The sequence below is a fragment of the Chryseobacterium sp. Leaf180 genome (assembly GCF_001424585.1).
In the GTDB taxonomy this organism is placed as follows: domain Bacteria; phylum Bacteroidota; class Bacteroidia; order Flavobacteriales; family Weeksellaceae; genus Chryseobacterium.
Window position 1 is genome coordinate 1 of the sequence record NZ_LMPJ01000008.1, and the last position, 115,343, is coordinate 115,343.

113 protein-coding genes, 8 tRNA genes, 1 other RNA gene and 1 pseudogene (1 of these 123 running past the window's edge) are annotated in these 115,343 nt (G+C 38.5%); 35 read left to right on the plus strand and 88 right to left on the minus strand.

Translation table 11 applies throughout. The features are described from left to right. Positions 1-574 precede the first annotated feature (574 nt). Both upp and der read right to left on the minus strand, forming a co-directional pair. The gene (upp, locus tag ASG01_RS07650; RefSeq protein WP_055862387.1) at positions 575-1,225 is read right to left on the minus strand and encodes a uracil phosphoribosyltransferase; all 651 of its coding nucleotides are present in this window, start codon (positions 1,223-1,225) and stop codon (positions 575-577) included. 76 nt (positions 1,226-1,301) lie between these two features. Further along, positions 1,302-2,612, minus strand: coding sequence for a ribosome biogenesis GTPase Der (der, locus tag ASG01_RS07655; RefSeq protein ID WP_055862389.1), 1,311 nt, complete (start codon positions 2,610-2,612; stop codon positions 1,302-1,304). Positions 2,613-2,825: 213 nt separating this feature from the next. Here der and ASG01_RS07660 point away from each other — a divergent pair, with 213 nt between their 5' ends. From ASG01_RS07660 to murA, 3 genes are read left to right on the plus strand one after another with little or no spacing between them, the layout of a single operon-like run. Beyond that, complete coding sequence (locus ASG01_RS07660; protein WP_055862391.1) at positions 2,826-3,296, plus strand: heme-binding domain-containing protein; 471 nt, start codon at positions 2,826-2,828, stop codon at positions 3,294-3,296. A 43-nt stretch (positions 3,297-3,339) separates the two neighbouring features. Next, complete coding sequence (locus ASG01_RS07665) at positions 3,340-4,005, plus strand: DUF4290 domain-containing protein (protein ID WP_055862393.1); 666 nt, start codon at positions 3,340-3,342, stop codon at positions 4,003-4,005. Continuing rightward, the gene (gene murA, locus ASG01_RS07670) at positions 4,002-5,309 is read left to right on the plus strand and encodes a UDP-N-acetylglucosamine 1-carboxyvinyltransferase (RefSeq protein WP_055862395.1); all 1,308 of its coding nucleotides are present in this window, start codon (positions 4,002-4,004) and stop codon (positions 5,307-5,309) included. Before ASG01_RS07665 ends, murA begins: the two co-directional genes overlap by 4 nt. A gap of 49 nt (positions 5,310-5,358) precedes the next feature. Here murA and ASG01_RS07675 read toward each other — a convergent pair whose 3' ends face one another. Both ASG01_RS07675 and ASG01_RS07680 read right to left on the minus strand, forming a co-directional pair. Then, positions 5,359-6,012, minus strand: coding sequence for a YiiX/YebB-like N1pC/P60 family cysteine hydrolase (locus tag ASG01_RS07675; protein ID WP_082498324.1), 654 nt, complete (start codon positions 6,010-6,012; stop codon positions 5,359-5,361). Next, complete coding sequence (locus tag ASG01_RS07680) at positions 5,990-6,445, minus strand: DUF1801 domain-containing protein (RefSeq protein WP_055862397.1); 456 nt, start codon at positions 6,443-6,445, stop codon at positions 5,990-5,992. Before ASG01_RS07680 ends, ASG01_RS07675 begins: the two co-directional genes overlap by 23 nt. A gap of 118 nt (positions 6,446-6,563) precedes the next feature. Between ASG01_RS07680 and ASG01_RS07685 the strand changes: the two genes are divergently transcribed. The 3 genes from ASG01_RS07685 to murB are packed head-to-tail and all read left to right on the plus strand — an operon-like array spanning position 6,564 to position 9,293. Next, a complete protein-coding gene (locus ASG01_RS07685) occupies positions 6,564-7,769 on the plus strand; it encodes a pyridoxal phosphate-dependent aminotransferase (RefSeq protein ID WP_055862399.1) in 1,206 nt (401 codons plus the stop codon). A gap of 11 nt (positions 7,770-7,780) precedes the next feature. Then, positions 7,781-8,266 carry a hypothetical protein gene (locus tag ASG01_RS07690; RefSeq protein WP_055862401.1) on the plus strand — a complete coding sequence of 162 codons (486 nt, stop codon included), beginning with the start codon at positions 7,781-7,783 and terminating at the stop codon, positions 8,264-8,266. A 13-nt stretch (positions 8,267-8,279) separates the two neighbouring features. After that, entirely contained in the window at positions 8,280-9,293 is a 1,014-nt protein-coding gene (gene murB / locus ASG01_RS07695; RefSeq protein WP_055862403.1) for a UDP-N-acetylmuramate dehydrogenase, read from the plus strand. Here the strand turns inward: murB and ASG01_RS07700 are convergent. Continuing rightward, the gene (locus tag ASG01_RS07700; protein ID WP_317038769.1) at positions 9,290-9,715 is read right to left on the minus strand and encodes a VanZ family protein; all 426 of its coding nucleotides are present in this window, start codon (positions 9,713-9,715) and stop codon (positions 9,290-9,292) included. The two genes, murB and ASG01_RS07700, sit on opposite strands and share 4 nt — an antisense overlap. A 52-nt stretch (positions 9,716-9,767) precedes the next feature. Between ASG01_RS07700 and lnt the strand changes: the two genes are divergently transcribed. Together lnt and ASG01_RS07710 are read left to right on the plus strand one after the other, a co-directional pair. Continuing rightward, the gene (lnt, locus tag ASG01_RS07705) at positions 9,768-11,408 is read left to right on the plus strand and encodes an apolipoprotein N-acyltransferase (protein ID WP_055862405.1); all 1,641 of its coding nucleotides are present in this window, start codon (positions 9,768-9,770) and stop codon (positions 11,406-11,408) included. Between the two features lie 189 nt (positions 11,409-11,597). Then, positions 11,598-11,810: a hypothetical protein gene (locus tag ASG01_RS07710; RefSeq protein ID WP_055862407.1), complete on the plus strand. Its 213-nt coding sequence runs from the start codon at positions 11,598-11,600 to the stop codon at positions 11,808-11,810. Positions 11,811-11,957: 147 nt separating this feature from the next. Here ASG01_RS07710 and ASG01_RS07715 read toward each other — a convergent pair whose 3' ends face one another. From ASG01_RS07715 to truA, 5 genes are all read right to left on the minus strand, one after another. Next, the gene (locus tag ASG01_RS07715) at positions 11,958-12,716 is read right to left on the minus strand and encodes a hypothetical protein (RefSeq protein WP_055862408.1); all 759 of its coding nucleotides are present in this window, start codon (positions 12,714-12,716) and stop codon (positions 11,958-11,960) included. 100 nt (positions 12,717-12,816) lie between these two features. After that, the gene (locus ASG01_RS07720; protein ID WP_055862410.1) at positions 12,817-13,800 is read right to left on the minus strand and encodes a T9SS type A sorting domain-containing protein; all 984 of its coding nucleotides are present in this window, start codon (positions 13,798-13,800) and stop codon (positions 12,817-12,819) included. Between the two features lie 107 nt (positions 13,801-13,907). Then, complete coding sequence (locus tag ASG01_RS07725) at positions 13,908-15,659, minus strand: ABC transporter ATP-binding protein (RefSeq protein ID WP_055862411.1); 1,752 nt, start codon at positions 15,657-15,659, stop codon at positions 13,908-13,910. An 82-nt stretch (positions 15,660-15,741) separates the two neighbouring features. Next, positions 15,742-16,086: a hypothetical protein gene (locus ASG01_RS07730; protein ID WP_055862413.1), complete on the minus strand. Its 345-nt coding sequence runs from the start codon at positions 16,084-16,086 to the stop codon at positions 15,742-15,744. A 15-nt stretch (positions 16,087-16,101) separates the two neighbouring features. After that, on the minus strand, positions 16,102-16,833 hold the full coding sequence (gene truA / locus ASG01_RS07735) for a tRNA pseudouridine(38-40) synthase TruA (protein ID WP_055862885.1): 732 nt from the start codon (positions 16,831-16,833) through the stop codon (positions 16,102-16,104). Positions 16,834-17,013: 180 nt separating this feature from the next. Here truA and lpxK point away from each other — a divergent pair, with 180 nt between their 5' ends. Continuing rightward, the gene (lpxK, locus tag ASG01_RS07740; protein ID WP_055862415.1) at positions 17,014-18,042 is read left to right on the plus strand and encodes a tetraacyldisaccharide 4'-kinase; all 1,029 of its coding nucleotides are present in this window, start codon (positions 17,014-17,016) and stop codon (positions 18,040-18,042) included. A 204-nt stretch (positions 18,043-18,246) separates the two neighbouring features. Then, positions 18,247-18,759, plus strand: coding sequence for a TlpA family protein disulfide reductase (locus tag ASG01_RS07745; RefSeq protein ID WP_055862418.1), 513 nt, complete (start codon positions 18,247-18,249; stop codon positions 18,757-18,759). Between the two features lie 94 nt (positions 18,760-18,853). Here the strand turns inward: ASG01_RS07745 and ASG01_RS15895 are convergent, their stop codons facing one another. After that, positions 18,854-19,354: a hypothetical protein gene (locus ASG01_RS15895; RefSeq protein ID WP_131725339.1), complete on the minus strand. Its 501-nt coding sequence runs from the start codon at positions 19,352-19,354 to the stop codon at positions 18,854-18,856. A 43-nt stretch (positions 19,355-19,397) separates the two neighbouring features. On the opposite strand from ASG01_RS15895, the gene dinB reads away from it, so the two are divergent. Both dinB and ASG01_RS07760 read left to right on the plus strand, forming a co-directional pair. After that, on the plus strand, positions 19,398-20,489 hold the full coding sequence (dinB, locus tag ASG01_RS07755; RefSeq protein ID WP_055862422.1) for a DNA polymerase IV: 1,092 nt from the start codon (positions 19,398-19,400) through the stop codon (positions 20,487-20,489). Positions 20,490-20,521: 32 nt separating this feature from the next. Further along, positions 20,522-21,994, plus strand: a complete 1,473-nt coding sequence (locus ASG01_RS07760) for an alpha-amylase (protein WP_055862423.1) — start codon at positions 20,522-20,524, stop codon at positions 21,992-21,994. A 2-nt stretch (positions 21,995-21,996) separates the two neighbouring features. Here the strand turns inward: ASG01_RS07760 and ASG01_RS07765 are convergent, their stop codons facing one another. Next, the gene (locus ASG01_RS07765; protein WP_055862425.1) at positions 21,997-23,304 is read right to left on the minus strand and encodes a carboxylesterase family protein; all 1,308 of its coding nucleotides are present in this window, start codon (positions 23,302-23,304) and stop codon (positions 21,997-21,999) included. 149 nt (positions 23,305-23,453) lie between these two features. Between ASG01_RS07765 and ASG01_RS07770 the strand changes: the two genes are divergently transcribed. Both ASG01_RS07770 and ASG01_RS07780 read left to right on the plus strand, forming a co-directional pair. After that, positions 23,454-24,509, plus strand: a complete 1,056-nt coding sequence (locus ASG01_RS07770; RefSeq protein WP_082498331.1) for an NAD(P)-dependent alcohol dehydrogenase — start codon at positions 23,454-23,456, stop codon at positions 24,507-24,509. Positions 24,510-25,400: 891 nt separating this feature from the next. After that, a complete protein-coding gene (locus ASG01_RS07780; protein ID WP_055862429.1) occupies positions 25,401-26,147 on the plus strand; it encodes a DUF6261 family protein in 747 nt (248 codons plus the stop codon). A 93-nt stretch (positions 26,148-26,240) separates the two neighbouring features. Here the strand turns inward: ASG01_RS07780 and ASG01_RS07785 are convergent, their stop codons facing one another. The 6 genes from ASG01_RS07785 to ASG01_RS07810 all read right to left on the minus strand — a co-directional run bounded on the left by ASG01_RS07785 (position 26,241) and on the right by ASG01_RS07810 (position 29,989). Next, complete coding sequence (locus ASG01_RS07785) at positions 26,241-26,984, minus strand: T9SS type A sorting domain-containing protein (protein ID WP_055862432.1); 744 nt, start codon at positions 26,982-26,984, stop codon at positions 26,241-26,243. Positions 26,985-26,986: 2 nt separating this feature from the next. After that, positions 26,987-27,511 (minus strand): ankyrin repeat domain-containing protein, encoded by a 525-nt coding sequence (locus ASG01_RS07790; protein WP_055862433.1) that lies wholly within the window; start codon positions 27,509-27,511, stop codon positions 26,987-26,989. Further along, positions 27,508-28,053, minus strand: a complete 546-nt coding sequence (locus ASG01_RS07795) for a YceI family protein (protein WP_055862436.1) — start codon at positions 28,051-28,053, stop codon at positions 27,508-27,510. The genes ASG01_RS07790 and ASG01_RS07795 overlap by 4 nt, the downstream gene beginning before the upstream one ends. A gap of 9 nt (positions 28,054-28,062) precedes the next feature. Further along, entirely contained in the window at positions 28,063-28,404 is a 342-nt protein-coding gene (locus ASG01_RS07800; RefSeq protein ID WP_238584526.1) for a hypothetical protein, read from the minus strand. After that, positions 28,405-29,247: a DUF5777 family beta-barrel protein gene (locus ASG01_RS07805; RefSeq protein WP_055862438.1), complete on the minus strand. Its 843-nt coding sequence runs from the start codon at positions 29,245-29,247 to the stop codon at positions 28,405-28,407. A gap of 76 nt (positions 29,248-29,323) precedes the next feature. Next, the gene (locus ASG01_RS07810; protein ID WP_055862440.1) at positions 29,324-29,989 is read right to left on the minus strand and encodes a Crp/Fnr family transcriptional regulator; all 666 of its coding nucleotides are present in this window, start codon (positions 29,987-29,989) and stop codon (positions 29,324-29,326) included. Between the two features lie 424 nt (positions 29,990-30,413). Here ASG01_RS07810 and ASG01_RS07815 point away from each other — a divergent pair, with 424 nt between their 5' ends. Next, positions 30,414-30,953 (plus strand): hypothetical protein, encoded by a 540-nt coding sequence (locus tag ASG01_RS07815; protein ID WP_131725340.1) that lies wholly within the window; start codon positions 30,414-30,416, stop codon positions 30,951-30,953. Between the two features lie 55 nt (positions 30,954-31,008). On the opposite strand, the gene ASG01_RS07820 is transcribed toward ASG01_RS07815, so the two are convergent. From ASG01_RS07820 to tuf, 15 genes are all read right to left on the minus strand, one after another. After that, positions 31,009-31,317: a DUF3467 domain-containing protein gene (locus ASG01_RS07820; protein WP_055862444.1), complete on the minus strand. Its 309-nt coding sequence runs from the start codon at positions 31,315-31,317 to the stop codon at positions 31,009-31,011. 78 nt (positions 31,318-31,395) lie between these two features. Beyond that, positions 31,396-35,661, minus strand: a complete 4,266-nt coding sequence (rpoC, locus tag ASG01_RS07825) for a DNA-directed RNA polymerase subunit beta' (RefSeq protein WP_055862446.1) — start codon at positions 35,659-35,661, stop codon at positions 31,396-31,398. A gap of 84 nt (positions 35,662-35,745) precedes the next feature. After that, the gene (gene rpoB, locus ASG01_RS07830; RefSeq protein WP_055862891.1) at positions 35,746-39,567 is read right to left on the minus strand and encodes a DNA-directed RNA polymerase subunit beta; all 3,822 of its coding nucleotides are present in this window, start codon (positions 39,565-39,567) and stop codon (positions 35,746-35,748) included. A 386-nt stretch (positions 39,568-39,953) separates the two neighbouring features. Then, on the minus strand, positions 39,954-40,484 hold the full coding sequence (locus ASG01_RS07835) for a hypothetical protein (protein ID WP_055862448.1): 531 nt from the start codon (positions 40,482-40,484) through the stop codon (positions 39,954-39,956). 23 nt (positions 40,485-40,507) lie between these two features. After that, entirely contained in the window at positions 40,508-42,796 is a 2,289-nt protein-coding gene (locus ASG01_RS07840; protein WP_131725341.1) for a beta strand repeat-containing protein, read from the minus strand. 68 nt (positions 42,797-42,864) lie between these two features. Then, positions 42,865-43,524, minus strand: a complete 660-nt coding sequence (locus tag ASG01_RS07845; RefSeq protein WP_055862452.1) for a hypothetical protein — start codon at positions 43,522-43,524, stop codon at positions 42,865-42,867. 251 nt (positions 43,525-43,775) lie between these two features. After that, positions 43,776-44,144: a 50S ribosomal protein L7/L12 gene (gene rplL, locus ASG01_RS07850; RefSeq protein ID WP_055862454.1), complete on the minus strand. Its 369-nt coding sequence runs from the start codon at positions 44,142-44,144 to the stop codon at positions 43,776-43,778. A gap of 48 nt (positions 44,145-44,192) precedes the next feature. Continuing rightward, positions 44,193-44,777, minus strand: coding sequence for a 50S ribosomal protein L10 (rplJ, locus tag ASG01_RS07855; RefSeq protein ID WP_055862455.1), 585 nt, complete (start codon positions 44,775-44,777; stop codon positions 44,193-44,195). Positions 44,778-44,794: 17 nt separating this feature from the next. Next, on the minus strand, positions 44,795-45,487 hold the full coding sequence (rplA, locus tag ASG01_RS07860; protein ID WP_055862457.1) for a 50S ribosomal protein L1: 693 nt from the start codon (positions 45,485-45,487) through the stop codon (positions 44,795-44,797). Between the two features lie 11 nt (positions 45,488-45,498). Continuing rightward, complete coding sequence (rplK, locus tag ASG01_RS07865) at positions 45,499-45,942, minus strand: 50S ribosomal protein L11 (RefSeq protein ID WP_055862460.1); 444 nt, start codon at positions 45,940-45,942, stop codon at positions 45,499-45,501. Between the two features lie 167 nt (positions 45,943-46,109). Further along, positions 46,110-46,982 (minus strand): hypothetical protein, encoded by an 873-nt coding sequence (locus ASG01_RS07870; RefSeq protein WP_131725342.1) that lies wholly within the window; start codon positions 46,980-46,982, stop codon positions 46,110-46,112. Positions 46,983-47,086: 104 nt separating this feature from the next. Beyond that, positions 47,087-47,629 (minus strand): transcription termination/antitermination protein NusG, encoded by a 543-nt coding sequence (nusG, locus tag ASG01_RS07875; protein ID WP_055862465.1) that lies wholly within the window; start codon positions 47,627-47,629, stop codon positions 47,087-47,089. Positions 47,630-47,647: 18 nt separating this feature from the next. After that, the gene (gene secE / locus ASG01_RS15710) at positions 47,648-47,851 is read right to left on the minus strand and encodes a preprotein translocase subunit SecE (RefSeq protein ID WP_082498325.1); all 204 of its coding nucleotides are present in this window, start codon (positions 47,849-47,851) and stop codon (positions 47,648-47,650) included. Positions 47,852-47,864: 13 nt separating this feature from the next. After that, a tRNA-Trp gene (locus ASG01_RS07880) sits at positions 47,865-47,935 on the minus strand. Between the two features lie 54 nt (positions 47,936-47,989). Then, positions 47,990-49,204 (minus strand): elongation factor Tu, encoded by a 1,215-nt coding sequence (gene tuf, locus ASG01_RS07885; protein WP_055862467.1) that lies wholly within the window; start codon positions 49,202-49,204, stop codon positions 47,990-47,992. Positions 49,205-49,448: 244 nt separating this feature from the next. On the opposite strand from tuf, the gene ASG01_RS07890 reads away from it, so the two are divergent. Then, positions 49,449-50,978 carry a DUF4394 domain-containing protein gene (locus tag ASG01_RS07890; RefSeq protein WP_055862469.1) on the plus strand — a complete coding sequence of 510 codons (1,530 nt, stop codon included), beginning with the start codon at positions 49,449-49,451 and terminating at the stop codon, positions 50,976-50,978. A gap of 67 nt (positions 50,979-51,045) precedes the next feature. Here ASG01_RS07890 and ASG01_RS07895 read toward each other — a convergent pair whose 3' ends face one another. The 14 genes from ASG01_RS07895 to rpsU form a co-directional block, all read right to left on the minus strand. Continuing rightward, entirely contained in the window at positions 51,046-54,147 is a 3,102-nt protein-coding gene (locus ASG01_RS07895; RefSeq protein ID WP_055862471.1) for an efflux RND transporter permease subunit, read from the minus strand. A gap of 97 nt (positions 54,148-54,244) precedes the next feature. After that, entirely contained in the window at positions 54,245-55,327 is a 1,083-nt protein-coding gene (locus tag ASG01_RS07900; RefSeq protein ID WP_055862474.1) for an efflux RND transporter periplasmic adaptor subunit, read from the minus strand. A 6-nt stretch (positions 55,328-55,333) separates the two neighbouring features. Continuing rightward, positions 55,334-56,575 carry a TolC family protein gene (locus tag ASG01_RS07905; protein ID WP_185097232.1) on the minus strand — a complete coding sequence of 414 codons (1,242 nt, stop codon included), beginning with the start codon at positions 56,573-56,575 and terminating at the stop codon, positions 55,334-55,336. Between the two features lie 90 nt (positions 56,576-56,665). After that, the gene (locus ASG01_RS07910) at positions 56,666-58,030 is read right to left on the minus strand and encodes an ATP-binding protein (RefSeq protein ID WP_055862475.1); all 1,365 of its coding nucleotides are present in this window, start codon (positions 58,028-58,030) and stop codon (positions 56,666-56,668) included. A 1-nt stretch (position 58,031) separates the two neighbouring features. After that, positions 58,032-58,712 carry a response regulator transcription factor gene (locus ASG01_RS07915; protein ID WP_055862477.1) on the minus strand — a complete coding sequence of 227 codons (681 nt, stop codon included), beginning with the start codon at positions 58,710-58,712 and terminating at the stop codon, positions 58,032-58,034. Between the two features lie 209 nt (positions 58,713-58,921). Further along, positions 58,922-58,993 (minus strand) — tRNA-Thr (locus ASG01_RS07920). A gap of 43 nt (positions 58,994-59,036) precedes the next feature. Then, positions 59,037-59,109, minus strand: a tRNA-Gly gene (locus ASG01_RS07925). Between the two features lie 80 nt (positions 59,110-59,189). Then, a tRNA-Tyr gene (locus tag ASG01_RS07930) sits at positions 59,190-59,269 on the minus strand. Continuing rightward, positions 59,263-59,336, minus strand: a tRNA-Thr gene (locus ASG01_RS07935). The genes ASG01_RS07930 and ASG01_RS07935 overlap by 7 nt, the downstream gene beginning before the upstream one ends. Positions 59,337-59,429: 93 nt before the next feature. Further along, positions 59,430-59,502: transfer RNA gene (locus ASG01_RS07940), tRNA-Gly, on the minus strand. An 82-nt stretch (positions 59,503-59,584) separates the two neighbouring features. Next, positions 59,585-59,711 (minus strand) — tRNA-Thr (locus tag ASG01_RS15980). Positions 59,712-59,823: 112 nt separating this feature from the next. Then, the gene (locus ASG01_RS07950; RefSeq protein ID WP_055862479.1) at positions 59,824-60,114 is read right to left on the minus strand and encodes an HPF/RaiA family ribosome-associated protein; all 291 of its coding nucleotides are present in this window, start codon (positions 60,112-60,114) and stop codon (positions 59,824-59,826) included. Next, complete coding sequence (locus ASG01_RS07955; RefSeq protein WP_055862481.1) at positions 60,111-60,998, minus strand: tyrosine-type recombinase/integrase; 888 nt, start codon at positions 60,996-60,998, stop codon at positions 60,111-60,113. Before ASG01_RS07955 ends, ASG01_RS07950 begins: the two co-directional genes overlap by 4 nt. Positions 60,999-61,080: 82 nt before the next feature. Next, positions 61,081-61,278 (minus strand): 30S ribosomal protein S21, encoded by a 198-nt coding sequence (rpsU, locus tag ASG01_RS07960; protein WP_055862483.1) that lies wholly within the window; start codon positions 61,276-61,278, stop codon positions 61,081-61,083. A gap of 351 nt (positions 61,279-61,629) precedes the next feature. On the opposite strand from rpsU, the gene ASG01_RS07965 reads away from it, so the two are divergent. Together ASG01_RS07965 and ssrA are read left to right on the plus strand one after the other, a co-directional pair. Continuing rightward, positions 61,630-64,770, plus strand: a complete 3,141-nt coding sequence (locus tag ASG01_RS07965; RefSeq protein ID WP_055862486.1) for a T9SS type B sorting domain-containing protein — start codon at positions 61,630-61,632, stop codon at positions 64,768-64,770. 86 nt (positions 64,771-64,856) lie between these two features. Then, positions 64,857-65,255, plus strand: a transfer-messenger RNA (tmRNA) gene (gene ssrA / locus ASG01_RS15715). A gap of 41 nt (positions 65,256-65,296) precedes the next feature. Here the strand turns inward: ssrA and ASG01_RS07970 are convergent. After that, the gene (locus ASG01_RS07970; RefSeq protein ID WP_055862488.1) at positions 65,297-66,178 is read right to left on the minus strand and encodes an SDR family oxidoreductase; all 882 of its coding nucleotides are present in this window, start codon (positions 66,176-66,178) and stop codon (positions 65,297-65,299) included. A gap of 149 nt (positions 66,179-66,327) precedes the next feature. On the opposite strand from ASG01_RS07970, the gene ASG01_RS07975 reads away from it, so the two are divergent. From ASG01_RS07975 to ASG01_RS07990, 4 genes are all read left to right on the plus strand, one after another. After that, positions 66,328-68,625 (plus strand): GH92 family glycosyl hydrolase, encoded by a 2,298-nt coding sequence (locus ASG01_RS07975; protein WP_082498326.1) that lies wholly within the window; start codon positions 66,328-66,330, stop codon positions 68,623-68,625. Between the two features lie 13 nt (positions 68,626-68,638). Further along, on the plus strand, positions 68,639-68,932 hold the full coding sequence (locus ASG01_RS07980) for a hypothetical protein (protein WP_131725343.1): 294 nt from the start codon (positions 68,639-68,641) through the stop codon (positions 68,930-68,932). A 92-nt stretch (positions 68,933-69,024) separates the two neighbouring features. Continuing rightward, complete coding sequence (locus ASG01_RS07985) at positions 69,025-70,026, plus strand: aldo/keto reductase (protein WP_055862493.1); 1,002 nt, start codon at positions 69,025-69,027, stop codon at positions 70,024-70,026. A 200-nt stretch (positions 70,027-70,226) separates the two neighbouring features. After that, positions 70,227-71,123, plus strand: a complete 897-nt coding sequence (locus ASG01_RS07990) for a helix-turn-helix domain-containing protein (RefSeq protein ID WP_055862495.1) — start codon at positions 70,227-70,229, stop codon at positions 71,121-71,123. A gap of 90 nt (positions 71,124-71,213) precedes the next feature. Here ASG01_RS07990 and ASG01_RS07995 read toward each other — a convergent pair whose 3' ends face one another. Continuing rightward, on the minus strand, positions 71,214-71,951 hold the full coding sequence (locus ASG01_RS07995) for a DUF6261 family protein (protein WP_055862497.1): 738 nt from the start codon (positions 71,949-71,951) through the stop codon (positions 71,214-71,216). Between the two features lie 507 nt (positions 71,952-72,458). Between ASG01_RS07995 and ASG01_RS08000 the strand changes: the two genes are divergently transcribed. Further along, entirely contained in the window at positions 72,459-73,073 is a 615-nt protein-coding gene (locus tag ASG01_RS08000; RefSeq protein WP_055862499.1) for a hypothetical protein, read from the plus strand. 179 nt (positions 73,074-73,252) lie between these two features. Here the strand turns inward: ASG01_RS08000 and ASG01_RS08005 are convergent, their stop codons facing one another. From ASG01_RS08005 to ASG01_RS08015, 3 genes are read right to left on the minus strand one after another with little or no spacing between them, the layout of a single operon-like run. Beyond that, positions 73,253-74,590, minus strand: a complete 1,338-nt coding sequence (locus tag ASG01_RS08005; protein ID WP_055862501.1) for a dihydroorotase — start codon at positions 74,588-74,590, stop codon at positions 73,253-73,255. A gap of 55 nt (positions 74,591-74,645) precedes the next feature. Further along, entirely contained in the window at positions 74,646-74,927 is a 282-nt protein-coding gene (locus tag ASG01_RS08010; RefSeq protein WP_055862503.1) for a Txe/YoeB family addiction module toxin, read from the minus strand. Next, positions 74,909-75,124: a hypothetical protein gene (locus ASG01_RS08015; RefSeq protein WP_055862505.1), complete on the minus strand. Its 216-nt coding sequence runs from the start codon at positions 75,122-75,124 to the stop codon at positions 74,909-74,911. Before ASG01_RS08015 ends, ASG01_RS08010 begins: the two co-directional genes overlap by 19 nt. 150 nt (positions 75,125-75,274) lie before the next feature. On the opposite strand from ASG01_RS08015, the gene ASG01_RS08020 reads away from it, so the two are divergent. From ASG01_RS08020 to ribA, 8 genes are all read left to right on the plus strand, one after another. Beyond that, positions 75,275-76,729 (plus strand): lipopolysaccharide biosynthesis protein, encoded by a 1,455-nt coding sequence (locus ASG01_RS08020; RefSeq protein ID WP_055862507.1) that lies wholly within the window; start codon positions 75,275-75,277, stop codon positions 76,727-76,729. A 28-nt stretch (positions 76,730-76,757) separates the two neighbouring features. Beyond that, the gene (locus ASG01_RS08025; RefSeq protein ID WP_055862509.1) at positions 76,758-77,777 is read left to right on the plus strand and encodes a sugar phosphate nucleotidyltransferase; all 1,020 of its coding nucleotides are present in this window, start codon (positions 76,758-76,760) and stop codon (positions 77,775-77,777) included. 89 nt (positions 77,778-77,866) lie between these two features. Then, positions 77,867-78,706, plus strand: a complete 840-nt coding sequence (locus tag ASG01_RS08030; RefSeq protein WP_055862511.1) for a DUF4292 domain-containing protein — start codon at positions 77,867-77,869, stop codon at positions 78,704-78,706. Next, a complete protein-coding gene (locus tag ASG01_RS08035; RefSeq protein WP_055862512.1) occupies positions 78,703-80,268 on the plus strand; it encodes a murein hydrolase activator EnvC family protein in 1,566 nt (521 codons plus the stop codon). Before ASG01_RS08030 ends, ASG01_RS08035 begins: the two co-directional genes overlap by 4 nt. Before the next feature lie 30 nt (positions 80,269-80,298). Then, entirely contained in the window at positions 80,299-80,520 is a 222-nt protein-coding gene (locus ASG01_RS08040) for a twin-arginine translocase TatA/TatE family subunit (RefSeq protein ID WP_055862514.1), read from the plus strand. A gap of 14 nt (positions 80,521-80,534) precedes the next feature. Beyond that, a complete protein-coding gene (locus ASG01_RS08045; RefSeq protein ID WP_055862516.1) occupies positions 80,535-81,146 on the plus strand; it encodes a DUF4254 domain-containing protein in 612 nt (203 codons plus the stop codon). Between the two features lie 62 nt (positions 81,147-81,208). Further along, the gene (locus ASG01_RS08050; protein WP_238584527.1) at positions 81,209-81,607 is read left to right on the plus strand and encodes a hypothetical protein; all 399 of its coding nucleotides are present in this window, start codon (positions 81,209-81,211) and stop codon (positions 81,605-81,607) included. Continuing rightward, positions 81,608-82,201: a GTP cyclohydrolase II gene (gene ribA / locus ASG01_RS08055; protein WP_055862522.1), complete on the plus strand. Its 594-nt coding sequence runs from the start codon at positions 81,608-81,610 to the stop codon at positions 82,199-82,201. Positions 82,202-82,259: 58 nt separating this feature from the next. On the opposite strand, the gene ASG01_RS08060 is transcribed toward ribA, so the two are convergent. Beyond that, positions 82,260-82,784: a hypothetical protein gene (locus tag ASG01_RS08060; RefSeq protein WP_055862524.1), complete on the minus strand. Its 525-nt coding sequence runs from the start codon at positions 82,782-82,784 to the stop codon at positions 82,260-82,262. Between the two features lie 113 nt (positions 82,785-82,897). On the opposite strand from ASG01_RS08060, the gene ASG01_RS08065 reads away from it, so the two are divergent. Together ASG01_RS08065 and bshA are read left to right on the plus strand one after the other, a co-directional pair. Beyond that, positions 82,898-84,604 (plus strand): glycoside hydrolase family 3 protein, encoded by a 1,707-nt coding sequence (locus ASG01_RS08065; RefSeq protein WP_055862526.1) that lies wholly within the window; start codon positions 82,898-82,900, stop codon positions 84,602-84,604. A 9-nt stretch (positions 84,605-84,613) separates the two neighbouring features. Beyond that, positions 84,614-85,765: an N-acetyl-alpha-D-glucosaminyl L-malate synthase BshA gene (bshA, locus tag ASG01_RS08070; protein WP_055862528.1), complete on the plus strand. Its 1,152-nt coding sequence runs from the start codon at positions 84,614-84,616 to the stop codon at positions 85,763-85,765. Positions 85,766-85,860: 95 nt separating this feature from the next. Here the strand turns inward: bshA and ASG01_RS08075 are convergent. The 7 genes from ASG01_RS08075 to greA all read right to left on the minus strand — a co-directional run bounded on the left by ASG01_RS08075 (position 85,861) and on the right by greA (position 91,735). Next, positions 85,861-85,934 (minus strand) — tRNA-Met (locus ASG01_RS08075). A gap of 44 nt (positions 85,935-85,978) precedes the next feature. Beyond that, complete coding sequence (locus ASG01_RS08080; RefSeq protein WP_055862531.1) at positions 85,979-87,262, minus strand: TlpA family protein disulfide reductase; 1,284 nt, start codon at positions 87,260-87,262, stop codon at positions 85,979-85,981. Between the two features lie 61 nt (positions 87,263-87,323). Next, positions 87,324-87,554 (minus strand): hypothetical protein, encoded by a 231-nt coding sequence (locus tag ASG01_RS08085; RefSeq protein WP_055862532.1) that lies wholly within the window; start codon positions 87,552-87,554, stop codon positions 87,324-87,326. A 7-nt stretch (positions 87,555-87,561) separates the two neighbouring features. Further along, on the minus strand, positions 87,562-89,544 hold the full coding sequence (locus tag ASG01_RS08090) for a T9SS type A sorting domain-containing protein (RefSeq protein WP_131725344.1): 1,983 nt from the start codon (positions 89,542-89,544) through the stop codon (positions 87,562-87,564). Positions 89,545-89,626: 82 nt separating this feature from the next. Next, a complete protein-coding gene (gene clpX / locus ASG01_RS08095; RefSeq protein ID WP_055862897.1) occupies positions 89,627-90,808 on the minus strand; it encodes an ATP-dependent Clp protease ATP-binding subunit ClpX in 1,182 nt (393 codons plus the stop codon). A 63-nt stretch (positions 90,809-90,871) separates the two neighbouring features. Further along, positions 90,872-91,261, minus strand: coding sequence for an HIT family protein (locus ASG01_RS08100; RefSeq protein ID WP_055862536.1), 390 nt, complete (start codon positions 91,259-91,261; stop codon positions 90,872-90,874). A 3-nt stretch (positions 91,262-91,264) separates the two neighbouring features. Continuing rightward, entirely contained in the window at positions 91,265-91,735 is a 471-nt protein-coding gene (greA, locus tag ASG01_RS08105; RefSeq protein ID WP_055862538.1) for a transcription elongation factor GreA, read from the minus strand. Positions 91,736-91,843: 108 nt separating this feature from the next. Between greA and ASG01_RS08110 the strand changes: the two genes are divergently transcribed. Both ASG01_RS08110 and dtd read left to right on the plus strand, forming a co-directional pair. After that, positions 91,844-92,302: a hypothetical protein gene (locus tag ASG01_RS08110; protein WP_055862899.1), complete on the plus strand. Its 459-nt coding sequence runs from the start codon at positions 91,844-91,846 to the stop codon at positions 92,300-92,302. A 4-nt stretch (positions 92,303-92,306) separates the two neighbouring features. Beyond that, positions 92,307-92,756, plus strand: a pseudogene (gene dtd, locus ASG01_RS08115) (D-aminoacyl-tRNA deacylase). Positions 92,757-92,801: 45 nt separating this feature from the next. On the opposite strand, the gene ASG01_RS08120 reads toward dtd, so the two are convergent. The 28 genes from ASG01_RS08120 to ASG01_RS08260 form a co-directional block, all read right to left on the minus strand. Beyond that, positions 92,802-93,317: a hypothetical protein gene (locus ASG01_RS08120; RefSeq protein WP_055862901.1), complete on the minus strand. Its 516-nt coding sequence runs from the start codon at positions 93,315-93,317 to the stop codon at positions 92,802-92,804. 43 nt (positions 93,318-93,360) lie between these two features. Further along, positions 93,361-93,888 (minus strand): hypothetical protein, encoded by a 528-nt coding sequence (locus ASG01_RS08125; RefSeq protein ID WP_055862540.1) that lies wholly within the window; start codon positions 93,886-93,888, stop codon positions 93,361-93,363. A 15-nt stretch (positions 93,889-93,903) separates the two neighbouring features. Next, positions 93,904-95,277 (minus strand): DUF4153 domain-containing protein, encoded by a 1,374-nt coding sequence (locus ASG01_RS08130; RefSeq protein WP_055862542.1) that lies wholly within the window; start codon positions 95,275-95,277, stop codon positions 93,904-93,906. A gap of 12 nt (positions 95,278-95,289) precedes the next feature. Further along, on the minus strand, positions 95,290-95,775 hold the full coding sequence (locus ASG01_RS08135) for a Coq4 family protein (RefSeq protein WP_055862544.1): 486 nt from the start codon (positions 95,773-95,775) through the stop codon (positions 95,290-95,292). Between the two features lie 135 nt (positions 95,776-95,910). Beyond that, positions 95,911-96,210, minus strand: coding sequence for a hypothetical protein (locus ASG01_RS08140; RefSeq protein WP_055862546.1), 300 nt, complete (start codon positions 96,208-96,210; stop codon positions 95,911-95,913). Next, complete coding sequence (locus tag ASG01_RS08145; protein ID WP_055862548.1) at positions 96,207-96,506, minus strand: hypothetical protein; 300 nt, start codon at positions 96,504-96,506, stop codon at positions 96,207-96,209. Before ASG01_RS08145 ends, ASG01_RS08140 begins: the two co-directional genes overlap by 4 nt. Further along, on the minus strand, positions 96,493-97,341 hold the full coding sequence (locus tag ASG01_RS08150) for a metallophosphoesterase (protein ID WP_055862550.1): 849 nt from the start codon (positions 97,339-97,341) through the stop codon (positions 96,493-96,495). Before ASG01_RS08150 ends, ASG01_RS08145 begins: the two co-directional genes overlap by 14 nt. 12 nt (positions 97,342-97,353) lie before the next feature. Beyond that, on the minus strand, positions 97,354-97,641 hold the full coding sequence (locus ASG01_RS08155) for a hypothetical protein (protein ID WP_055862552.1): 288 nt from the start codon (positions 97,639-97,641) through the stop codon (positions 97,354-97,356). A gap of 64 nt (positions 97,642-97,705) precedes the next feature. Next, on the minus strand, positions 97,706-97,996 hold the full coding sequence (locus ASG01_RS08160; protein ID WP_055862555.1) for a winged helix-turn-helix domain-containing protein: 291 nt from the start codon (positions 97,994-97,996) through the stop codon (positions 97,706-97,708). A gap of 1 nt (position 97,997) precedes the next feature. After that, the gene (locus ASG01_RS08165; protein WP_055862557.1) at positions 97,998-98,624 is read right to left on the minus strand and encodes a hypothetical protein; all 627 of its coding nucleotides are present in this window, start codon (positions 98,622-98,624) and stop codon (positions 97,998-98,000) included. Then, positions 98,624-99,241, minus strand: coding sequence for a hypothetical protein (locus ASG01_RS08170; protein WP_055862559.1), 618 nt, complete (start codon positions 99,239-99,241; stop codon positions 98,624-98,626). Before ASG01_RS08170 ends, ASG01_RS08165 begins: the two co-directional genes overlap by 1 nt. A gap of 77 nt (positions 99,242-99,318) precedes the next feature. After that, entirely contained in the window at positions 99,319-100,083 is a 765-nt protein-coding gene (locus tag ASG01_RS08175; RefSeq protein WP_055862562.1) for an enoyl-CoA hydratase/isomerase family protein, read from the minus strand. Positions 100,084-100,354: 271 nt separating this feature from the next. Further along, positions 100,355-101,134, minus strand: a complete 780-nt coding sequence (locus ASG01_RS08180; protein ID WP_055862565.1) for a methyltransferase domain-containing protein — start codon at positions 101,132-101,134, stop codon at positions 100,355-100,357. 144 nt (positions 101,135-101,278) lie between these two features. After that, positions 101,279-101,743, minus strand: coding sequence for an IS200/IS605 family transposase (gene tnpA, locus ASG01_RS08185; protein WP_055862567.1), 465 nt, complete (start codon positions 101,741-101,743; stop codon positions 101,279-101,281). A 175-nt stretch (positions 101,744-101,918) separates the two neighbouring features. After that, positions 101,919-102,605: an SMUG2 DNA glycosylase family protein gene (locus tag ASG01_RS08190; protein WP_055862569.1), complete on the minus strand. Its 687-nt coding sequence runs from the start codon at positions 102,603-102,605 to the stop codon at positions 101,919-101,921. A 66-nt stretch (positions 102,606-102,671) separates the two neighbouring features. Beyond that, positions 102,672-105,167 carry a phenylacetic acid degradation bifunctional protein PaaZ gene (paaZ, locus tag ASG01_RS08195; RefSeq protein ID WP_055862572.1) on the minus strand — a complete coding sequence of 832 codons (2,496 nt, stop codon included), beginning with the start codon at positions 105,165-105,167 and terminating at the stop codon, positions 102,672-102,674. A 76-nt stretch (positions 105,168-105,243) separates the two neighbouring features. Continuing rightward, entirely contained in the window at positions 105,244-106,071 is an 828-nt protein-coding gene (locus ASG01_RS08200; RefSeq protein WP_055862574.1) for an alpha/beta hydrolase, read from the minus strand. A 28-nt stretch (positions 106,072-106,099) separates the two neighbouring features. After that, positions 106,100-106,927 (minus strand): alpha/beta hydrolase, encoded by an 828-nt coding sequence (locus tag ASG01_RS08205; protein WP_055862576.1) that lies wholly within the window; start codon positions 106,925-106,927, stop codon positions 106,100-106,102. Positions 106,928-106,946: 19 nt separating this feature from the next. Continuing rightward, a complete protein-coding gene (locus ASG01_RS08210) occupies positions 106,947-107,540 on the minus strand; it encodes a transferase hexapeptide repeat family protein (RefSeq protein WP_055862578.1) in 594 nt (197 codons plus the stop codon). A 96-nt stretch (positions 107,541-107,636) separates the two neighbouring features. Beyond that, on the minus strand, positions 107,637-108,845 hold the full coding sequence (gene pcaF, locus ASG01_RS08215; RefSeq protein WP_055862580.1) for a 3-oxoadipyl-CoA thiolase: 1,209 nt from the start codon (positions 108,843-108,845) through the stop codon (positions 107,637-107,639). 92 nt (positions 108,846-108,937) lie between these two features. Further along, the gene (locus ASG01_RS08220; RefSeq protein WP_055862582.1) at positions 108,938-109,351 is read right to left on the minus strand and encodes a PaaI family thioesterase; all 414 of its coding nucleotides are present in this window, start codon (positions 109,349-109,351) and stop codon (positions 108,938-108,940) included. 314 nt (positions 109,352-109,665) lie between these two features. Beyond that, positions 109,666-110,799: a 3-hydroxyacyl-CoA dehydrogenase NAD-binding domain-containing protein gene (locus tag ASG01_RS08230; protein WP_055862586.1), complete on the minus strand. Its 1,134-nt coding sequence runs from the start codon at positions 110,797-110,799 to the stop codon at positions 109,666-109,668. 85 nt (positions 110,800-110,884) lie between these two features. Beyond that, positions 110,885-111,685 carry an enoyl-CoA hydratase-related protein gene (locus ASG01_RS08235; RefSeq protein ID WP_055862588.1) on the minus strand — a complete coding sequence of 267 codons (801 nt, stop codon included), beginning with the start codon at positions 111,683-111,685 and terminating at the stop codon, positions 110,885-110,887. Positions 111,686-111,764: 79 nt separating this feature from the next. Then, positions 111,765-112,229, minus strand: coding sequence for a 1,2-phenylacetyl-CoA epoxidase subunit PaaD (paaD, locus tag ASG01_RS08240; protein ID WP_055862590.1), 465 nt, complete (start codon positions 112,227-112,229; stop codon positions 111,765-111,767). Positions 112,230-112,323: 94 nt separating this feature from the next. Continuing rightward, the gene (gene paaC / locus ASG01_RS08245) at positions 112,324-113,073 is read right to left on the minus strand and encodes a 1,2-phenylacetyl-CoA epoxidase subunit PaaC (RefSeq protein WP_055862592.1); all 750 of its coding nucleotides are present in this window, start codon (positions 113,071-113,073) and stop codon (positions 112,324-112,326) included. Positions 113,074-113,207: 134 nt separating this feature from the next. Then, a complete protein-coding gene (gene paaB / locus ASG01_RS08250) occupies positions 113,208-113,489 on the minus strand; it encodes a 1,2-phenylacetyl-CoA epoxidase subunit PaaB (protein WP_034695796.1) in 282 nt (93 codons plus the stop codon). A gap of 123 nt (positions 113,490-113,612) precedes the next feature. Further along, positions 113,613-114,551 (minus strand): 1,2-phenylacetyl-CoA epoxidase subunit PaaA, encoded by a 939-nt coding sequence (paaA, locus tag ASG01_RS08255; protein WP_055862594.1) that lies wholly within the window; start codon positions 114,549-114,551, stop codon positions 113,613-113,615. A gap of 125 nt (positions 114,552-114,676) precedes the next feature. Further along, positions 114,677-115,343 carry the 3' portion of a 2Fe-2S iron-sulfur cluster-binding protein gene (locus ASG01_RS08260; RefSeq protein ID WP_055862596.1) on the minus strand. 419 nt of this gene lie beyond the right edge of the window, so only the last 667 of its 1,086 coding nucleotides appear in the window; its start codon lies beyond the right edge, outside the window; the stop codon is at positions 114,677-114,679.

Genomic DNA, 115,343 nt, shown 5'->3' on the forward strand with positions numbered 1-115,343 from the left:
CCTAAACTACCAAATGTTTTTCTGAAAAAATTTCCCTTCATCAATGAAAGCAAATCCATACCCAAAACATCCAATCCCTAAATAAATCCCTCCTGCGCTTCCCGGTTTTGCCGGACTGCAAAGATAACAACTTTAACCAACATAATCCAAGAAAAAATATATTTATTTTTTCTAAAACCACATCCCTAAAATCTCCACCTCAAAAGTGCTTAATTAAGTGCTTTTCCTAAAATCTAATCAGCTCCCACTATCGGAAACCGCTCCTGCGCTTTTACCTAATCAACAAACTCTCATCCGTTTTTCAGTGCGGCAAAAGTAAGAATCTTTAAGCTGCAATTCCAACTTATCTACAATGTTTTTTTAATCCCAGACCTAAACACCTGACTTCCCGAAACAAAAATTTATATTTCTAAACAAAATCTCTTCTCAACGCAGATTGCCCGATTTACGAAGAGCCCCGCAGCCCCGATTGAAGCGACATCCTTTTGGCGAGGCGGCGAAGCGAAGCGAAGCCGACAAAGCCAAAAGATACAGCGCAAAGCGGGAAGTGTCTGCCCGAAAGAAAAAATAATTTTTAACGCTGAAGTTTCTGCCCGAAACTGAGATCGCCGGCATCACCCAAACCGGGCGTGATATAACCTTTATCTGTGAGATTTTTATCGATGACACCAGCCCAGATCTTTGCCTGCGGAAATTCTGATTTGATTGTATTTATACCTTCTTCTGATGCGACAGCAACAACGATATGAAGCTGAGATGGCGTACCGTTGGTAAGCAGATCTTTTATTGCCTCGATAAGTGAAGCGCCGGTCGCGAGCATAGGATCTGCTACGATGAGCGGACGGTTTTCGATATCCGGGCATGTAAGATAATCCTGTTTTATAGAAAAATAATCGTTGGCATCGTGCTTCCGGTAAGCCGCAACAAAACCTGCATCTGCTTTATCAAAATAATTAAGCAATCCCTGAAAAAGCGGAACTCCTGCACGTAGAATCGTTGTGATAACCGGCTGTACAGCAATTTCTACAGATGTAATTTTATCTAAAGGCGTCTGAATGTTTATTTCCCGCGTTTCCAATTCTTTGCTGATTTCATATGCTGCAATCTCTCCTATCCGCTCCATATTCCGGCGAAACCTCATTCTGTCTTTCTGAACTTCGACATCGCGAAGCTCGTTTATCCATGCATTAACCAATGAAAAATGTTTTGAAAACTCGATTACCATAATTTCAGTTTAAGTATCAAATTTAAAAATTCTAAAGCAAAAAAAATCCCCACAGATTAATCTGCGGGGAAATATTTTATTTCTGTCTGAAATAGACTTCAATAGGAACGCCCGTAAAGCCAAACTGCTTTCTGAGCTGATTTTCTGTAAACCTTTTGTACGGCTCTTTCACATACTGCGGCAGGTTGCAGAAAAATACAAACTGCGGTGACGGCGTAGGAAGCTGTACACAATATTTAATTTTAATATACTTCCCTTTATTTGCCGGCGGTGGCGTTGACTCAAAAATCGGAAGCATAATTTCGTTCAGTTTTGAAGTTTTGATCTTCATCTTGCGGGCTTCATAAACTTCCATCGCCACTTCTACAGTTCTTAGAATTCTCTGCTTTGTTAATGCGGAAACGAAAAGAATAGGAATATCGCTGAACTGTCCGATACGGTCTTTGATCGACTGTTCAAAATCGCGAACGGTATTGGTCTGTTTATTCTCCACCAAATCCCATTTGTTGACTACGATTACGATTCCTTTTCGGTTTTTCTGTGCTAGACCAAAAATATTCATATCCTGAGATTCCCAGCCGAGTGTCGCATCAACCATAATAATTACGACGTCAGAATATTCTATCGAACGGATGGAACGCATTACCGAATAAAACTCAAGATCTTCATTCACTTTAGCTTTCCTGCGCATTCCTGCGGTATCGACAAGAACAAATTCGTGTCCGAATTTATTATAAAGTGTTTGAATACTGTCCCGCGTAGTTCCTGCAACATCGGTTACAATATTTCTCTCACTGTCCAGCAACGCATTGGTCATTGTAGATTTACCTACATTCGGACGGCCGGCGATGGTGATTTTTGGTAAACCTTCAAACGGATCCTGATAATCCTTTGTCGGAAAATCTTTTACAACATCATCCAGAATTTCTCCTGTACCCGAACCCGTTGCCGAAGAAATGGTGTAATATTTATCAATTCCGAGCTGATAAAACTCAGTGGCATCAATTTCTTCTTTCGAAGAATCTACTTTATTTATAACATAATATACTTTTTTGTTTGAGCGACGCAGCAATTCGTTGATCTCATAATCAGTATCTGTAAGGCCTTCTTCCACGTTCAGCATGAAGATAATCGAAGTAGCTTCGTCTACTGCCAGCTGTACCTGTTTCGAAATTTCTTCCTGAAAAACATCTTCACTGTTTACTTCATAACCTCCAGTGTCGATTACGGTAAACTCTACTCCATTCCAGTCAGATTTTCCGTAATGACGGTCTCTGGTAACACCTGCCGTAGAATCTACGATGGCTTCTCTACGCTCTAAAAGTCGGTTAAAAAGTGTGGATTTTCCTACGTTGGGACGCCCAACGATGGCAACAATATTTGACATTAAAAAAATGTTTAATAACCCTAAAGCTTATACTCAGGATCAGATTATCAATGGGTTACTCGATCGATTCAAGCCCAATTTTTTTGCAAAGATAGACTTTTATTTCAAAAATCAATTTTAAGCAAAATATAGCACATGCGAGCAGCTGGCTTTTAAGCTAATGTAAATATCAGGCATTTATTTTGATTCAGATAAAATCTTAAAAAACATGCTATGAAAAAACTTTTGATTGTCGTACTGGTTGCATTTGTAATCATCCAGTTTTTCCCGATCGATAAAACCAATCCGCCAGTGAACGCGGGAATGGATTTTTTAAAAATTAAAACGATCGAACCTTCCACTGCAAAACTTATCCGAAATTCCTGCTACGACTGCCACAGCAACGAAACGCGGTATCCGTGGTACGCAAGTCTGGCTCCAAGCTCGTGGATTATCAAAAATCATATTGAAGAAGCCCGAAAAGAATTAAATTTCTCGACATTCGCAACGTACGAGCCTTCCAGACAAATCAAAAAAATGGAAGAGGCATCAGAAATGATAGAAAAGAAAGAAATGCCATTAGAATCGTATTTTATTGGTCATCAGGATGCAAAACTTACCGATGCGCAACGTAAAGAACTGGTTGATTTTTTCAGGAAAGAAATTCAGGACACAAAGATTAAAAATTGGCAAAGCGCGCGCTGAGAGATATAAAAAAGTAGTCGATTAATCATTATATTTGCAGTCTATGGAATACAATACCCAAAAAAACCAGCTGAATATGCCTGAATACGGCAGAATAATACAGATGCTGGTAGAGCGATGCAAAGAACTGCCGACTAAAGAAGAACGCAATGAAATGGCCGCTGCAATCATTGATTTTATGGGTCAGAGAAACCCATCGCTGAGAGACGAAGAAAATTACAAGCATAAACTTTGGGATCATTTATATATACTGTCCGGTTACGATCTGGATGTAGATTCCGCCTATCCATTCCCAACTGAGGAGGAATTGAGCGAGAAGCCAAACCGTATGGAATACCCGAAACTTCAGGGCGATTTTAAATTTTACGGAAAAAGTATTCTTCAGTTAATAGAAAAAGCAATAGAACTCGAGCCAGGCGACGAAAAAGAAGCACTGATCGAGGTAATTGCCAATAATATGAAGAAATCTTATAATGTATATAATAAGGAACATGTAAGCGATGATGTGATTTTCAGACATCTTAAAGAACTTTCAGAAAACCGTCTTGATCTGACCGGTATTGAGTCTTTGGATAAAAGTAAGATCTACTACGCAAGTACCAACCGCAACAATACACACAAAAGTACCGGCGGAAGAAATCAATCGGGCACAAGCAATAACAATTTAAACAAAAGAAGATTCAACAGCAACAATAAGAACAGACGATGAGCGGAACATTTCAGATACGAGGAGGAAAAAGACTGCATGGCGAAATAACGCCGCAGGGTGCCAAAAATGAAGCGCTGCAGATTCTGTGCGCTGTACTTTTGACTGATGAAGAAGTGAGAATAAAGAATATTCCGGATATTCATGATGTAAACAGGCTGATAGAAATTCTTGGTGATTTTGGCGTAAAAGTGACCAAAAACGCGCACGGAGATTTTACTTTTATAGCAGACACTGTCAATTTTGATTACATAAAATCTGAAGAATTTAAACGTGACGGTGCCAAACTGCGCGGCTCAATCATGTTACTTGGCCCAATGCTCGCAAGATATGGTGAGGCGTATATGCCAACTCCTGGTGGTGACAAAATCGGCAGACGACGTCTGGATACGCATTTTCAGGGATTGGTAGAACTTGGCGCAGAATTTCATTACGATGAAGACGAATATTTTTATTCTTTAAAAGCTAAAGAACTTAACGGAAAATTTATTCTTCTCGAGGAAGCTTCTGTCACCGGAACGGCTAATATTGTGATGGCAGCTGTTTTAGCAAAAGGTAAAACACAGATTTATAACGCCGCATGCGAACCTTATCTTCAGCAGCTTTGCAAAATGCTCAACAGAATGGGCGCAAAAATCGAAGGCATAGGTTCAAATCTTTTAAAAATTGAAGGCGTAAGTCATCTCGGAGGTACAGAACATACGATGCTTCCCGATATGGTGGAAATCGGCTCGTGGATTGGTCTCGCGGCGATGACGAAGTCTGAAATCACCATCAAAAACGTCAACTGGAACGAGCTTGGCGTGATCCCAAATACGTTCAGAAAAATAGGTATTGAGCTTGAGCAAAGCGGTGACGATATTTACATTCCGTCTCAGGAACATTATAAAATTCAGAAATTTATTGACGGCAGCATTCTTACCGTTTCAGATGCACCCTGGCCAGGATTTACGCCGGATTTACTTTCAATCATTTTAGTTGTGGCAACTCAGGCGAAAGGAAGTCTTTTGATTCACCAGAAAATGTTTGAATCGAGATTGTTTTTCGTTGATAAATTAATTGATATGGGCGCGCAGATTATTTTATGCGATCCGCACCGTGCGACCGTTATTGGATTAAATCAGGAAACACCTCTTCGCGGAACAACAATGGTTTCGCCAGACATCCGTGCAGGAAACGCACTTTTAATAGCAGCACTTTCTGCAGAAGGGAAATCAATTATCCACAACATAGAGCAGATCGACCGCGGATACGAAAATATTGACGGAAGACTGAAAGCCATCGGTGCCGATATCGAAAGAATTTAAACTGAAACATTTTAAATAAAAAAAACGTGCAGAGAAATCCGCACGTTTTTTATTTGATCTCGCCAATTCTCTCCAGTTTATCGGATGCTGCCAAACCGTTTGGATTACAGCCCAGCTCGCCTTCCGGAACTTTGAGATTTTTTTTACTGTAAAAATTTTGCCAGTATGCGTTGGTTTTTCCGGTTTTAGGATCGATGAAAGTCATTGGTTCCAGTTTAAAAATATGATTTTCTCTAAATGATCTCTCAATAAAATCTGAGCAGTAATAGCTGTTTTCATTTAAGATATAATCGAAATTATAAGGTTTCCCCAGAAGCGAATTGGCTTTTGAAATTGCTTCAGGAATACTTTTCTGATATTCCGGTTTCAGCCGATATGCAAAAACTTTCTGACCTTCAGCTTTCTGATCTTTTTTAAAATCTTTCAAAGTCTGCTTTTGCGAACCACCATTTGGCGCAGCATGAAGCACAAAAACGCCGCTGTTATTTCTTTCTACAATTCCGATGTGATCGAATGAAGCATTTTGCTGTGTCTGCGTGACACTGTTGATCGCGCCCGAAAGTCCGGTATTTTTTGCTGTTACAAACAGAAAATCACCATTTTTTAAAACTGAAGAAACAGACGTTTTGCAGCTTAAGACTAATAATAAAACAAAAAATCCGAAGAAAAAACGGACGAGATTATTTTTTGAAATTTTTCTCATAAACGGCAATCCATTCTTCAGCGGACATTTTTTTACTTAATTCGGCGATCAGTTCAAAAGGAATATCATCCGGTTTTTTGAATCGGATGCATGATTTTCCCATATCCAGTTTTTTCTTTGAATGTTTCGGAAATTCTTCTACAAACCAGTTTAAAAGTTCGGGTTTCGCATAAATCCCCATATGATAAAGCGCGATAAAGTTTTTCTGTGACGCCATAGCGAGAAAAGGCAGCGGAGAACCTGGCGTACAGTGATAACCGGCCGGATAAATTTCCAAAGGAACGACCCAGTTAATCATTCCGCCAGACATCGAAACTTCAAAATTCTGGGGAATATTTTTGTTTAAGGTTTCAAAAAGCTTTTGAAAAGCTTTTTGACGATCTTCAGGAATCTGCTTTAGGTATTCGTCAAAAGACGGTGCGGTAATCTGCATGATTTTTTATTTCAAAAATAGTAAAAAGAAAAGATTGAAGGCTAAAAATACTTTCCGTGGCAATGTGACAGACCGCTCGCAAATAATTTCTTATTTTTGCATGCAAATATTGTAATCAATGCCAAATATCTCAAACAGAGCCCAGCATATGCCGGCTTCACCCGTACGGAAGCTTGTTCCTTTTGCCCTGAAAGCGAAACAAAGAGGAACCAAAGTATATCACCTGAATATCGGCCAGCCCGACATCGAAACTCCGGAAACGGCTCTTACCGCTTTGAAGAATATTGACCTTAAAGTGCTTGAATACGCGCTTTCTGAAGGAAATATTGAATACAGACAGGCTCTTACCGATTACTATCATTCACTGGATTTTACCGACATCACGCCAGATAATTTTATTGTGACCAATGGCGGATCAGAAGCTTTGAATTTTGCGATTTCTACGCTTTGTGATGATGGTGACGAAGTGATTATTCCGGAGCCTTACTACGCCAATTACAACGGTTTTACCAATACGTTTAATGTAAATGTTGTGGCAATTCCATCAACCATTGATACCGGTTTTGCATTACCTCCGATCGCTGATTTTGAGAAAAAAATTACAGCACGCACAAGAGCAATTGTAATCTGTAATCCTGGAAATCCTACTGGTTATCTGTATACAAGAGAAGAACTGCAGCAGCTGACTGATCTTGCATTGAAGTATGATATCGTTGTGATTTCTGATGAAGTGTACCGCGAATATGTATACGACGGAAAACAGCAAATCTCAATGCTTGCATTCCCTGAATTGAGTGAAAACTGCATCATCATTGATTCTGAATCTAAAAGATATTCTATGTGTGGCGTAAGAATCGGCTGTCTTCTTACAAGATCAAAAAAAATACGTGATGCGGCAATGCTTTTTGCTCAGGCAAGATTAAGTCCGGTACTTTTAGGCCAGATTGCGGCGACTGCGGCACACCAAAATGACGGCGCTTACATCCGATCGGTTCGCGAAGAATATACGCACAGAAGAAATGTTTTGGTGGATTTATTAAATGAAATTCCGGGTGTGATTTGTCCGAAACCTAAAGGTGCATTTTACTGTGTGGCGGAACTTCCTGTAGATGATACCGAAAAATTTGCACAATGGCTGCTTGAAAAATTTACTTTTAGAAACGAAACGATTATGGTGGCTCCGGCCGGCGGTTTCTACAGCGATCCTGAACTCGGAAAAAAACAAGTAAGAATCGCTTATGTTTTAAAAGAACAGGATTTGAGAAGAAGTGTCGAAATCTTAAAAGCTGCCCTTTCTCAGTACAAACTTGAATTTACCATTTAAAATATTTAACAATGAAATCAGCAGTAAGAAATAACATGGCGAAAATTTTCGGTGCAGTATTTTTACTGCTGGTTTTCTTTTCCTGTATGCAGAAAAATACTACTTCTGTCACAAAAAATTCTGGCGAAGAAATCCTTTCTCTCACTTATTCGAATGTTGGCGGAATGCAGGGTTCGTACCGCACTTTTACCGCAACAAAAGATTCGATAAAGTTTGAAAACGGACAGTCGGTAAATAATATTCACAAAGAATGGCGCGCAAAAATGTCTCCTGAAAACTGGAAAAAACTCACCTCGACGCTGGATGTGAAAACGTTAAGCAAAATCACCAGTTCGCCAAGTATGCAGCCTGTAGACGGGATCGACGAAACTTTCAAAGTGAATACAACAAGAAAAACGCAGGTTTTTGTCAATTCCTACAACGACAAAATTAATTACAGTCAGCTTCAAAACCTGAAAACGAAGTTTGAAAAAATGCTTCCGAAAGAATATAAATAACGTTCTGCATCACATGATTCTTGAAAACTTTTCGCTCAAAAACTTCAATACTTTTGGTGTTGATGCTAAAACCAGATATTTTACAGAAGTATATTCGGTTGATGAACTGAAAGAAGCGATACATTTTGCACACGAAAAATCGCTGGAAGTTTTATTTCTCGGTGGCGGAAGCAATATTCTCTTTACAAAGGATTTCGGAGGTTTGGCTGTAAAGCTTAATTTAATTGGAATTTCAGTAAAAGAGATCAGTGACAATGAAGTTTTGGTTACGGCAAAATCCGGTGAAAACTGGCATCAGCTGGTTCGTTTTTGCTTGACTAAAAATTTTGGCGGACTCGAAAATCTGTCATTGATTCCCGGAAATGTGGGAACTTCTCCTATGCAGAATATTGGTGCGTACGGAACCGAAATAAAAGATGTGTTTGAAAGCTGTACGGTTTTAAATCTCGAAACTTTGGAAACTGAGATTTTTGATCTTGAAAAATGTAAATTTGGCTACCGTGATTCAATTTTTAAACAGGAAAAAGGAAAATACATCATTCTTGAAGTTACTTTTAAACTGACCAGAAAAAATCATAGCATCAATGTAGAATATGGCGCAATTCAGTCCGAACTTCAGAAAAAAAACATAACGAAGCCGACAATTCAGGATGTTTCTGCCGCAGTAATCAGAATCAGACAAAGCAAACTGCCAGATCCGAAAATTACAGGAAATGCAGGAAGCTTCTTTAAAAATCCGACGATTCCTAAGACTCAATTTTTAGGATTAAAAGAAAAATTCACAGAAATCCCCGGTTACGAAAACGGTGATTTTGTGAAAGTTCCAGCTGGCTGGCTTATCGAGCAATGCGGATGGAAAGGGAAACAAATAGACAATGTCGCTTCCAATCCTCTTCAGGCACTCGTTTTGGTGAACGCTACAGGACATGCTTCCGGCAGAGAGATTTTTGATTTTTCTGACATGATTATTCAGTCGGTAAAGAAGAAATTTGGAATTGAACTGGAACGTGAAGTGAATATTATCTAAGCTCTTTTAATATCTATTCTCTGATCTAAAAACCGATAGATTTTCCAGCCGAGAAAAACCCCAAACGTATTGAGAATGATATCATCGATCTCAAAAATCCCCATTCTCGTAAAATACTGCAGACCTTCTACAATTGTGATGGCAGAGACAAATGCATAGAGTAAATTTCGCAGGTTTTTAAGTTTCGGAAACACCCAGCCGAGAAATCCAAAAGGCATAAACATCACCACATTTCCGACTACGATTTTTACAATATCCAGCCAGCGAACTGTATCTTTTATAAAATTTACAGTCGACAAAACAGGCTCAATTCTGATCACATTCATCTCATACTGCGATCTTCCCATGCCCAGAAACATGAGGTACAGAAGGAAAACCGTATACGGGAAAATTAATATTCTGTAGGATTTCTTTAGCAGCATTTGCAAATGTATTCATTTCAAAAGCATTAAATTTGATGGGTAAAATATTTTCATGAAATACATATTTCTTTCGCTTATCTCGGCCATGCTTTTATCAATTTCGTGGCCTACGTACGGCATTCCGTTTTTTATATTTATTGCATTGGTTCCACTGCTTATAATGGAACATGATATTTCGAAGTTTTCTAGTTTGAAAAGAAAAGGAGGATCGATTTTCGGTCTTACCTATCTCTGCTTTGTGATCTGGAATATTGTCACGACAGGTTGGCTCTATGAAGCGAGAAATCCGGATGGAAGTCATTCGCTTTTTGCGGTGGTTTTTCCGGTTTTGGTCAATTCGCTTTTATATTCGCTCGTTTTTCAGTGCTATCACTGGTACAAAAATGCGCAGGGAACATATTGGGGACTTGCTTTTTTTGTGGCCTTCTGGATGTGTTTTGAGAAGTTTCATCTCTCGTGGGAACTCACCTGGCCATGGCTGAATCTTGGAAATGCATTTTCAGATTTTCCAAAACTTATCCAGTGGTATGATACTTTGGGTGCAACAGGCGGCAGTTTCTGGATTCTTTTAATCAATGTTTTTATATTTTACACGATCAGAATTTATCAGGCAGGAAGAAAAAGGAAAAGTCTGGTGGTCAATATTTCCATTATTTCGGCTTTGATTTTTTTACCGATGATTATTTCTTTGGTAAAATATAATCAGTTTGATGAAAAACCTGTCGGTGAAGTAAGCGTTTTGATGCTGCAGCCAGATCTCGATCCGTATTCTGAAAAATATTCCCAAGACAGCCTTACAATTCAAAATGATCTTTTAAATCTTGCCGAAGCCAATTCTAAAGGAAAAATCGATTATTACATCGCTCCGGAAACGGCGCTTCCCGGGAACGGCTCTTTTTCTGAAACTGCTTTAGACCGAAGCACCGTTTTATTTAATGTAAAGAATTTTTTGAAGCAGCATCCGGGATCGGTTTTTGCGACCGGCGCGTCATCGCACAGAATTTTTAAAGAAGAGAAAAACCTTCCCAAAGAAGCGTATCAGATTGCACCGATGTCGTGGAAAGTCAATTACAATACCGCAATTCAGCTTTCTCCCGATCAGCCGATATTGGTTTATCATAAAGGAAAACTGGTTCCCGGCGTTGAAATTTTCCCATACATCAGTGTTTTAAAACCACTTTTAGGAAATGCGATGCTTGATCTTGGCGGTACAGTGGCGTCGCTGGGAATAGATAAAGAGCGCGTAGCCTTTTCTAATCCATATAATAAAGGCAAACTTGCTCCGATTATTTGCTACGAAAGTATTTACGGAGAATTTACCGCAGAATATGTTCGGAAAGGAGCCAATTTTCTCGCGATCATGACCAATGATTCCTGGTGGGGCGTTTCTGAAGGTCACAAACAGTTGCTATCTTATGCTAAACTTCGTGCCATTGAAACAAGACGGGAAATTGCACGCGCTGCCAACAGTGGAATTTCTGCACATATCGACGCAAGAGGAGAAATCATAGAAGATACTTTTTACGGCGACAAAACGGCACTGTATGCTAAAGTGAAACTGTATGAAGGCGAAACATTTTATGTGAAAGCCGGCGATTTCCTTACAAGGATCTGCACTTTCGCAGTTGGATTTTTATTTTTCTATTGGTTATTCACATTTTTGCAGGAAAAATATAAATCACGAAAAGTTTAATTTCATCAAACTGCGCAAAGAATCTCGTATCATTTAAACAAAAATCCTCAATAATTGCTGAATTTCTGAAATATTAGTTGTTTGTTAAGAAAATTTTGCTAAATTTAATCTATAATTAACATTGCGTTAACACAAGTAGGTGCGCAATTTGTTATACAGTTATTTCTTAATTTTAAAAACATATGTGTAATGAATACTATTCAGGATGAATTTCAGACATTTAGTCAAGAACTCAAAAAATTAAATATCGATGTACAGCGTGTAGAAAAAGCTGGAAACGGCAGCATGGATTTTCATGAAGTTTTCTATAAATCACCAAGATACAACGAAGTAAAATCGGTATATGTACAAAGACGAACGCTCGATACGCTGCTGGAAAAATTCCGCGAAGTGTACAGCTAAAAAATAAAAATGCGTTTCAAGTATTCTGAAACGCATTTTTTATTTAAGAATAAACGTAAAATTTAAACGGCAAAATTTTTCGAACTTTTATCAGGACAAAAAAGCATTTCCAACTTTCCGGAAATGCTTTTTTATATGTGTTTAAATTTAAAATCTGTAACCAAGCGACAAGCCGCTTCGGAAACCAGCCCAAGGTCCGTCAACATTGATGGTCGCCCCTGACGAATTTGTCTGTACTGTGTAATCTACGTACGGAATATCAAGCTTTTCGATTTCAGCTTTCAGCTGAGCCTGCATTTCCGGTGTAAGTACAACATTTCCGCTGAGAACAAAATCACCTGTACCCTTTCCATAATGTGCGCCTGCGATCCAAAAATCGAGAACAAAAGTCTGGCTTTTATTAAGGAAAAACTGCGCACCAACCATCAGTCCGCCGCTGTTTCCGGTTGTGTCACCACTTCCTTTCAAAGGAATCGGAATGTTCACATTGTTCGCCGCCATGTAATCGTAAATAAAATCAAACGTATTAGACGTCACTTTAGAATAACGGTAATAAGGCGCAATGTAGAAACCTTTGCCAAAACCCTGACCTAAATAAAACCTTGGCTCTATCGTAAAGTTGCTGGCTTTTGCCTCAAGATTTTTAAATCTCGCTTCGTCATCATCATCCAGAATACTGTTCATAAAGGGAATTTTTCCTTCGGGCATAATTCCAAAACCGACATTCACTGAGAACCAGCGGTTGATTGATCTTTCGTACGAAAGATTGATGTTTCTGAAGATGTAGCCGGTAACATTGGTTTTAATAATGTTCATCTTTGGTGCAACCACCGCTACTTCTTCTTCCTGTGCTTTTAGACCTGAGAAAGCGAAAAGCACAAATGCAATGAGGGAGAGTTTTTTCATAAAATCTGGTTTATCAATTTATATTAAATTTAAAAATTATAATTAAAAAATCGCTCATAAATTTTATAAGCGATTTTTTATTTTACATTTTCACAAAAAATTATTTTTTGATGAATTTTATACTTTCAGAGCTTACCTTTTCACCGGAAATTTCAATAAAATACGATGATACAGGCAGTTCTGAAACTTCCACAACACCAGATTTTACATCTGAAGATTTGATCAGTTTGCCGTCAAGACTGTAGATGTTTGCTTTTTTGTATTGCGAAAGATCTCCCTTGATGAACAGCTGATCCTGCACCGGATTGGGATAAATCTGCAGCGACTTTTTCTTTAAATCATTCGAAAGCGTGCTCAGGAAAGCTTCATTCAAAGCCTGCGCGCCGTTCGTCGACTGGTTAACTCCTAATACTGCCACCACGATGCTTCCTTCAGTAGATGTAAGAATCGGGAATTTGCGGATGTTATCGTAATATGTGTACGAAGTATTGGTAATTGTTCCAGGAACCAAACCGCCGATAAGAAGAGCAAAATTCTGCACAGATTTTACGCGCAAAATATTTGTATACGTTTTTGCACCGATTGTTAAAGTTCCGGTCGCATCAGCATTGGTTACGATAGTCCCACTGAATGTACCGGAAATGGTACTGCTGGTAAATGTTCCTGCAGCCGTATCGGTATTGGTAAAGCCAAACGTTGTAGGATAAGTCATCGCCGTACCGTTGTTGGAAATAAAATTAAGCGTGGCATCCGCAGTCACCAAAGCAGTAATTTCAAGTTTTGTCGAAGTCTGCTTATAAAAAACCGTAGTTCCGCCGTTTACCAGTTTCAAAGTACTTCCCGGATACGTTACGATTTCTGAAGCAAGAGGTGTTGAATAAACATTGGGAGCAGCTACGCCCTGAGTAACATTAGGGTTGGCAAATGTCGAATTCGCTCCGGTCGGCGTATTGTTCACCGTTCCGTTGATCAGCACATTGTTAGCCGTTTCACCTGCAATGGGATCGTTAAAAGCTTTTGTAATAGTGGTTTGCGCCTGCAAAAGACCGCAGAAAGCAGTCAAAAGAAGTAAAGTTTTTTTCATATCTTTTTTTTGTAAAGATACTTAAAAAACATAGGGCACGTCATTTTATTTCATGCGTGAGATCATAATAAATAGCAGGTTACCTTTGAGTAAAATTCGCTTCTAAATCAAGATTTCTCATCCAGCTCGATTTCCTTTCGTAATTGGGATCTGTAAAGAGTAGCATAATATCCGTTTATATTCAGCAAATCACTGTGGTTGCCTTCTTCCACTATTTTTCCCTGATCCATCACAATAATCTTATCGGCTTTTTCAATGGTTGAAAGTCGGTGGGCAATGATAATCGAGGTACGGTTTTTCGTTATTTTTTCGGTCGCCCGCTGAATCAGTTTCTCACTTTCATGATCTATCGAGGAAGTCGCTTCATCCAGAATCAGAATTTTAGGATCAGAAAGATACGCTCTCAAAAACGACAGGAGCTGTCGCTGCCCGAGTGAAATGGAAGATCCGCGCTCGCTTACGATATACTCATAACCGCCGGGAAGGCTTTCAATAAAATCATCAACTTCAATTTCCCGCGCACCGGCTTTTATTTGTTCTAAAGTTATTTCTTCATTTCCGAAAGTGAGATTTTCAAAAATGCTTCCGTGAAAAAGAAAGACATCCTGTAAAACCACGCCAATATGACTTCGAAGACAGTACAGTTCATAATCGCGAACCTCAATATCATCAATCAGAATTTTTCCTGAGGTGATGTCGTAAAGTCTTGTGATTAAACTGATTATTGTAGATTTACCGGCACCCGTTGCACCTACAATCGCGACTGTTTCACCAGGATTTACTTTAAAATCTATTCCTTTTAAAACTTCCTGCTTATCGTCGTAGGCAAAATGCACATCCTGAAATTCTATTTTTCCTTCAAAATGATCTTTAGAAACCGTGCCTTTATTTTCCATCGCATAATCTTCGTCCATCACGCCCAAAACACGCTCGGCACCCACAATTCCCCTTTGAATATTATTAAAACGGTCGGCAATCTGCCGTAAAGGACGAATTAGCATCGATATATATTGAATGAAAGCGATTACTGCACCGGCTTTAATGGTGATAAATCCGCCGTAGAAAAGAATAAAACCAATAAATAAGGAGGAAATCAACTCAACAACCGGGAAAAAAAGCGAGAATATAAATACTGTTTTCAAAAGCGCGCCTTTCAGTGTGATATTGATTTCATCAAATTTCTCAAATTCAGCTTTTTGTCGGTTAAACACCTGAATAATCGGCATTCCGGCAAGCCGTTCCTGTACAAACGAGTTTTGATTGGCCGTCCACGTTCTCTCGTCGCCAAATGCTTTCTTTAATCTTTTCTGAAAAAACCGTGTAATGATTACCATTAAAGGTAGAATCGCCAATGTGATGTAACTGAGATGAACATCGGTATTAAACATCATTACGAGCACAAATACGATTCGCAGAATGTCTCCGAAAACCATTAAAAACCCGTCGGTATAAACCGTGGCAATGGTTTCAACATCGCCTACAGCACGCGTCACCAATTGTCCGATCGGCGTTTTATCAAAGAAGGAAGTCCGGAAATAAATCAGTTTATCGTAGAGCCGCTCGCGGATGTCACGGATTACGTTTTGCGAAATAAAATTTGAAAAATAAACCAGGAAAAAATTCAGGAAAGTTTCCGCAGCAACCAACGCAACCAAAATATACACGTGCTTCATCAGAAGCGCTTTGTCTTTGAGCGCGGTGATATCCTGATCGACAATAATCATCGTGAGATACGGCCGGTACGTAGAAACCATCGCCAATGCAATGGATATTATTAAGGTAAAAATAAACCAGGACCGGAATTTCATCCCGATAAAAAACAGTCTTTTTATAATGTCCCAGGTATCTTGCTTTTTCATTGATCTGAATTGAAGAAAAATTTGCTACGCAAAAATACGGCTTTTAAAACGGTAAACAAAGACGGCAATAATCAGCCGATGATTATCGGTTTTCTTTTTGGCCGATTTGATCGATTTCGTAGGCGGGTTTTTTGAGATCTTCTTTTTGCAATCTGTTTTCAAGAATTTTATAGCCGCCGTACACTGCAGCAACCGCAATGATCCAGCTTACGAAATTGAGGCCGGAAATCCCCGTGTAATTATTTTCGTCTACAAAATTTGGGTTGGTCAGTGCTTCATAAATTCCATATGCAAAAAGGAAAAATACCTGAAAACCGAGATATATACCTAATGCCAACAGGCCAAAATGCCATTTGGTTTTGCCAAAACGCTCAGCAAGGTTAGCGTAATATCGGTACGCAACGATCATAATAAAAATAGAAATCATCTGTGTTTATATATTTTAAAAGTCGTAGCCAACGTCTACAAGAAACAGGCCTTGCGCGGGCGCAGAGGTTCCGGCGGCATTGCGGTTTTTATCTTCAATTATTTTTCGGAGTTCATTCGGTTGAATTTTTCCTGCACCAATATCAACCATCGTTCCAACGATTGCACGCACCATATTTCTGAGAAAGCGGTTTGCAGAGACGGTAAATTTCAGTTCGCTGCCCGTCTGTTCCCATTCTGCTCTGTACATTTTGCAGAAATTGGTTTTGTTGTCGGTGTGCAGTTTCGCGAAGCTGGTAAAATCTTCATACCCGAATAAAATTTTACAGGCTTCGTTCATTTTTTCCACGTCGATTTTTCTCCGCCAAAGCTGCCACGCAGAATCCTGTGTAAAAGGATTCTTTTCTAATGAAATAAAATATTCATAAGTACGGAACGTCGCATCAAAACGCGCATGAAAATCATCGCGTACTTTAAAAATCTTCTGCACCGCAATATCAGCCGGCAAAAAGCTGTTCAGCTGATGAACGAGATGCTCATTTAAAGGAGAATCAACATCAAAATGCGCAAACATTTTTTTGGCATGAACGCCGGTATCGGTGCGTCCCGCTGCTGTTGTTTTGATTTCGCTTCTCAAAATGATAGAAAGTGCACGCTCGAGTTCCTGTTGCACAGAGATTTCTTTAGGCTGAATCTGATAGCCAAAATAGTTTTTTCCGTGGTACGAAAACTGTACGAAATATCTCAAAACAGAGGTAAAATAAAAGTGTGGTGATGAAAACTTCACGTGCAGAACCGCACCGAAATCTATGCAGCAAAAGTAAGGTAAATTAATGATAATAAACTTCTTTAAAATGAAATTTATCACAGAAAACTCAGCTGTTTTTATCCTGATTCTCACTTCAAAATTCCTTATTTTTGCCACCGTATGAAAAGATGGTATCTCTATCCTTTTTCTTTGGGTTATCGCTTTGTGACTTCGGCTCGCAATACGCTGTATGATCTGAGGATTTTTAAATCTACAAAATTCAGTACGCCTGTCATTAATGTGGGCAATCTTTCTGTGGGCGGAAGCGGAAAATCGCCGATGGTGATGTACCTCGCGAAGTTTCTTTCTAAAAAATACAGAACCGGCGTACTGTCCCGCGGCTACGGCAGACTCACGAAAGGATATGACGTTACCAATTACGAAAGCAATTATAAAACGGTCGGCGACGAGGCGATGCAGCTTTTTGAGCGTTTTAAAAACCGTTTTGTAATCGCAGTTTCCGAAGAAAGAGTGCCCGGAGCCAAAAAGGTGATTGAGGATATGGATCTTGATGTGCTTATTTTAGATGATGCCATGCAGCACCGCGCGATTCATCCTGGCTTTACCATTCTGATGACCGATTACAATGATCCTTATTTTAAAGATTATCTGCTCCCGGCGGGCGATCTTCGCGAATCAAGAAACGGTGCACAGCGTGCTGACGTTATTATGGTAAGCAAATGTCCGGATGAACTGACTGAAGAAAAGAAACAGTATTACATCTCCAGAATCAAACCGTCGCCATCGCAGAAAGTATTTTTTTCTTCGATTGGCTATGACGAGAATGTCTATTCTAAAGAAAAAATGCTGCCCGATAACAATCTGAATTATTACGATATTCTGCTCATTACCGGAATTGCCAACCCGAAACCTCTGCTCAGTCATCTCGGAAGATTTTCAAAGCGCGTAAAACATCTGAAATACCGTGATCATCACAATTTCTCGGAAGCTGATATTAAAGAAATCCTTACCGAATACAACAAACTCGGCGAGTACAGAATCATTCTTACCACCGAGAAAGATTATGTACGGCTCAAAACCTACGACAGTCTCCGCCAGATCATGTACTATTGGCCGATTAATGTCGTCATCGACCGAAAGGAAGATTTCAACAAAATCATTATAGACTACATCACGAAAAACAAATAAATCAAAGTCTGCTGCCAATTCAGCAGACTTTTTTTATGGCTGAAGAAGATAAAATCAATCTTTATAATATGGTATTTTGCAAACTCTTCTTTAGATTTGCATCTGAATTTTAAAGGGAATTAAATCTTGATGTTTTGTGAAGGTCAGTTTTGATGTAGATAAAACGGATTTCATACAACCTTTAAAAACAATAATTACTTAGATATGAAAAATATATTCACCGTATTGCTGCTCGCGGTTTTCACACTGGGCTGTTCACAGAAAAAACCTGCTGTTGATAAGAAAGCATTTACACAAAGCGCACTTTCGCAGAAACTCCAGGATAAGGATGGAAAAAGCATTACCGTAAAAGAAATTCTGGCTGCACACAAAGGCAAAACAGTCGTGCTCGATTTCTGGGCCGGCTGGTGCAAAGACTGTCTGAAAGCTTTGCCGAAAGCTAAAGAACTCGAAGCAAATAATCCCGATGTCGATTTTGTGTATCTGTCGCTGGAGCGTTCACCGGAAGGTTTTGAAAAAAGTCTTGCACGCTGGGAAATGAAGGAAAAGGAAAATTACTGGTTTTCTACCGGCTGGAAAAACGATTTCAACAACTACATCGAGCTCAACTGGATTCCGAGGTACATGGTCATCAGCCCAGATTCACAGATTGCACTCTACTACTCTATTTCGCCGGAAGACCCGGAAATCCAGAAGACAATTGATCTTTTAAAATAGTTTTATCTGAAACAAAATCAGGCAGTATCATCCGGTACTGCTTTTTTATTGGCTTTGATCTGACTGTATCTTTCATCATTCCGATACGTACAGTTCATTCATTACCCGAGGCGTACAGTTGGCTTTGCGAGACGTACAGTTGGTTACCCGATACGTACAGATGACTTTGCGAGGTTTCCAGTTGGTTTTGCGAGGTGTACAGATGGTTTTGCGAAGCGTACAGATCACTTTGCGAAGCATACAGATCACTTTGCGAAGCGTACAGTTGGTTTTGCGACACGTACAGATGACTTTGCGAAGCGTACAGATGGTTTTGCGAAGCGTACAGATGACTTTGCGAAGCATACAGATGACTTTGCGAAGCGTACAGATGACTTTGCGAGGCATACGTTTTGCGACACGTACAGATGACTTTGCGAAGCTTCCAGTTGGTTTTGCGAGGCGTACAGTTGGTTTTGCGAAGCGTACAGATGACTTTGCGAAGCGTCCAGTTGGTTTTGCGAAGCGTCCAGTTGGTTTTGCGAAGCGTCCAGATGACTTTGCGACACGCACAGTTAGTTTTGCGAAGCGTACAGTTCCCAAAATATCTTTTCATCACCACTTCCGGCACTCAGAAAATGAATCCTTATCTTTACCTAATGGATTCTGAGACGCGCAGCCGCAAGATTATACACATCGACATGGATGCTTTCTATGCCTCTGTGGAGCAGCACGACAATCCCGAACTTCGCGGAAAAGCTCTGGCCGTGGGCGGTGGCGAGCGTGGCGTAGTGGCCGCAGCAAGTTATGAAGCCCGGAAATACGGCGTGCGGTCGGCGATGCCCAGCAAAACAGCGCGCCAGAAATGTCCGCATCTTATTTTTGTTTCGCCGAGATTTGCGCGGTACAAAGAAATTTCAAAGCAGATACGTGAGATTTTTTACGAATACACCGATCTCGTAGAGCCGCTTTCGCTGGATGAGGCGTATCTCGACGTCACAGAGAACAAAAAAAACATCACCTCAGCCAATGATCTCGCGAGAGAAATACGGCAGAAGATTTTTGAGAAAACAGGTCTGACCGCTTCCGCCGGGATTTCGGTAAATAAATTCTTAGCCAAAGTGGCTTCCGACATTAACAAACCCAACGGACAGAAAACCATTCATCCCGATAAGATCGAAGAATTTCTGGAAAATCTTCCGGTAGAAAAATTTTACGGCGTCGGAAAAGTAACTGCCAATAAAATGTTTACGCTTGGCATTTTTAAAGGAAAAGATCTGAAAAAACGCTCCCTTGAAGACTTAGTAAGATTGTTCGGGAAATCCGGAAGTTATTACTACGATGTGGTGCGCGGGATTCACCGAAGCGAAGTGAAGCCTAACAGAATTCAGAAAAGTGTGGCGGTAGAACGTACTTTTTCTGAAGACCTTCTTGAAGAGCAGCAGATCTACGAGAAACTCAGCAGCCTTAGCGAAGAACTGCAGCAGCGGCTTCAGAAAAACAATATTCTCGGAAGATCGCTTACTTTAAAAATAAAATACAAAGACTTTTCTCTCTACACTCGCAGCTTCACTCAGGAAGAGTATTTTACCGCTGCCGAAGAGTATTTTAAAACATCAAAAAAACTCTGGGAATCGCGCCCATACGACAAAGCGGTACGATTATTGGGCATTTCGTTGTCGCATCTTAACACCGATGAGAAGAAACAGATCTCGGTACAGCTGAAAATACCTTTTGAGGATTTTGAGTAAGCTTTAAGCAAGACACTAAACCAATTTACGATATGAACCCAACAATGATTCAGTATTTCCACTGGTACACAGAAGGAGAAGGAAAACTATGGAACCACGCCAATGAGCAGTCACAATATTTAGCCGATCTGGGAATCACAGCAGCCTGGTTTCCGCCAGCATATAAAAGCAACAGCGGCGCTGTGTCTGTCGGTTACGACGCATATGACATTTATGATCTTGGCGAATTTGATCAGAAAGGCGGTATTCCCACGAAATACGGAACCAAAGACGAATATCTTAAGGCGATAAAAGCTTTGAAATCTAAAAACATTCAGGTGATCGTAGACATTGTGCTCGGACACAAAGCAGGCGGCGATGAACTGGAGAAATTCAAAGTGGTAAAAGTTGACGAAAACAACCGCGAGAAAGTAATTTCTGATGTAATGGAAATTGAATCCTACACCAAATTTACATTTCCAGGGCGGAAGAAAAAATATTCAGAATTTGAATGGAATTTTACGTGTTTCAGCGGTGTAGATTATGCGGAAGGTCAAGACACTGCGATCTACAAAATACAGTCGGAGTGGGGAAATGACTGGGAAAAAATGATCGATGATGAAAAAGGAAATTACGATTATCTCATGTTTAATGATGTAGAGCACCGGAATCCTTTTGTACGCGAAGAACTGAATAAATGGGCAGAATGGTATCAGCAGCTTACCGATTTTGACGGTGTACGATTAGATGCCTTAAAACATATTTCATTTGAGTTTTATAAAGAATGGCTCACCATGTTGCGTGCTAATTCCGGGAAAAACATTTTTGCTGTTGGTGAATATTGGGCGCCTGGCCAGCTAAGTCTTTTACAGCGATACATTGATGCGACCGAAGGCTGCATGAGTCTTTTCGACAGCTCGCTTCAGAATAATTTCTGCACCGCCTCCAAACTTGGTGATGGGTACGATTTAAGACAGATTTTTGAACAGACTTTAACCAAAGCTAATCCGCTGCATTCCGTAAGCCTTGTTGCAAACCACGATACGCAGCCGCTTCAGGATCTTGAAGCGCCCGTAGAAATCTGGTTTAAACCTTTGGCGTATGCACTTATTCTGCTTCGTGTAGACGGTTACCCTTGTGTTTTTTATCCCGATCTGTACGGCGCGCATTATGTGGATAAAGACAAAGAAGGAAATGATCAGGAAATATTTTTAAATAAAGTGGAAGGCATTGAAGAACTTCTCAAAGCCAGAAAAGATCATGCATACGGCACGCAGAGAGATTATTTTGAAGATGCCAACTGTCTCGGCTGGACGCGTGAAGGCGATGAAGAACACGAAGGCTGCGCGGTCGTTATGAGTAATAAAGAAGCTTATCACAAACCAATGGAAATGGGCGTTCGCTATAAAGGACGAACTTTCTACGATGCACTTCACCACTTTGAAGAGAAAGTCACGGTTGATGAAAACGGCTGGGGAACTTTCCCGGTGCCGGCAGGAAATGTAAGCGTCTGGCTCCCGGAATAGTTTTACATCTCTTTTACGTAAAGAATTTCAGGAACTGATAAATTTTCATCCAAAGAACCGCTCTGAGCAAACGCTGCCCAGAGCGTTCTTATTTTTTTACCGTGCCTTTCGATGTATTCCCAAGGGATATTATGGAGAATTTCAGCGTCTTTCCAGGCTGATTCGTTTCCAAAAACAAGTGGCAAGTCGATGGCATGAGCAGCAGCAAAAGGTGCATTTTGAAATTTTGAAAAAATACGGTACAGATAAACATTGCCGCCAGCCAAAGCGAGATTTTCAGCAAATTGTTTTGCCGGATTTCCGTAAATTCGTTCAGTTGTACTGCGGATGGCTTTTTCTAAAAATGTTTTCTTCAAATAATTCTGTTTCGAATCTGTTGAGCGCAGATAAAACGAAGTTTCTTTATCATTTAAACCAATCAGAACATCAAATTTTCTCGCAGCTTCCTGCCATTTTTTTTGGGTTTCTTCTTCCTTACAGAGCGGCAGAAAACCATACTGCACACCAAAAGGCATCAAAGCTTTCAGACCAAATTTATACACCGGTGGAATGTTTTTCCGGTATAATTCAATCATCGCATCGTAAGAATCTTCATTTTTAAAATTTTGTGTGGGACGAAGCATTTCGGCTGACATTTTCTGCCTCTTAAAACCCAGTCCCAAAGGTGCACTTTGAATAATTACCCGCCGGAAAAGATTCTCCGTACCCTCCGAAATCATCAGATGCGCTACTGCGTCGCCACCGGAAGACTGCCCGAAAAGCGTAATGCTTTCTTCGTCACCTCCAAAGAATTTAATATTATTTTTAATCCAACGCAGCGCTTCGGTGATATCTAAAAGTCCGAGGTTGGCCGGCCGGTTTTCTGTGCCGCCGAGAAACCCAAAAAGTCCGACGCGGTAGGAAACCGTTACGAAGATCACCTTTTGCTCTTTCACAAAAACGGTAGGATCGGCAGTGGAAAGATCTCCGCAGCCGAGTTCGTAAGATCCGCCATGAATCCAAACTATGACAGGGATTTTCTTTTCCATATTCATATTTTCAGGACAGTAAACTGACAGAAACTGGGGTGATTCATTCACTTCAAAAATTTCAGGATCGATCTTCCCAATCATTTTTTCTAAAAGCGGACTGATCGCCTGGGGACAAACCTGCGTTTTTTCCGGAAGATTCAGATAGGATTCTGAATGCGGCATCGCCTCCGGTTTCTGAAATCTTTCAGACGTCGCGTAGCGGATATTTTTTGCCGAAAGAATATCGTTTCCGGATTGTAATTTAATAATACCAGTATTTGTTTTGACTTCCGTTTTCAATTTTTTAAGATGAAATTTAAATTAAATTGAGATTTCCACAGGTTTTAAAACCGAACTTCATATTAAAATTAAGGATAAAAAATTATTTAAGACAGAAAAACGTGATGTCACGATTTTTGCATACCATGACGCAGTTTAAAAAATCAAAAATGAACACAACTACTGTGAAGGCTTTCGGTACAGAATCGAAGGAAGCCGATCTTAAAGAAATGAATATAGAACGCCGGGAAGTGCAGCCAAACGATGTGGAAATCGAAATCCACTATTGTGGCGTTTGCCATTCTGATCTGCACACTGCACGTAATGACTGGGGCGGAAGTAAATATCCTGCCGTTCCCGGACATGAAATTATCGGGAAAATAACCAAAGTTGGAAGCAGCGTTACCAAATTTAAAGAAGGCGATCTTGCGGGCGTTGGCTGCCTGGTAGACAGCTGCGGAACGTGCGAAAGCTGCAAACAGGATCTTGAACAGTACTGTCTGAACGGCTCCATTCAAACCTATAACGGAAAAGACGAATTTTTGGGCGGTCATACTTTCGGTGGATATTCTCAGAAAGTGGTGGTAAGCGAAGATTTTGTTTTGAAAATTCCTGAAAACCTCGATCTGGCTGCCGTGGCTCCACTTTTATGTGCAGGAATTACGACCTGGTCGCCGCTGAGACACTGGAACGTGACCAAAGATTCTAAAGTGGCCGTTGTCGGATTGGGCGGTCTCGGTCACATGGCGATCAAACTGGCAAAAGGTCTTGGTGCTGACGTGACTTTGTTTTCGCGCTCACCGGACAAAACGGAAGATGCCAAAAAACTGGGTGCTGATGCGGTGGTTATTTCTACCGATGAAGAGCAGATGAAATCGGTTGCTGGGAAATTTGACCTCATCATCGACACGGTTCCTTATGATCACGACGTGAACCCTTATATGGCGACGCTGAATGTAAACGGCACCAATGTTTTGGTCGGGTTTATCGGGAAAATGGAAGATGCACTTTCTACTCCGCCTATGATTACGGGACGCCGTTCGGTTGCCGGTTCTATGATCGGTGGCATAGCTGAAACTCAGGAAATGCTGGATTTCTGTGGCGAACACAACATCGTTTCAGATATCGAAATGATCAAAATGCAGGATATCAACGAAGCGTATGAGCGTATGCTGAAAAGCGATGTGCGTTACCGTTTTGTGATTGATATGAAGTCTCTTTCATAAAATTTTTTTTGATATACATGAAAATGGCTGCTCTTTTGAGCAGCCTTTTTCTTTGTTTTATATATTGAAGATCACAATATATAATCAATCTCCATACGCTATCAATCCACTTTGCTGCTGTTCGGCAGCATTTAACAGCTGAGTCAGCTTTTTTACATCATCATCATTCAGCATTTGTTTACCTAAAATATTTTGACGCATATTTTTTATTTCAACACTTCCCCATCTGAAATTAGAGTAATAGTCATATCTCTTATCAACTACATCTTTCCTAAGTAAATTATAAAATGCGCTGTCATCAAGACTTCCAACAAATTTTAGCTCGAGTTATCTAGGGTATTTCGGTTTTTGTTGTTCATCTTTAATTAAATAGAAATCTAACATAACAATTATCTTTATTCGAAATTTAAAATTACACAACTTAACAGGAAATTAAATACTATTTCATTTTAATACAAAAAAGAAACAAACTTAACCAACAATATCTTACCGGTAAATATTTATAACAAATATACTTATTATACACATCCATCAATATATAAACAAAATTTCCACCCAAACCCAATCAACCTATCAATATTTTATTTAATTTTGATTCAAACCAAAAGAAAATAAACCGGCCAGATACCGGGTTTCCGGCTGAGAAAATGGGGTTAGACTTAGATACCGCGTATTTTGCATAAACTAAAAAAGGTTTGTCCCAAATCCGCGGGATTTTGCTCCATCCTAAAGTGGTTTGCCCCGGAAACTGAGGATCCGGCAATATCCTAAACAGGTTTGCCTCAAATCCCCGAAATCCTGCTCCATCGAAAAAAAGTTGGCTCCGGAAACTCAGTTTCCGAATGTAATATCTGATAAACTGTGTGTTTTAGTATAATTTTAAAACAATAAATGATGAAAAACAATCTTACTACACTGAATGTTTCCCGGCTTCACCACGCAGAATTCGGGCAGCTGATCGTTCGCTTCTTTGAAGATTTTTCTAAAGCCGGCCTGAATGCGACCACCGATGCCGATTTTAAAACAATGTTTGATGCTTTGCAGGATCAGATTCCGACATTTAACAGTGCGCAAAACCAGGTGCAGGCCAGTGAAGAATCGAAAGATATTGCGAAACTGGATGAGGTGCGCGATGATGCACTGCAAAATCTGCGCAATGCTCTGAAGCCGTACCGCAAAACCAACGATACCGAAGAAGCGGGCGCTTATCAGGCACTTTCGCTTCTCATCTCAGAGTATAAAGATGCTGAAGACGATTCTCTGGAAGCCGAAACCAATAAGCTGAATACGCTCGCCGACCGTCTTGAGTCTGCAGATTACACAGGTCACGTAACTGAACTGGGAATAGGCAAATTTGTGAGTCGACTGAAGAACGCGAATACAGAGTTCAACGAACTGTTTTCGCAGCGTTCGTATAAAACTTCACAGAAAGATGCTGTGAATGTAAAACTTCTCAGAAAAAACATGGCAGCAGATTACGACCAGATGATTAATTATGTCGCCGCGCTCGCTGCTGTGAAGAGCGGAAACTACTACAAAGACATCCTGACGGTAATCAATAACGGCAGAACATATTTTGCGGATACGGTTCTTGCCAGAAGAAAACCCGGAAATCCGCCTGCAAATCCTGTCGCATAACCATAATTTTTTCTGAACTTATCTGTTCTCTATTATCCAAAACATAAAAAAAAGCCACTTTTCAGTGGCTTTCATTATTTAATAACTTTAAAATTATTCTTTAATCAGCTTCTCAGTAAGCTGAGAACCGTCTTTCAGAGAAACCTCAAGATAATACGTTCCTGCAGGAAGTGAAGCAACGTTTATTTTGGAACCTTCCAAAACAAGATTATTGATTTTTCTGCCGGTCGCATCGTATATAACCACCGATTTTACCTTTTCAACATTTTTGAAAGTCACGCTTTCCTTCGCCGGATTCGGATACAAAACAATGCCCGCATTTTCTTTTACGGTTTCAGTTGTCCCTAGAGATGCACTGCGCGTCAATGTCGCGTAACCTCTGTTTCCGCCATGATATGTAAGTGAAGTTGATGATCCTTTTGCGAAGAAAATATTGAGTGTAGACGCAGAATTTGGGATGGCAAAATCTCCGGCACCGCCAGTCAGTGATCTTGTCGCAACAATGGTACGGATGCCTGAAGCTACGTTATTAGAAACTTCTGTCCAGTCTTGCGCTGCATCAGCAGTCGGTGTATTTCCAATGCCACTGAATGAGTAATCTCTGGTACTCGCAACATTGTAAATAAATCCATCAGAACCGTTTGCCATTCCAGACTGGCCAAAACCAATTCCAAGATACGTTGTATCAGATCCCGTAAGTGTAATTGTCACCTGAGAAGGTGTGGTATCAAGTTTTACGGTCATTCCGGTGCTTCCGAGATTTACGGTTCCCGTCGTGAATTGTGCAGATGCGATACCTGCAATGAGTAAACTTAATGATAGTAGAATTTTTTTCATATTCAATTTTTTAAAAGGTTAATTATTTCTTTGTTTTCAGATTTCAGAGCGTACTCAAAAGGCGTCACGCCCATATTGTCTTTCAATGTTTTGTCGGCTTTGTTTTTCAGGAGAAGTTCTACCAGTTCTCTGTTGCCGTTTTTCACTGCCCAGAAAAGCGGTGTCGTTCCGCTGCTGTCAGCAATGTTGGGATCAGCATTTTTCTTCAGCAAATGTTCCACAAGATCTCTGTTGTAGTGCATCGAAAGTCCGGCCAGTGCCGTTCCTTCCTGACTTTTATAATTGACATCTTTTACATTGTCGATCAGAAAAGCTGCGACTTCTTTGTTCCCGCGGTAACTTGCGAGTATGAGTGGCGTAAAACCGTTGTCGTTGGTTTCGTTGATGACGTTGGGATTTTTCTTCATTAAAGTCTGAAGCTCGGCAACCGTTCCGCTTCTTGCGATGTCAAAAACAGATTTTTCCTTAGACTGCGCGGCGTATAATCCGGAAAATAATATTCCGAAAATGAGAATCAGATTTTTCATTGTTTTAAAAGTGCATAATTATACTGTACGTTCACCGTCTCGGCCACTTTTTTCATCACCATTTTCGGAATTTTCACTTTAAAATCAGCTGATTTTGCAACAAAATTTCCCTGCATAAAAACTTTTCCGTCTTTAAGATAAACCGTCGCAGCTGAAGAAACATTCTGATCAACCCCATGGAAATTCAAAACGCCCTGCATCGTAAATTTCTGCGGTGTTGCCGTGAGTTTGCTTTTATCAAAATTTAAAAGTTTTCCTTTAAAGGTTGACTTCGGATATTTTTCGGTCTCGGCGTAGCTTTCGTTAAAATGCTCTTCCATCAGTTTTGTTTTAAAATGAAAGTTTTTCACCATAGAAACCGACGCAAAATCGCCATTGTCTGCATTGAAAATCGCTAGATTGTTATCATCCTGCGCGTACACATCTTCAAACATCGGCAGCGAAGCTTCAAAAGTTACCTTTCCTGTTTTTGAACTGTATTTCTGGGCAGATAAAATTCCGCACGAAAAAATGACCGCTGAGAGTATTAAGATTTTTTTCATAAGATTATTTTAATTTTCCTGAAGTCCGTCTGCTTTCCATTTTAAAATCGTGTTGATCTGCGTTTGAGAAAGTGAACTTCCCTGCGGCATCTTTTGCGGATCGCCGGTTGGTCTCTGTATGCGTTCTAAAATGATATCGATATTGGCTTTCACCTGCGCATAATTGGTGTATGGTTTGAAAGTCGTTGCTCCGTGGCAGCTCAGACAGTTGGCATCCATGATCGGTTTCACGTCTGCAGTATATTTTACCGTTTCCGTTATCTGCCTGTTATCTGAGATTTCTTCGTAGGTGCGGCTTTCACATGAGATGGCGAGCGTTGCCAAAATCATTATCAGTACTGTTTTTTTCATTTAAAATACTCTGTAAAGATTAAACCCAAAAAAGATCTGTCCTTTTTCCCATTTTCCGGTCGCATTGGTGAGATATCCGATGTCGGAATTTAGTTGGGAATTGGTAAAAAGCAGCTGGAAAACGTGCCCGCCGGTTTCGATATCCATTCCTAATGAAAGCGGATTTCTGTAAAAACTGTGGTTATCAAAATTCACAAAATATTCAGCGTTGATGGAAATTCTTTTCGAAATCTTATACCGTCCGCCAATTCCTGCCAAAAACTGATTACTGTCTTCAATAGAAGGTTCGTAAAGGTTTTTATGAACGTACGATGGCGAAAGCTGCAAAGAAAATTTATCATTAAATCTTCTCGAAATCAACGCCTGCGATAAATAGGAAAGCCTGTCATTAAATTTTAAAAACGGATAATTGTCTTTGCTTAAATCTGTATTCGCGGCAATTACATTATAGCCGACAACATCCACGGGAAAAGAATCGCTTTGATGCAGCAGTTTGTATTTCCCGGCAAGTTCCCATGTTTTAAGATTGGTTTCGCGGGCAATACTTAATGAAATGGCATCCGTCAAACCATAGACAGCGCCGAGTTTTGTCGAAGCATCATCAAGACCGAAAAATGTTTTGAAACCTCTGCTCACATCGCCGAAACGGTGTGCCACGACAAAATACCAGTCATTTTTAGCGGCAAGTTTTGTGCTTTGTCCGGTTACGATCTGTAATGCTTTAAAAGCGGGAGCTTCAATTTTATCAGGAGTAGAAATGGTGTCGATATCTTTCAGAAGATCATCCTGCGCGAAGGTAAAAACTGAGAAAAAAACCGACAAAAAGAGGAGCGTTTTTGTCATTAAAGTGGTATAAATATTTCTGACAAAATTAGGCACTCACGTATCTAAAACTTGGTGACAAAAGTCACGCATACCACTATTTTATTGTAATAATTTCTGTTACATCACCCTGTAAAATACTAATGCCGGATCTACTTTGAAAAACATCGCCTTCATTTTCCATTTTTTTTAAAATACGGCTGACTACTTCGCGGGAAGTTCCGAGCTTGGCGGCGATTTCGCGGTGTGTAATTTTAATGGGATTTAGACCTGTTGCGTCGATCTGCTGAGAAATATAATTGAAAATTCTTTTATCCAGTTTGTGAAAAACCGCATCGTTGATGGTATTCATCAGATCAGAAAAACGGCGGTCATATTCCACAAAGAATAATCGCGAAAGCTCAGGATAACGTACAAGCATACTTTGAACTACCCCTACAGGAATTACTAAAATCTCAGAATCTTCTTCAGCAACAATGTTTACGCGGCTTGTGTAGTTTTTGAAAATTGCAGAGAAAGTCATGAGACAACTTTCTGAAGGTTTTAGATAATAGTAAATCAGTTCTCGTCCGTCATTCAGAGTATACACTTTGAGCGATCCGCTGAGGAGAAAAAAAATATTTTTGATTTTATCGTTTTCAGAGATCACTTCGCATTTGGACTTTATGAAAGTTTTGACACCGGCATCTTCTATTTCCTGAAGGAAGCTGTCACCGAGAAAGCCAAATTTGTGTGCGAGAATATTTTCGCCTGATACGCTCATGATATTAAAATAAAAAACAAAGTTATATTTTTTTTGTAATTACTGACTTACACGAAAATAGATTTTTACGATTATTAAATCCACTTAAAATAATTTTGTTATGGAAAACCGTAAATAATTACTACAAAATATATGTATCTTGTTTTCCATTCTCTTTAACTAAAAAAACTTAAAAACTATGAAAAAGTATGCCGAAAAATCAAGATTGATTTTGCAAAACATTAACAACGAAATTGGGGTTGACTTCACACAATACAGTGATAATGAAGCAATAAACAAAATTGTAGAATTAATAAACATCCAAAAATATTCTTTACAACGCATCTAAAAACCAGTAATTTTTTGTCTTCTGTTATTCTTGACAGGATTCTGGCTTTTTACTTTCAACCTTTTTGGATATATATTATACGGAATACTTGGATCAATGTTATTTATAACGGTAGGTATATTTTTTGGTTTGATAATGCTGTTGAAAAATCTAAAAGCTGATCTAAAATATATCATAAACTCCGCTCTAGATCATACGCTTAATATCTGCAATGATTTTACGACGATTAATTCTAATATCAACAATGTGAAAAATCCGGCGGCAATGATTTTTCAAGGTGTTATTTCTGCTGTGATAGTTCCAAGCTTAACCAAGCATTTTGGAAAAGTTCCAGTTGCCGGTCGTTTTTTAATGAAAGGTTCAGATAAAGCGTTGACATTTGCAGTTTCGCAACTAAAACTTCAGGAAGATAAACTGATGGTCAGCGAATATATCGGGCGAGGGCACACTGTTATTGCCGTACGGATTGAATCTATCCAAAATTTCATCAGAACTTTCAATGTAAAGACTGATCAGTTTTTAAATTCATGCTTTTCACCAATACAGACTCCAATAAAAATTTCATTTTATATAACTGCAACTTTTACGTTCGTGTTCATATTGGGATGCTATTTTCTTCAGAACCGATTCTTTTAAAACAAAAACGTCCCGGATTTTCCGGGACGTTTTTTATTTTGATTAAGAAAATTTCTTATGCGTTTACATTGTTTCCGCCTAATACGAAAGGCTCAACTTCTTTGATTTCGCCAAACTGCTGCTCGTAGTTTGCGATGTTTTGCTGAAGTGCAGTAAGTACTCTTTTTGCATGAAGCGGCGCAAGAATTACTCTAGAACGCACGTTTGCCTGCTGTACTCCCGGCATAAGCTGGATAAAATCTACTACAAACTCAGATGGAGAATGGTTTACTAAAGCAAGGTTACAGTAAACGCCTGAAGCTACCATTTCGTTCAGTTGAATGTTGATGTTGTTTGGATCTTGATTTTGATTTTGGTTGTCCATTTTTTTTATTTAAAGTTTTATAAAGTTCAAGGTTCAAAAATAAATTAAAAGTTTGAACCCTGAACATTAAAATTAAAATTAATTAAGATCTTCGAATTCTTTTTTAGAACCTACGATCACGTTCTGATACTCCTTAAGACCTGTACCTGCAGGAATTCTGTGACCTACAATTACATTTTCTTTAAGACCATTCAGACTGTCTACTTTACCTGCCACAGCTGCTTCATTCAATACTTTCGTAGTTTCCTGGAACGATGCTGCAGACATGAACGACTTGGTTTGAAGTGCCGCTCTTGTGATACCCTGAAGTACCGGAGTTGCTGTCGCAGGCAATGCCTCACGTACTTCTACCAATGCCTGATCTTCACGCTTCAGTTTCGAGTTTTCGTCTCTCAGTTCTTTTGTAGTAATCATCTGACCTGGTTTGAATTCTTTCGAATCGCCAGCTTCAGTTACTACTTTGAGACCAAATACTCTGTTGTTTTCCTCAAGGAAATCATATTTGTGCTCAAGTGCTCCTTCTAAGAACTGCGTGTCTCCACCGTCTACGATAGAAACTTTTGTCATCATCTGTCTTACGATGATTTCGAAATGCTTGTCGTCGATTTTCACACCCTGAAGACGGTAAACTTCCTGAATTTCATTTACCAGATATTCCTGTACCGCAGTTGGTCCTTTGATTTTCAGAATATCATCCGGAGTAACTGAACCGTCTGAAAGTGGCGAACCAGCTCTCACGAAGTCATTCTCCTGAACCAAAATCTGGTTTGATAATTTTACCAAATAGATTTTACGCTCACCAGTTTTCGCTTCAACGATCAATTCTCTGTTACCTCTCTTGATTTTTCCGTAAGAAACTACACCGTCGATTTCTGTTACTACAGCTGGGTTTGATGGGTTTCTTGCTTCAAATAACTCGGTAACTCTTGGAAGACCACCCGTGATATCACCCGCTTTCGCAGATTTTCTCGGGATTTTGATCATTACCTTACCGGCTTTGATCTTCTCACCATCATTTACCATTAAGTGGGCTCCTACCGGTAAGTTGTATGCTTTCTGCTCAACACCTTTAGAATCTACCACTTTAAGCGTAGGTACCGCTTTTTTATTTCTTGATTCTGAAATTACTTTCTCCTCAAAACCTGTCTGCTCATCAATCTCCAGTTGGAAAGAAATACCTTGGATAATATCCTCGTACTCTACTTTACCTGAAGTTTCAGCGATAATTACCGCGTTGTAAGGATCCCATTTTGCAATAAGATCTCCTTTTTTCACGTGATCACCAGATTTCACGGTCAACTGTGAACCGTAAGGTACATTGGCAACCATCAACGGCGTTCTCACATCATTATCAGCAACCAATCTGAATTCTGTCGTACGCGAAACCACAACTTCTGCCTTGTTTCCGTTTTCGTCTTCAGAAGTAATTGTTCTCACTTCGTCCAGTTCTACGATACCGTCTCTTCTGGCAACAATTGAAGGGTTTTCGGACACGTTTGTAGAAACACCACCCTGGTGGAAGGTTCTCAATGTAAGCTGAGTTCCCGGTTCACCAATAGACTGTGCTGCGATTACGCCTACTGCTTCTCCCATGTGGATTTTCTTACCGGTCGCCAGGTTTCTACCGTAGCATTTAGCACAAATTCCTTTTTTGGTTTCGCAAGTTAGTGGTGATCTTACTTCTACCGCTTCGATTCCCAGTTCCTCTATTTTTTTCGCTAAAACTTCGTCGATGATCTGATCTGCATCAGCAATCAACTCGTCAGTTTCAGGGTCATACATATTATGAAGGGAAACTCTACCTAAGATTCTTTCAGAAATTCTTTCAACGATTTCGTCATTTTTCTTAAGTGCAGTAACTTCTGTACCTCTTAACGTTCCACAATCCTGTTCAGTGATGATTACATCCTGAGCAACGTCTACCAATCTTCTCGTTAAATAACCTGCATCGGCAGTTTTCAATGCGGTATCCGCAAGACCTTTACGGGCACCGTGAGTAGAGATAAAGTATTCAAGGATGGAAAGACCTTCCTTAAAGTTTGCAAGAATCGGGTTTTCGATAATTTCCGCACCGGTAGAACCAGCTTTCTGCGGTTTTGCCATCAAACCTCTCATACCCGATAACTGACGGATCTGTTCCTTAGAACCCCTCGCACCAGAATCAAGCATCATGTATACAGAATTGAATCCACCTTGGTCAACTTTCATTCTGCTCATGATCATTTCAGTTAATCCGGCGTTGGTGTTTGTCCAAACGTCGATTACCTGATTGTAACGTTCTGTATCTGTAATAAGACCCATGTTATAGTTGGCTCTGATTTCGTCTACCGTTTCAATAGATGTCGCAATCATTTTCTTTTTCTCAACAGGAACAACAATGTCACCAAGTGAGAAAGAAAGACCACCTTTGAATGCATTTGAATAACCTAAGTCTTTCATCGCATCAAGGAACTTCACTGTTGTAGGGAAGTCTGTATCTGCCAAAACCCGACCGATAACATTTCTTAATGATTTCTTCGTAAGAAGTTCATTAATATATCCTGACTGCTTAGGAACGATTTGGTTAAATAAAATTCTACCAACAGAAGTTTCAGCTAACTTAGTCGTGATTTCGCCGTTTTCTTTAATTGGAAGTCTACATCTTACTTTAGCGTTCAATGAAACTCTACCTTCAGCATAAGCAATTTCTGCTTCTTCCGGAGAATAGAAAGCAAGACCTTCACCTAAAACTTTTTTATCTTCTGTAGAGCTTAATTCTTTGGTCATGAAATAAAGACCCAAAACCATATCCTGAGAAGGTACCGTAATCGGAGAACCGTTTGCAGGGTTCAAGATATTCTGAGAGCCTAACATCAATAACTGAGCTTCCAAGATCGCTTCAGGACCTAACGGTAAATGTACCGCCATCTGGTCACCATCGAAATCGGCATTAAATGCTGTCGTTACCAATGGGTGTAGCTGAATCGCTTTACCTTCGATCATCTTCGGCTGGAAAGCCTGAATACCCAATCTGTGAAGCGTAGGTGCTCTGTTTAGTAAAACAGGGTGACCTTTCATCACGTTTTCAAGGATATCATATACCACAGGTTCTTTTCTGTCGATGATTCTCTTTGCAGATTTTACGGTTTTTACAATTCCTCTTTCGATCAGTTTTCTGATGATAAACGGTTTGTAAAGTTCAGCTGCCATATCTTTAGGAATACCACATTCGTGAAGCTGTAAGTTTGGACCTACAACAATTACCGAACGAGCAGAGTAATCTACCCTTTTCCCTAGTAAGTTCTGACGGAAACGACCTTGCTTACCTTTCAATGAATCCGAAAGTGATTTCAATGGTCTGTTTGATTCAGATTTTACTGCAGAAGATTTTCTTGTATTATCAAATAAAGAATCTACAGATTCCTGAAGCATACGCTTCTCGTTTCTCAAGATTACTTCAGGAGCTTTGATCTCCAATAATCTCTTCAAACGGTTATTTCTGATGATTACTCTTCTGTAAAGGTCATTTAAATCGGAAGTTGCGAAACGTCCTCCATCCAAAGGGACCAATGGTCTCAATTCTGGCGGTATTACAGGAAGCACACGCATGATCATCCACTCTGGCTTATTGATCATTCTCGTATTCGCACCTCTCAATGCTTCTACAACGTTTAGTCTTTTAAGAGCTTCAGTTCTTCTTTGTTTTGAACCTTCGTTGTGAGCTTTATGTCTCAAATCGAAAGACAAAGCATCTAGATCGATTCTCTTCAACAATTCTTCCACCGCTTCAGCACCCATTTTGGCGATGAATTTATTCGGGTCAGAATCATCAAGATACTGGTTTTCTGTAGGAAGAGTTTCCATGATATCAAGATACTCTTCTTCCGTAAGAAATTCTTTCTCATCGAAATCTGAACCATCTAATTTCTTCGCGATACCTTGCTGAATCACAACATATCTCTCGTAATAGATGATCATATCCAACTTCTTGGAAGGAATACCCAAAAGGTAACCGATTTTGTTTGGTAAAGAACGGAAATACCAAATGTGCGCAATAGGAACAACCAAACCGATGTGTCCGATTCTTTCTCTACGTACTTTTTTCTCCGTAACCTCTACACCACAACGGTCACAGACGATCCCTTTGTAACGAATTCTCTTGTATTTACCACAAGCACATTCGTAATCTTTGATAGGTCCGAAGATTTTTTCACAGAACAAACCGTCTCTTTCAGGTTTGTGCGTTCTGTAGTTAATGGTTTCCGGTTTTAAAACTTCCCCTCTGGAATCCTGTAAAATAGATTCCGGTGAAGCCAAACCGATGGTTATTTTATTAAAACGACTTGTTTTATTTTTATTTGACATTTGTTAGATTTTAAATTTTAGATTTCAGATTTTAGATTAACTTTTGAATGTTACCATTCAACATTTATAATTTAAAATTTAAAATTATTCCTCTAGTCTTACGTCTAATCCAAGACCTTGCAGCTCGTGAAGTAATACGTTGAAAGATTCCGGAATACCAGGTTCTGGCATTGCTTCTCCTTTTGCGATCGCTTCATACGTTTTCGCTCTACCAATCACGTCATCCGACTTTACAGTCAAGATTTCTCTAAGGATATTTGATGCACCGAAAGCTTCAAGTGCCCAAACCTCCATCTCACCGAATCTCTGACCACCAAACTGAGCTTTACCACCCAATGGCTGCTGAGTAATCAATGAATATGGCCCGATAGAACGTGCGTGCATTTTGTCATCAACCATGTGTCCTAATTTCAACATATAGATGATACCAACTGTTGCAGCCTGCGTAAATCTTTCTCCGGTACCGCCATCATAAAGATACGTGTGGCCGAATTGAGGTAAACCTGCTTTCTCTGTATATTCTGTAATCTGATCTAAAGTAGCACCATCAAAAATCGGCGTTGCGAAAGTCATTCCTAACTTCTGACCAGCCCATCCAAGAACAGTTTCGTAAATCTGACCGATATTCATACGTGAAGGTACCCCAAGTGGATTCAATACGATATCCACCGGTGTTCCGTCTTCCAGGAACGGCATATCTTCTTCACGAACGATTCTCGAAACGATCCCTTTGTTACCGTGACGGCCTGCCATTTTATCTCCAACGTTCAGTTTACGTTTTTTAGCGATATATACTTTAGCCAATTTCATGATCCCGGCAGGAAGCTCATCTCCGATAGAAATTGCAAATTTCTCACGGTTTTTCACCCCTTGAATATCGTTGAATTTGATTTTATAATTGTGAATCAACTGTTTGATCAATTCATTCTTATCGTTGTCGACCGTCCAGTCTGCACCGCTTACGTTTACATAATCTTCAACTGAAGTCAATAATTTGTGCGTGAACTTTATTCCTTTTCCGATGATTTCTTCATCTAAGTCGTTGGTAACTCCCTGAGAAGTTTTACCGCTAACCAAAGTGTTTAGCTTTTCGATCAAATTATTTCTCAACTCGTCAAACTTCGCTTTGTAAGTATTTTCAATCTCTTCAAGCTTCAGTTTTTCTTCAGTTCTCTTCTTTTTATCTTTGATATTTCTAGAGAACAATTTTTTGTCGATCACAACACCTCGCAATGATGAATCTGCTTTCAAAGAAGCATCTTTCACATCACCGGCCTTGTCGCCGAAGATTGCTCTAAGAAGTTTCTCTTCCGGAGTCGGGTCAGATTCACCTTTTGGCGTGATCTTACCGATCATGATATCACCAGGCTTCACGTCAGCACCGATTCTGATCATTCCGTTTTCATCAAGATCTTTTGTAGCTTCTTCAGATACGTTTGGAATATCTGCTGTAAGCTCTTCCATACCCAATTTGGTATCACGAACTTCAAGAGAATACTCATCCACGTGGATTGAAGTAAACCAGTCTTCACGTACAACTTTTTCGTTGATTACAATTGCATCCTCAAAGTTGTATCCTTTCCAAGGCATGAAGGCTACCACTAAGTTTCTACCAAGAGCCAATTCTCCGTTCTCAGTTGCATAACCGTCGCAAAGAACCTGACCTTTTTCTACCGTCTCACCAATTCTTACGTTTGGTCTCAAAGTAATTGTCGTGCTCTGGTTGGTTTTTCTGAACTTCGTCAGTTTATATGTTTTCGTAGCAGACTCGAATGATACAAGATCTTCGTCATCGCTTCTCTCATATTTAATGATGATTTTATCAGCATCTACGTATTCTACTTTACCTTTTCCTTCAGCATTGATTAAGATTCTAGAATCTTTGGCAACCTGCTGCTCAAGACCCGTACCTACAATCGGAGCCTGTGGCTTCAACAAAGGAACTGCCTGACGCATCATGTTTGATCCCATCAACGCACGGTTAGCATCATCATGCTCAAGGAAAGGAATCAATGATGCAGAAATACCGGAAATCTGGTTTGGTGCAACGTCGATCAGATTAACCTGTGAAGGCTCAACTACAGGATAATCACCATCCAGACGGGCAGTGATTCTGTTGGTTAAGAATCCTCCGTTGTCATCCAGTTCTACGTTTGCCTGCGCGATTACTTTATCTTCTTCATCTTCTGCATTCAGGTAGATAGGATCTGCATTAAGATCGATTTTGCTGTTTTCAACTTTTCTGTACGGAGTTTCGATGAAACCTAACGTGTTGATTTTTGCATAAATACCTAATGAAGAGATCAAACCAATGTTTGGTCCTTCAGGAGTTTCGATCGGACAGATACGGCCATAGTGTGTATGGTGAACGTCACGCACCTCGAAACCTGCTCTTTCTCTCGATAAACCACCAGGTCCCAGAGCAGAAAGTCTACGCTTGTGCGTGATTTCTGATAGTGGGTTGGTTTGGTCCATAAACTGAGAAAGCTGGTTGGTACCAAAGAATGAGTTAATAACTGATGTTAAAGTCTTCGCATTAACAAGATCAAGCGGAGTAAAGATTTCGTTATCTCTAACGTTCATTCTCTCTTTAATCGTTCTTGCAATTCTCGAAAGACCTACACCAAACTGACCTGCCAATTGCTCACCAACAGTCTTAATTCTTCTGTTTGAAAGGTGATCAATATCATCCACATCAGTTTTAGAATTTACCAGCTCGATAAGGTGTCTTACGATCGCAATGATATCTTCTTTTGTAAGAACCTCAGTTGTAGTCGGGATGTTAAGATTCAACTTTTTATTCAATCTGTAACGTCCTACTTCACCTAGAGAATATCTTTGCTCAGAGAAGAATAATTTCTCAATGATTCCTCTTGCAGTCTCCTCATCGGGTGGATCTGCATTTCTCAGCTGACGGTAAATATATTCTACAGCCTCTTTTTCTGAGTTGGTTGGATCTTTCTGTAATGTATTCTGAATGATAGAGAACTCGTTGCTGTTTTCTTTGTGAATCAAAATTGATTTCACACCAGCTTCAAGAATAAGATCTAAATGTTCCTTTTCAAGAACCGTTTCTCTGTCTAAGATAATTTCGTTTCTTTCGATAGAAACTACTTCACCTGTATCTTCGTCTACAAAATCTTCAAACCATGTGTTCAAAACTCTTGCAGCCAAAGTTCTTCCTTCTACTTTTTTAAGCGCAGCTTTAGAAACTTTCACTTCTTCAGCAAGATCAAAAATCTGAAGAATGTCTTTATCAGATTCAAAACCGATCGCTCTTAACAATGTAGTTAAAGGCAATTTTTTCTTACGGTCGATATACGCGTACATTACGCTGTTGATATCGGTTGTGAATTCCATCCAAGATCCTTTAAAAGGAATAATTCTTGAATAGTATAATTTTGTACCGTTGGCGTGGTATGTCTGTCCGAAGAATACACCCGGAGATCTGTGTAACTGAGTTACAATAACACGCTCTGCTCCATTAATAATAAATGAACCAGACGGAGTCATATAAGGAACCGGACCTAAATAAACATCCTGTACAACGGTCTGAAAATCTTCATGCTCAGGATCTGTACAGTATAATTTTAGTCTGGCTTTTAGAGGAACGGAATACGTTAAACCTCTTTCCACACACTCATCGATTGAGTAACGTGGTGAATCTACAAGATAATCCAAAAACTCAAGTACAAACTGGTTTCTGGAGTCTGTGATTGGAAAATTTTCCTGGAAGGTTTTGTGCAAACCTTCTTTCTTACGGTCTTCAGGAAGCGTGTCTAGCTGGAAAAATTCTTTGAAAGACTCTAACTGGATATCCAAAAAGTCTGGCGTGATAATTTTTCCTTTCGCCGTAGAGAAATTAATTCTCTCGTTTCCTTTAGTAATTGCTGTTGTTTTACTCATAAAACTTTTAAAGAAAGGGTTAAAAAATATTTTGATTAACAAAAATATCAGAAAGAACACCGGAAAAGATTAAAACAAAATAGGCGAAAGTGTTTTGGCGCACACAGAAGAGCCTGATTGTGATAACTTTAAACTGAATTTTCTTTCTAACTGCAACGCTGGTATATCTTTTCACAGCGTAATGCAAAATATTTTTAAATTTCGATCAGAACAAACAAGGCATATCTTAAACAAAAAATTCCCTTTCAGAAAATGAAAGAGCTGATTAAGAATGTTTTACAAAAAATATGTTGTTGTTTGCGCCAAAAGAACTGCAAATATACAACATATATTTCATTTATACAAAAATTAACCACTTCGTTTTGAAGTGGTTAATCTATTAAATATTACTGTTTCCAGAAAGACCAGAATTTGCCGTTGTATACAGCAAGCTGTTTATTTTTAACATCATAAACAATCATTCCCGGTGCAGGATTGTTAATATTAAGATGCGGACTGTCAACTTTCGGTAACACCATGGCTTTGGTCGTGTCTTCCAAAACTAAAATTCCCGGTGTGGCAGTCGGTGTTCCCACGCTTACTTTTGCTGTTGCTGCATCGCTTAGTGTATTTTGAAGAAGAGCACCATCTACGTTGGTAAGCGGATCAACAGTAGAACCGCCGGTATCGACAGACAAATCTTTCCATGCAGCACTATACCGCACTTTTATTTTTTTGTCTGAAAGGTCATAAACCATCGTACCGTTTACCGCTCCGGTAACCCCTGCAACATTGTCGACCCACGAAAGAACCATTCCTCTGTTGTCACTTCCAAAGTCTAGCGACGTGGAAGGATTTACAGTTGTCTTACCGATAGAAATTTGTGACAAAGCAAGCCCGGAAAGCGATAACATGAATATTGCTAAATAGTTTTTCATTACTGATTACGTTAAATTTTAAATTAATTAATCGGACAAGTCTGTGTATTAAAACATGCCCAGCCAGCTGGTGTACCCGTGGTATTCACCTGAAGACAGTCTAAAGTTATATTATAAACCATCATCCCTTCTATAAGATCTGCTGCTGGAATTGCTGCAATCTGTGTTGTCGTAAGTCTGTTTGGAACAAAACCTTTCGTTCTTGATTCAAGTACAGTCCACGCACCTTTTCTCACCATTGGCCAGTTCCCCTGATCTACACCGGCTCTTCTCAAAGCCGTAATTCCGTGGTTACTGTTTAATTGTCCTCCGAGAGTTGCTATAGCGGGCTTATAACAGAAACAGGCAGAAATTGCGCTGTTTTGCGAAGCACCGATAAGCTGACCAATAGTTCCTGCGCCGTTATCTGCCAGACCCCCAGGATTCACAAGATTCGGAATTCCCTGAGCATTTACACCACCGGTCGTAGCGATATTGATACTTCCGTTTGCGTTCAACTGAGAATTCTGAACATTTTCATTTCCTTCAATAGCATCAAAACAGTTATCGTTATCAGAATCCAAATCCAGGTAATTAGGAATTCCGTCGTTGTCTGTATCGGTATTACAATTGGCATTATAAACTCCGAAAATAATACCATGAGGATCATTTCCACCAGCAAGCGTCATTACGACAGACGCTACATTTGCAGGAACTAAAAAGAATGTATATCCTTGAGCTGTTCCCGTTGGTGTACTGGTAGAAAATATATTTCCCGTCGCTCCCTGCACAGGTGTCACGCCGTTCAGTAGAGAAAACTGGTTGGTATTAAAAACATTTACATTACTCGCCACAGTAAGCGGCACCGAAAATGTATTTGTAACCGACTGACCTTCCCCACCCAATCCTGCAATTCCGATGATATACTGATAGGAGTTATTGGCAGTGCTGATCGATGATGCGGTAACTCCAAAGTCAACTGAAAATGTTCTGGCAACAGTACCTACGATATCTAAATATGTAGTGGAAAAAGGAGCGGTCTGTACTCCATTTACGTTAGTTGTTGCTGTAGCAACTGGCGGAGTAAATGAATTCCAGGTGTTTCCCAGCCCGGTAGATGTTCTCGTTACGGTTACACCACCTCCAGGCAAGGTTGCTCCAGGAGGGACCAATGGAAATACAGCTGTGTTCAATGCATTTAAAGCAGTGATGCTGGTTGCGTTAATCGTTGCCATTGTAACAGTTGCCGTACATCCTTCGGCAGTATCCAAAATACCATCATTATCATCATCGAGATCGATACTATTCGGCACACCGTCAAAATCGGTATCAGCAATAACTGTCACAGAAATCGTAGCAGGAGCAGAAGTCGCAGGAAGATTAGCACCATCCAAAGTAAAATTATCCTGAATTGTATACGGAATCGTCGCTGTACCTACAAATGTTGAAACCGGTGTGAAAGTTACATTTCCGCCAGTCACCGTCCAGGTTCCCTGCGTATTTGTGAATGTCGTCTGAAAACCTTGTGTTGCAGGATCAAGATCAACCGATGTTAAATTTAAACTTCCGCCGGGATCAGAATCATTAGCAGTAACACTGAAAGTTACCGGAGCATTTTGCAAAGTATTTGCGGCATCAGCACCTGCAGTAGGGACGCCGTTAATCGCGTTTGGCGACACTGAAATCTGAACGGTCTCAGCATTCAAAAATCCGGCAGCATTGTTTGTGACTCCCGTCGCATTTGTACGCGCAGCAAATGTTAAATTATTTGTAGCCGCTGTCGCAGTAAATGTGACTTTTTGAGTCTGCCACGCATTTGTCGTAGTGGTCAGAATCTGCTGACCGTTACCTGTACCATCTACAGTTGTGGTAAAATTATCAATATATTTTCCGGAGTAGGCGAAATTACTGAATCCGGTCTGATTGGTGGCAGCAGTAAGACTGTAAAAATAAAGTTCGTAAACTCTACCCGTAACCAAAGTGGTAAGTGAAACTCTTACTGATTCTTCATTACCTGTCAAAGTTCCCAAATCTCTCAGAGAAACCCAGTTTGTATGAGCATTTGGAGGTAAAGGCAACGTTAACAGCACAGTTCCGCCGTTTGGCGTTGTCACCCAGTTTGCGCCTCCTCCGCTATTAGGGGATACGTTCGTAGATGCGACAGTCGCTGTAGACTTATCCGGGGTTCCAGAGACGAAAGTCCACCCTGTTGGTACACAGTTGTAACAGGTTACTGAATTGGTATTTGAAGGTAAAACAGTTTGTGCTTTTACTGAAGAAAATATAAATACTGATGATAACCAGCAAAAATTAATTATAGATTTAAATTTCATAAAATTATGTATTAGCTTATCATTCACTCAAGTGTTTAAGTGATATTTAATTTAAAAAAACGAAAAAATTAAGCTAATAAAGGAGGCGGTCGCTGCGAAAAAGCATCGCTGGAACAGTATGATAATGAAATTGTATTGTAATAATTTACTTCTATGTAATGAAACGACGAAAGCAGAATATTTTCATAATAAAAAACTTTCGAAAAAATTATTTTTGATAAATCGTGATGATTTAAAATAGAAAAATGCCGTATAGAGTTTCCTGTTGTAAAATAAGTATCTGAAGCTTCGTTGTGAAAAATTACCGACAGATTCTGTTTCGCTTTTCTGTCAGTGAGACTCTTCAGCTGCTTTGCCAAAGTTGCACTCATTAATTGGGTTCTGTTTCTGACAATTAAATGAGATTTCTTATTCTTTTTGACAGCAACTGTTCGGGAAGATTTCCCGGTAAGAATCGTGGTGCCGCTTTTAGAATTTAAAACAACAGCATTTTTTACTGTGATTTTTTTGGAAGCAATCTCAGCATTAAAAACCGCGTCATCAGAATAAATCTTTGCTCCGCCGGTAAGTACAATAGAAGGTGAATTGTTTTGCTCCTGAGAATCTGTGCTTTGAGCCGATAAATGCGAGACGAGGAAAAGCAGCAGCGAAAAAAGGCTTTTGCCGAAGAAACCGCCCGTGAAACGAATTTTTTTCTTCTGCGGAAAGAGTTTAGTTCTTGACTGCATATACACCGATATTTCCGGTGCAAAAGTAATACAAATTATTAAATTTACAATTATTGCAACGTGAAATTATAAATAATTACAAATTATAAATAATTATGTAACTGAATTAATAATTATAAAGCGAATAATTTAAATATTAAATAAACTATTAATTGATATTATTTAGTGTAATTCATTTTTTGATGAAAATTTTAAACAAAAAAAGCGGTAAAGAATAATCTTTACCGCTTCGTATCTGGAATAATTTAAAATTATTTCAATTCTACTTCAGCACCAGCTTCTTCAAGTTGCTTCTTAAGAGCTTCAGCTTCGTCTTTAGAGATACCAGTTTTGATCGCAGCAGGAGCTCCGTCTACGATATCTTTAGCTTCTTTAAGACCAGCACCAGTTAAATCTTTTACCAATTTAACGATAGCCAATTTAGAAGCACCAGCAGCTTTAAGGATTACGTCGAATTCTGTTTTTTCTTCAACAGCTTCGCCAGCTCCAGGACCAGCCATTACTACTGCAGCAGCAGCAGGCTCGATTCCGTACTCGTCTTTAAGGATAGTTGCTAATTCTTGAACGTCTTTTACTGTAAGGTTTACTAGCGTTTCAGCTAAATTTTTTAAATCTGACATTGTTGTAATGTTTTTGTTGATTGTTTTATTTAATTTTTTTTGAGAGTCTTATTCAGCAGCAGGAGTTTCTCCTTCTGCAGCAGCTTCCGGAGCATCAGCAGCTGGAGTTTCTTCCGCAGCAGGAGCAGCTTCTTCAGCTTTAGCTTCTGATGTTTCAGATTTGTTTTGAAGAGCCGAAACAACTCTTTGGATAGGAGACTGAAGCAATCCGATGATTTCACCGATCATTTCTTCTCTAGACTTGATGTTTACTAAGGCATCAAGATTATTGTCACCTACGTAGAAAGTTTCCTGTACGAAAGCTGATTTTAAAGCCGGCTTCTCTTCTTTTTTTCTGAAGTCTTTGATTAATTTTGCCGGAGCGTTAGCCGTTTCAGCAATCATTAATGCAGAGTTTCCTTTGAAAGTTTCAAACATTTCAGAGAAATCTACACCGTCGATCTGCTCCATTGCTTTCTGCAAAAGTGTATTTTTCACCACTTTTACTTTGATATTCTGCTTGAAAGCCTGTCTTCTGAAGTCTGAAGCTTTACCAGCGTTCAAACCTTCAAGATCTGCTACGTAAACTACTTTTGCATCCTGAAGCAAATCTTTGATCTCTTGTATCGCTACAACTTTTTGGTCTTTTGTCATTGTCTTAAGGATTATTATTAGTTAACAGCTTTAGTATCGATTGCAATACCAGGGCTCATTGTAGAAGACAAATAAATGCTTTTTACATAAACACCTTTAGCTGCAGTCGGTTTCATTTTAATCAAAGTAGAGATCAGTTCCTGAGCATTCTCTCTGATTTTGGCAGCATCAAAAGATACTTTACCAATACCAGCGTGAATAATTCCATATTTGTCTACTTTGAAATCAATTTTACCAGCTTTCACCTCAGTTACCGCTTTACCGATTTCCATAGTTACAGTACCTGATTTTGGATTTGGCATAAGACCTCTTGGTCCTAAAACTCTACCCAAAGGTCCCAGTTTACCCATAACTGCAGGCATAGTAACGATTACGTCAACATCCGTCCAACCTTCTTTTATTTTCTGTAAGTATTCGTCTAAACCTACGTAGTCTGCACCTGCTTCTCTCGCTTCAGCTTCTTTATCCGGAGTCACTAAAGCCAAAACTTTAACATCTTTACCGGTACCGTGAGGAAGAGATACTACACCTCTTACCATTTGGTTAGCTTTTCTTGGATCTACACCCAGTCTTACGGCGATATCTACAGAAGCATCAAACTTTGCTGTGTTCACCTCTTTCACAAGAGCAGAACCTTCTTCAAGGTTATAGATTCTTCCTTTTTCTACTTTGCTTACCGCTTCCTTTTGCTTTTTTGTCAATTTTGCCATCTTCTTCAGTATTAAGCGTTAGTTGGTTTAGTTCCTGTTACTCTTAATCCCATAGATCTGGCAGTTCCTGCAACCATTGAAAGTGCAGAATCCATTGTAAAGCAGTTTAAGTCGCTCATTTTATCTTCAGCGATTTTCTTTACTTGATCCCAAGATACAGAACCCACTTTGTTTCTGTTTGGTTCACCAGAGCCACCTTTGATTTTAGCCGCATCCATCAACTGGATTGCTGCAGGAGGAGTTTTGATAACGAATTCAAAAGATTTGTCTTCGTATACTGTAATTACTACAGGCAAAACTTGTCCTGGCTTATCTTGGGTTCTCCCGTTAAATTGCTTACAAAACTCCATGATGTTCACACCTGCAGAACCCAATGCCGGGCCTACTGGTGGAGAAGGGTTGGCAGCGCCACCTTTCACCTGAAGTTTTACCATTTTAAAGACTTTTTTAGCCATTTCTTTTTTTTTAAATTTGAATAATGAATGAGTTTGGAAGCATTATTATTCCGTAAGTCATTTGTTCTCACATCAAATGAGCCTACTTTTCGGACTGCAAAACTATGAAATTATTTTTAATTAGCAAACAATCAACGTTTTTAATTAAATAAAAATTTGAAAATCTTTTATTCTTTGTCGCTGAAAAAGTTTGGAGTCAGTTTATTTAAAGGAATCTGCACACCAATTCTGATCTGATTATATGGGAAATACCGGATTCCATACTGAAACTGTCCAAATATCTGAATTTTGTGCAGATCAAAACTTAATTTTGACGCATATACTAATGGCTGATCCCCATAATCTTCTACACGACGAATCCAGCCGTTATATCCCGAAACGGTATTTTCCCAGCGAATGTTTTTATGTCTAAGCATCAGTTTAAAACCATACATCAACGCATCGTCCTGCACATTAAGATTGGGTGTCTGTACATCCCAGGAGAAAAATCCTAGATCAGTAGAAAACCTGATTTCATCAAGAAATGCATTCTCAAGCTGGAAAGATTTTCCTACTTCCACATCGAAATAATAACCTGCTGTATCGAAAAAACGACGGTTATCAAAAGCATTTCCTGAAGCCGTTTTTAAAGTTGCATTCACGACAATTGCCGGTCTTTTTTCATTTTCAGATAAAACTTTAATTCTTGTCTGCATGTAAAAGTCGCCGGTTGCCACACCTTTGTTTTTCTGCATTGCTCTTCTTTGTACGATTTCATCGGTAACACTGTAATTTTCAATGGTCGTTTTCCAGAATTTTACCGAAACTTTTTCGGGAACCAAAGGAATTTCAGCCCGAACAAAATTTGAAATCGTCTGATCACCAAATCCGAAGTAATAATCACCCATAATTTCCAGCTGAGTTTCTTTTGGTATCGCCGCTCCTGTAAACTCAGGAACCGGATTGGCATTGGGACCAAAATAATTTGTGGTGTGGTGAATCAACTGAGATTTAAAAGCCGTTGAAATGACTGTAAACATCATTAATAAAATCCTCTTCATTATTTAAAATCAATTTATAAATCCAATTTTGGATCTTCATATGAAAATTTAAAATAAAAAAAACCAGTCTATAACAGACTGGTTTAGTATTTTTAAAGTTTATATTATACTTTCTCTACCTGCATGAAACTCAGTTCCATTGGAGTTTTTCTTCCAAAAATTAAAACAGAAACCTCTACTTTCTTCTTGTCTTCTAAGATTTTCTCTACAGTGCCATTGAAACCATTGAATGGTCCGTCGGTTACTTTCACGTTTTCGCCAACTACGAAAGGAATTTCTGCATCAGAAGCAAATTCTGAAAGTTCATCCATTCTACCCAACATTCTGTTAACCTCAGATTTTCTCATCGGTACAGGATCTCCTCCTTTAGTTAAACTTAAAAAAGAAATAACACCAGGAATATTTTTTATAACGTGAGGAATTTCTCCCATCAGATCTGCTTCTACCATCAGATAACCAGGATAGTAAGGTTTTTCCTTTGGTACTTTTTTTCCGTTTCTAAGCTGAATTACTTTTTCCATAGGTATTACCACTTGAGTAACATACTGCTCGAAGCCTAAACGCTTGATTTCTGTCTCAATGTAGTTTTTTACCTTATTTTCCTGTCCGCTGATTGCTTTCAGCACATACCATTTTAATTCGCTCATTATGGGAAAATACTTTTATTAGTTGAATGCGTTGATTAAGATCCCGATGATGTTGCTTATTGCCTTTGAAAACAATTCGTCTACACCAAAAGTAAATAACGCGAGGATGACAGTAGCAATGGTGACTACAATCGTTGAGGACTGTAGATCTGACCATTTTGGCCATTCAACTTTATATCTGAATTCGTTATAAGAACCTTTTAAAAATTCTACTAAGCTCATTAGTTTCTTTTTGCACGGGCACAAGGATTCGAACCCTGATCAACGGTGTTGGAGACCGGTATCCTACCATTGGACGATGCCCGTAGATTAAAAAAGTCCCGTAAGTTTCCTTACGGAACTATTATTATGTCTAGATAATTAGTCTAAGATTTCAGTTACCTGACCTGAACCAACTGTTCTACCTCCTTCTCTGATCGCAAATCTAAGACCTACGTTTAGAGCGATTGGCTGAAGCAATTCTACAGTGATCTCTAAGTTATCACCAGGCATTACCATCTCTACACCTTCTGGTAAGAAGATCTCACCTGTAACGTCTGTAGTTCTTACGTAGAACTGAGGACGGTATTTGTTGTGGAAAGGAGTGTGACGTCCACCTTCTTCTTTAGAAAGGATATATACAGATGCTTTAAGTTTTTTGTGTGGCTTCACAGAATCTTTCTTAGCGATTACCATACCTCTTTTGATGTCGGTTTTTTCAATACCTCTCAACAATAGACCTACGTTATCACCAGCTTCACCTCTGTCTAGGATTTTTCTGAACATCTCAACTCCTGTAATAGTAGAAGTCAATTTTTCATCACCCATACCTACGATATCTACAGGATCACCTGTGTTGATAATACCAGCTTCAATTCTACCAGTTGCTACAGTACCTCTACCTGTAATAGAGAATACATCTTCAATTGGCATCAAGAATGGCTTTTCAGTATCTCTTACCGGCTCTTCGATCCAAGTATCAACAGCATCCATCAATTCTTCAACTGATTTGAACCACTGATCGTCAGACTTAGCACCTCCTTCTGCAGTAGCAGCTGTAAGTGCACCAAGTGCAGAACCTTGAATTACTGGAGAGTTATCTCCGTCGAAATCATAAGTAGACAATAAGTCTCTCAATTCCATTTCAACAAGCTCCAAAAGCTCAGCATCATCTACCATGTCAACTTTGTTCATGAAAACAACGATTCTAGGTACGTTTACCTGACGACAAAGTAGGATATGCTCTCTAGTTTGAGGCATTGGTCCGTCTGTAGCAGCACATACAACGATAGCGCCATCCATCTGAGCAGCACCAGTTACCATGTTCTTAACATAGTCAGCGTGACCAGGACAGTCTACGTGAGCGTAATGTCTTTTTTCAGTTTCGTATTCGATGTGAGCAGTATTGATAGTAATCCCTCTTTCTTTTTCTTCAGGAGCAGAGTCAATAGCAGAGAAATCTTTTTTCTCAGCAAGACCTTTGCTCGCTAGTACAGCAGAAATAGCTGCAGTAAGTGTAGTTTTACCATGGTCAACGTGACCAATAGTACCAATGTTCAAGTGTGGTTTGTTACGATTAAACGTTTCCTTTGCCATGATTTAAAATTATTTTATTGTTGTTTTAATCAATTTTTCGGTGTGCAAATATAATGATTTTTTATATATTAAAACTTTTTTGAATAAAAACTTTTTAATATCATGTCTATAAAGCCACCATCTACCTTAATACTGTAAATGAAGTTGCAAATTTAAATAAAAATTTGAATAAAAAAAACACTCAGAAAACCAATGATTTTTTTTTCTCGTATGTATATTTGAATCATAACTAAAATTAAACGATATGAAAAAATTCTTACATCTTATGTTGGCTTCATGCCTTACCGCAGCACTTGTCTCGTGCGATGACGAATCTACAGTAATTGAAACTCCACCTACCACGGTAACTCCGGCTGTCGGACCGGATCTTTTAGTGTACGGTTTGAGTACATCAAACCAATTGGTAAGCTTTAACGCTAAAACACCCGGAACTTTAATTTCGACGATGAATATCACAGGTATCTCTGGCACAGAAAAGCTTATGAGTATCGATTTCAGACCTGCAACAGGTGAACTTTATGCAGTTTCTGATGCAAGTAAAATCTATGCAATTAATGCTAGTACAGCTGTTGCGAGACCAATTAATTCAACATCTTTTTCTCCAGCAATTAGTGGGACTTTTGCATCTATTGATTTTAATCCTACTGTCGACAGAATTAGACTGGTTACAAATACAGGGCAGAATCTAAGAATCAATCCAGAAAATCCTCTTATGGCGACTACAGGTGTTATTCAAGATGGTGGAGTTGCCAATACATCTTCTATATCGGGTGTTGCTTATACAAACAGTAAAGCAGGCGCATCCACAACTGTCTTATATGATCTTGACGCAACCAGCGGAAAATTGTTTAAGCAAGATCCGCCAAACAACGGTACGCTTGTAGAAGTTGGGAGTCTTGGAATAACTTTCACTGGTCAGGCTGCATTCGATATCAATCCTGATAACAGCGTAGCAATGATGGCTGCAACTGTTGGTAGTTCAAATTTACTTTATACAGTAGATTTGAGCACAGGAAAAGCTACAAATATCGGAATGCTTACGCAAAAATTGATAGACATCGCGATTCCTACAGATGTTGTTGCATATGCGGTTGATAATTCTAACACCCTTCAGATCTTCAATCCAGGATCAAGTGCTGCACCGGTTACAAAAGCGATTACTGGAATTCAGGGAGGAGAAAGTATTTTCGGAATTGATTTCAGACCTGTGAATGGTCAACTTTTCGCTCTAGGAAGTACCAGCAGAATATACAGTATCAATCTTGCTTCAGGTGCTGCTACACAGGTAGGATCACAGCTTAGTACTTTAATTAGTGGTACAGATTTCGGATTTGATTTTAATCCATCTGTAGACAGAATCAGAGTGGTAAGCAACACCGGACAGAATTTAAGAATTAATCCTGCTGACGCTACATTAACAGTTGATTCTCCGGTAAATGGCGTTTCTACCAATGCAATTGGCGCTGCAGCTTATAACAATAATATTCCTAATACAGCTACAACTACTTTATATACTATTGATCATAATACAGACATATTATATATTCAAACCCCGGCAAATTCAGGTACACAGGTTGCTGTGGGAAGTTTAGGCATCAACATCGGTTCTGCAAACGGTTTCGATATCGGTGGAGTAAGCGGCAGAGCATATCTTCTGGCAACTGTAGGTGCAGAAACCAGAATGTATAATGTAAATCTTACTACCGGAGCGACAACTTCCGTAGGTGCTTTCCCAAATCCTGTAAGAGGTTTTGCGATTGGTTTAGGATTCTAAAAACATAAAATCTTTATTTCAACGAGAATCCCGGGACTGTTTTCAGTTCCGGGATTTTTCTATTTAATTATTTTGCAATCTGCTTTTTATTTTTCCGGTTAAAAATCCAGAAAATAATCGGGAAAATTAATAAAGTTAAAACAGTCGCGGTAATAAGACCTCCGATGATGACAATCGCTAACGGTTTCTGAGATTCCGAGCCGATTCCTGTTGATAATGCTGCAGGTAAAAGTCCGATCGATGCCATCAAAGCCGTCATAATTACAGGCCGTGTTCTCGATTTTACACCATTCAAAACCGCATCATTCATCGGCATTCCGTCTTTTACATTCTGATGAAATTCGGTAATCAGAATCACCCCGTTTTGAATACAGATTCCCAGCAAAGCAATCATTCCAACACCTGCAGAAATCCCAAAATTCATCCCTGTGAGATGCAAAGCGATAATTCCGCCAATTAAAGCAAAAGGTACATTCGCCAAAACCAGAAACGAATCTTTCATGTTTCCAAAAAGAATGTACAGCAGGAAAAATATTCCTAAAATACTGATCGGAACGATTTCCGTCAATCTTTTTGTCGCGCGCTGTTGGTTTTCAAACTGACCGGTCCACCCTACTTTATAACCATCCGGAAGTTTAATTTTCGCAACATTTTTTTGCGCGTCAGCAATTGTCCCGCCCAAATCACGGTCACGAATCGAGAATTTTATCCCGATATAACGCTTGATATCATCTCTGTAAATAAACGCGGCACCATTATTCTTCTCAATTTTCCCAATCTCTTTCATTGGAACCATCGTTCCGTCCTGCGTCGGAACCATCAGCGAAGCAATATCTTTTTCATCTTTCCTGAATTCCTGAGAATATCTCAGCCGGATCGGAAATTTTCTTTCGCCGTCATACATTTCAGACGCTGTTTTTCCGCCAAAAGCCATTTCCAGAACGGTCTGCGCATCTTCCGGCATTACACCGTATGCCGCCATTTTATTCCGATCCCAAACTACATTTACTTCCGGTTGGCCGATATTTTTAATAATCCCGGCATCACGAACACCGTCCACATCTTTTATTGATTTCAAAACGCTATCTGCCAGTTCATCTAAAGTCTGAAGATTGTCACCGTAAAGTTTAATTCCGTTTTCAGCTTTAAATCCGGCAACTGCCTCTGCCACGTTATCCGAAATCGGCTGAGAATAATTAAACGTAATTCCCTGATAGCTGCTCAGTTTTTTATCAATTTCCTCCGTCAACTGCTCGTATGTAATTTTCCGCGTCCACTCATCTTTATCCTTTAAATTTACTGCAAACTGCACAAAACCAAATCCGTTCGGGTCGGTTCCGTCGTTACTTCGTCCTGTTTGCGCCAAAACATCGGTCACCTCCGGAACGCTCATAATGTCTTTTTTCAATAAATCTGCCGTCTTCAGAGATTCTTTTAACGACGAACTCATCGGCATTTCGGCAGTAATCCACAGCGAACCTTCGTTTAGCTGAGGTAAAAATTCTGTTCCTAAAAATTTTGCTGAAAATAAAATCACCGCCACAAATGCGATAGAAACCATCAGACTGATTTTCTTGTTTCTGAAGGTGAAACTGAAACCTTTCAAAACAATTCTGTCCCAGAAATTTACAAAAGGATTGTTTTTCTCCTTTACGTTTTTATTTAAAAGTAAATGCGTGAGAACAGGAACTAACGTTAGCGTAAAAATCAACGCGCCGATCAATGCAAAACCAAGCGTAAATGCGAGCGGCGAAAACATTTTTCCTTCCACTTTCTGAAACGCAAAAATCGGAATCAGCGATGTGATGATAATTAATTTGGAGAAGAAAATTGCTTTTCCCAAGCCTGTTCCGGTTTGTTTTATCCAACCGGCTTTTGCCATTTTGTTGAATCTTTCCGGTCCGTACTTTTTCGCTTTATGATCGAGCATTACAAAAATCCCTTCGACCATGACGACAGCTCCATCAATGATAATTCCAAAATCTACTGCTCCTAGTGACAATAAATTGGCGCTCATCCCGCAAAGTTTCAAACATAAAAATGCGAAAAGCAACGACAGCGGAATAATGATGGAAACGGTAAGCGTTGTGCGCCAGTCGGCCATGAAAATCAAAACGATTACCGTAACCAGAATGATTCCTTCCAGCAAATTGTGCATTACTGTTTCTGTCGTGAAATCCATGAGATGATCGCGGTCGTAGAATGTGACCATTTTTACATCTTTTGGGAGAATCTTTTCGTTCAGCTCGGCAATTTTAGCTTTCATATTCACCAAAACTTCACGAGGATTTTCGCCTTTCCGCATCACAACAATCCCTTCTACGGTATCATTCTGACCGTTTAATCCAGCCTGACCAACCCTCGGAAGCGAACTCTCATGAACTTCAGCCACATTTCTCACCAAAACCGGATTGCCATTGTCATTCTGAATCGTAATATTCCCAATGTCATCAGTCGTCTGCACCAATCCAATCCCGCGTACAACGTATGCCTGACCGTTTTTCTCAATGACATCACCGCCGACATTCAGATTACTTTTCGTCACCGCTTCATAAACTTCCAGCGGCGTAAGTTTGTATTTATCCAGAGCCCGCGGATCAATGCTCAGCTCATAAACTTTATCTTGTCCGCCAAAAACATTCACATCAGCAACCCCAGGAACACCACGAAGCGCACGGTCAATCACCCAGTTCTGCAGTGTCAAAAGTTCCCGCGAATCTTTCGTTTTACTTTCTAAAGTATATCTGAAAATCTCGCCTGTCGGTCCGTAAGGCGGCTGTACTTCAGGATCGATTCCTTCTGGAAGACTGATGTTCCGCAATTGATTATTGACCATGTTCCGGGCAAACATATCGTCTACTCCGTCGTCAAAAAGAATTTTTACAATAGAAAGCCCGAACATCGTCGTACTCCTGACGCTTGTTTTTTTCTGAACCGGACTCATCGCAAGCTCAATGGGTGTCGTCACGAAACGTTCAACTTCTTCAGCACTTCTTCCGTCCCACTGCGTGATGATGACGATCTGTGTATTCGTTACATCCGGAAACGCCTCGATCGGCATATTTTTAAAACTGATAAATCCCGCGACTGCCAAAATACCGACCCAGACGAAAGTAAAGGCTTTGTTTTTCAGCGAAAAGGAGATGATATTTTTAATGAATTTATTCATTGAATAGATTTTAGATGAAACATTTCAGACCTTAAACTGTCTGGAAAAACAGTTCATATCTTATTTTCGAATGGTAAATTTCTGTAAACTCCTGCGTTTAGTTTTTCAGCGAACGGTAAATTAAAAGCTGATTGTTGGTAATCACTTTTTCACCTTCAGCAAGACCGTCTTTGATGTAAGTAGCGTCGCCATACTGTTTGCCAACCTCGATTTCCCTGATTTTTACATCCGTTCTTGATTTAAAAACCACCACATAACTTCTGTTATCGTCAAAAATCACGGCTTTCGAAGGAATTGCTATCGCTTTTTCATTTTCAGATTTTGAAACTTTTACTGTCGCCTTGCTGTCCGGAATTAACAATTCATCGGCATTATCAAGCACTACGCGCGCCTGCATCGCATTGGTTTCAGGATTGATTATTTTAAAAATTTTATCAATTTTTCCGTTAAAATTTTTATCCGGATAAGACAATGTGGAAACTTGCGCCGGCATTCCGATGCTTATTTTATCAATATCAGATTCGTTGATATTCATGATCGCCCAGACGTTTTTGTTATTCGCTACATCAAAAATATTTTCACTGCGGTCACTTCTCAGCTGCATATCTTTATTGATGTCTTTGTGCACTATATAACCGCTGATCGGCGCAATGACGCTGTAGATATTTCCGTTTTTTACGTTATAAACCGCGCTTACGGCATTTGATCTTCGCAGCTGATCTTCGGCTTTCTGCACCTGACTTTTTGCTTCCAAAACCTCTCTTTCCGTCGTCAGTTTTCCTTCATACATCTCACGTGCGACACGCAGACTGTTTTTCGCCACAACAAGATCTGTACGTGCGTCGCTGATGTCTTTCTGAATCTCCGCTAATTCTGTACTTCGGATCGTCGCCAAAACCTGACCTTTCCGCACATAATCTCCCAGTTCAACATTAACGCTCATCACATTGCCGCCAACCAACGGATAAACGTCGATGTAGGAATTGGCATCCACCGCGATTTTTCCGTAAAAACTGTAAGAATTTTCAATGTTTTGAAACTCTGCTACAGCCGTCTTGATCGAAGCCAGCATCTGGTTGCTCAGCTCAAAACCTTTTGGCTGAACCGCCGTCTTCTTTTCTTCCTTTGAGCATGAGCAAATGCTGAGCGCTGCTAAAAATGCGTAAAATATATTTTTCATCTTTTTTTAATAGAAAATTTTAGTTTGTACCAATTGATTGAGCTGCTCTGCAGAAAGCAGAAGCTCAGTTTTGAGATCATAAATCTGCAGAGCCGTTTGCCGGTAACTATCCATAAAGTCTGCAAATTCGATCAGACTTACGTTTCCGTTTCTGAAATTTTTTACCATTCCTTCATATACGAGATCATGATTTTCGAGATCCTCGCTTTTAATGCTGAGCAACTGCTGATATTGGCTTTCCCACGTTTTGTAAGCAGCGTGAACTTTGGTTTCGAGATCGAGTTTATGATACTCTGCTTTCAGCTGATTCTGTCGAATCGCAAAATCTGCCTTCTGCACATTTCCTTTATTCACTTTCCAAAGCGGCAGCGGAATGGCAATTTTAAGGTTGATTTCATTATTAAAAGTTCCCGATGCCTGATCGTATTCTGCACCGATATTCAAATCCGGAACATTGAGCGACCGTTGCCACTGTGCGAAAAGCTTGGCATTATCAATCAATTTCAGATAAAAAAGATAATCAGAATTATTTTCAAGCGCTTTTCTTTTCAACACTGAAACATCACCGAAAGGCTGCACAGCGATCATATTTTTAATCTCTTCATCCGAAATTTCGGGATCGAGATCGTCTGAAAGTCCAGTCAGCAGTTTTAAACCCTGCTCAAGTTCAGCCATTTCTTTAGAAATTTCTACGCGGTCATTTCCAAGCTGAATCACGATGCTCTGCAGCCGCACTTCATCTTTCAGCGAAACATTTCCTTTTTTCAGCTGCGTTTTGTACGATTTCAAAAGGTCATTCAGATAACCAAGCTGACGTTCGGTATTGGCAAGTTTTAATTTTTCAAAATAAAGATCGAAAAAATTGGCGCGAAGCTGCGACCGGAGATCGACAAGAAGCTGAGCAAACTGCAGCTGAGAAAGCTCTTTATTAGATTTCGCAAAAGCGATTTCATTCTTCTTTTTTCCGCCCATGTAAATGAGCTGTGTAATTTCGGCGCCTTTCGCGCGGCCGGCATCAAAAACCCTGTGATCCTGAGGATTTATGGCGTTAATGTAACCGCTCACCTGAGGAAGTTCCCAGATTTTAGCCTGAAGAATATCGGCATCGGCCATGCTTACGCTGTACTGCTCGGCGAGCAGCTGAAGATTATTTTCCTGAAAAGCCAATTCGCAGTCTGCGAGTGACATCTGGCGCTGTGCCGACACACCCGTAGAAAGCACAACGCACAAAGCGGCAAATCTGTTCATTGTTTTATATTTAATGACAAAAATGCTGTGCGGCGATTAAAACGACCTTAAATAAGCCTTAAAATAATGTTAAAATCTGAGAATTTGATATTATTTTGTAAATATGACTATGAATAAATTGAGATTTTCCTTTGGCGACATGTAGGAAATTTCGGCGTTGTGATATTCCAGAATACGCTTTACGATGCGCAAGCCTAGACCAGAACCGGAAATATTCTGAGAGTTTTTTCCACGCATAAAAGCTTCGAAAAGTTTTGGCTGGTCTTCCGGTAAAATTGTCGGGCCTTCGGAAGAAATCTGTACGGTGAGCTGTTTTTGGTTTTCGGTAATTAAAATTTCTGCCTGCGCATTATCAGAATAAACAGCTGCGTTTTTCAGGAGATTGATAAAAACGATGTTAAGAAGCGCGGCAACTCCTGGAACAGTAAGAAAGGCATAATCTTCAGTTTCCTCAGAAATCTGAAAATCCATTTTTAGCGAAGGATAATTTTTTACAACCAAATCAAACGCTTCAAAAATCACTTCATCAATTCGGACTTTCTCAAAAATATCCTGAATATTTTCTTTGTCAAATTTTGTAAGCAACAAAAGCGAATTGGTAAGATCAGAAAGCTGGAAAACGTCTTTCAGCATCTGCCGCAGTGCCAGCAAAGTTTCCGGGCTGTGCTGCTCAAGTTTAATGAGATTTTCAAGCTGAAAAGCCATTCTCGTAATTGGCGTACGGATTTCGTGCGACGCGCTCGCAGAAAAATCCTTTTGCGACTGGAAAACGTCATTCAGTTTTGCGATCATCGTGTTGAAAGACAGTGCGAGAACTCCAATCTCATCGTTGGACTGTTTTATTTTCACCTGCGTAGCGAGTTTATGCGCTGTAACTTCAGAGATTTCTTTATTAAGATCTTCCAAAGGCCGCAAAAATTTTCCCATGAAATAATAGGAGAAAAGCCCGATCAAAAGTGTACAGGTGATAAACGCGGTGATGAGAAGATATTTTAGATATTCAAGCTTCGATTTTCCGTTGGTGTCGTACGCGCTGGTGAGAATGTAGTAAGTTTCTCCATTAATGAATTTTCGGGCAGCGTAAATTTCGGGCGTATTTTCTTCGCTGTAAAAGGTTTTGTTTTTTTCAAGAATTTTTAAAATCTCTGCGTCCCAACTTACATTACGGTCTTTGATCGTACTGTAAATTAGTTGCTTTTGATCATTAAAGATCAGAATTTTCTCGTCTAAGAGAATGTTGTCAGAATTTTCGCTGAAGAAAAGTGGCGCTTCGTTTTCAAAATCTTTAGACTGAGAAATAAACCGCGAAGTAAACTCAAGCCTTTGACGAAAGCGTTCTTTAAACTCTTCCCGGCGAAAATCATCAAAAGAAAAATAAACCATCACCAAAACGATCCCAAAAAGCAGGGAAAAAATAATACTGATGGTGAGCGCGATTTTTCTTTTCAGCGACATTTTACACGTGATTTAAATAATATCCGAACCCGGAACGCGTGTGAATGAGTTTCACCTTAAAATCTTTGTCGATCTTTTTGCGGAGGAAATTAATATAAACTTCAACGGTGTTGGTATTCGTGTTGAAATGATGTTCCCACACATTTTCTGTAATCTGCTGTTTAGATACGGTTCTTCCCTGAGCTTCTGCTAAATAGGTGAGCAGCTGAAATTCTTTCAGAGTAAGCGCAATTTCCTGTCCCGCGCGGAACACTTTCTGCTCGGTTTTGTTGATCATCAAATCATCAATTACGATCAAATCCTGATCACTGTTTTCTGAAGGAAGTTTTCTGCGAAGCAGAGAATTCATTCTCAAAAGCAATTCTTCAAACTGAAATGGCTTTACCAGATAATCATCAGCAAGCCTTGAAAAAGCATCTTTTTTATCTGAAATATCGCCGTAAGCAGAGATGATAATGATGGGCGTGGTTTTGTCAAACGAACGGATCGTCTGGCAGACATCTAGACCGTTAATTTTCGGCACGTTGATATCCAAAAGGTAAAAGTCGTACGTATTCCCCTGAATCTTTCGCAAAAAACTGTCGCCATCATACACTTTATCGCACACGAAGTGGTTTGATTCTAAAAACTTACAAAGTTCAGCAGACAAAATAAGGTCGTCTTCCAGCAGGAGAATTTTCATACAGATGATATTTCAAACGAATTTACAGCTTTTAAATGAAAATTTTTTCTCTGCTAAATGATGTTTAAAAATAAAAAACACCGGGAGAAGCTTTAGATAAAGATATAATAGAAAGTTTTGTGAGAACTTTTAGAACAAATTAAAATATTCTTAAAAATCAAAATAGTGATTTTAACCAAAAAAAGTACACTTTTTCAGTGTACTTTCTGAGCCAACTACGGGACTTGAACCCGTGACCTCTTCCTTACCAAGGAAGCACTCTACCGCTGAGCTAAGTCGGCATTAAAATAAAAAAATCACGCTTAGGAAAAGGTGATTTTTTTGAGCGGAAGACGAGGGTCGAACTCGCGACATTCAGCTTGGAAGGCTGACGCTCTACCAACTGAGCTACTTCCGCAATTTTGTTTCCAAAATTATTGGTAAACGTGTACAAACGAAAAGTAAACTTTATGTCTGCAACTTTTTTAATATAAAATGTGGGGAGAGCAGGATTCGAACCTACGAAGCCGAAGCAACTGAGTTACAGTCAGTCCCATTTAGCCACTCTGGAAGCCTCCAGAGGGACTCGAACCCACGACCTGCTGATTACAAATCAGCTGCTCTAGCCAACTGAGCTATGGAGGCAATTTAATAAAAAACTGAAGGCCATCAGAGAAATGCTACTCTGTGCTGCATCAGCAGTAAAAAAGATCACGCGTTGCAACGGGCGATTTTTTGAGCGGAAGACGAGGGTCGAACTCGCGACATTCAGCTTGGAAGGCTGACGCTCTACCAACTGAGCTACTTCCGCAATTTTGTATCCAAAACTGTTGGTAAACGTGTGCAAACTTAACAAAAACCGTTTTTATCTGCAACTTTTTTAATATAAAATGTGGGGAGAGCAGGATTCGAACCTACGAAGCCGAAGCAACTGAGTTACAGTCAGTCCCATTTAGCCACTCTGGACTCGAACCCACGACCTGCTGATTACAAATCAGCTGCTCTAGCCAGCTGAGCTACGGAGGCAAATAAAAAAGATTTCAAAAGATCGATGTTCCTTTTTGCGAGTGCAAATATAGAACAGATTTTTTGAAATCTCCAAGTTTTTTTTAATCTTTTTGGCGATTATTTTTTAAGCCAGTTCTTTTTTCTTGATTAACAGTTTCTTAGCCGCATCTACGCACAAATCTAAACTTTCTTCAAAACTGGTTGTTGTCTTTTTTACCACAATATCATCACCAGGCACAGCCAAAATAAGCTCCGCATTTTTGTTGGCTTTATCTGAGTGATTTTCTACTCTGAGAATGACTTTGCAGTCGTGAATCTTGTCATAAAAAGTTTCCAGTTTACTTACTTTTTTTTCGATGTGAGACTCCAGTGGTTCGTGTGGAGTCAATCCGATTGACTGTACGGTAATCTTCATAATTCTTCTTTTTTTGCGGCTCGTGGATGAGCCAGATTAAACACTTTTTTCAACTGTTCTATATTGGCATTGGTGTAGACCTGCGTACTTGCGAGGCTGCTGTGACCCAATATTTTCTTTACTTTCGAAATCTCTGCACCGTTATTCAAAACATGAGTGGCAAAACTGTGCCTCAGCATGTGCGGGCTCTTTTTATCCTTCGTAGTGACCAAACTAAGGTACTTATTAACCGTGGTATAAACAAATTTTTCACCAATTTTCCGTCCTTTTTTTGAGACGAAGAAATAACTTTTATGATCTTCCAAAGGATTTCTGATATCAGAATATTTCGCCAAAAGCTCTACAAGCTCCTCAGAAATTGGAATAAATCGTTCTTTATTTCCTTTTCCGTGCACCTTTATCTGAGCATCCTGAAAGCTAATATCTTCAAATTTTAAGCCACAAAGTTCAGCTTTACGCATGCCGGTTTGATACAAAACTTCGATCAGAGCACGCTCCATAAGCGAGTCTGCATCGCTATCATAATATTGCTGAAGGTCTTCCATCTCGTCTGCAGAAATGGGTGATTGTTTTTCAGGATAAAATTTTAAAGAAGATATATTTTCGATTGGCGACATCGAAATTTCACCAAGTTTTAAAAGAAAAAGAAAAAAACTGCGGAGTGAAGAGATTTTCCGGTTGATGCTGCGTTTAGAAAAATTCTGTTCGCTGAGGTCGGCGATAAAATTCCGGATGATTTTTTTATCAGCTTTAAAGAAATTTTCAGAACCTTCAGACTTGAGATAAAACAGTTCAAAATCCTTCAAATCTTTCCTGTAACTTGCCACGGTGTGCGGCGAATACCTTTTTTCGTGCTCAATATATTCCAAAAATTTCTCTCGCATAACCTCATCATTAAAAACAAAAAATCACTCCTCAAATATAGTAATTTAAGAAGTGATCGTGTATGTGAAGAAGAAAATTTTATTAAGCCTGCTCTTCTTTGCTTAAATTTACCTGCTTGTAAGCAGCTTTAAGTCTTGACTGTCTCAAAGTTACAGAAGGCTTTATGAAAGCCTGTCTTTTTCTTAATTGACGAACAGTACCTGTCTTATCAAATTTTCTTTTATATTTTTTAAGTGCTCTGTCGATAGACTCTCCGTCTTTTACTGGAATTATTAACATATATTACATCTCATTTTGGATTGCAAAAGTACATAATTTTTTATTTAAACCGCAAAACTTATCGAGACAATTCATAAAAATTTATAAAAAACTATCTTTCAGCATTTTAAATCTAGAAATTAATAATGTTAAATTTAAAAAGAAAATGCAACAGATAAAGTTGGAAAAATCTAATTTTGCATTTGAGATAAGGATTCTTTTCAGGCTAATAAAATACTAATAACCAAACTTCTAAGACTTTCACTTTCTTCATATATACTACGATTAATTGTGTCATTTTTTGCATAAAGGCAGATTATACAATTTTATTCAATCTATATTCTTAATAAATAATCTTCATACCTGAACCATATGATAAAAAAACTACTCTTTTTTTTCTTTGTCGCCTTCTCTGTTCTCTCAAATGCTCAGGAAGACTGCGTGACAGCGATCACAGTTTGCGGAAATTCAAACATCAATTATACACCTGCGGGAATCGGAAATATCAACGAAAATCTTGGAAACTGTCTTTCTGGGGAACATCATTCGGTTTGGTATAAATTTACGATCGCAACGAGCGGAACTTTAACATTTAATCTTGTTCCAACCGGACCTGTGGATTACGACTGGGCGATCTACGGTCCAAATAAATCCTGCAGTAATCTTGGAACCGCTATTCGCTGCAACGCATCGGGAGATTTCGGGAGTACAGGAATGACGATGACGAATACCAACACGACTTCGGGCGCAGGAAATACCGATCCGTACTGCAAATACATGGATGTGGTGGCCGGACAAACGTACTATCTTTATCTTGATAACTGGTCGAGCACGGTTTATACTTTTAATCTGACCTGGGGCGGAACAGCGACTTTTATATCACCGTTTACCAATCCTGCGATTTCTCCAAATCCTTTTATTCCGCCAGGCGTTCCTGGTACGACTACAGGCGCTCCGAGAGAAATAAATATCTGCGGAAGTTCTACGGTTTACAATTTCAGTACACTTACTCCAGGAATTTTAAACGGAAACGCCAATTTTTCGGTAAATTATTACAGTTCGGCAAATAATGCAGCGACGGGAACCAATCCGATTCTTACGCCGATTACAGTTAATGCAAATGCAACGTATTATTACACGATCAGTTATCTCGATCCAGCGAACCCGAATAATTCCGCAAATGCTTGCAAGCAAACCAATACGATTATTTTTAAAGATAAAAGTCTGACGGCGAGCATTACGGCATCCTCAACAGTTTTATGCCCGAACGGAAACATCACTTTAACCTCAAACAGCTCCACCGGCAACACTTGGTCTACAGGCGCAACAACGCAATCGATTACCGTAACAACTCCGGGCAATTATACTCTGACAAGAACCAACGGCATCTGCACAAGTCCGGTCGCTTCTGTTAATATTACACAGGATACAAATCCGAATGTGCAGATTACGGGGAATTTATTTCTGTGCGAAAATTCTTCTACAACACTTACAGCAACTTCGAACGGCACCGGAAATACGTATCTGTGGTCGACGACTGCTACTACGCCTTCTATAAATGTCACCGCTCCCGGAACATACACAGTAACAGTAAAAACTCCTGCAAATTGTCTTTATAATCAGTCGGTAACGGTTGGACAAGGAGTTGTACCGAACATTATAAGCACCAATTTTACAACGTGTTCAGCGACGCCGAATGCTTTGTTTGATTTGATTCTATTACAAAGTCAAATCAGTTCTACGCCTGGTCTGACTTTCGATTTTTATTTAAATCAAAGTGATGCATTGGCCGGAAATTCAGCGACAATTCCAAATCCCAGCACATTTACTTCAACCGGAGGAACTATTTATGTACGAATCAAATCTACAACCTGCGCAAAAGTAGTAGCGGTAAACTTAAGTGTTACCATAAAACCAATCGCACAAATTACTGCATCATCAATGGTAATCTGTGGAAATTCTTCCGTTACTTTAACATCAAATTCTGCAACAGGAAATCTTTGGTCAACTGGTGCTACAACTCAGTCGATTACGGTTTCTTCGCCTGGAATTTACACTTTAACGGTTAGTGGCAACAATACTTACTGCACCAGCGATGCCGCTTCCATCAATATTTTCCAAGACGCAGACCCAGATGTGCAGATTTCCGGAGCGCTTATTTTCTGTCAGGGAACACCTACGACCCTTAACGCAACAGCCAACGGAGTAGGAAACAGTTTTTTATGGTCAAACGGCGCTACGACTTCATCTATTGATGTTAATTCGGCAGGAACTTATACCGTTACGGTAACTACGGTAAATGGATGTACATTTACAAAATCTACAGTTGTAACAATGGATCCGGCAATTACCATCAATATCAATCCGCCAACACAGATCGACTGTTCGCAGGCGCAAATTACTTTAAACGCTACTTCTTCTGTTTATCATTCGGGCGCAACTTTTCTCTGGACGACTTCCGGAGGAAATATAGTATCTGGCGGCAACACCTTGACTCCGGTTGTGAATAACAGTGGTATTTATACTTTAACCATTACAAGCCCCACATTGAACGGCTGTTCAAAACAGGCTTCAGTTACAGTTATTAAAAACAATACGCCGCCTGCAATCAGCGTTTCTGCAAGCCAATTGAAAATCTGCAAAGGAAGTTCTGTGACATTAACAGCGACAGGCGCAATCACTTATAACTGGACAGGATTGCCCGGAACAGGAAGTTCGCAAACCGTTTTTCCTACTGGCACAACAACGTATACCGTAACAGGAACCGGCGCGAATGGCTGTACGGCAGCTCCGGTGAGCATTACAATTACAGTCGTACCGGAAATTTCTTCGACACTGCAGAATATTGAGATATGTAAAGGAGAAAAAGGAATTCTGGATGCGGGAGCAGGACCAGATTATATCTACAACTGGAGTACAGGCGCGACAACACGAACAATTACAGTAACTACAGAAGGAAATTACAGTGTCACGATAAGTAACGGTGTTTGCTCTAAAACCTTTACTGCTGTAGTAAATTACATCACGACGCCTTTGATAAAAGAAATTATTTATAGCAATCCAAATCTTACGATTATTGCTCAAAACAGCGGGAATCTTTCATTGCAGTACTCGATTGATGGTGGTGTGAGCTGGCAGAATTCTAATGTTTTTACTGTTCTTAAAAATACACAGTATTCAATAAAAGTAAGAAATACGGGCGCACTTTGTGAAACTTCAAGTGAATATTACACGTTTTTTATGAATAACGTCATCACGCCAAACAGTGACGGTAAAAATGATGTTATTGATTTTAGCGAAATCAGCAGATTCAGCAAATTTGAAGGCAGTATTTTCGACCGCTATGGCAAAACTGTTTTTAAAGCAGACAGTAAAAATAAAGTCTGGAACGGAACTTACATCGGCAGACCTTTACCCACCGGAACGTATTGGTATAAAATGACGTGGGAAGAAAGTATTACAAAGAAAACCATAGAACTCACAGGATGGATTTTGCTGAAAAACCGGGATTAAATCTTCTGGTTTTAATTTAATTATGGAAAGCATCTGCATTAATCTGAATATTTTAAAAGATTTTATTAACTTTGCTGATTCAAATTGGGGTTGACTGGTTTCGACAGCAAGATCAATGGGTAAGTAAGCATGCAGAGAACCGTAGCGCGATCTCTTAAATCCCTTGCTACACACTTTTAACTGGCAACGAAGAGTTCGCTCTTGCAGCTTAATCTGAATAAAGTAGGATTTCAAGCGTTTTCCCGAAGATAGTAAGGAAGCAGGATGTCCCACAAATGCTCTGTTCTGCGGCGTTTGATTCTGGGATATAGTAATGCAGAAATAAGGTTTTGGAAGCTTTGGTCAAAACTCGAAAATTTCAGAAGCTAAGCCGAAAATTGGGTGTCTGTGCTCTGTTTAGGTCGAAAATCAATTGCAGAATAAGCATGTAGAAGGCTTATGTATTGCTTGTTTGGACGAGGGTTCGAATCCCTCCAACTCCACAAAAAAATCCGTTGAAATTTTCAACGGATTTTTTTATTTATATTCAATTCGATTTCTTTGCTTTAATCATTGCCTCGAGCGTGTCCCACATTTCCTGCGGAATATCTTCCAGCATATTAAATTCGCCAGCGCCCTGCAGCCACTCGCCACCATCGATGGTTACGACCTCTCCATTTACAAAAGCGGAAAAATCAGAAACTAAATACGCTGCGAGATTTGCCAATTCCTGATGTTCCCCGACTCTTTTGAGCGGATTTTTTTTTGCTAAATCAAACTGATCTTTCATATCACCAGGCAATAGTCTGTCCCAGGCGCCTTTTGTAGGAAACGGTCCGGGAGCAATCGCATTGAAACGGATGTTGTATTTTCCCCACTCCACGGCCAGACTTCGTGTCATTGCCAAAACTCCGGCTTTTGCACAGGCAGACGGAACCACGTAGGCCGAGCCCGTCCAGGCGTAAGTGGTGACAATATTTAAAACCGTTCCGGGGATTTTATTATCAATCCAGTATTTACCGATAGAAAGCGTGCAGTTTTTTGTTCCCTTTAAAACAATATCTAAAATAGAATCGAAAGCGGAATGTGTTAACCGTTCGGTTGGAGAGATAAAATTTCCGGCTGCGTTATTCAATAGAATATCAATTTTCCCAAATTCCTTCAGAGTTGCTTCTTTCATGGCTTCTACCTCATCCCAGTTTCGCACATCGCAGGCAACGCAGAGAACTTTCCCGCCGGTTTGCGCTTCTAATTCTTTCGCGGTAATCTGTAATTTTTCGAGATTTCGGGAGGTGATGACGACTTTTGCACCAAGCTGAAGATAATATTTCGTCATGGCTTTTCCGAGACCGCTTCCGCCGCCGGTAACGATGGCGACTTTACCTTTGAGTGCGTCTTCACGAAGCATTGGTTGCGTGTACATATTCATAATTACTGAGATTTTATTTTTTAAAAATTGATTAAAGGTAAAATTTTATCGGCTACCGTTTCGGCGGCGGCTTCGCCGCCGCCGAAACCCAAACCAAACATCATATTCCGGTTTTTTAAAATTAAGTATTTTAGACGAAATTCTTCTTCATGAGCAAATCAGTTCTTCTGCCAAGCATGGTTCTTTTATTTATCGGCTTTTTCGCTGTTGCGCAAAGCGATAAAAAATTAATTCAATACGTGAATCCATTGATCGGAACCGAAAAAATGGGACACACTTATCCCGGAGCAACAGCGCCTTTCGGAGCCGTTCAGCTAAGTCCGGAAACCGATACGATTGCCTACGAACTCAACGGAAAATACAATGGTGAAGTTTATAAATATTGTGCAGGTTACCGATACGAAGACAAAACGATTGTAGGTTTCAGCTCTACCCATTTTAGTGGAACAGGACATTCTGATTTGGGAGATTTTCTCGTAATGGCGACGGTGGGAAAGTTACAGTTGAATCCCGGAACGGCAACAAATCCCGAAAACGGTTACCGAAGCAGATTCTCTCATCAGAACGAAAAAGCAGAAGCCGGATATTACAAAGTGAAACTGGAAGATCACAATATTTTAGCGGAATTAACAGCAACAACAAGAGTCGGCGTTCATCGGTATACTTTTCCGAAATCTGATCAGGCGCATATCATTTTAGATTTAATGGCGGGAATTTACAATTATGACGGTAAAAACGTATGGACATATGTTCGTGTAGAAAACGGAAATACAGTTACAGGCTATCGTCAGACCAACGGCTGGGCAAGAACGCGAACAGTTTATTTTGCGATGAAATTTTCAAAATCATTTAAATCTTACGGTCAGAAAAATTATGACGGTAAGCAGGTTTACAATGGATTTTGGAGAAAATTTGATCAGACTAAAAACTTTCCCGAGATCGCTGGAAAAAATCTGAAAATGTATTTCGATTTTGATACGAATGAAAATGAAGCGATTGAAGTGAAACTGGCAATTTCGCCTGTAAGTCAAGCTAATGCCTTAGAAAATTTAGAAAAAGAAACTGCAAATTTATCTTTCGATCAAATCAAAGCGCAAACCCAGGAAATCTGGAATAAAGAATTAAATAAAATAGTAATTAAAGGTTCTGAGAAAGATAAAACGAACTTTTATACGGCAATGTATCATACTTTTATAAGCCCGACAACGTATACCGATGTCAACGGAGAATATAAAGGTTTAGACCAAAATATTCACAAAGCAGAAGGTTTTACCAACTATACAACCTTCTCAATTTGGGATACGTATCGTGCGCTCCATCCGTTTTTTAACATCATTCAGCCGAAGCGAAATAATGATATGGTAAAATCGATGATGGCGCATTACAATCAGTTTTCAATGAAAATGCTTCCGATTTGGTCACATTATGCGAATGACAATTGGTGTATGAGTGGATATCACAGCGTAAGCGTTGTTGCAGATGCTATTATCAAAGGAAATTATGACGGCGATGCAAAAGCAGCATTATTGGCTTGTGTGGAAACTGCCAACAAAAGAGATTATGAAGGCATTGGTCTTTATATCGACAAAGGTTATATTCCTGCGGAAAAAAGCGGAACTTCGGTTTCCAATACTTTGGAATATGCTTATGATGATTGGGCAATTGCTCAATTAGCTAAATATTTAGGCGAAAGGGAAATTTACAGTCAATTCATCAAACGCTCTGAAAACTGGAAAAATAATTTTGATAAAACCATCGGATTTATGCGTCCCCGTTTGGCTGACGGAAGTTTTAAAAAAGATTTTAATGCTTTGAGTACTCACGGACAAGGTTTTATTGAAGGAAATTCCTGGAACTACAGCTTTTTTGTTCCTCAAAATCCGGATGAACTCATTCAACTGATGGGCGGCAAGAAAAAATTTGCCGCAAAACTGGATGAATTGTTCACGATGCATTTGCCAGACGAGTTTTTCGCGGATACCGAAGATATTACAAGAGAAGGAATTATTGGCGGCTATGTTCACGGAAACGAGCCGGCGCATCATGTTGCCTATTTCTACAATTGGGCCGGACAGCCATGGAAAACGCAGGCGCAGATCAGACGAATTCTAGAAATGCAATACAAAGCAACTCCTGACGGATTGGGCGGAAATGATGATGCAGGACAAATGAGCGCGTGGTATATCTTGAGTTCGCTTGGTTTTTATCCGGTGGCGCCCGGTTCTGAAGATTATGCGATTGGAAGTCCGGCTGTTGAACAAGCGGTTTTACATTTAGAAAATGGAAAAACATTCGAAATTGAAGCGGTTAATCAAAGTCCGAAGAATGTGTACGTGCAGAAAATTCTTCTCAATGGTAAAGAGATTAAAAATTTCACTTTAAAACATTCAGATATGATGAACGGTGGAAAGCTGGTTTTTTATATGAGTAGTAAGCAGAAGAGCTAAAAAGATCAATTTTATGAAAGCAATAATTGTCATCTTAAAAATTGTAATTGTTTTTCTGGTATTAATATTATCTGTGAAAACATATTTTAATTTAATGGATGCTATTCACGATCGCCAGTTTGAAAAAGTGAAAAAAGGAATGAACATTTCAGAATGCAGAAATATTTTAGGTGAACCTGATGAATCTAAAATATTTGACAATTACATTATGGATGTTTACTATTATTTTCCAATGGCAGAAGCGCGTTTTTTCTATTCGCAAAAGGACAGAAAATTGCGCACTACATGGAGAACAGATTGCGATTAAAATAAACCGTGATTCGCATACGACAATCTTCATTTTGCAAACATTCTGCTTCCAATTTCTCATCAACTTTGTCCTATTAAAATTTGAATATAATGAACAAAGTAAAATTAGGAAATCAGGGTTTAATTATTCCGAACATGGGTCTTGGTTGTATGGGAATGACTGGTTTCGGCGACGCAGATATGTACGGAAAATCTGATGAACAGGAAGCGATTGCAACCATTCACCGTTCTTTGGAATTGGGTGGTAATTTTCTCGACACGGCAGATCTGTACGGCCCTTTTACCAATGAACGGTTAATCGCAAAGGCGATTGAAGGAAAACGCAATGAGTATATTATCGCCACAAAATTCGGCTGGGAAATTGATGACAGCGAGCAGCTAACCTGGAAAATCAATGGACAGAAAGATTATGTAAAAAAGTCGGTTGAGCGTTCGCTTAAAAATCTGAAAACCGATTACATCGACTTATATTACATGCATCGTCTCGATAAAAATATTCCGGTTGAAGAAACGGTTGGCGCGATGAGCGATTTGGTAAAGGAAGGAAAAATCGGGTACATTGGTTTGTCTGAAGTCTCTACGGAAACGGTAAAAAAAGCACACGCAGTTCATCCAATTACAGCTGTTCAGAGTGAATATTCCCTGTTTGAAAGAACGGTTGAAGAGAAAGGCGTTATCAAAACTCTGAACGAACTGGGAATTGGTTTTGTGGCATATTCTCCCTTGGGAAGAGGATTTCTTTCCGGAAACATCAGATCGGTGGATGATTTGCCGGAGAATGATTTCAGAAGAGGCATTCCAAGATTTCAGGATTCATATTTTCACAAAAACATTGAGCTCGTGGAAGCGATTGAAAATATGGCGGAAGATAAAGGAATTACTTCGTCCCAACTGGCTTTGGCGTGGATTATCAGCAAAGGAATTGTTCCGATTCCCGGAACGAAACGCAGAAAATACCTTGAACAGAATATTGAAGCTGGTAAAATTGTTTTAAGTGAAGCCGACCTTACTAAACTGGAAAGTATTGTACCTTTAGGAACGGATACCGGAGCGACTTATGATGAGTTTGGGATGGGACTTTTGGATTATTAGTTTTGCAGCGAATACAGGAATTTTAATTTAAAACCTCATAGGTTTTTGAAACCTATGAGGTTTGTTTAAAGCGCAATACGATCGCGCCCCGGCTTGAACGGAGCTCTTTTTGCGAAACGAAGTGGAGCAAAAAAGCGGGAGTGGAAGATGGAAACAGGCGCCAAAAGAATTATAAATAATCCTATTTACAACCTCAAATTATGAATACAATAAAATCAATTTCAGATTTTCACAGATTACTTTCACTTCCGGAACCAAAACATCCGATGGTGAGTGTGGTCGATCTTTCGCAAAGTATTTTCATTGAAGATGAGGTCTGGAAGGGTTTTACCAACCGTTTCTACTGCGTTGCGCTGAAACGTGAAGCGACGGGAAAAATAAAGTACGGCCAGCAACATTACGACTATGATAAAGGTGTTTTGAGTTTTACAGCGCCAAATCAGGTGCAGTATCTTGATTTGCAGACGATGGATTGCGAAAGCAAAGGTTTTGTCTTGATTTTTCATGAAGATTTTTTGCTGAAACATGCTTTAGCGACAACGATTTCGAATTACGGATTTTTCTCGTATGCGGTGAATGAAGCACTGCACCTGTCTGAAGATGAAGAAAGTGACCTGCTGGAAATTCTCAGTAAAATCGATAAAGAATGCAGTCACATCGATAAATATACGCAGGAAATTATCTTATCGCATATTGAAACATTGCTCCAGTACTCCAACCGTTTTTATGAGCGACAGTTTATCACAAGGAAAAACAACAACCATCAGCTGTTGGTAAAATTTGAAAAGTTTCTAAATGATTATTTTGATAAAAAGTCATCTGAAGATGGACTTTTAACGGTTCATCAGATTGCTGAAATGATGAATCTTTCGCCGAATTATCTGAGCGACCTTCTGCGTTTTCATACCGGACAAAACACACAGCAACACATTCACGAAAAGCTCATCAGCAAAGCGAAAGAGAAACTTTCTACCACAGATTTATCCGTCAGTGAAATCGCTTATGAACTGGGATTTGAGCATTCGCAGTCGTTTTCTACGCTTTTTAAAAAGAAAACAAGTGTATCACCTTTGGAATTCCGGCAGTCGTTTAATTAGTTGAATGCAACGCTAAAACAATTCTGCCTGCCAATAAAAAAACCACCCGATCAGGTGGTTTTACCAATATGCTAAAAGCTTGTATTTCCTTTACGAAGGCTGTTCCGGATTGTCCGGAGGCAATGCATCTTTCCTTTTGAGCAGCAAACCTGTGTATTGATCTGTTAGGGCATTCAGCTGGTTAATCACCGTGCTGTAAGGCGATGGCGGGGTTTCTACTAAGACATGCAGCGCATCGATGCGGTCTCGAAGGGCGTAATAAGCGACATTCGTCTCTTCCCGTTTAGATTTGATGGTTTCCGGATTTGCGTCGCCATATTCCTGCGTTCGGGAAAGATATTCGGTACCGAAAAGCGTATTGGCATCCTGCAGTTCGTCGATCCACGATTGCAGATTCAAGGCTGTTACCGCTGCCGCCAGTTCGGGTTTGCCTGCAAAATCCATAATCAGACTGTTGATTGTAGCCGTCTCCGACTGATAATTTTGTCGGGCGATACCGCTTCCGTACAGCTCCATATTCGCGAGTAACTTTTGCGCGTTTTGTTTTTTGTCTTCCTGAAAATGATAAGAATAGCCCTGCAGAAAAGCCGTAATCCCATTGATGGCATCATCCCTTCTCTCGTCCAACAACATTATTGCCTGCGTCCGGTCGTTGGCCATCGCTTTTTTAAAAAGCTGTTCCAGCTCTGCAGTTTTCATGGTAAAGGCGGCGAGTTTGGCATCGATCTGCAAAGCAGCGGGATTATTCAGGTTGATGATGCCCGCAAAATCTTTCATGTACTGAAGATATTCTGCATTGCGGAGTGAGGGTAAATGGATTGCATTCATATTTTAAAGTGTTTTAAATGTAACATTTTAGAGAAAGTTCAACGCACGCTCGTTTGAAAGTTTCTCGCAGAAGAGAAAGTCTCCTGCACCCGTGTAACAGGTTTTCTCTTAAAGAGAAAGTGTGCCGCACGCGTGTTTGAGGTTTTCTCTTTCAGTAGATCGGCGGTCGCAAGGCTGTGTGAGACTTTCTCGCTTTATCGCATCCCAACCATGATAAACGGCTGAGAATAAACCATCAAACATCTCTATCTTCTACGTTTATACCATTCAAATGTAAAAAATTTATTGACAAATCGTTAAAAAAAATACACGGTTGATCTGATTATCTTTATTGAATGGTTTTGAATGCGCGGGATTTCGCAAATTCTCTTACGCGGAAAGATTGTGTGGGGCAGTTTTTTTGGTATTTTAGCGGTGGTAAATGTTGGTTTTTAAAAGATCATGCCGACCAAATTTGGTGGTTAAGTGTGATTTTGTTAGAGCTATGCATAAACAACAGAGTAATAAATGATAAAAAAAATATTAGTTTTAGTAGTATTATGGATAGTTTTTGTTTTTGCTGACTATTTGTATCTTCCATATTTTGTGAAACCTCTCTCTTGGATTTTAGTGTGTGTCACTTTAGTGATTTTACTTGTCAAACAGATCATTAAAGTAATTAAGGAAGGTAAAAACTTACAGCCCTATAGATTATTAAACCTTTTTATAACAGCAATGCTACTTTTTTTGACAGTTTACAATTTCAACAAAATTCCTCATTCAATAATTGAAAAATTAGATTGGAGTATTTCTTACAATAAACGTCAGAAAATAGTGAAAGAGGTTTTAGCGGGAAAACTCAAACCAAATACAGAAATGAACTACGGTATTTATAGACTTCCGTTTGACTTTCCAGTTATTTCAAACGGAGGAAATGATATTTGGATTGATGAAAATAAAAACAACAGTATGAAAACAATTAAATTCTGGATTTCTCGGGGATTTTTTGATTCACCGCAAACTTATTTTATTTTTACAAATGATACTAAGTCAAAAAAATACTATGAGGAAAAAATAAAAACGAAACCAGAGTATAACTGGAAAATAGAAGAAAACTGGTATCGAATAATGGAACGCGATTAAATGCGTTATTGCTGACATCGGTTTGGATTTTTAGTTGATTTTGCAAAATTGAAATTTATGCTTTGATTGCCAAACCATCGCAAAGCCATTACACATTATATCAGACAAAAAAAGCAAAACTGAAATTCTCAGTTTTGCTTTTCTTTACCTAAAATTTTAGAAAGAAGTATCTGCACAGATTATTCCTCCACTTCAAAAAGCAAACGCTCCCCAAATTTTTCTTCATTGATTTTTCCGTTTTCATAAACCAGATTTCCGTTAACGAAAGTGTGCGTGACTTTAGAGTGAAACTCAGTTCCTTCCAACGGGCTCCAGCCACATTTATAAAGAATATTTTCCTTTTCAACCGTCCATTTTTCATTTAAATCAATCAAAACTAAATCTGCCTTGTAGCCTTCTCTGATAAAACCTCTCTTCTCAATTCTGAATAAAATTGCAGGATTGTGAGCCATTTTTTCAACAATTCTTTCCAGAGAAATCTTACCGTTTTTAAAATTTTCCAGCATCACCACCAAAGAATGCTGAACCAAAGGCGCCCCTGAAGGGCATTTCGTGTACACATTCTGTTTTTCTTCCCAGGTATGAGGCGCATGGTCGGTCGCAATCACATCGATTCGGTCATCCAACAGTGCTTCCCAAAGTCCGTCTTTGTCTGTTTGGGTTTTTACGGCAGGATTCCATTTGATGAGTCCGCCCTTTGTATCGTAATCTTCGTTGGTGAACGTCAGGTGATGAACGCAGACTTCCGCAGTGATTTTTTTATCTTTTAAAGGAATATCATTTCTGAAAAGTTGCATTTCTTTCGATGTAGACAAATGGAAAACGTGAAGCCTTGCTCCTGTCTTTTCCGCCAATTCCACAGCTTTTGAAGACGATTTGTAGCAAGCCTCTTCGCTTCTGATTAAATGGTGGAATTTTACGGGAATATCTTCGCCGTATGCATCCAGATATTTCTGCGTATTTTCCCTGATGGTCGCTTCGTCTTCGCAGTGAACGGCAATCAGCATTTTGGTATTGCTGAAAATATTTTCTAAAGTTTCAGGATTATCGACCAGCATATTTCCTGTGGATGAACCTAAAAACAATTTGATTCCGGGAACATTTCTTGGATTTGTTTTTAAAACTTCCTCCAGATTGTCATTGGTTCCGCCCATCATAAAACCGTAATTAGCAAAAGATTTTTCAGAAGCGATTTCGTATTTATCAGCCAGTAATTCCTGAGTTACGGCGTTCGGAACCGTATTTGGCTGTTCGATAAAACTTGTCGTTCCACCTGCGATCGCAGCGCGCGATTCAGTTTCGATGTCGCCTTTCCATGTCAGACCCGGCTCACGGAAATGAACCTGATCATCGATAACTCCCGGCAGCAGATATTTTCCTGAAGCGTCGATAATTTGGTCAGCTTCGTCGGAAATTTGCGATTCAATTTTAGAAATCAAATCATTATCAATAAGAATATCGCTTTGGATAATCTTTCCTTCGTTGACGATTTGGGCGTTTTTTATTAGAATTTTCATGGGTAAAGATTAAAAAACAACCCGAACACAGCCGGGTAAAAATATTAAAGTATAATTATTTATCGAGATCATGACCTAAAGCGCGCACAACGGTGACTAAAATTTTGTCTTCAAAAACCATGTATACAAATCGGTCTTTTTTATTGATTTTTCTGCTCCAAACTTCGCCGTCAAAGTTTTTCAGTTGCTCAGGATGGCCTGTTCCTGAACGTGGATCGGTCTGAATTTCTTCAAGAAAAGATTCTATTTTTTTCAGGTCAGATCTGTTTCCTGATTTTTTAATTTTCGAAATATCTCTTTTGGCATTGTCAGTAACGATTAATCTATACTTGCCCATAGCTCATCAGTGGTGGTAGGTTTTAATTTTCCTGTCTCTACATCTTTTCTGGCTTTCTCAATTTCAGCTTTCAATTCTTCATATGTATAAGAATTGTCTTCTTCAGTTTTTTTTGCCTTTATGCCCAAAGCTTTCAAAATCCCGACAAAGGTTTTGATCTCTTTCTCATCCGTTAATTCTATCGTAAATGTGGTCATAACTAAAATTTTATACAAATTTAAAAAAATTTAAGTTGAGTTGAAAAAGTATAGCTTGTGACCATAAAATTAAGATTTACAGATGAATTTTAATCTTCAAAATAAAAATCACATTCTAAATATTTACATTTGCACTCTAAAAGTTAGAATTTGTACAAGAAATTATTGGGTCAGACCGCCGTTTACGGCCTGAGTTCGGTTCTGGTGAGGATTTTCCCTTTCCTTATTGCACCGATTGTGACGAAAGCTTTTGGCCCGACTGCATCTTCACCTTTTGTAGACTGGTATTCTGTTGCGGGTGTGATCACAGTTTTCCTCACGCACGGCATGGAAACCTCGTTTTTCCGGTTTGCGCAGGAAGGCGATATCGATAAAAAAACACTGATTTCTACGTGTTCGCTTAGCGTTTTAACGACCGGATTTATTTATCTCATTTTAGGTTACGTTTTCAGACAGGATTTGGCGAATGCTTTTGAGACGCCGGATCAGGTTAATTATCTCGTTATTTTCCTTTTCATTTTGTCTTTTGATGCTTTTGCCACCATTCCGTCGGCAGTTCTCAGACTTGAAGGAAAACCTCTGCAGTACACACTTTCTAAGGTTATCGGTTCGGTCGCTTACTTTTCTCTGTCTTACTTTTTCATCAAAATATTACCACAATTTCCCAACGGAATTTTAGGTTTAAAATACAATCCGGAAATCGGCGTTGGCTATGTTTTCATTGCCAATCTCATCCAAAGTATAATCACTTTAGCGATTGTCGGGAAAGAATTTGTGAATTTCAGCTTCAGAAAATTTGATTTTAAACTTTGGAAAAGAATCATGAATTACTCCTGGCCGGTAATGATCGCCGGTTTGGCAGGAATTATCAACCAGACGCTCGACCGACAGTTCCTGAAATATCTTCTCCCGAAAGACGAAGCAAAACACCAGATCGGGGTTTATGGCGCAGTGTATAAAATCGCGACCTTTATTACGGTTTTCAGACAGGCTTATCAATTAGGCATTGAACCTTACTTTTTCTCCAGCTTTAAAGACAAGAATAATCATAAAACCTACGCGGTTCTGATGGATATTTTTGTGATCTGCAACTGTCTTATTTATGTTGGATTAATGGTGAATCTGCAATGGATTTCTGAAAGATATTTAAAAAACCCTTTATATTTTGAAGGTATCGAGATCATTCCATTTGTGATGCTCGGCGCACTTTTTCTTGGCATTTATCTGAATCTTTCGATTTGGTATAAACTTTCAGACAAAACCAGAGTTGGTCTTTATATTTCGATTATCGGCGCTGCGATTACGATCTTTATTAATTTTACTTTTATTCCAAAATACGGCTATTGGGCGAGTGCTTTTGCAGCGCTCATCACGTATACAAGCATGATGGTTATTTCCTATATTTGGGGAAGAATCAGTTATCCGATTCATTATAACGTCAAAAAAATTGCGGTTTATCTTGTACTTTCGGTTGCGATTTCCATGATTTCTTTTTATTATTTCAGAGACAATTTCTTCATCGGAAACAGTCTGTACGGTTTGTTTATCGCATTCCTTTGCTACAACGAACTTCCGATGATTAACAGAATTTTGAGACGATCTTAAACCATATTTAAACTAAAAAAATTCACATATGAAAATTATTGTACCAATGGCTGGGCGCGGTTCCAGATTACGTCCACACACTTTGACGGTTCCAAAACCTTTAATCCCAATTGCAGGAAAACCGATTGTTCAAAGATTGGTGGAAGATATTGCCAAAGTTGCCGGTGAAACCATAGAAGAAGTGGCTTTCATCATCGGAGATTTTGGCGCTGAAGTGGAAGCTTCTCTGCTTAAAATTGCTGAAAAACTGGGTGCAAAAGGAAGTATATATCATCAGCTTGAGCCTTTGGGAACAGCGCATTCTATAAAATGTGCAGAAGCTTCAATGACCGGAAACATTGTTATCGCTTATGCAGACACCCTTTTCCGTGCAGATTTTACTTTAGATACCAATTCTGATGGTGTAATATGGGTGAAAAAAGTAGAAGATCCTTCCGCTTTTGGTGTTGTGAAATTAGATGACTACGGTTTTATCACCGATTTTGTTGAAAAACCGCAGACTTTTGTTTCAGATTTGGCGATCATCGGGATTTATTATTTTAATTCAGGTGAAAAACTGATGGACGAGATCAACCATATTATGACCAATGATATCAAGGTGAGCGGCGAATATCAGCTGACCACAGCACTTGAAAATCTCCGTCAGAAAGGCGCAAAATTCTCTCTCGGAAAAGTGGATGACTGGATGGATTGCGGAAATAAAAACGCAACGGTAGAAACCAACAGCAAAATTCTTGAATACGAAAAAGTAGAAATGTCGAAGTTTACTGCAACGGCACATATCGAAAATTCGCTGATTATTCCGCCGTGTTTTATCGGCGAAAATGTAAAAATTACCAATTCTAAAATTGGCCCAGGAGTTTCTGTCGGAAACAACACCGTAATTTTAAACTCGAATATTGAGAATTCATTGATTCAGGAGAATACAAAAATCAACCACGGAAATCTTTCCAACTCGATGATCGGAAATTCTGCGCAGTATTTTGGCGTTTCCAGAGAAATCTCGCTTGGTGATTTTTCAGTTCTTGATTTTCTTAATAAAGATTAATTTAATCAAAGATAAAACTGACGCAAACCACATAAAATTTTTGTGTGGTTTGGCGTTAATATTGTAAAACAAGTAGTTAAATTTTTAAAATGAAAAAATGGCTCGCAATGCTGTCTCTTGTTCTGGTTTTCAGCGCCTGCAAATCCAGAAAAAGCGCGTCGGCAGCCAACTCTAATACCGATACTTTAAAAATAACGGATAACAGTAAAACAGAAGACCGCGGCAAAGGAATTTACGACAGACTTGGTTTTTACGAGAAAATCTACATTCATCCCAAATTTGATCATATTAAGATCAGCAGCAAAATAAAGGCAGACAATCTTAGAGTAAGTCCGCTAGATGCGACGATTTATATTGAAACCGATAAAAAAATATGGTCAAATATTTCTTTCCTGTTTTTTAATGCTGCGCGTGCTTTAATTACGCCGGAGGGCATTAAAGCCATCGACCGCTATAACAAAAACTACATAGATTCTGATTTTGATTATCTCAATAATCTTTTAAACACAAATTTTATTGACTACAAATCTTTGGAAAAACTTCTTTTAGGCAGAACTTTTCTTACAATCAGCAACCGGAATTCTGATATTACAAAAAACGACGATGGCTACACAGTGCAATCGATTGCTAATCAGAAAATTGAAACTGATGGAAAAATACGCGAGTATAAACTTGAGTTAAAATATTCCAATGATTTCAATTTAATTAAGGTAAAACTGCAGGATGTGAAATCCGCAGACGCCGTTGAGATCGTATATGATAATTGGGAGACGATAGAGAATAATGTAAAGGTCCCAAAGAGTGTTAAAATAAACATAAAAGGATCAAAATCAAGCCAGATTTTACTGGAAAATACGAAATTTGATTTTTCGAAGATGGATACGCCTTACAGCGTGCCTTCCAGCTACCAGAAACTTGAAATTAAATGATCAGAAATTTAAGCTTATTTATCGGCATTCTACTTTTCAGTTTACACTTTAGCCAAACTACACAGAAAAAAGAGCTGCTGCAAAAGCAGAGTGCAGACCTGAAGAAACAGATCGCCCAGATAAATGCAGATTTGGCAAAAACGAGAAATGAATCTAAACTTTCGCTGTCGTACCTCACAAAAGTAAATGAGAAACTGGCGCTGCGCGAGAAGGTTTATAACAATACTCAGAAAGAAAAGCACTTCATAGATGATGAGATTTATCTGCGTCAGCTTGAAATAAACCGTCAGAATAAAGAACTTGGTGTTTTAAGAAAAAACTACGCTGATGTTTTGGTTAAATTTTATAAAAATAAAGGTGTTACGACGAAGCTTACTTTTATTTTATCAGCAAAAAGCATTGGTGAAGGTTTAAGAAGAATGCAGTATCTGAAACTTTACTCGCGTTATCAGGAAAAGAAAGCAGCGGAGATTACGAAGGCTTCTTATGAGCTACAAAACTCAATTGCTATGAAGAAGAAATCTGCAACTGAGAAAGAAAATCTGATGAGTAATCAGAAGAAAGATCTTGTAACAATCAGCGCAGAAAGAGTTCAGAAAGAACAGCTTGTACAGGATTTTAAGAAGAATGAAGCTAAATTAACTGTTGATTTGAAGCAGAAGCAGACACAGTCTAAAGCTTTGGAAGGACAGATCAGGAAGATTATCGCAGAAGAAATCCGTATTGCGAAAGCGGAAGAAGAATCTAAGAGAAAAGCGGAAGCAGAAAAAATTCGTTTGGCAAAAATCGCTGCGGATCGTGAAAAAATAAAAATTGATGCTGAAAACAAACTTCGTGCAGAAGCTTTAGAAAAGGAACGTATCAAAGCCGAAACTGAAGCCAGAAAAGCAAAGGAATTGGTTGCGAAACGATCAGAAGAAGAAAGAAAACGAACCGAGGAAGCTGCACGATCAGACGCCAATGCAAAAAGTGAAGAACGCCGACTTGCCGCGGAAAAAATTTCTAAAGAGGCTGTCTTGAAAGAAAAAGAAGCCAATAAAAAGGTTAGCGATGCAAAAGCTGCTGAAGCAGCCTTAGAAAAGAAAAAAGACGACGAGAAAAAAGTTGCTGAGAGCCGGGCAATGACGAGCTTTGGAGTTTCTACAGCTGCTGGAAATAATTTCGCTGAAAATAGAGGAAAACTTGGATTTCCAGTAGACCGCGGACAAGTGACGCACCGATTTGGAATACAGCAGCATCCTGTTTTTAAAAATATTAAAGAAGAGAACAACGGTATTAAAATTTCCGTACCTTCAGGAACGAGAGCAAAATGTGTTTTTGCCGGAAATGTTTCTTCGGTACTTCCTAATGCAGACGGAACGAAAACCGTTATTGTAAAACACGGAAATTACTTTACCGTATATTCAAATCTCGCAGTGGCAAACGTTTCCAAAGGTCAGCAAGTGGCTGCAGGAACGATGATAGGATCTATAGGGCAGGATTTTGACGGTTCTTATACACTGGATTTTCAGGTCTGGAATGGCAGTACGCCAGTTGATCCTTTAGGATGGGTTTCATATTAAAATTATATTAACTTTGTAAAAAATCATACTATGTATACATTAACACTTCTTACTCCTTTTGCACCTTGGCATTGGATTTTGGTAATCATTATCGTTCTTTTGCTTTTCGGAGGTAAGAAAATTCCAGAACTTATGAGAGGTCTTGGATCTGGCATTAAAGAATTCAAAGACTCTGTAAAAGAGGAAGACAAAAAGACTGAAACGGAAGTAAAAAACCCAGCTTCTACTCCGAATAATACGACGAACTTATAAAAGAAATTTTTTAAATGACTTTTACGGATACCGCATGGGAAGTCTTCAATAAGTGTATTGAAGACTATCATGTTTTAGATAATGTAGATACTGAGATTTCAAATTCTTATGCACAAGATTCTCTTGAAAGAATTTTGTATGAAAAGTGCTGGATTGATACTGTGCAGTGGCATCTTGAAGATATCATTCGTGATGAGAACATCAAACCGGAAGAAGCTTTAGTTATAAAAAGAAGAATTGATGCTTCTAATCAGAAAAGGACAGATCTTGTAGAATATATCGACAGCTGGTTTTTAGATAAATATAAAAACATTAAAGCTGAATCTGATTCGAGAATTAACACGGAAACTCCTGCATGGGCAGTAGACCGTTTTTCGATTCTTTCTCTGAAAGTATATCACATGAATCTGGAAGCCACACGAGCTTCGGCATCAGATGAGCATCGAGCTAAATGCCAGCAAAAACTGGATGTTTTGCTTACACAGAAAGTTGATCTTTCGTCAGCGATCGAGCAGCTTCTGAAAAATATTGAGGAAGGAAAAATAAGGATGAAGGTGTACAAACAGATGAAAATGTATAACGACGAAACACTAAATCCCGTTCTGTATCAAAAAGAGATAAAATGAGGTTGATTGTTTTTTTTGCTGCTTCTCTTATAATGACATCCTGCGTGACAGAGAAGTCTAATGTGTCACCCCTCTCAGCAACATTTTCTGGGGAGAGCAAAAATACCGACAATAAAGATCTGCAGGAGAAATTTGACTTTAATATTAAAAAAAACGTCAACGCTGCAGAGATTTCAAATCTCATTACGGTTTTTCCAAAATTCAGCAATACCAGATTAAATTCTGAAGTAACGCTGCTGAAATATGGTCTTCAAAATTATCTTTTTGCAATCGATTCAAACAGTTTCGACGGAAAGCGTAAGTCTTTAAAAAAAGTTGAAAAATCATACAAAGACATTCAGAATCTGCGTAAATTTTTGAATCAGGAAGATAACGAGCTCATCAACCGGTATCTCGTACGCATCAAAACAAATATTGCAGTGATCGAAGATTCACTGAATAATAGAAAAAAAACAGATTAAATGATCAAAATTCAGGCGGAAGCAAATGTTCCTACAGAATTCGGAACTTTTCGTATGATCGCCTTTTCAGAAAATGCGGATGACTGGATGCCACACATCGCCATTATCGCAGAAAATACAGATTTTTCTCAACCTATTAATACTAGATTTCATTCTGAATGTATCACTGGCGAAGTTTTTCATTCTCAAAAATGCGAATGTGGCCAGCAACTCGACGCAGCGATGAATTATATTCAAAAGAATGGCGGTGTGATTGTTTATCTACGTCAAGAAGGAAGAAACATTGGAATTATCAATAAACTGAAAGCGTACTCTCTACAGGAAAAAGGTTTTGACACGGTTGCAGCCAATATTAAGCTTGGTTTACCGGCAGATAACAGAGATTTTAAAATCGCCATTGAGATTTTAAATCAGCTTGAAATAAAATCGGTCAATCTACTTACCAATAATCCTGAAAAGATAAAAGCGATCGAAGAAAGTTCAATAGAATTAAATTCAAGAATTCCTTTACAGATTGCGGCAAATGAAGCCAGCAGAGAATATCTGAAAACAAAAAAAGAATATTTCGGTCATCTCTTAGACGGCAAAATTTAAAACAAAAAACTCCTGAAGATTATTCAGGAGTTTTTTTATTATTAAGAGATTCTAATATTTAGTTTCTCAATTTAATTTTCGATTCATCAATTCCGTAGAATTTGATAACCTCATTGTAATTGTTGTAATCAACTGGCGCAGCAACACCTTTTCCTGCATTGGCAGGAACTACAACTACCCTGAATCTTTTGCCCGTATAGTAAGATGAATTTGCATCTAAATTCAATGTTGCATTTACATAAATAGCAATATCAAATTTGCTGAAATCAAATGAATATTCAACCTCATCATTGTTGGCATTATTCACAAAAAAAGTGTAAGGTAACAATCTCCACACAGGCGAATTACTCGCAGTATCCGTTTGAATATAAATCAATACGACATCAGAATTTTCTAATGGCTTATTGAAAGTATTACCATAAGAATAGAGACTGGAATTTACTTTAGTAAAATTTGGGCTCAAATCGTATGCAGTACTGTTTACAACTTGTTGTACCGGAACTTCATCGTTTCTATCATTATTACAAGAATAAACGAATAAACTTGTAAATGCGAGCAGTATAATTGGAAAATATTTTCTCATTGTTTTAAGATTTAAAATTATCCTTTCAGCAGATCAAAACATATACCAAAAATCAATCAAAGATGCGCGCGAGTGCCATATTTAATCGTATTTTTGTTATTATTGGATTTGCTATGACTAGAGTTTTTTACGCGCTTTTTTTCTTTCTTATTTTCTGTGCTCAATTTACTGCGCAGTACGAGCCAAAAAATATAAGTGACAGCGAGAAAAAAAAAGCGCAGAAATGGGTCGAAAAAACGTACAATCGTCTTTCGCAGGAGGAAAAACTCGGGCAGCTTTTTATCGTTGCTTTATATACCAATAAAGACGAAAATCATATCGACCAAGTTCGGATGATCGTCGAGAAAGATCACATCGGAGGACTTATTCTAATGCAGGACGATGCCGAGCGCGAAATAAATCTCGTTAACGAATTTCAGAAAAAATCAAAAGTTCCGTTGCTAATCGGTATGGATGCCGAATGGGGAATTTTTCAGCGGATCCCGAAAGCACACAAATATCCATGGGCAATGACGCTCGGAGCGATTCAGAATAAAAATCTGATCTACGAAATGTCCTCAAAAATTGCAGAAGACTGCAAAAGAATGGGCATCAACTGGGATTTTGCACCGGTTGTAGACGTCAACACCAATCCAAATAATCCGATTATCGGTAACCGAAGTTTTGGTTCTGAAGTGAATAATGTGATCAATTCTGCACTTCCCTACTCCAACGGTCTTCAGGATCATTCTGTTTTGGCGGCGATCAAACATTTCCCGGGTCACGGCGATACAAATACCGACTCGCATCTTGATCTTCCGATAGTTTCTCACAATCTGTCCCGTCTCGAAAGTGTTGAATTAGCACCATTTCAGGCTTTGATGAATAAAGGAATTGGCGGAGTAATGGTCGCGCATTTATATGTTCCGACTTTAGAAAATCAAAAAGGAATTCCGGCTTCCGTTTCAAAATCGATTGTTACAGATTTGCTTAAAAATAAAATGGGTTTTAAAGGGTTAATTATTACCGATGCACTTAATATGGGCGCTGTGGCAAACCGTTACAAACCAGGTGAACTTGACGCAATGGCTTTTAAGGCAGGAAATGACATCATGCTTTTTTCACAGGGCGTGGCAGAAGGTAAAAAATTAATTCAGGCAGCCATCGACCGCGGCGAAATTCCACAGGGCCGCGTTGAAGAAAGCGTAAAGAAAATTCTTCTGACGAAATATTATCTCGGTTTAAAAGATTTCGTGTCAATCAATCCGGAAAATATCAACCGAGACATCAATAACGATTCGCACAAAGACTTGATGCAAAAGCTTTACACGAATGCACTGACTTTAATCAAAGATAACCGCAAACTTTTACCATTAAAAAATTCAGAAACGTACTATTATGTTCCTTTGGAAGAAGCGCCGTACCAGGCATTTTTTGATCAGCTTTCGTCTTCTTTAAATATTAAAATGGTGAAACCGGACGCTTTAAATATGATTCCGAAAGATGCAATGGTGATTATTGGTTTGCACAAAGACAATTCAACGGCTTACAAACCTTACAAAATTTCAGAAGCGAGTAAGAAAATTATTTCTGATTTAACAAAAACCAACAATGTCATTCTGGATGTTTTTGGCAGTCCGTACGCATTGAAAGATATTAATTTAGATAAAATTTCTACGGTTTTGGTTTCTTACGAAAACAATATGGATGCGATGACCGCGACTGCGGAAGCGTTAAAAGGAAAAACATCCATCAGTGGAAAACTTCCGGTTTTGGTAAATGATAAACTGAAACCTCAAATGGGTTTGAATCTTGATACAGTAAACAGAACCGGCCAATAAAATAATTACATGAAAATAGGAATACTTTGCTATCCAACCTACGGCGGAAGCGGAATTGTGGCTACAGAACTTGGGATGTCGCTTGCCAATAAAGGATACGAAGTGCATTTTATAAGCTCTGCCCTGCCTGCACGACTGGATATTACCAATCCCAATATTTTTTTTCATAAGGTAAATGTACAGACGTATCCGCTGTTTCAGTATCAGCCGTATGATATCGCGCTGAGCTCGATGATCTATCGGGTTGTAAATCTCTATAAACTTGATCTATTGCATGCTCATTACGCGATTCCTTATGCGTACGCTGCTTTTACAGCAAAGCAGATGCTGCAGCAGGATAATAATGATGTGCCGCTCGTAACGACGCTTCACGGGACGGATATCACGCTTGTGGGTCAGCATCCGAGCTACAAACACGCAGTCGAATTCAGTATCAATCAGTCTGACGTAATCACTTCGGTTTCCGAAAGTTTAAAAAAAGATACGCTTCAGTTTTTTAATATTAAAAAAGAGATTCAGGTGATTACCAATTTCATTGATAATTCTGAATTTGAATATCATAATGACTGTCAGCGGACACAGTTTGCCAGCGAAGATGAGAAGATATTGATTCACGTTTCGAATCTGCGTCCGGTAAAAAGAATTGAGGAAGTTCTTCAGATTTTTAAAAATGTAGAGAAAAAAGTGAAGAGCAGACTGATCATCATCGGTGAAGGACCTGACATGGAAAAGGTGAGTCAGTTTTTAGAGGAAAACCCTGAGCTTATATCTAAAATCAGGCTTCTGGGCAAAGTGAATGATCTCTACCGGATTTTACAGCTTTCTGATGTTTTCTTGCTGCCTTCTGAGCAGGAAAGTTTTGGTCTTGCAGCGCTGGAAGCGATGGCCGCATATACGCCGGTTGTAAGCTCTAATGCGGGAGGAATTCCTGAAGTTAATATTCAGGGCGTTACCGGATTTTTAGCAGAAATTGGAAATGTGGAAGCGATGAGTAATTACACGATAAAAATTCTGAGCAATGAAGATCTTTTAGCGGAAATGAAAATCAACGCGAAACAGCAGGCGAATAAATTTGATCTGAAAAATATTTTACCGATCTACGAAGAAATGTACAAAACTGCCATTTCAAATTTCAAAACCGATGCTGTAAAAGCAGAATAAATATATCAAAGTTTAAATAAAAAGTTTGTTTCAAATAGAGACAGACTTTTTTTAATGCTTAAAAACAAAAAAATCCCTTTAAAAAAGGGATTTTGTAGCGAAGACGGGAATTGAACCCGTGACCTCAGGGTTATGAATCCTGCGCTCTAACCAACTGAGCTACCTCGCCGTTTTGGTGGTGCAAATATAAAAAATATTACGCGTTCTCCAAAATTATTTTAACTTTAAATACGTCAAAACATCGCCTACATGCTCTGGTTTGCTGATTATCTTGTTGTTAGCATCCAAAATAAAGTACGTTGGCGTCGCATGAACATTGTAGGTTTCAGAATAAGAGCTGTTCCAACCTTTCAATTCACTGTCATTTATCCAAGGGAAGGCAGCAATTCTCTTTGAATATGATTCTTTATCTGTATCCAGAGACAGTGTAATCACCTGAATATTTTGCGCCTGCATATTTTTATATTTCTCCAGCAGCTGCGGCAATTCTTTCTCACAATGTGAACAAGTAGAAGACCAGAAAACGATTACTTTTTTATCTGCTTTCACATCAGCAATGCTTTTTGCGGAAGTATTGGTTGGCGAAACAAATTTATAATTTGGAAAAACAGCGCCCATTTCTACATTTGCGTTTGACTTAATGGTGGAAGCCAATCTGTCGTTGATGGTACATTTTAAATCTTTTGCAAGCGTCAGATATTTCGTTTTATATTGGGTCATATCATACGCGTCGAAAATATCGATAAGCTCAGACAAAACCGTTTGTCCACGTGGTGTTTCGACGTTCACAGTTTTTAATAACTCATCCACTGAAGCAGATACATTGGTATTACCACCAGAGTTTAAATAAGCAACCAAAACGGGACGCATTAAAGATGACGATTCCAGCATGTCATTAGATTTATCCATGAAGTTTACCACTTCTGCAGGATTAACTTTTTTCTCTTCTCCTGCTGCTAAAAACTTTGCATAATTGGTATTGTAATACGAAATAAACGGATGTTTTGTTGCATCAACAGTATTGTTATCGGAAAGACTGGCAATCTCCGTTTTGAGTGCTTTACCAAATTCTGTATTGTCTTTGTAATATTCTTTTATCTGAGACAGAGCCGGCAAGATCATTTCTTTCTTCTGTGATGATTCCTGGATAGAACTCATCAGCTCGTTCGCTTCATCTTTATAGATGACATTTTTCACTTTGTTGGCCTGTGTCTCAAGATCGATTGATACATTCTTATTTTCAGAAATAAATGTAACGGTGTTATTCGTCGTCGGGAAATAGATTTTCATCATCCCGAAATAACTTTTAGGATATTTAAAATTCCATACTCCACCATTTTTTTTTTCCTGTGTAAAGATGATGTCTTTTGAGCCATTTAATGTATATAGAATAGCATCTTGTTCTTTAAAATCTGCCGGAGTTTTAACGGAAACCGTAAACTGCGCCTGCGATAAAACAGCCGTAAAAAATGCTGTTGCGATCAATGATTTTCTCATAAGGTAAAAATAAAAAAACTCCCTGAACTAATCAGAGAGTTTATAATATTTTAATAATATTTTATATTTTTTGAAGTTTACTTTTCTTCACGTAATAAAAGATCATCATCACCGCAGCTGCTGCCAATAAGTATACATACATATCAATCGGCGATGCCTGCGCGCCGGTTCCTACACCACCTGTACCACCACCTGGCGGAACTGGCTGAGGCGGAATTCCACCATTTTGTGAATAGAATAATGTGACCGAAAAGACGAAGATTAAAGTAAATAGTTTATTAATATTTTTCATATGTGTTTTATTTCAGGATTTTAGCGTTTACAGTTTCACCATTATCTGCTACGATTTTTACAACATAAGAGTTTCTCAAAGAACCGTCGAGTTCGATAACGAAATCCTTAGAAGTGCTAATTCCTGCTTTAGTAATGATGAGTTTACCACTCATATCAAATACCTGAATATCTGCTTTCTTCCACGCCGGATCAAAACGTACGATATAATTGGTAATTGCCGGGTTGTAAACAACTACAGTTCTTGAAGGTTTAACCGCATTTGCAGTAGCCAGTACGTTAGCCGGCTGACCATAATACAAATCTGAAACAGCACTGCTGATTGGCAATGTAGCACCATTTGCTGCTGCAACCAAAGAGCCGTTTTCTGCCTTATAATAAAACCCTATTCCTGAAGAAAGCTGGTGTGTACCTGCAGGTACCGCCTCACCATTTTCAAATATTTCAAATTTATAATTAACAGCATTGTTTGCTACGCCATAATCATAATTAACCAATTTGATATTTTTACCCTGGAAATTAACTTCATTTGCTTCGTTGATGTACAACCAATATGATGAAAGATAATTCGTATCATAACCCCCGGCAGGATCTTCTTCAAAAGTTCCGATTGCATTGGCTGGAGTTGATGTAGCCTGTACTGATGTTGCTAAAGTAGTCTGGTGACCGGTAGTCATTGCTGGAGAAACAACATAATATGTTCTTCCAATCTCGTTGCCTGCTGCATCTAATGCAATTACACCTAACTGTTTAATAGTACCGTTTCCTGTAGTTTTTGCTGCAGTTACACTGTAATTTGTACCATCTGCTCTCGCAGTACTGTTAAATCTTCTCAAAGTATTGAAGTTTAACGTCTGATTGGTATTGTCTCTCAGCTTTAATACAAATGTCTGCATCGGCTTTAAAACTCCAAGATTGATATCACCTAAAGGAATTCGGGTCGTAGTATCGTATGTAATAATTTTAGCTCCTGTAGAATAAGTAGATCCATTAGATAAAGTACTTACAACACCCGGATCATATCTTACTCCCCAAATATTGGTGATGTTGTTGCCATCACCTGTAGCTGCAGTTTCTGCGTACCCTATTCTTGTTAAATCAATATTGGTGAAAAATGGATTACCGAACTGATATATATTTTTACCATAAGTACCGCTCCAAGGAGTTCCAGATGTTTCAAACTGATCCTGAAGATACGTATTGTACTTTTCGTTGTATTGATTTACGGCATTTCCTCCAGAACCGAAGCTAATACCGTTTCCTGCGTTTTGTAAAGTTGCTAGGGGAACTGCTGTCTGTGTATAAGGAGTACCATTCAAAGTAAATACAGAACCTGTAACTGTTGGAGCAATTGTGGGAAGTGCTGCCGGAGGAGTGTCTAGCGTCAAGTTATTATTGTTAGATCCAAGCATATAATATCCTGTAGGATCAGACGTTGTATTTGCTAGATTAGTTACATGATCAGAAACAACTAAAGCATTATTCCATTTCAGGATCTCATTTCTGCTGTATCTCGTCTGGCTAAAGCCTTTCCCTAATTCTGAAGAAAGACTTCCCAAAACTTTACCGCTGAAAGGCATCGCAATCTGCTGATAATAGTTACCGTTACCCTGTCTTGCAGTTTTATACTCTTTACTTACAATTCCTGTAAGGTTACCCTGAGCAATTCCGTCAATATATAATTGTCCGTAAGTACTGGTAGTAGGTGCGCCTACAGTATTAAGTCTGATAACAATATTTCCACCGTCAGTTTTTGCTGCATTGGCAGCTGTTACTGTACGCAAAGCATCAGCACCTGTACCTACAACCATCATGTTTCCATGAAGGTCAACCATACCGTTGCCTTTTGTCTGAAGGCCTCCACCGTTGTATACCAAAGCACCCTCACTTACGTAAAAACTGGCGTTGGCATCCACATTTAGCAAAACATTCTGCGCCTGAACAGAAAAGCTAAATGCCAAAAGTCCTATAGCTAATAAATTTTTTTTCATTGTATACTTGTTTTTGATGTTAATACAATCTTCACCTGCAAAGATATATTTTTTTTGTATCAATAAAAAAAAATCTTATGGCTTAGAAGAAAATTTTATCTTCTGTTAATATGATTTCCTTCTGCTCACCCACAGAAAACATATAATCTTCCAAGACTTTTTCTGTCGTTCCCCGCAATCCTCTTGCTCCCAGACCTTTCTCCATCGTCTCATCAACGATCAATTCAACTGCCTCATCCGTAAAAACGAGTTTCGTTCCGTCCATTTTAAAAAGTTCTACAAACTGATTGATGATCGAGTTTTTCGGCTCTTTCATAATGCGGATCATGGTTTCTTTAGTCAGTTTTTCCAGATACGTGATGATTGGAAATCTTCCCAAAAGTTCCGGAATTAATCCGAATGCTCTTAAATCGGTTGCATTAAGATTCGTTAATATATAATCTTCATCATCTGTTTTATTGAGTTTCTCAGCACTGAAACCTATTGCCTGCTTATTAAGACGGCGCTCAATAATTTCTTTAATTCCGTCAAAAGCACCACCTGCGATAAACAGAATATTCTGCGTATTCACCTGAATATATTTCTGATCCGGATGTTTTCTTCCACCCTGCGGCGGCACATTTACAATACTTCCTTCCAAAAGTTTAAGCAAACCCTGCTGCACACCTTCCCCGGAAACATCTCTCGTAATACTCGGATTATCAGATTTTCTTGCAATTTTATCAATTTCATCGATGAAAACAATCCCTTTTTCAGCACGTTCCACATCATAATCTGCGACCATCAATAGTCGGGAAAGAATACTTTCGACATCTTCACCTACATAACCTGCTTCCGTCAAAATCGTAGCATCAACGATACAGAACGGTACATTGAGTTCTTTTGCAATGGTTTTAGCCAAAAGCGTCTTACCGGTTCCGGTCTCACCAATCATGATGATGTTGGATTTCTCCAATTCTACCTCGCGGTTTTCTTCCTTTGCATGCAGAAGCCTTTTATAATGATTGTAAACGGCAATCGACAACTGTTTTTTTGCCTGATCCTGCCCAATTACATATTGATTGAGAAATTCTTTTATTTCCTTCGGCTTTTTCAGCTCTTCCATCGATTCTGCAGGCGAAAATCCTGAAGTCGAAGCACTGTCTTTTACGATAGAATGTGCCTGCTCAATGCAGTTTTCACAGATAAAACCATTCTGCCCGGAAACCAGCATCTGCACTTCACTTCTTTTTTTTCCACAGAAAGAACATTGGTTTGCATTCATTTTCATTAAATATATTATTAAAGAAAATCGCAAAAAATTTCTTTTTCACGACCTGTTTATTTTTTAAGAATTAATAATCGAGTGTTGTATTTCGGTGTATTCTTCGTCCGAAAGTTTTAGCCGTTCGTTTTTAAAATTCATCTCTTCCACTTTGTTCATCGGTATCAGATGAATATGCGCATGAGGAACTTCAAGACCAACTACAGCCACGCCAACACGTACGCAAGGCATCGCCATTTTCAGTTTTTTGGCAACTTTCTGCGCAAAAGCCCAGAGATTTTTAAATTCTTCCGTTTCAAGATCAAAAATCAGATCCACTTCCTTTTTCGGGATGACCAACGTATGACCTTTTACCAGCGGCATAACATCCAGAAAAGCGACGAAATTATCATCTTCCGCTACTTTATATGCAGCAATTTCGCCGTTGATGATTTTAGTGAAAATCGAACTCATCTTCTATAAAGTAATTTCTAAAACTTTAAAAGAAAGCTTATTTCCGTTTGGCAAAACGATGTCAGCACTTTCGCCAACCACCTTTCCCAATAGACCTTTTGCTATCGGAGTATTTACCGAAATTTTTCCACTTTTCAAATCGCTCTCGTTATCAGGAACCAGCGTGAAAACCTGTTCTTTATTCGTATCGTTGTTATGTAGTTTTACTGTTGTAAGAATCGAAACTTTAGACGTATCAAGCTGCGTTTCGTCGATCACTTTAGAAGTCGTCACGATATCTTTCAGCTTAGAAATTCTCATCTCCAACATTCCCTGAGCTTCTTTTGCGGCGTCATATTCTGCATTTTCAGAAAGGTCGCCTTTATCGCGGGCTTCGGCGATCTGCTGTGTGATTTTTGGTCTTTCGATTTTTTCCAGCTGCTCAAGCTCGGCTTTCATTTTCTCTAAACCTTCTTTTGTTACATAGCTCGCCATAATCTGTATATTTGTTTTTAGGATAAAAAAATAATCCGACATTTGCCGGACAATGTTTTATCGTGTTATTCGTTATTGTTTTACAAATATATAAAAATTTATATTGAAATGAAAAAAACTTTTTTCCGCATATTTATTTTCAACTTATTTATTTTCAGTATTTTAACAGTCAATTCATGCGGAAATAGGGAAGACACGGTGAGTTGTTTTCCGATTGTTCCGATTGCGGTAAATTTAAACCTGAATCTCCCTCTATACAATAATCTGAACTACGTGGGTCTGCCCGTTTATATCGATGAACAACAATCGGGAACGCGAGGTCTTATCGTGGTGCGCACTTCAGATAATCCCGCAAACTTTAAAGTGTACGACAGAAATGCGCCGCACATTTGTCCGGATAATAATACGACGCTTATCATCAAAGATAATATCAGCATTGTCTGCCCGAAAGATAATGCAACCTGGATTTTGATTTCCGGTCAGCCAACTTCAGTGACTTCTCTGCCGCCAAAAACGTATTTTTACAACTACGATCCTGCTTCAAAAAATTTGAATATTTATAATTAAATCAATGAGGGCAGTTATTCAGCGGGTTTCTGAAGCGAGTGTAGAAGTCAACAAAACAGTAGTTGGAGAAATCAAAACCGGACTTCTTCTTCTCATAGGTATCGACGAAAACGATACGGAAAAAGATGCCGAATGGCTTACCCAGAAAATCCTTAATCTGCGTATTTTCAGTGATGAAAATCAAAAACTAAATCTCTCGGTACAGGATATTTCCGGGGAAATTCTCTGCATCAGCCAGTTTACATTAATCGCCGATTACAAAAAGTGAAACCGACCTTCTTTTATTAAAGCTGCCAAACCTGAAATAGCAGTTCCACTTTTTGACTATTTTAAAAAACTGATAGTAGAAAGCGGTCTCAAAACAGAAAGCGGAATTTTTGGTGCCGATATGAAAGTTTCTCTTCTGAATGACGGACCAGTGACCATTTTAATGGATTCTCAGACAAAAGCATAAAAAAACACCGCCAATTGCGGTGTTAATATTTTCACTTATTTAAATCTAATTAACCGGTACGCTGCTGAAATTAAGAGCTACACGCAGACTCATATCAGATGAAACCTGATTTCTAAGTTCATATACAGTTCTTACCGTTACTCCTGAGCTCTTTACGACGCTATCAAGATAACCATTATCACCATTCAAATCCAGATTTACACTTGAGCTGCTGGTCGAGATATCATTTCTTGAAGCGACCAGCTTTTCACTTGTTCCGCTCGATGAAATGTATACTTTCACAGATTTTAAAGCGCTCAAATCTCCGCCAGTTGGTGAAACAACGGAAATTTTTGCATCAGAAATCCGAACATCTTTGATCTGAGCATTATTATTACCTCCAAACCACGTCTGAACGTTATTTGCTGTCGCGGTAGATGATACTTCTTTATTTGCCGGAACGCCGGTAGACACCAAAACATTTGCCGTGTAAGGAAACGTATTCTGTACGATAGACTGTACTGCGCCACAGCTTACCAAAGCTATTGAGGCAACTGCAGCCATTGACCACATCTTTTTCATAATTTTAATTTTAATAATTTTTTGAGGCAGAAACTGTACCAAATTACTGAACGGTTACGGTAAAATCACCTTCAGTCTTTCCGTCTGCCATATTACTTTTTCCAATGATGAGCCATAACTCACCTTTCCCTTTCACCTGATAATCAAGTTCGCGCGAAAAAGGCCCATTCATCTCACCGTTTGGAAGTTTAATTTGATTAAATCTGATATTAAAATCTCTCTGATCGGTCGTGATTCTTGCTGAAATTTTATCTTTGGTGAAATCTGAAATTTTAATGATCAGTTTATCATGATTTTTGTCAAAAGTCTCTTTGATTGTTAGAGGCATACTAGTGGCTTTCTCCATTCGCATAATCACTCTGCCGCTCTGGCTTTCCATTTGAATTTCCTCTGTTTTCGTAGCAGAAACTGCAGTATCTTCCAACTTCACATTATCGGTATCAAATTTATCCCGCGCAATAGGCTTTTCTGATTTCGTAACGGAATCCTGATTGTTAATCGTTGTTACCGTTTCCTTTTTACAAGAAAACAAAAAGGGAATGGTACATAAAAGAAGCAAACTTTTTTTCATGATTTTATATTTTATTTATTGGCCCGAAAACTCGTAAAACAGAATTTTTGAAAGGAATTTATCAGATTTCTGAGAAGTAATTTTCTCCTCAACATTCTTTTTCCACTTCATATTATTTTTCTTTTTGGCAAGATTTAAAAGCACTGCTTCATTAAAACTAACTGCTCTTAAATGGTACTCAAAGGCAAAATCTTTTCTCCTGGCATTCTCAGAAGTAATAAGACTTCCCCAATTTACGAAGCTGCAAACCAAAAGCGTTCCATAAAAATAGCCTGTCATTTTATTAACTAAAAAAGCATTCGCGTATTTCTTCTGAATTTTAATGAAAGTAAAAATCAAACCGATGAATGATAAAAACAAGAAAGCGTAAACCCCCAATTTCTTGTAAGTAAGTCCCATATTTTCTATGTATTCAGCATTTTTAAGAAATGCCGAAATGATTAAAATTCCATTTAAGAAAATCCAGATTTTTGCCACAATTCTTAATCCCGAAGCTTTTTTGTCAAAGTTGAAACCACCTTTAAAATAGAACATAATCACGAGAATTGCCATCACGATCGACAGTATCACCGCGTTTACGCGGTCATGTGTTTCTTCGCCCAACTGAACCGTGGTTTTTTGAGTTTCGATAAACTGTTCGTAATTAAAAGTGAGTATGAAAACTACTAACAGAATATTCAGACATAAAAGTGAGATAAAACCGCTCATTCTTTCAAATTTTGCATCTAAAAATGAAAAAGTAGGTTTCTGGTTTTTTGAAGAATTATCTAAATCAATTTTAAAGAAAGAATGCTGTTTATAGATCTGCTTTTCGACTGAAAAATTCCAGTAATTGAATGAGATAAAAAATCCAAGAACAGAAATCACGATCAGCTGCCAAAGATTCAAATTAAGCTTGTAACCCGTGAAAACATTCAGAAAATGTGAACTTCCAGAGGCATACACCCAAAAGAAAATAACCACAAAACACAGCGGAATTGCTACAAAAGCCAAAATTTTCTGCAAAGCGTGAGAAGTTTTGGTTTTGGGAAGCCAGCGTTCAAAATTGAAGGCACGACAGATAAAAGTAAACGCGTTAATTAAGGCAACCGGAAGGAGCATAAGTATATTAAGACGCTTTTCCCGAGCCCGGAAACCGAATGCCATTAGCGATAAAGCAACCGCGGCAAAAGATGAAAAATCGCCGTACCAGGCAAATGCAATTGCGGAGAAAACGCTGGTTGCGAGGAAGAAATAAAAAGACTTCGTGCGACTTTCAGAATGCGTTTTTATGAACGTAAGTAAGGAGAAAATGACTGCAAGAATTCCGAGATTCAGTCCGAGGTTTTGGTCATAAAAAAGGATTATAAATACGGCGGTGGTGAGAAATATATAATGATGTGTTTTCATAAGTTTTGATTTTTAATAGATTGTAAAGTGATCTTTTTGCGAATAAAAAGCAGTTAGGTGACTGAAATTCTGCCAAAGCAGGGCTTCAAAATCTACGTGATGAAAAGCGCGCATTTTTTTTCCTTTTCTGAAAGCGGCGAGATACATTTTATAATAATCTGGGAGAATGATGGCACCTAAAACAACCGCTGCAAGCAGATGCGCATTGAGTTTGCCGTTGCCGAGCAGCAGAAACTGCATGGCGATTTCGTCTTCAAAATGGGTTCCGCAACCGGTGATGAGATGATGTACATCGTGGTTTTCCATTTTCGGAATCATGCTGAAGCCGTGTTTTTTGTAGAATTCTCCAAGCTTTCTGCCGAGAGAATCTTTTTCGAATTCTAAAAGCTGTTTTTCAGTGAACTGCCACTCTCTTTTTTTCTTTTTGAAATATTTGCGGTAAAGATTTTGGGTTTTGTCGTAAACGAAAAACAGGAATTTTACACGTAGTTTTTTCATAACTGAATATTTAAATAATTTGAGGTAAAGCGTTTTTTTGATCGGTTTGCGCCCCGGCTTGAACGGAGCTCTTTTTGTGCAACGAAGTGGAACAAAAAAGCGGGAGTGGAAGACGGATGAAGGCGCCAAAAAAAATCAGATTGTATTGAATTGGATCCCAATTACAGTATATAAAATAGCAATGGGAATGTTGATACAGAGGATTTTTGAAGCATAGAGGCAGCTTTGAAGCTGGTTCCGATGTAGTAAACAGTAGATCAGCAGTCCGAAAATGATGAGCAGATTGACTGCCGAGGCAAGAAAAAGCAAAACATATCCGCCGATAATAAAATCGACTTTTTTGGTGATGCTGCTGCCTAGGAGACAGATGTTACCGAGAAGAAAACAGATCCAAAAGGTGTAATTGCCAATGTTTTTGATGGTGGAATCTTTCATAAGCTGATGTAAATGATGGTAATGAAATACAGAAAAATGAGATTGGGAAAGTTGAAAAGCAGCAACAGTGCGGAGTTTTTGAACTGCTGCCGGTTTTCTGAAAAAACATAGTAGAATACGAGTAATAAAAGCATCACGATGATATTGATGATTACATTCAGCGCAGTAATCGCAATAAGAAACATGAAGATCTCGTCCATGTTTTTTGCTAAAAATAACAGCATCATCAGTAATCCCATGATCCAACTTCCTGCGAAGTAGATCAACGCGTTTTTGTTGACGTTAAATTTTTTCATCTCTGAAAAGTTTAAAAACGGTAATCTCCGGGCGTACCATAAATCTTACCTGAAAAGAATGCCCGATGGCTCGGTTGATGTAGAGCATTCTTCCGTCTTCCAGATCTATTTCTCCAGATATATACTTTCTGTTTTTTACGGGAAGAATCGGCGTGATGACACCGGGAATTCTGCATTGTCCGCCATGCGTATGACCACTGAGAATCCAGCCCTGGTAACCGTTCCAGACATCCAAATCACAGACATCTGGATTGTGACAGAGCACCAGATTTGCTTTTTCGGGATCGTAATGTTTCATCACTTTCATCGGGTCAAAATTGGGCGACCAGAGATCGTCAAAGCCGATAATGTTTAAACCGTGGGCTTCAATTTGTTCGTTATTCATCATCCTTACCCCATGATTTTGCAGAATACGGCAGATCTCTTCAGAAGAACCCAGATCTTTCCAGTCTGCTCCATAATCGTGATTGCCAAGAATTCCGTAAGTGCCCAAATGTCCATAAACTGCAATGTCCATTACTTTTTTCAGGCTTTCATGATCTTCTGCGGTTCCGTGATTTACATAATCTCCGGTGTAAACTACAAAATCGGGATTATAATTTTTTGCTTTTTGAAAAGATTCAATCAGAAAATTCCAGTCGAAACGGTTGCCGACGTGCAGATCTGAAATCTGCATGAGAATTTTTCCTTCAAGATGTTCAGGCAGATTTTTTATGGGAAGTTTCCTTTCAACAAATTCGACCCAAAATGGCTCTATCTGCCATGAATAAAGAAAAGGCAATGCTCCAACTGCAGAAAGCTGCATGAGTCTTTTCAGAAATCTTTTTCTTGTCATGATTTCCAGAAATTAACTCCCTGAGATCGGGCTTCCGAAAAGTCCCACGGCCATTTCTACCCAAATAAGGATGAGCAGAAAAACGATAACGCAAGAAAAAATAATGCGCGATGTTTTGGATTTTACTTTTCTCAGGATCATATCGATGATAAAAGCAGTTCCAAAAAGCAATGCTGCACCGATAACAAAATCGCTGAGAGACCAGTCAAATTCTTTTGAAGTTAAATTACCAATTAGTGGGATGCAGAGTATTGCTGCCGGAACACCATAGATGATTGTTGTTTTTTGTTTTTGTGTCATGATTTATAATTAAATTTTATAAAGTACTTTGTTTTTCAAAGTTAATTTTAAAAAAAATATAGGTTTATCTTCCTATTAATTTTTCCAGTGCATCTAAATGTTGTGTAAAAGCTGTTCTACCGGATTGCGTAACACGGTAAGAAGTTTTGGGTTTTTTACCCACAAATTCTTTTTTGACTTCTATGTAATTAGCTTTTTCTAATGCATTGCTGTGACTTGCCATGTTGCCGTCTGTGATTTCCAACAAACTTTTCATTTCAGAAAAATCAACCCAATCGTTGACCATCAGAACGGACATGATGCCCAATCTTACACGGCTTTCGAATTCTTTGTTGAGTTTTGAAATGTTGATCATTTTAATTTAATTCTTGCTTGGAAAAACATTGAGGACCGATTGCGCCACCTCCATATTCCAACATTAAGTTTCTGTTTACTAAAACGTATTCGCATCTGTTTTTAAATGCACTTCTATCTGTTTGAATTTCCTGAAAAATATTGAAGGAATACATTCCCAAACCACTTCTTTTAAAACCAATTTTTATAGGTTCTCCATCTTCTACTGATATACAATTTGCTTTGTCTAACCTTTCTTTTAATCCTTTAATATCATTTACATCCCAGTTCAAAATACTTTTTAAACTATCCTTTTGCAAGTCACGAATATCAACATCCCATTCCTGATAAATCACTTGATGAGACGAGTCCTTAAGAGTAGTAATCTGTAATCTGTTTAATATTTTATTGTCTTTGAACTCAATGTCGACCAAGTAATCATTTGGTTTTATTTGATTGTAGTAATTTATTAAATCTGCAATCTCTTTTTCTTTAGAGAAATACTCGCTTTTCAATTCTGAAACAGAATAATTTTTATCAAATCCACCAAATGCAGATGTTACCATAACCGAAAAAACAATAGCACCAATCAGTAATAAACATCCTACAACAGAAATTCCAACAAAAAAATATTTAATGGTCTTTTCCATTATTTATACTTCTTATGCATACTCCACCCATACACAATATGCAGAACGCCAAAACCGATCGTCCAGGCAATCAATCCCCAGCCGAGAAAAAGGCAGGAGATTAGCCCTAAAATAATCTGACAGTAACCAAGATATTTCAGATCGGTAAGCGTATATCGCTCAGCACTGATCAATGCCAAACCATAAAAAATTAACGTAACCGGCGCAATAAAAACGAATAAATGATGCTTCAGCAGAATCAGGCAAAATAAGCCTCCAGTCACCAGCGGAATGGTGAAAGTTACCAACAGCCGGCGCGTCGTTGCATCCCAGATTTTCAATCCTTTTTTTCTGCTTTTACTTGCCGTAAAAATATATCCGCTTACAAGTGCCGAAATCAAAATGACAATTCCAATAATAAAAAGTTCCTGTACCAAATCTTTGGTAAATACATTCCGGTCACCATCAAAATAATCTATTCCTTCCCTTTTAAAAACAAAGAACACATACATGGCGCCAATAATGGCAGAAATTCCGGCAAATACTCCAGACAAGCCGCTTAAAGAAATAAAACGTGACGAACGCTCCATCATGGAACGGATGTGCGATAAGTCTTCGTGATAGTTTTTTGATTCCATATAAAAGAACTTTGAATTACAAAGTAAAATAGAAAAAATAAAATGCACAAGCTTTTTGTGCATTTTTATACAATATTTTATTTAGCTCTTAATTTTTCTTTAATTGCTTCAATATTTTTCTTTGCACTATCTTCCAAAATCAAACTTGCGCTCATGTGAATTCTTGCAGGCATCAATTCGTTGAAATGCTCTGTTCCTTCCCAGGAAACTTTTTTAATTAAAGCTAAAGCATCTTCACTTCTTGAAGAAAGAGTTTTCATAAATTTCTCCAGTTTAGAATCCATTTCTGCGATATTTTCGGAAACAGAATGATAAATATTATGCTGTTCTGCCCATTCTGCAGACCTGAAATCTGCATCAATTGCCATAGCTGAAAACTGAGATTTGCCAATCTTTCTTTCAACATAAGGCCCAATCACAAACGGACCGATTCCTAAATTTATTTCCGTTAAAGCTAAAGCAGAATCTTTAGTGGCAAAACAGTAATCTGCTCCACAAGCCAGCCCTACTCCACCACCGGTTGTTTTTCCCTGAACCCTTACGACAACAATTTTACCGCAATTTCTCATAGCGTTTAAAACTTTAGCAAAACCTCCGAAAAATTTTGTGGATGCTTCCAATTCTTCAATAGCTAAAAGCTCATCGAAACTTGCACCTGCACAGAAAGCCTTTTCACCTTCACTCTTTACAAGAATCGCTTTTACTTCGTTTTTTGCTCCTTCTTCAAGAATAGTTTGAGCCAATTTTTCAAGAATTGCTCCGGGAAGAGCATTACTTTTTGCTGTTCCGAAAGTGATTTCGGCAATATTATTTTTAATTTCTGATGTTACGAAATCGCTCATTACTTGTCTGATATTGATTTAAACAAAAATACTAACAATTGTTCGGTTAAAAAATTTAATGCACAAAATTTCTATATTAAAATCCTAATCCGTATAAATACTGATATTTAAAAACACGTATTTATACTCTACCGTATTCTACCGGAAATCTGTTATTTTGTACCAGAAATAAAAAACTAATTCCCATGAAAACTTGTTTTAAATACTACAGGTTTTCAAAAAACGATTCCAGGCATAAATGAAAATTCCCCAACAGAGGGGAATTTATTGTTTAAGAAAGTTTAAACGATTTTCTTCCGTACATCAAAATCCTCTTGAACGCATATATGGCGGGAAACTTTTCAAATTTTTCGTCAATTCTTTTTTTATATTCAGAGATAAATTTCTTCTTATTATCTTCATCCAATATTTCCAAATATGGAATCAATGCTGAACCAGAAATAAACTGAAATAATTTTTCAGCATTATCAGCAATAATCGGATAAACTTTAATGGAAATATTTAAATCTTTCAAACCTGCATTAAACATCATTTTTGTATACTCATCCAAACTTAAAACCGGAGAAACTCTGTTCCAACTTTGAAGCTGAGTTTTGTAAGGTTCTTCCGAAGCCAGCTGAAATAAAATCTGATTGAGAATATTTTCAGACTGAACAGGCATTTGTACGGCAAACTGTCCGTTTTCATTTAGCAACGAAAGCAGTTTCGGAAATAATTCCTTATGATTATCCGACCATTGTAAAGCCGCATTGCTAAAAATCAAATCCCATTTTTCATCTGAATCATACAATTCTTCAATTGTTTTTTGCTTAAAATGTAGTCTTTCATTTTCAAAACCAGAAGATTTCTCAAGCATCTCTGCTGAAGAATCGATTCCTAAAAAATTGGTATCTGTAAATTTCTGTGACAAAATATGAGTTTGTTCACCCGTTCCACAGCCGATGTCGATTGCTTTTTGTAAACCATCAGAAGAAATATTTTCAGTTAAATCAAAAAACGGTTGATAACGGATGTTTTTAAATTGGTTGTAAATTTCGGGATTCCAGGGCATAATATTTTAGTTTTTGGTTAATTTTAATTGCGTAGCCGGTATTATATTATGGACAAAATAAGGGTAGATTCCGTAGGTATCTTATTTGTGTAGAATTCGATAATCACCGCTACAATTTGCGTTCCGTAGGAACGCTATCTTTTTTCAATCATAGAATTCAAATAAATATTCATCTTTAAATTCAATTTCAAAAGCATTCAAAAATTCAATATATTCTTCTCTAAAACTTTTCTTATTATGATGCGTTTCCTGACTTAAGACATAATTCACGACCTGTTGCTTCTGACTTTTAGCATAAGAAAATGCTCCATAACCTTGCTGCCATAAAAAATGATTGAAAGTTAATTTCTTTTTGTTAATAAAATTGGTTGATTCTGTTTTAACAATTTTCACCAAATCTGAAATGGTAATTTTTAAATTTTTATAACTAAAAAAGATATGAATGTGGTCAGGATTTGCATAAATAGCCAAGACCTTTTGTCCTTTGTTATTTAAAATTCCGCAAATATATTTTTCAATTTCATCACGAACTGAACTTGAAATTTTGTTATCTCTGCATTTTGTAGCAAATACTAATTGAATGTAGATTTGGGTATATGTGGTTGACATATTTGTGTTTTTAGATGGCGTTCCTACGGAACGCTGTTTTGGTTACCATTATATTTTCTACACAGATTCCGTTCCTACGGAACGCCACTTTCTAAATAGATTTGATGTAATCTCATGCTTCATCTTTAAAATTCTCAAGCCTCAAATCTAAATTATATCATTTTGAATTGTTTCGTTAAAACTTCTTCAACGCTAAAATATACTTATCAATATACAGATCTTTTTCTTTCGATTTATATTGCTGAATATATCTCGGGTGTTCCAAAACGGTCATTTTATTGAAAAGATTGGCTTCCTGATTTAATTTTGAAATAAATTCTGCATTCTTTTTGCCTAAAATAAAGACTTCCGAAGTATCAAGATTTAAACTTATATGCTTTTTCAGAGAATCAATCATAAAATCTTTCACATCATTAAAAAGTTCTCTGTCATCGTAATAATTGGCGTTAATCCAGCTTCCTTTAGATTTTCTTACAATTGCTAAAGGAAAAGGTGAATTGATGTAAATATCTCTGTAAAATTCTGCTGCACCACCATAAGATTCAATCATATAATACATGAAAACTGAAGAAATTTCATGCGTGCGAGCAGATTCCATTCTGATTCCGCAAACCGACTCCAGACGTTTTGTATCGGTAAACGGAACTCCTGTAACTCCCGCTCCGTGACGGCTTGGATTAATTCCTATTAAGAATTTTCTCTGATTTGAATCGCTGTAGTATTTCCGGTAAAACTTTTCCATAACAATCATCGTTTCGGGATTGTTGAAATACGGATTTAAAACCTGAAAATCGTGCGGTAATTTTCCGGAATAATGAAGATTTTTATTAAAACTGATAATTTTATCTGCTAAATTTTTCACACTACAAGATAAAAAAATGCAGCAATTAATCGATAATTGCTGCACTGTGTTTTTTTTAAATTGATATTAAATCAATCCAAACTGCTCAAAATGATGCGTAAAATGTTTTCTTTGGAAAAGCTCCATCATTTCTTTATTTAAATGTCCGAATCTTGGATTATAATGTTCCGCAAAAGGATTTTCTTTGAAATAAACGGTAAACTCTTTTAATGTTTCTATTAACTGAGTTTTAGCAACATCCAGATTTTTATTTTTATTCTGAGGAACTTCACCTTCTTTCCATAAAGGATATTGCGCTCCCGGACGGATCTTTTTATCGGTGTACAGCCAATCCTGAAGCAGTTCTAATTTCTCAGCAGGAATTTCAGGGAAATCTTCCGGTTTCAAATCACCGAAACCATTTCTCAGAACTTCTTCCAAATGCTCAACCATCAATTGCGGAGTAAAATCTCCAAAAACAGGTTGCGTGTTTTCAGTTAAGGCATTTAATTTTTTTTGAATATTCTGAACTTTAAAATCAATAAATGGAGAATGTTTAGCCACCAAAGTTAAAATCGTAGCTACACAAACGATTTCATCTCTTTGATTGACAACTTCCACCAACCATTTCACAACACCGGAAGGAATATTTCTTCCTTTCACTCCTCTGTTGATTTTTTCTTTTGCGGTTAAATAAACGGTAATTGTATCTCCAGCATAAACCGGTTTAAAGAATGAACAATTTTCCAATCCGTAATTGGCGATAACAGGACCTTTTTTACCTGAAACGAACAATCCTGCCGCTGCAGAAAGAATGAAATATCCATGAGCAACCGTTTTATCGAAAATGGTTCCTGATAAACTCGTTGCATCTGTGTGAGCATAGAAATGATCCCATGAAACATTAGAGAAATTCACAATATCTGCATCAGTAACAGTTCTTCCTGCTGTTTCTAAAGAATCTCCAACCTCAACTTCTTCAAAATATTTCTGGAAAGGATGTTTGTCAGAATATTTTTTCTCAGCTCCCTGCTGATATACTTTTGTAATTGCCGTCAAAATATCCGGCGACCCTTGAATAGCCGTTTTCTGAAGGAAGAAATGAAGACCGTTCAGTCCGCCCATTTCTTCACCACCACCAGCTCTCCCGGGACCTCCGTGCATTAAAGTCGGAAGTGGCGAACCGTGACCTGTACTTTCTTTCGCATTATCTCTGTTTAAAACAAAAATTCTACCGTGCTGAGAAGCCATTTTCCATGAAGTTTCAGCAACGAATTTCTCATCGTGAGAAACAATTGAACCTACCAAACTTCCTTTTCCTCTTTTTGCCAACGCAGCAGCTTCTTCCGCATCTTTGTAAGGCATCAATGTAGAAACCGGACCGAAAGCTTCGACATCGTGAGAGATATTTTTAGTGAAAGGAGAATCGTTTAAGAACAATTTCGGAGACATAAATGCACCGTTTTCATAATCTGCATCTACCAATTCATGTTTTCCATCGTAAATCAGTTCGTTTTCAGTTTTCAGAATGTCTACTTTTCTTAAAACTTCGTCATACTGCTGTTTTCCAACCAAAGAACCCATTCTTGTATCTCTGCTTAACGGATTTCCGATTTTTGTCTGGTCTAAAGCTTTAGACAAAGCCTTCTGAACATCCCCAATTAAGTTTTCAGGAACAATGATTCTTCTGATCGCAGTACATTTTTGTCCGGCTTTTGTAGTCATTTCTGTACGAACCTCTTTGATGAACAAATCAAATTCAGGTGTTCCTGGTTTTGCATCCAATCCGAGAATGGAGCAGTTTAATGAATCTGCTTCCATATTGAAACGGACAGAATTTCCTGAAACGGAAGGCAAAGCTTTTAATTTTCTACCTGTTGCTGCAGAACCTGTGAACAAAACTGAATCGCCATCTTGAATATAATCCAGAATATTTCCCGGTTCGCCACAAACCAATTGAATCGCACCTTCCGGAAGAAAACCACTTTCAATCATATCCTGAAAAACAGCATTCGTTAAATACGAACCATAAGGAGATGGCTTTACAATAGAAGGAACACCAGCCAACAATGAAGTAGATAGTTTTTCTAACATTCCCCAAACCGGAAAATTGTAAGCATTGATTTGTACAGAAATACCTTCACTCGGAGTTAAAATATGCGTCCCCAGGAAAGTTCCGTTTGCAGAAATTTTCTGAGTTTCCCCATCCACCCAAAACGGAGTGTTCGGAAGCATTCTCTTTGCCAACCCTGAGTAGGTGAAGAAAGTACCAAAGCCACCTTCAATATCAACCCAAGAATCTGCATGAGTCGCTCCTGTTTTATAGGATAATTCGTAATATTTTTTCTTTCTTTCTAAAAGGTAAAGTGCCACTTTTTTCAACATTTCGCCACGATCGTAAAACGTCATAGATGAAAGGTTTTTGTAACCTACCGTTCTTCCGAAATCGAGAGCCTGCTCAAAATTCAGTCCTTCTGTATCAGAAATCGCAACCTGCTCTCCTGTCACGGCATTGTATAAAGGAATTCCGTTTCCGGTACCTTCTACCCATTCGCCTTGGATATAGTTTTTTAATTTTTGCATAAAATATTTTATATTTTAATTTAACAATGTAACAGTTTACCAATTGGTACATTGTTAGCTTTAGTTATTTTAAATATTAATTTTCCGATCTTTTTATAAATTCCAAAGTCTCATCAAATCTTTTGCTCCAAGGGAAAAAGTATTGTACTACCATTGGAATGTGTTTTTTATTAATAAAAATAGGTTTTACGTTCGGTTGATAAGGATGAAGAGCTTCCAAAAAATTCTCATTGGCCACTTTAATCGATGTATAGGTTTTTCTACCAACATAAATTAAAAAAGGTGGTGTTTTCCCGTTGATAAAATAAATCGGAGAAGCTTCTTTCCATTTTTGTGGATCTTGACTCCAAGTTACATCATAATTACTTTCTGAGGTTGGAGGATTTTGTTCTAAATAGTTCTTCATGTCAATTCCTGCAGCATCAATTAAAATAATCCCCGAGACTGTATTTTCAGGAATCTGATATTTTGGATTCATCACTGCAGAAGCTGCCAACTGACCGCCCGCTGAGTGTCCTGAAACGAATATTTTTTGAGAATCTCCACTATATTTCTCAGCATTTTCTTTTGTAAATTGAATGGCTGCTGCAATTTCTTTTGTCATCTGATCTACATCAGCATCCGGACTTAAAGTATAATCCGGAATAACCGCAATGATATTTTTGCGTGCAAAGTTTTTACCCAACAGATTGTATGTGTTTTTATTTCCCGAATTCCAGTTTCCACCGTGCACAAAGATTAGAACAGGATAGTTTTTATCAGTCTTTTTTGGAGTAAAAATATTCAGTTTAATTTCGTTTCCCACATGGTTTTTCGTGAAGGAAATATCCTTGTAAGCAGATGTAGATTTACAGCTGATCAAAAGCAAACCCATTAAAAAAATGATGCAGAAACTAAATTTCATATTACAAATATTATTTCGTTTGAATCTCTTATTTCGGTTCTTGGTAAGGGAACAATTTCACCAAACCTTCATACAAACTTCTATGAAGAATCGTTGCGTGATTATCTGTTTCCATCATTTTGTATTCTACCGTCCAGTTTTTCTTGTTTGATTTTTTGAGAATATTATAGAAATCTTCTGCATCTTTTACCATCACTTTATGTTCACCTTTTCCGACAGAAATGTAAACAAATTTTTTGGTATCAGAAGATTTAGATAGCAACTGATTGGCATTTTTCAACAGACTTTCATCATCCCACCACAAACTCGGACTGATGATAAAATAATTATTGAACATTTCAGGTTTTTTCAGTAAGATTTCTGTTGCTAAAAGTCCGCCTAGCGATTGCCCAAATAAATATTTATCGGATGTTTTGAACTGACTTTCGATATAAGGTTTTAATTCCTTTTCCAAGAAATTAATGAATTTACCGGAATGTCCGGTTGTAGGATAATCTTTCTGTAAGTCTTTTAAATCGGTATGAAAAGTAAAGTCTCTTTTTCGGTCAATATTTGCAATTCCAACCACGATCGTTTCAGGCATTGCGTACATTAAGTTGAAGAACTGCACCAATCCTGTAACATGGATAAAGTCTTCGTTCATACTTCCATCCAAAAGATAGATAATCGGATATGATTTTGTTTTATCGAAATTTTGCGGAAGATAGATGTTTAGAGTTCTGTCTTCATTTAAAATTTCAGATTTTATAGTTCTGATTTCTCCTATAGTTAATGGTTTTACATTTTCAGTCTGGGCAAAAACCATGAATTGAAATGCAAACAAAATAATGATGAAAATGAAAAGCTTTTTAAACATATTAAATTTTGAAATTTAATTATTTCACATCATCCCAAATACTGTAATCAACAACCTTCGTAGGAATTTGCTGAACATATTCTGTAAAAGGTTCGCAAGGCAAAATCGCGTCTTTCCCTTCTCTAGCCAATTTCTGATAGAGTTTCGTTCCTTCCGTTTTCCATTTGATCATTTCATCAGAGACATCACGGATGATTTTTGCCGGACTTCCGACAATCAATTTTCTTGCATCGCATTCGAAATTTGCAGGAACGAAAGCCAAAGCTCCGATGATACACTCGTCACCGATAACGGCTTTGTCCATTACGACAGCATTCATTCCAACTAAACAATTTCTACCGATATGTCCTGAATGAATAATCGCTCCATGACCGATGTGGGCAGATTCTTCCAAAATGGTTTCAATTCCCGGAAAAACGTGAAGCGTACAGTTTTCCTGAACATTCGCACCGTCTTTCACAATGATTTTACCCCAGTCACCACGGATCACCGCGTTCGGACCGATATATACTTCTTCACCAATTTCTACATTACCGATAATTACCGCTTGCGGATGAACGTAAGCAGAAGGTTTGATGAGGGGACGAATTCCGTGATATGAGTAAATATTCATAATATTAATTTGAAAATTTGAGAATGAGCTAATGTGAAAATTAAAACACCATTAAAGCATTTTCAAATTCTCAAATTAACCTATTTTCAAATTGTTTTATACTTTTTCAATAACCATTGCATAACCCTGACCGACACCGATACAAAGCGTACATAACGCGTATTTTTTATTTTGTTTTTGAAGTTCCATTGCGGCCGAACCGATGATTCTTGCTCCTGAAACTCCAAGTGGATGACCGATTGCGATAGCTCCTCCGTTGGGATTGATTCTTGAATCGTCGTCTTTTAAACCTAAACTTCTTGTTACCGCTAAAGATTGAGCCGCAAACGCTTCGTTCAGTTCGATAACATCCATATCTTCCAAAGAAAGATTCAGTCTTTTTAATAATTTGTGAGTTGCTTCAACAGGTCCTATTCCCATAATTCTTGGTTCAACACCGGCAACGGAAGATCCTAAAATCTTTGCTTTAGGTTTTAAACCATATTTTTTTACGGCTTCTTCACTTGCTAAAATAAGAGCTGCTGCGCCGTCGTTCATTCCTGAAGCGTTTCCGGCCGTTACCGTTCCGCCTTCTTTTCTGAAAGCCGGACGAAGTTTTCCTAAACCTTCCATCGAAGAAGTTGGCTTGATGAATTCGTCTTTATCGAAAATTTGCGGTTCGCCTTTTTTCTGTGGAATTTCAACTTGTACGATTTCTTCTGCCAATCTTCCGCTTTTCTGGGCTTTTGTCGCTTTTTGCTGTGACCACAAGGCAAATTTATCCTGGTCTTCTCTGCTAATATTGTGCATTTCTGCTAAATTTTCAGCCGTGTCTCCCATTGCATCCACGCCATACATTTCTTTCATTTTGGGATTTACAAATCGCCATCCGAAAGTGGTATCAAACATCTGGCTGTCTCTCCCGAAAGCTGTACTTGGTTTTGACATGACATAAGGTGAACGCGTCATGTGTTCTACTCCGCCTGCAATGTAGATTTCGCCTTCCCCAGAAGCAATCGAACGAAAAGCATTTGCCACCGCCGACATTCCTGAAGCGCATAATCTGTTTACTGTTTCACCTCCGATTTTGTATGGAAGTCCGGCCAATAAAAGTCCCATTCTGGCCACATTTCTGTTATCTTCTCCAGCCTGATTGGCACATCCGAAGATAACGTCTTCAATTTCCTCAACAGGAACTTCTGGATTTCTTGCCACGATTTCTTTTAGAACGATTGCCGCCAAATCATCGGCACGAACTTCTGAAAGACCACCTGATAATTTTGAAATTGGCGTTCTTATATAATCTATGATGTATACGTTGTTCATTTTTTATCTGCTTTAGGCTTTAAGCTACATGCAGTAGGCTTTACCAGCTTCGAAAAAAGCTTACTGCCTATTGCCTGAAGCTTACTGCTTATTTATAATTCTGTTACTTTTTTTCCTATTTTATAAACTGTTCCTACAAATTTCGCAACCAGCTCTTCATTCTGATTGGTAATTTTAATGTCATAAATCGCTGTTTTTCTGGTGTTGTTTACTAAGATACTTTCTGCTCTGAAAATATCGCCTTCTATTCCTGCTTTGGTAAAATTGATGATACAGTTCAAGGCAACAGCGGCATCTCCGGTGTTGTTGGACGAAAATGCCAATGCCGAATCTGCAAAAGCAAACGTAACGCCTCCGTGAACTGTCTTTAAGCCATTAATCATTTCCTTTTTAATGGGCATTTCTATTAAACAATAATTTTCTTTGACTTCGATCATTTTGATATTCATCCATTGGGAAAAATAATCCTGATTGAGCATATAATCGGCAACTTGTCTTGGATTCATATTTTTGGAGTGAAACAGTTCTATACTTTCAATTAATCTTATAATTATTATTTTTTCACAATTTTGGAATATTTCGACTTATTAGTAAAAATGTTTTTAAAAAAATTCACGATTTGATCCATAAAGAGATGGCCAATAAATATTCCGATAAAGTAAATTGTGACAAATCCCCAACTAAACATTCTTTCGTGGGTAGTTTCATTTGTAAACCGAAGATCAGTTAAATAGAAAATACCTCCAACAAAAAACGTTGAAAATACAGCTATTGCAAAAGATGAAATGATCTTATTCTTTGTCATTTTAAAACTAATTATTTACAGCTTTCTCAACAAAGGGCTTTGTCTGTATCTTTCCTCCTGATATTCTTCGTAAAGATTCTGTAAAGTTTTGGAGATTTTTGAATAACCGATTTCTTTTCCCCAAGCCAATAATCCTTTTGGATAGTTTACTCCTTTCTGCATTGCAAGTTCCAGATCTTCATCAGAAGCAAAACCTAATCTTTTTGCTTCAACTGCTTCATTGATGAGCATTGAAATAATTCTTAAAAATATTTGCTGATAAAGAGCATCATCTTTTACAGGCTCTGGTTTTAAAGCGCCTTCAGCATAATCGTAGAAACCTTTTCCTGTTTTTCTGCCGTGAAGTTTTGCTTCAGACATTCTTTGCTGAAGAAGGGATGGCTTGTATTTCGGGTCGTAGAAATATTCGTTATAAACCGTTTTTGTTACCGAGAAATTCACATCAACACCGATCAAATCCATGAGTTCAAAAGGTCCCATTTTGAAGCTTCCGATTGTTTTCATGGCATCATCAACCTGCTCTACCGTTGCAATGTTTTCTTCAACGATTCTCAAACCTTCACCATAGTAAGGACGGGCAATTCTGTTAACGATAAATCCTGGAATATCTTTCGCAATCACAGGTGTTTTGCCCCAATCTTTCATGAGGTTGTACATTTTTTCAGCTAAAGATTTTTCTGTAATTAAAGATGGAATAATTTCCACCAAAGGCATCAATGGAGCCGGATTGAAAAAGTGAACTCCGATGAAACGCTCCGGTTTTTGTAATTCTGCACCTAGAGAAGTGATAGAAATGGATGATGTATTGGAACCAATCACACAGTTTTCCGAAACATGTTTCTCTAATTCTGTGAAAACTTTGGTCTTGATTTCTTTATTTTCAATGATGGCTTCGATTACGAGTTCGCAATCTTTGAAGTCCTTCAATTCGGTAGCGATGGAAATATTAGATAGAATTTCGACCATTTTCTCTGATGAAATCTTCTGTTTATCGACCAATCTGGTTAAGGTTTTTTCCAAACCTACGGTTGCCGTTTCTACTTGTTTTGCATTGGCGTCATAGACCCAAACTTTGCATCCGTTTGTTGCGGCTACTTGTGCAATGCCGATTCCCATCGTTCCGGCACCGATAATTCCTACGTTTTTCATTATTTATAGATGTTAGAAGCCAGAAGTTAGAAGTTAGACTTTTGAAAACTAATTTCTAACCTCTAATTTGTAAATTCTATAATTTTTACTTTCCTTTATATTCAGGTTTTCTTTTCTCTAAAAATGCACTTACACCTTCCTTGAAATCTTCTGTTTCAGCGGCTTCCTGCTGTAAATCTCCTTCCAGTTCCAATTGATCTTTCAATGAATTATTATAAGAAGCAGCGAATGCTTTTTTGGTTAATTTTAAACCAACAGTCGGCATATTCGAAACCTTTTCTAAAATTTCCATTGATTTTGAATTGAATTCTTCTTCAGTGAAAACCTCAGCAACCAAACCATACGATTTTGATTCTTCAGCAGATAATTTTTTGCCTGTAAATGCTAAATAATTCGCCAATTGTCTTCCCAATAATTTGGGCAAGAAGTATGTTCCGCCGGTATCAGGAATCAATCCGATATTGGAGAATGCCTGAGCAAAATAAGCTTTGTTATTCGCTAAAACAAAGTCACAAATCAACGCCAACATTGCACCAGCTCCAACTGCAGGACCATTTACCAAAGCAACCACAGGTTTTTTGCAACGGGTAATTTCCAATACCAAAGGATTGTAATAGTCGGTAACAATTCTTCTGATAATGTCATTTTCGTGATGCTCGTTTCCCTGAGTAAATGCATCATCCAGGTTTTGACCCGAACAGAAAGCTCTTCCACGTCCTGAAATTGCTACACATCTTACCGTAGAATCATTGCTGCATTCCTTAATGAAATCTTTCAAATCTCCTAGAGACGGCTTTGTAAGCGCATTCATAGTATCGGGCTGATTGAGGTAAGCGATTTTTAGTTTACCGTCAAAATGTGATTCAATATCGAGTTGTGTGTACATAGTATTAATTTTTTTAATTTGAAAATTCTGATTTCACTACTAATTTACTCATTTTCAAATTAGCACACTTTCAAATTATTTAGTGGCATTTAAAATAATCAAACGGCTCCAGACAGTCTGAACATTGGTAAGAAGCCTTACACAAAGTAGACCCGAATCTGCTGATTTGCTTAGAGTTCATCGAGCCGCAACGCGGACATTTCTTCGGCTTCCCGATGTGATGCTCGTCGGCACCTTTTTCGGGAGGTGAAATTCCATAAACACGGAGTTTTTCTCTCGCTTCATCAGTTATCCAGTCTGTTGTCCAAATCGGAAACATTTTGGTGACCACTTTCGCATCCCAACCGTTTTCTTTCATGATTTTCATGATGTCTTCCTCAATGGTAAACATAGCGGGACAGGCAGAATAAGTCGGCGTAATCGTTACTTCACAAGAATTCTCGCTTGTAACTTTTGCTTCTCTTACAATACCTAATTCCACGATATTGATTACCGGAATTTCCGGATCGGGAACTAATTCTAATATTTCTAAAGGATTTTTCATAATTAATTTGAAAATTTGAAAATGTGCTAATTTGAAAATGATGCGTCGCTCGTAATTTTCAAATTATCTAATTTTCAAATTAACTCATTGATTTTTACCACGTACAGCCCGGATACGCTCTCTGCATATACTGCAATTCACAAAGCATAAATCCGAAATATTCTGTGTGATATCCTGTTCTTGATTTTGGCTGCATAAAAGGATTCGTAGGATATTCCAAACCGAAATCTGCAAAATCTTTGGTGGTAATCGAAACAAAGTCTTCATACAAAGCATCAGTATTTGGAGCGATGTTTAAAGCAATTAAATCATCTTCACCTTCTGTTTTTGCGAATAAACCTTTGGTGTATTCCCAGATATTTTCCAGGCTTCTTTCCAGGCGCATTTTACTTTCTTCAGTTCCCTGTCCGAAAATTTTCATCCATGAAGCAGCGTGAGTATAATGGTATCTTACTTCTTTCAAAGATTTCTGAGCGATGGCAGAAAGTTCTTCATCGGTTGAATTGGATAATGCTTCATACATCAGTTTCTGATACACAGAAAAAACATAAACTTTAAGAATCGTCTGAGCATAATCTTCGTTGGGAAGTTCCGTCCAGTGCGCATTCAGATATTCGTGCTCGTATCTCAGGAAAGCCAAATCATCTTCACTTTTTCCGTTATCGGCAACTCTCGAAGCGTAAACGTAAAAATTATTCGCCTGACCAAGCTCATCCAAAGCAATGTTTGTCAATGCAATATCTTCCTCAAGATAAGGACCTTCACCACACCACGCAGACAAACGCTGTCCCATAATGAAACTGTCGTCCGCAAGTTTTAATAAATAATTATATAATGGGTTCATTATTTTTTAATTTGAGAATTTGAAAATCAGTTAATTTGAAAATTGATTGACTGCCTTAATTGAAATTTGAGAATAAAAAACGTCGTTAAAGTCATTGTCAAATTTTCAAATTAACACATTTTCAAATTATTAATCTACATATTTTTCACATCGTTTGGAATCTCGTAAAACGTCGGGTGACGGTACAATTTGTCATCAGCCGGATCAAAGAATGCCTCTTTATCAATTCCTTCTGAAGTCACAATATATTTACTTGGTACAACCCAAACAGAAGTTCCTTCTTTTCTTCTTGTATAAACGTCTCTTGCATTCTGCAAAGCCATTTCTGCTGTTGGTGCCTGTACAATTCCAACGTGTTTGTGAGATAATCCCGGTTTAGTCTGAATAAACACTTCCCACATATCTAAATTTGCCATAATTAATTTGAAAATTTGAAAATTCGGTAATTTGAAAATTGATTAAGTGTCGTAATTGAAAATTTGATTATAAATAAAACCGCTAAGTTCATTTTCAAATTCTCAAATTAGCACCTTTTCAAATTATATAACTTCTTTTTGTTGTTTCTCAGCAAAAGCCTTCGCCGCCTCTTTTACCCAAAGGTTTTCTTGTTGCGCTTTTACTTTTGTCTGCAATCTTTTCTTGTTACAAGGTCCGTTTCCTTTTAAGATTTCCATGAATTCACCCCAAGGAAGTTCTCCGAAATCGTAATGTTGTCTTTCTTCGTTCCATTTTAAATCTTTATCCGGAACAGTTAAGCCTAAAAACTCAGCCTGAGAAACCGTAACATCCACAAAACGCTGACGGAGGCTGTCGTTGCTTTCTCTTTTCACCCTGTAATTCATAGAGATTTTAGAGTTGGGAGAACTGTCATCATTAGGACCAAACATCATCAGGGCCGGCCACCAGAACTGATCTAATGATCGCTGTGCCATTTCTTTCTGCTGTTTTGTACCACGGCAAAGTGCCATTAAAATCTCGTAACCCTGTCTTTGGTGGAAAGACTCTTCTTTACAGATTTTCACCATAGCTCTTGAATAAGGACCATAAGAATTCCCCATCAACATGACCTGATTCATAATCGCTGCACCATCAACCAACCAACCGATGGCACCGATATCCGCCCAGCTCAAAGTTGGATAATTGAAAATACTTGAGTATTTCGCTTTTCCTTCCAACATATCTTCGTAAGTCGCATCTCTGTCGGCTCTGATGGTTCCGTTTCCTAAAGTTTCGGTTGCAGAATACAGGTATAAACCGTGCCCTGCTTCATCCTGAACTTTAGCCAAAAGAGCCATTTTTCTTCTCAAAGAAGGTGCTCTGGAAATCCAGTTGGCTTCCGGCAACATCCCGACAATCTCAGAATGTGCGTGCTGTGAAATCTGACGAACCAATAATTTTCTGTAATCATCGGGCATTACATCTTTTGGTTCTACTTTATTTTCGTCGTGTACGTATTGTACAAATTTTTCTAAATCCATAATCTTTTAATTTGAAAATTTGAGAATTAGTTAATTTGAAAATTATTATAAAAGTCTGACAACTTGAAAATTTATACCCTATGAAGGTATTTTCAAATTTCCAAATTAGAACATTTTCAAATTATTTAAACATCATAATTGAGCATCACCACATTCGTTGTCGGGTGACACTGGCAAGTCAGAACAAAACCTCTGGCTACTTCGTCTTCGGTAAGTGCGAAATTTTTCTCCATGAAAACTTCTCCTTCGAGAACTTCCGCTTTACACGTACAACAAACTCCCCCTTTACATGCGAAAGGTACAGGAAGATTGTCTTTCAATGCTTTATCTAAGATACTCTCTTTTTTTGAATTCAAATGGAACGAATATTCATCATCATCGATAATCACCGTTACCATACTTTCAATATTGGCGATTGCCTTGAATTCATCGCTCATTTCCGCAGAATCTTCTTCGTCCGGAGCTGAGAAATATTCAAATAAAACCTGAATCGCTGGAACTTTTTTATCTTTCTTCAGATAATCTGAAATCCCTTTAATCATATCCGAAGGTCCACAGATAAAATAAGTAGCTTCCTTCACGTCGATGTCTGTATATCTTTCAAATAAATGGTCTAATTTTTCCGGAGAAATTCTTCCTTCAAAAATCGGGTCAGCGTGTTTTTCACGGCTTACCAGATAAACCACTTTCAGCCTTCCGCTGAACTGTTCTACCAGCTGATCAATCTCAGCTTTTTTCATCACATGATTCATGCTTCTGTTGCTGTAGAAAAGATAAGCGTTTGAATTGGGC

Bases quoted from the DNA above. Each gene is read 5' to 3' on its own strand.
- upp (WP_055862387.1), bottom strand. From the start codon at position 1,225: ATGGTAATCGAGTTTTCAAAACATTTTTCATTGGTTAATGCATGGATA.
- der (WP_055862389.1), bottom strand. From the start codon at position 2,612: ATGTCAAATATTGTTGCCATCGTTGGGCGTCCCAACGTAGGAAAATCC.
- ASG01_RS07660 (WP_055862391.1), top strand. From the start codon at position 2,826: ATGAAAAAACTTTTGATTGTCGTACTGGTTGCATTTGTAATCATCCAG.
- ASG01_RS07665 (WP_055862393.1), top strand. From the start codon at position 3,340: ATGGAATACAATACCCAAAAAAACCAGCTGAATATGCCTGAATACGGC.
- murA (WP_055862395.1), top strand. From the start codon at position 4,002: ATGAGCGGAACATTTCAGATACGAGGAGGAAAAAGACTGCATGGCGAA.
- ASG01_RS07675 (WP_082498324.1), bottom strand. From the start codon at position 6,012: ATGAGAAAAATTTCAAAAAATAATCTCGTCCGTTTTTTCTTCGGATTT.
- ASG01_RS07680 (WP_055862397.1), bottom strand. From the start codon at position 6,445: ATGCAGATTACCGCACCGTCTTTTGACGAATACCTAAAGCAGATTCCT.
- ASG01_RS07685 (WP_055862399.1), top strand. From the start codon at position 6,564: ATGCCAAATATCTCAAACAGAGCCCAGCATATGCCGGCTTCACCCGTA.
- ASG01_RS07690 (WP_055862401.1), top strand. From the start codon at position 7,781: ATGAAATCAGCAGTAAGAAATAACATGGCGAAAATTTTCGGTGCAGTA.
- murB (WP_055862403.1), top strand. From the start codon at position 8,280: ATGATTCTTGAAAACTTTTCGCTCAAAAACTTCAATACTTTTGGTGTT.
- ASG01_RS07700 (WP_317038769.1), bottom strand. From the start codon at position 9,715: ATGCTGCTAAAGAAATCCTACAGAATATTAATTTTCCCGTATACGGTT.
- lnt (WP_055862405.1), top strand. From the start codon at position 9,768: ATGAAATACATATTTCTTTCGCTTATCTCGGCCATGCTTTTATCAATT.
- ASG01_RS07710 (WP_055862407.1), top strand. From the start codon at position 11,598: ATGAATACTATTCAGGATGAATTTCAGACATTTAGTCAAGAACTCAAA.
- ASG01_RS07715 (WP_055862408.1), bottom strand. From the start codon at position 12,716: ATGAAAAAACTCTCCCTCATTGCATTTGTGCTTTTCGCTTTCTCAGGT.
- ASG01_RS07720 (WP_055862410.1), bottom strand. From the start codon at position 13,800: ATGAAAAAAACTTTACTTCTTTTGACTGCTTTCTGCGGTCTTTTGCAG.
- ASG01_RS07725 (WP_055862411.1), bottom strand. From the start codon at position 15,659: ATGAAAAAGCAAGATACCTGGGACATTATAAAAAGACTGTTTTTTATC.
- ASG01_RS07730 (WP_055862413.1), bottom strand. From the start codon at position 16,086: ATGATTTCTATTTTTATTATGATCGTTGCGTACCGATATTACGCTAAC.
- lpxK (WP_055862415.1), top strand. From the start codon at position 17,014: ATGAAAAGATGGTATCTCTATCCTTTTTCTTTGGGTTATCGCTTTGTG.
- ASG01_RS07745 (WP_055862418.1), top strand. From the start codon at position 18,247: ATGAAAAATATATTCACCGTATTGCTGCTCGCGGTTTTCACACTGGGC.
- ASG01_RS15895 (WP_131725339.1), bottom strand. From the start codon at position 19,354: ATGAAAAGATATTTTGGGAACTGTACGCTTCGCAAAACTAACTGTGCG.
- dinB (WP_055862422.1), top strand. From the start codon at position 19,398: ATGGATTCTGAGACGCGCAGCCGCAAGATTATACACATCGACATGGAT.
- ASG01_RS07760 (WP_055862423.1), top strand. From the start codon at position 20,522: ATGAACCCAACAATGATTCAGTATTTCCACTGGTACACAGAAGGAGAA.
- ASG01_RS07770 (WP_082498331.1), top strand. From the start codon at position 23,454: ATGAACACAACTACTGTGAAGGCTTTCGGTACAGAATCGAAGGAAGCC.
- ASG01_RS07780 (WP_055862429.1), top strand. From the start codon at position 25,401: ATGATGAAAAACAATCTTACTACACTGAATGTTTCCCGGCTTCACCAC.
- ASG01_RS07785 (WP_055862432.1), bottom strand. From the start codon at position 26,984: ATGAAAAAAATTCTACTATCATTAAGTTTACTCATTGCAGGTATCGCA.
- ASG01_RS07790 (WP_055862433.1), bottom strand. From the start codon at position 27,511: ATGAAAAATCTGATTCTCATTTTCGGAATATTATTTTCCGGATTATAC.
- ASG01_RS07795 (WP_055862436.1), bottom strand. From the start codon at position 28,053: ATGAAAAAAATCTTAATACTCTCAGCGGTCATTTTTTCGTGCGGAATT.
- ASG01_RS07800 (WP_238584526.1), bottom strand. From the start codon at position 28,404: ATGAAAAAAACAGTACTGATAATGATTTTGGCAACGCTCGCCATCTCA.
- ASG01_RS07805 (WP_055862438.1), bottom strand. From the start codon at position 29,247: ATGACAAAAACGCTCCTCTTTTTGTCGGTTTTTTTCTCAGTTTTTACC.
- ASG01_RS07810 (WP_055862440.1), bottom strand. From the start codon at position 29,989: ATGAGCGTATCAGGCGAAAATATTCTCGCACACAAATTTGGCTTTCTC.
- ASG01_RS07815 (WP_131725340.1), top strand. From the start codon at position 30,414: ATGTTATTTATAACGGTAGGTATATTTTTTGGTTTGATAATGCTGTTG.
- ASG01_RS07820 (WP_055862444.1), bottom strand. From the start codon at position 31,317: ATGGACAACCAAAATCAAAATCAAGATCCAAACAACATCAACATTCAA.
- rpoC (WP_055862446.1), bottom strand. From the start codon at position 35,661: ATGTCAAATAAAAATAAAACAAGTCGTTTTAATAAAATAACCATCGGT.
- rpoB (WP_055862891.1), bottom strand. From the start codon at position 39,567: ATGAGTAAAACAACAGCAATTACTAAAGGAAACGAGAGAATTAATTTC.
- ASG01_RS07835 (WP_055862448.1), bottom strand. From the start codon at position 40,484: ATGAAAAACTATTTAGCAATATTCATGTTATCGCTTTCCGGGCTTGCT.
- ASG01_RS07840 (WP_131725341.1), bottom strand. From the start codon at position 42,796: ATGAAATTTAAATCTATAATTAATTTTTGCTGGTTATCATCAGTATTT.
- ASG01_RS07845 (WP_055862452.1), bottom strand. From the start codon at position 43,524: ATGCAGTCAAGAACTAAACTCTTTCCGCAGAAGAAAAAAATTCGTTTC.
- rplL (WP_055862454.1), bottom strand. From the start codon at position 44,144: ATGTCAGATTTAAAAAATTTAGCTGAAACGCTAGTAAACCTTACAGTA.
- rplJ (WP_055862455.1), bottom strand. From the start codon at position 44,777: ATGACAAAAGACCAAAAAGTTGTAGCGATACAAGAGATCAAAGATTTG.
- rplA (WP_055862457.1), bottom strand. From the start codon at position 45,487: ATGGCAAAATTGACAAAAAAGCAAAAGGAAGCGGTAAGCAAAGTAGAA.
- rplK (WP_055862460.1), bottom strand. From the start codon at position 45,942: ATGGCTAAAAAAGTCTTTAAAATGGTAAAACTTCAGGTGAAAGGTGGC.
- ASG01_RS07870 (WP_131725342.1), bottom strand. From the start codon at position 46,982: ATGAAGAGGATTTTATTAATGATGTTTACAGTCATTTCAACGGCTTTT.
- nusG (WP_055862465.1), bottom strand. From the start codon at position 47,629: ATGAGCGAATTAAAATGGTATGTGCTGAAAGCAATCAGCGGACAGGAA.
- secE (WP_082498325.1), bottom strand. From the start codon at position 47,851: ATGAGCTTAGTAGAATTTTTAAAAGGTTCTTATAACGAATTCAGATAT.
- tuf (WP_055862467.1), bottom strand. From the start codon at position 49,204: ATGGCAAAGGAAACGTTTAATCGTAACAAACCACACTTGAACATTGGT.
- ASG01_RS07890 (WP_055862469.1), top strand. From the start codon at position 49,449: ATGAAAAAATTCTTACATCTTATGTTGGCTTCATGCCTTACCGCAGCA.
- ASG01_RS07895 (WP_055862471.1), bottom strand. From the start codon at position 54,147: ATGAATAAATTCATTAAAAATATCATCTCCTTTTCGCTGAAAAACAAA.
- ASG01_RS07900 (WP_055862474.1), bottom strand. From the start codon at position 55,327: ATGAAAAATATATTTTACGCATTTTTAGCAGCGCTCAGCATTTGCTCA.
- ASG01_RS07905 (WP_185097232.1), bottom strand. From the start codon at position 56,575: ATGAACAGATTTGCCGCTTTGTGCGTTGTGCTTTCTACGGGTGTGTCG.
- ASG01_RS07910 (WP_055862475.1), bottom strand. From the start codon at position 58,030: ATGTCGCTGAAAAGAAAAATCGCGCTCACCATCAGTATTATTTTTTCC.
- ASG01_RS07915 (WP_055862477.1), bottom strand. From the start codon at position 58,712: ATGAAAATTCTCCTGCTGGAAGACGACCTTATTTTGTCTGCTGAACTT.
- ASG01_RS07950 (WP_055862479.1), bottom strand. From the start codon at position 60,114: ATGAAGATTACCGTACAGTCAATCGGATTGACTCCACACGAACCACTG.
- ASG01_RS07955 (WP_055862481.1), bottom strand. From the start codon at position 60,998: ATGCGAGAGAAATTTTTGGAATATATTGAGCACGAAAAAAGGTATTCG.
- rpsU (WP_055862483.1), bottom strand. From the start codon at position 61,278: ATGTTAATAATTCCAGTAAAAGACGGAGAGTCTATCGACAGAGCACTT.
- ASG01_RS07965 (WP_055862486.1), top strand. From the start codon at position 61,630: ATGATAAAAAAACTACTCTTTTTTTTCTTTGTCGCCTTCTCTGTTCTC.
- ASG01_RS07970 (WP_055862488.1), bottom strand. From the start codon at position 66,178: ATGAATATGTACACGCAACCAATGCTTCGTGAAGACGCACTCAAAGGT.
- ASG01_RS07975 (WP_082498326.1), top strand. From the start codon at position 66,328: ATGAGCAAATCAGTTCTTCTGCCAAGCATGGTTCTTTTATTTATCGGC.
- ASG01_RS07980 (WP_131725343.1), top strand. From the start codon at position 68,639: ATGAAAGCAATAATTGTCATCTTAAAAATTGTAATTGTTTTTCTGGTA.
- ASG01_RS07985 (WP_055862493.1), top strand. From the start codon at position 69,025: ATGAACAAAGTAAAATTAGGAAATCAGGGTTTAATTATTCCGAACATG.
- ASG01_RS07990 (WP_055862495.1), top strand. From the start codon at position 70,227: ATGAATACAATAAAATCAATTTCAGATTTTCACAGATTACTTTCACTT.
- ASG01_RS07995 (WP_055862497.1), bottom strand. From the start codon at position 71,951: ATGAATGCAATCCATTTACCCTCACTCCGCAATGCAGAATATCTTCAG.
- ASG01_RS08000 (WP_055862499.1), top strand. From the start codon at position 72,459: ATGATAAAAAAAATATTAGTTTTAGTAGTATTATGGATAGTTTTTGTT.
- ASG01_RS08005 (WP_055862501.1), bottom strand. From the start codon at position 74,590: ATGAAAATTCTAATAAAAAACGCCCAAATCGTCAACGAAGGAAAGATT.
- ASG01_RS08010 (WP_055862503.1), bottom strand. From the start codon at position 74,927: ATGGGCAAGTATAGATTAATCGTTACTGACAATGCCAAAAGAGATATT.
- ASG01_RS08015 (WP_055862505.1), bottom strand. From the start codon at position 75,124: ATGACCACATTTACGATAGAATTAACGGATGAGAAAGAGATCAAAACC.
- ASG01_RS08025 (WP_055862509.1), top strand. From the start codon at position 76,758: ATGAAAATTATTGTACCAATGGCTGGGCGCGGTTCCAGATTACGTCCA.
- ASG01_RS08030 (WP_055862511.1), top strand. From the start codon at position 77,867: ATGAAAAAATGGCTCGCAATGCTGTCTCTTGTTCTGGTTTTCAGCGCC.
- ASG01_RS08035 (WP_055862512.1), top strand. From the start codon at position 78,703: ATGATCAGAAATTTAAGCTTATTTATCGGCATTCTACTTTTCAGTTTA.
- ASG01_RS08040 (WP_055862514.1), top strand. From the start codon at position 80,299: ATGTATACATTAACACTTCTTACTCCTTTTGCACCTTGGCATTGGATT.
- ASG01_RS08045 (WP_055862516.1), top strand. From the start codon at position 80,535: ATGACTTTTACGGATACCGCATGGGAAGTCTTCAATAAGTGTATTGAA.
- ribA (WP_055862522.1), top strand. From the start codon at position 81,608: ATGATCAAAATTCAGGCGGAAGCAAATGTTCCTACAGAATTCGGAACT.
- ASG01_RS08060 (WP_055862524.1), bottom strand. From the start codon at position 82,784: ATGAGAAAATATTTTCCAATTATACTGCTCGCATTTACAAGTTTATTC.
- ASG01_RS08065 (WP_055862526.1), top strand. From the start codon at position 82,898: ATGACTAGAGTTTTTTACGCGCTTTTTTTCTTTCTTATTTTCTGTGCT.
- bshA (WP_055862528.1), top strand. From the start codon at position 84,614: ATGAAAATAGGAATACTTTGCTATCCAACCTACGGCGGAAGCGGAATT.
- ASG01_RS08080 (WP_055862531.1), bottom strand. From the start codon at position 87,262: ATGAGAAAATCATTGATCGCAACAGCATTTTTTACGGCTGTTTTATCG.
- ASG01_RS08085 (WP_055862532.1), bottom strand. From the start codon at position 87,554: ATGAAAAATATTAATAAACTATTTACTTTAATCTTCGTCTTTTCGGTC.
- ASG01_RS08090 (WP_131725344.1), bottom strand. From the start codon at position 89,544: ATGAAAAAAAATTTATTAGCTATAGGACTTTTGGCATTTAGCTTTTCT.
- clpX (WP_055862897.1), bottom strand. From the start codon at position 90,808: ATGAATGCAAACCAATGTTCTTTCTGTGGAAAAAAAAGAAGTGAAGTG.
- ASG01_RS08100 (WP_055862536.1), bottom strand. From the start codon at position 91,261: ATGAGTTCGATTTTCACTAAAATCATCAACGGCGAAATTGCTGCATAT.
- greA (WP_055862538.1), bottom strand. From the start codon at position 91,735: ATGGCGAGCTATGTAACAAAAGAAGGTTTAGAGAAAATGAAAGCCGAG.
- ASG01_RS08110 (WP_055862899.1), top strand. From the start codon at position 91,844: ATGAAAAAAACTTTTTTCCGCATATTTATTTTCAACTTATTTATTTTC.
- ASG01_RS08120 (WP_055862901.1), bottom strand. From the start codon at position 93,317: ATGAAAAAGATGTGGTCAATGGCTGCAGTTGCCTCAATAGCTTTGGTA.
- ASG01_RS08125 (WP_055862540.1), bottom strand. From the start codon at position 93,888: ATGAAAAAAAGTTTGCTTCTTTTATGTACCATTCCCTTTTTGTTTTCT.
- ASG01_RS08130 (WP_055862542.1), bottom strand. From the start codon at position 95,277: ATGAAAACACATCATTATATATTTCTCACCACCGCCGTATTTATAATC.
- ASG01_RS08135 (WP_055862544.1), bottom strand. From the start codon at position 95,775: ATGAAAAAACTACGTGTAAAATTCCTGTTTTTCGTTTACGACAAAACC.
- ASG01_RS08140 (WP_055862546.1), bottom strand. From the start codon at position 96,210: ATGAAAGATTCCACCATCAAAAACATTGGCAATTACACCTTTTGGATC.
- ASG01_RS08145 (WP_055862548.1), bottom strand. From the start codon at position 96,506: ATGAAAAAATTTAACGTCAACAAAAACGCGTTGATCTACTTCGCAGGA.
- ASG01_RS08150 (WP_055862550.1), bottom strand. From the start codon at position 97,341: ATGACAAGAAAAAGATTTCTGAAAAGACTCATGCAGCTTTCTGCAGTT.
- ASG01_RS08155 (WP_055862552.1), bottom strand. From the start codon at position 97,641: ATGACACAAAAACAAAAAACAACAATCATCTATGGTGTTCCGGCAGCA.
- ASG01_RS08160 (WP_055862555.1), bottom strand. From the start codon at position 97,996: ATGATCAACATTTCAAAACTCAACAAAGAATTCGAAAGCCGTGTAAGA.
- ASG01_RS08165 (WP_055862557.1), bottom strand. From the start codon at position 98,624: ATGGAAAAGACCATTAAATATTTTTTTGTTGGAATTTCTGTTGTAGGA.
- ASG01_RS08170 (WP_055862559.1), bottom strand. From the start codon at position 99,241: ATGGAATCAAAAAACTATCACGAAGACTTATCGCACATCCGTTCCATG.
- ASG01_RS08175 (WP_055862562.1), bottom strand. From the start codon at position 100,083: ATGAGCGATTTCGTAACATCAGAAATTAAAAATAATATTGCCGAAATC.
- ASG01_RS08180 (WP_055862565.1), bottom strand. From the start codon at position 101,134: ATGCCCTGGAATCCCGAAATTTACAACCAATTTAAAAACATCCGTTAT.
- tnpA (WP_055862567.1), bottom strand. From the start codon at position 101,743: ATGTCAACCACATATACCCAAATCTACATTCAATTAGTATTTGCTACA.
- paaZ (WP_055862572.1), bottom strand. From the start codon at position 105,167: ATGCAAAAATTAAAAAACTATATCCAAGGCGAATGGGTAGAAGGTACC.
- ASG01_RS08200 (WP_055862574.1), bottom strand. From the start codon at position 106,071: ATGAAATTTAGTTTCTGCATCATTTTTTTAATGGGTTTGCTTTTGATC.
- ASG01_RS08205 (WP_055862576.1), bottom strand. From the start codon at position 106,927: ATGTTTAAAAAGCTTTTCATTTTCATCATTATTTTGTTTGCATTTCAA.
- ASG01_RS08210 (WP_055862578.1), bottom strand. From the start codon at position 107,540: ATGAATATTTACTCATATCACGGAATTCGTCCCCTCATCAAACCTTCT.
- pcaF (WP_055862580.1), bottom strand. From the start codon at position 108,845: ATGAACAACGTATACATCATAGATTATATAAGAACGCCAATTTCAAAA.
- ASG01_RS08220 (WP_055862582.1), bottom strand. From the start codon at position 109,351: ATGAATCCAAGACAAGTTGCCGATTATATGCTCAATCAGGATTATTTT.
- ASG01_RS08230 (WP_055862586.1), bottom strand. From the start codon at position 110,799: ATGAAAAACGTAGGAATTATCGGTGCCGGAACGATGGGAATCGGCATT.
- ASG01_RS08235 (WP_055862588.1), bottom strand. From the start codon at position 111,685: ATGTACACACAACTCGATATTGAATCACATTTTGACGGTAAACTAAAA.
- paaD (WP_055862590.1), bottom strand. From the start codon at position 112,229: ATGAAAAATCCTTTAGAAATATTAGAATTAGTTCCCGATCCGGAAATT.
- paaC (WP_055862592.1), bottom strand. From the start codon at position 113,073: ATGAACCCATTATATAATTATTTATTAAAACTTGCGGACGACAGTTTC.
- paaB (WP_034695796.1), bottom strand. From the start codon at position 113,489: ATGGCAAATTTAGATATGTGGGAAGTGTTTATTCAGACTAAACCGGGA.
- paaA (WP_055862594.1), bottom strand. From the start codon at position 114,551: ATGGATTTAGAAAAATTTGTACAATACGTACACGACGAAAATAAAGTA.